Raw genomic sequence first — 113,511 nt, 5'->3', positions numbered from 1 at the left:
GGAGATCAACTTCGACCACCGCCGGCCCGATGTCCTGCTGGACCTGAACCGTGTCGGCGACCTGTACGAGTGGGAGGTGGGGGAGGAGACCGTACGGCTGGGCGCCGCGGTCCCCTACACCCGCGTCATCGAGGCGCTGGGCAGGGAACTGCCCGGCCTCGCGCTCGCCGCCCGCACCGTGGGCTCCCCGCAGATCCGCAACCGCGGCAGCGTCGGCGGCAACCTCGGTGCCGCCTCCCCGGCAGGCGACTCGCACCCGCCGCTGCTCGCCGCCGGCGCCGAGGTGGAGGCGGTGTCCGTACGCGGCACCCGGCTCATCCCGGTCGAGGAGTTCTACACCGGGGTGAAGCGCAACGCCCTCGCCCCGGACGAGCTCATCCGCGCCGTGCACATCGCCAAGGCCGACGGCCCCCAGCAGTTCTCCAAGGTCGGCACCCGCAACGCCATGGTCATCGCGGTCTGCGCCTTCGGCCTGGCCCTGCACCCGGCCACCCGTACGGTGCGCACGGGCATCGGCTCGGCCGCGCCCACGCCGGTCCGCGCCGGCACCGCCGAGGAGTTCCTCACCGCGGCGCTGGAGGAGGAGGGCCTGTGGGACAGCGGGAGGACCGTCCCGCCGTCCGTGGCACGCCAGTTCGCGGAACTGGTCGCCGCCTGCGCCAGCCCCATCGACGACGTGCGCGGCAGCGCCGCCTACCGCCGCCACGCCCTGCGGGTGATGGCCCGCCGCACCCTGGGCTGGACCTGGGACGAGTACCTCGGCAACGAGAGGAGCGCCCGATGCGCGTGACCTTCACCGTCAACGGACGGCGCCAGGAGGCCGACGACGTGTGGGAGGGCGAGAGCCTGCTGTACGTCCTGCGCGAGCGCATGGGCCTGCCCGGCTCCAAGAACGCCTGCGAGCAGGGCGAGTGCGGCTCCTGCACGGTCCGGCTGGACGGGGTGCCGGTGTGCGCCTGCCTGGTCGCCGCCGGCCAGGTGCAGGACCGTGAGGTCGTGACCGTCGAGGGCCTGGCGGACTTCGCCAAGGAGCGCGGCACGGGCGAGGCGGGCCCCGGCACCGATCCGGGCGCCGCACAGCGGTGGCAGCCGCGTCCCGCCGGCCCGGCCACGGAGCTGTCCCCGGTCCAGCAGGCCTTCGTCGACGCCGGAGCCGTCCAGTGCGGCTTCTGCACCCCGGGGCTGCTGGTCGCCGCCGACGAACTGCTGGAGCGCAACGCCCAGCCCACCGACGCCGACATCCGCGAGGCCCTTTCGGGCAACCTGTGCCGCTGCACCGGCTACGAGAAGATCCTCGACGCGGTCCGCCTCGCGGCCGCCCGCACGGGGACGGAGGCCTGACCGCGATGGGCGTGACCCGTACCCCTACCCCCACCACCCAGGGCAGCGAGACCAGGGGCGGCATCGGCGAGTCCACGCTGCGCCCCGACGGCGTCCTCAAGACCACCGGCGAGTTCGCCTACGCCTCCGACCTGTGGCACGAGGACATGCTCTGGGGCCACACCCTGCGCAGCCCGCACGCGCACGCCGAGATCGTCTCCCTGGACGTCTCGCGGGCGCTGGCGCAGCCCGGTGTGTACGCCGTGCTCACCTACGACGACCTGCCCACCGACGTGCGGCACTACGGCCTGGAGATCCAGGACACCCCCGTCCTCGCCCACGGCCGGGTCCGCCACCACGGCGAACCGGTTGCGCTGGTCGCCGCCGACCACCCCGAGACCGCCCGCCGCGCCGCCGCCAAGATCGAGGTCGAGTACCGGGAACTGCCCGTCGTCGTCGACGAGGCCACCGCCACCGCCCCCGGCGCGCCGCTGCTCCACGAGGACCGCACCGACCACCACAGCGGCCACGTCCCGCACCCCAACATCGTCCACCGCCAGCCGATCGTCCGCGGCGACGCCGACGCGGCCGCCCGGCGCGCCGACGTGATCGTCACCGGCGACTACGAGGTCGGCATGCAGGACCAGGCCTTCCTCGGCCCCGAGTCGGGGCTCGCCGTCCCCGCCGAGGACGGCGGCGTCGACCTCTACATCGCCACCCAGTGGCTGCACGCCGACCTCCGCCAGATCGCCCCCGTCCTCGGCCTGCCCGAGGAGAAGGTCCGCATGACGCTCTCCGGCGTCGGCGGCGCCTTCGGCGGGCGCGAGGACCTGTCGATGCAGATCCACGCCTGCCTGCTGGCGCTGCGCACCGGCAAGCCCGTCAAGATGGTCTACAACCGCTTCGAGTCCTTCTTCGGCCACGTCCACCGGCACCCCGCCAGGCTCCACTACGAGCACGGCGCCACCCGCGACGGGAAGATCACCCACATGCGGTGCCGCATCGTGCTGGACGGCGGCGCCTACGCCTCCTCCTCCCCGGCCGTCGTCGGCAACGCCTCCTCCCTCGGCGCCGGCCCGTACGTCATCGACGACGTCGACATCGAGGCTCTCGCGCTCTACACCAACAACCCGCCCTGCGGAGCGATGCGCGGCTTCGGCGCGGTCCAGGCCTGCTTCGCCTACGAGGCGCAGATGGACAAGCTCGCCGCCGCCCTCGGCATGGACCCGGTCGAGTTCCGGCGGCTCAACGCCATGTCCCAGGGCGCCGTCATGCCCACCGGGCAGGTCGTCGACTCCCCGGCGCCCGTCGCCGAACTGCTGCGGCGCGTCAAGGCGATGCCGATGCCGCCCGAGCGGGAGTGGGAGAGCGCCGGCGGAGGCGTGGACGTCCGCGACCTGCCCGGGGGGCTGTCCAACACCACCCACGGCGAGGGCGTCGTCCGCGGCGTCGGCTACGCCGTCGGCATCAAGAACGTCGGCTTCTCCGAGGGCTTCGACGACTACTCCACCGCCCGCGTCCGCCTGGAGGTGATCGCCGGGGAACCGGTGGCCACCGTGCACACCGCGATGGCCGAGGTCGGCCAGGGCGGCGTCACCGTCCACGCCCAGATCGCCCGCACCGAACTCGGCGTCACCCAGGTCACCATCGACCCCGCCGACACCCGAATCGGTTCGGCGGGCTCCACGTCCGCCTCCCGGCAGACGTACGTCACCGGCGGCGCCGTGCGGCACACCTGCGAGGCGGTGCGCGAACGCGTCCTGGAACTGGGCCGCGCCAGGCTCGGCACCCACCACCCGGCCTGGGCCACCGCCGAACTCCTGCTGGAGGGCGGCAAAGTCGTCACCGACGGCGGAGAGGTACTCGCCGGGATCGCCGAGGTGCTGGGCGACGAGGCGATCGACATCGAGCGCGAATGGCGGCACCGCCCCACCGAACCCTTCGACCCGCGCACCGGCCAGGGCCGCGGCCACGTCCAGTACTCCTTCGCCGCGCACCGCGCCGTCGTGGACGTCGACACCGAACTCGGACTGGTCAAGGTCGTCGAACTCGCCTGCGCCCAGGACGTCGGAAAGGCACTCAACCCGCTGTCGGTCATCGGCCAGATCCAGGGCGGCACGACGCAGGGCCTCGGCCTGGCCGTCATGGAGGAGGTCCTCGTCTCCGACCGGGCCACGGTCCGGAACCCGTCCTTCACCGACTACCTGATCCCCACCATCCTCGACACGCCGCCCATCCCGGTCGACGTGCTCGAACTCGCCGACGACCACGCCCCGTACGGGCTGCGCGGCGTCGGCGAGGCGCCGACCCTGTCCTCCACCCCGGCCGTCGTCGCCGCCATCCGCGCCGCGACGGGCCTCGCCCTGCGCCGCGTGCCGGTGAGGCCGGAGCACCTGACCGGCACGTGAGGCAGCTCCGCCCGGCGCCGCCCGGCGCCGGGCGGTCACACCGCACCACTCTCGGGCCGTCCCCCGGTCGTGCTGCGGACCATCCCCAATCCCGTACGGCGCAGGCCGTCCGGGTGTCCCTGTGAACCTTGGGAGTGGCACCGCATGACCCAGTCGACCCCGTCAGCCACGGACAGCACCGCCACCGACGCCACCACCGCCACCGACGCCACCACCGCCACCGACGCCACCACCGGCACGCCGCCTCCCCGGCCGGCCGGGCGAACCCGGCTCGACCGGTACTTCCACATATCCGAACGCGGCTCGACCGTCGCCCGCGAACTCCGCGGAGGTCTGACGACCTTCATGGCGATGGCGTACATCCTGCTGCTCAACCCGCTGCTGCTGTCCGGCCCCGACGTGGACGGCCACCGGCTCGGCCGGACGGGCCTGATCACGGCGACCGCGCTGGCCGCCGCCGTCTCCACGCTCCTCATGGGCCTGCTCGGCAAGGTGCCGCTCGCCCTCGCCGCGGGCCTGTCCGTCTCCGGCGTGCTCGCCACGCAGGTCGCCCCGCACATGACCTGGCCCCAGGCGATGGGGATGTGCGTGCTGTACGGCGCGGTGATCGTGGTCCTGGTGGTCTCCGGTCTGCGCGAGGTCGTCATGAACGCGATCCCGCTGCCGTTGAAGCACGGGATCACCATCGGCATCGGCATGTTCATCGCCCTGATCGGGCTGGTCAACGCCGGGTTCGTGGGCCGGGGCGAGGGCGGCCCGCTCACCCTGGGCGCCGGCGGGGCCCTGGCCGGCTGGCCGGTGCTGGTCTTCTGCGTCACCCTGCTGCTGATCTTCATGCTGCAGGCGCGCGAGGTCCCCGGCGCCATCCTCGTCGGCGTCGTCACCGGCACCGTCCTCGCCCTGGCGGTCCACGCGGCCGGCGGCACCGACGCGAAGGCGTGGGGGCTGACCGTCCCCGCACTGCCCGGCCACCTCGTCTCCGCACCCGACTTCGGGCTCTTCGGACACGTCGAGTTCGGCGGCTGGGAGCACATCGGGGCACTGAGCGTCGGCATGATCGTCTTCACGCTCGTGCTGGCCGGCTTCTTCGACGCGATGGCCACCATCATCGGCGTCGGCACGGAGGCCAAGCTCGCCGACGACAGGGGACGCATGCCGGGGCTCGGCAAGGCGCTGTTCATCGACGGCGCGGGCGGCGCGATCGGCGGCGCCTGCGGGGCCTCGGGGCAGACCGTCTTCATCGAGTCCGCGACCGGCGTCGGCGAGGGCGCCCGCACGGGCCTGTCGTCCGTGGTCACCGGACTCCTCTTCGCCGCGGGGCTGTTCTTCACCCCGCTGGCGCAGATCGTCCCCGGTCAGGTCGCAGCGGCCGCCCTGGTCGTGATCGGCGCCATGATGATGGGCAACGCCCGGCACGTGGACTGGGGCGACCGCTCGGTGGCCGTACCCGTCTTCCTCACCGTGGCACTGATGCCCTTCACCTACTCCATCACCGCCGGGGTCGGCGCCGGAGTCATCGCGTACACCGCGATCAAGTCGGCCCAGGGCAGGTTCCGTGAGCTCGGGATCCTCATGTGGGCGCTCACGGCCGTCTTCGTCGTCTACTTCGCCCTGCACCCCCTCGAGGGCTGGCTGGGCGTCGGCTAGGAGGAGTCCCCACCATGCTCGACATCGCCGACGCGCTCGACCGCTGGTCGGCCGAGGGCAGGCCGTTCGCCGTGGCGACCGTCGTCGCGGTCGGCGGCAGCGCACCCCGGCAGCCCGGCGCGGCCCTCGCCGTCGACGCCGAGGGCACCGCCGTCGGCAGTGTGTCCGGCGGGTGCGTCGAAGGCGCCGTCTACGAACTCTGCCAGGAGGTGCTGGCGACCGGCGAGCCGCTGCTCAGGCGCTTCGGGTACTCCGACGACGACGCCTTCGCCGTGGGGCTGACCTGCGGCGGTGCCATCGACCTCTTCGTCCAGCGGATCGCGCCCGGGGCGCGACCGTTCGCCGGGGCGCTGGCCGCCGCCTCCCGCGGGGAGGCGGCGGCGCTGGCCAGGGTGGTCGCGGGCCCCGCCGGCATGCCCGGCCGGGCCCTGCTGGTGCGCCCCGGCGGGACGTACGAGGGCACCCTCGGCGACCCGGAACCGGACCGCACCGCCGCGGCCGAGGCCCGCGCCCTGCTGGACGCCGGCCGCACCGCCACCGTCGGCATCGGCGCGGACGGCGGGCGTTGCGGCGAGCCGCTCACGCTGCTGGTCGAGACCAGCGTCCCGCCGCCCCGCCTGCTGGTGTTCGGGGCGATCGACTTCGCCGCCGCACTGGTGCGGGTCGGTGCGTTCCTCGGCTACCGGGTGACGGTCTGCGACGCGCGCCCGGTCTTCGCGACCGCCCTGCGCTTCCCCGAGGCGGACGAGGTGGTCGTGGAGTGGCCGCACCGGTATCTCGAACGCACCCCGGTCGACGGGCGCACCGTCGTCTGCGTCCTCACGCACGACGCCAAGTTCGACGTACCGCTGCTGGAGCGGGCCCTGCGCATGCCCGTCGCGTACGTCGGCGCGATGGGGTCCCGGCGCACCCACGAGCAGCGGCTCGCCCGGCTGCGCGAGACGGGCCTCGGCGAGGCGGAACTGGGCAGGCTGCGCAGCCCGATCGGCCTCGACCTCGGGGCGCGCACGCCGGAGGAGACGGCGCTTTCCATCGCGGCGGAGTTCGTCGCGGAGGGGCGCGGCGGCACTGGGCGTCCCCTTACGGGGGTGTGTACGCCGATCCATGGGGTGGTGTGACCGGGGTCGGTTGTTGCGGCCGGTTGCTCGTGTGCGGGTTGTTCGCGCCTGCGGGCGGCTGCGCCGGGCTGCCCGGTGGGTGCCCCTTGCGGCGCGCTGTTGTGTGCGGGTTGTTTGCGCCTGCGGCGGGCATCCCCCGCCCTCCCTCCCTCCCCCAGCCTTCGGCCGGGGGGACCCCCATCCGGCGCGGTTGGTGCGGGCCTCGCGCGGTTCGTGGTGGGCCGGGGGCGGGGCCTCCGGGGCTGGGCATTCTGTACCGCATATTTATGTGCATGGCGGGCAGCACTTGTCCTTGCCGTCTGTGCCGCACAACACATACACGTCAGCGTCCAGAACGCCCACCCCTACGACCCCGCCCCCTCCGTTTCGTTCGGCGACCAACGCCCGGTGGGGAGTGATGGGGTCCACCCCTCCCAGCACCGCTGGAAGCTGCCTCCAGCAGGAGGCCTCCCAGCCGCAGGCCGAGCGGGGGTGCACGCAGCCATGGCCGGGGGCACCTCCGGCGGGACGGCTGGCGCGACCCGCCCACGGCGCTCGCAGGGCGGTGTGTGTCATGGCGACGCCAAGCAGGCGGCAGATCGTGGCGATTCCCGAGGTGGTGACGCACCGTGGCCTCCGGCGGCCGGCTGACCCTCAACCCGGCCTTTGACCACCCTCCGGCCGTCAGCCGCCCACGGATACGGAGGGGGCGGGGGAGTTGGGGGCACCCCCGGCCGAAGGCTGGGGGAGGGTGGATGTTCTGGACGCTGCGGGATATTTGTGTGCGGCACCCGGGGCACAACAAGTACCGCCCGCCATGCACGTAAATAACCCAGTCCAGGACGTGCAGCCCCGGAGGCCCCGCCCCCGGCCCACCCCGCACCCCGCGAGGCGGTCACCGACCGCGCCGGGCAATCGGGAGGGAGGGCGGGAGAACCGCCCGCCGCAGGCGCAAACAACCCGCACGCAGCCACCGGCCGCAAGGGGTACCCCCCGGGCAGCCGGGCGCAGCCGTCCGCAGGCGCAACGGACCCGCACGCAGCCACCGGCCGCAAGGGGTCCCCCCGGGCAGTCCGGCGCACCCGCGCATAACCACCGGCCGCAAGGGGCACCCACCGGGCCCCACAGAACGCACCCCACGCCGGAGGGTCACCGCACTTGCTGCTCGGCCCAGATGACCTTCCCCTCGGGCGTGTAGCGCGTCCCCCAGCGTTCGGCGAACTGCGAGACGAGGAACAGCCCGCGCCCGCCCTCGTCCGTGGCGGCCGCGTAGCGCAGATGCGGGGACGTGCTGCCGGCGTCGGAGACCTCGCAGATCAGCACCCGGTCGAGTATCAGCCGGACCTGGATGGGCTCGGCTCCGTAGCGGATGGCGTTGGTGATGAGCTCGCTGAGCAGCAGTTCCGTCGTGAAGGACAGCTCCTCCAGCCCCCAGGCGGCCAGTTGGCGCTGGACCGCCGCCCGGACCGCGGAGACCGCGGCCGGGTCGCTGGGCACGTCCCAGTCCGCGACGTTGCCGGGGTTCAGGACGCGGGTGCGGGCGACGAGCAGGGCGATGTCGTCGGACGGCCTGGCGGGCAGCATGGCCTTGAACACGTCCCGGCAGGTCTGTTCGGGGTCGCGGCCGGCCTCGGACAGGGACCGGCGCAGGAGTTCCAGGCCCTCGTCGATGTCCCGGTCGCGGTCCTCCACCAGGCCGTCGGTGTACAGCACCAGGCTGCTGCCCTCGGGCAGGCTCAACTCCACCGCCTCGAAGGGCAGTCCGCCCAGACCCAGCGGGGGTCCGGCGGGTACGTCGGGGAACTCGACGGTCCCGTCGGGGTGCACGACCGCGGGCAGCAGGTGCCCGGCGCGGGCCACCGCGCAGGTACCGGTCACCGGGTCGTAGACGGCGTACAGGCAGGTCGCGCCCGCGACGGTGGTGCCGGCGGGGGCGGCGCCGTCGCCGGTGGGCCCGGATTCGTTCTGGTCGATGCGGCCGACCAACTCGTCCAGGTGCCCGAGCAGTTCGTCCGGGGGCAGGTCCAGCGTGCTGAAGTTGTGCACGGCGGTGCGCAGCCGGCCCATCGTGGCGGCCGCGTGCAGTCCGTGGCCCACGACGTCGCCGACCACCAGGGCGACCCGTGCGCCGGGCAGCGGCAGGACGTCGAACCAGTCGCCGCCGACCCCCGCCTGCGCGGGCAGGTACCGGTAGGCGGCGTCCAGGGCGGTCAGCTGCGGCAACTCCCGCGGCAGCAGGCTGTGCTGGAGGGTGACCGCCATGGCGTGCTCGCGGGTGTAGCGGCGGGCGTTGTCGACGCAGACCGCGGCCCGCGCCGCCAGTTCCTCGGCGAGCGAGAGGTCCTCCTCGTCGAAGGGTTCCGGGGCCTGAGAGCGCCAGAAGTTCACCATCCCGAGGAGCACGCCGCGGGCGCTGAGCGGTGCGCAGATCAGCGAGTGGATGCCGAAGCCGAGGACCTTGGCGCCGCGTTCCGGGTCCTGCGCCTGCCAGCCGGGGGAGTCGGCGAGCCGGGGTTCCAGGACGGCCCGGCCGCTGGCGATGCCGGCGGCCTGCGGGCTGGACGGCACGAAGAGCAGCGGGTGCCCCGTCGGGTACAGCGGGTGGTCGTCGCGGACGCCGCTCACGGCGACCCGGCGCATCTCCACCGACGGTCCCGACAGCGGTTCGTCGCCGCGCAGCACACGTACCGCGAGGTCCACGGTGACGTAGTCGGCGAAGCGCGGCACCGCCACCTGCGCCAGTTCCTCGGCCGTCCGGGTGATGTCGAGGGTCGTGCCGATGCCCATGCTCGCGTCGTACAGCAGCCGCAGCCGGGTCCTGGCGGTCTCGGCCCTTCCGGACAGCGCCCGCAGTTCGGTCGCGTCGCGCAGGGTGGCCACGCTGCCCGGCGGGCCGCCGTTGCGGTCGGTGTGGCGGTTGTTGAGCACCAGCAGCCGCTCCCCGGCCGGCAGCACCTCGTCGGTGGCGTCCCGGCCGGAGGCCAGCAGTTCGCAGGCCCGCTCCTCGAGCCCGAGCGCGGTGACGGGCCTGCCCTCCGCGTCGGCCGCCAGGTTGAGCAGCCGTCGTGCCTCGTCGTTGGCGAGCAGCAGCCGCCGGTCGCCGTCGAGGATGAGGACGCCCTCGCGCACGGCGTGCAGCACGGCGTCGTGGTGCTCGTACATGCGCGTCATCTCGACCGGGCCGAGGCCTCTGGTCTGCCGGGTGAGGCGCCTGGCGATCAGCCAGGTGCCGGCGGTGGCCAGGGCCAGCACCCCTGCCGCGATGCCCAGCAGGACGGGCAGTTGCTCGTTGACCGCGCCGCTGACCTTGGCGATGGTGATGCCCGAGGAGACGATGCCGACGACCCTGCCCCGGTCGTCGCGGACGGGCACATTGGCCTGCACCAGGGGGCCGATGGTGCCCACGATGCTCTCCGTGACCACCTGGCCGCGCAGGGCCGGTCCGATGTCTCCGACGAACTTCTTGCCGATGCGGTCGGGCTTGGGGTGGGTGTAGCGGATGCCCTGGCGGTCCGTCACCACGATGAAGTCCACCCCGGAGAGCCGGCGGGCCTGCTCGGCTTTAGGCTGCAGCACCGCGGTCGGATCCGGGGAGTCCAGCGCCGCCACGATCCCCGGCGAGCTCGCGAAGGTCGTGGCCACCGCCACCGACCGGTTGCGGGCCTCCTGCTCGCTGTCGTGCCGCGCCTGGACGAGGAGTTCGACGACGGCCGCGACGACCAGCAGGACGACGACCACGACCTGCAGCAGGAAGACCTGCCCGGCCACGCTGCGCCCGGCGGGCAGCGCTCGCAGCCCCCGCTCCGGTGGTCTCCTCGAGGCGCGATGATCGCTCGGCCCGCCCATAGGCTATGTCTACACTCCCGGGCACTTCCGGGGCGACTGTTACCCCCGAGTTCTTCGTGGCCTTACGGTGTCCGCATGCGCAGGACGACACGGGGGGCCGTGCTGGGCCGCCGCACGCTCAACCGGGCCCTGCTGGAGCGGCAACTGCTGCTGGCGCGCTCGCGGATGAGTCCTGCGGAGGCGGTCGGCCATCTGGTGGGCCTTCAGTCGCAGGCCCCGCACGCGGCGTACGCCGCGCTGTGGACCCGGCTCGACGGCTTCTCCTTCGGCGACCTGTCGCGGCTGCTGCTGGACCGCGCCGTCGTGCGGATCGCGCTGCTGCGCGGCACCGTCCACCTGGTCACCGCGGACGACGCGTTGCGGCTGCGGCCGGTGCTGCAGCCGCTGCTGGACCGGCAGATCGCCCAGGGCCCCTGGGGCCCGGGGGTGCGCGGCGTGGACCGCGACGAGGCCGTAGCCGCCTGCCGGGCGCTGGTCGAGGCGCAGCCGCGCACCCCGGGCGAGCTGCGCGACCTGCTCGGCCCGCGCTGGCCGGACGCCGATCCGGCGTCGCTGGTCAACGCGCTGCGCAACTGGCTGCCGCTGGTGCAGGTGCCGCCGCGCGGTGTGTGGGGGGTGGCCGGGCGGACCGCGTACACCACGGCCGAGTCGTGGCTCGGGCGTTCCCTTGCCGGCGCCCCCGACCCGCGGGCGCTGGTGCGCCGTTATCTGGCGGCCTTCGGTCCCGCCTCCGTCGCCGACGCGCAGAAGTGGTCGGGGCTCACCGGGCTGCGGGAGGTCTTCGCCTCGATGGAGCTGCGCGCCTACCGCGACGAGGACGGCCGGGTGCTGTACGACGCCCCGGACGCCGCACCGCTGCCCGACCCGGACCGGCCGGCGGCCGTGCGCTTCGTCGCCGACTTCGACAACCTGGTCCTCTCGCACGCCGACCGCTCGCGGATCCTGGCCCGGGAGCACGTGCGCCGGGTGATGACGCCCAACGGCATCGTCCGCGGCACGGTCCTGGTCGACGGCTTCGTGGCGGGCACCTGGCGCACCGACCGGGCGCGAGGCTCCGCCGTGGTCGAGGTCGCGCCGTTCGCGCCCCTGGCGAGTGCCGACCGCGACGCCCTTGAGGCGGAGGGCAGGCGGCTGCTGGCCGCCTCCGACCCGGAAGCCGGCCACCACGACGTGCGCTTCGCCTGACCGGCGCGGGCAGCAGTCGGGGCCGGACGGAGGATCACTCCGCCCGGCCCCGTGTGCTGCCCCGCCTGGCGGCAGGGGCGGCGCGGAGGTCAGCCGCGCAGCGGCGCCAGGGCGCTGCTCCACTCGATGACCTCGTCGATGAGGGTCGACAGGCTCGCGGCCTGGTGCTCGCCGGGGGCGAACTCGCTGAAGTTGACGAAGTCGGTGAAGAGGGAGAGCGCGACCTGGGAGCGCACGTCGGCCATCTTCAGCTCGCCGGCGATCAGCCGCAGGTGCTCGGCGGCGCGGGCGCCGCCCACGGAGCCGTAGGACACGACGCCCAGCGCCTTGTGGTTCCACTCGGCGTGCAGGTAGTCGATGGCGTTCTTCAGCACGCCCGAGGTGGAGTGGTTGTACTCCGGGGTGACGAAGATGAAGCCGTCGAAGCTGGCGATCTTGGCGGCCCACTCCTTGGTGTGGGCGTTCTGGTACTGGCCCATGGCCGGCGGGATCGGCTCGTCGAGGTGGGGGAGCGGGTAGTCGGCGAGGTCCACGAGCTCGAAGGTGGCGTCGCCGGTGTGCTTGGCGGCCTGCTCGACGACCCAGTGGGCGACCTTCTCGCCGTTACGGCCGGGGCGGGTGCTGCCGAGGATGATGCCGATCCTGGTCATGAGGCGTGATTCCCGATCTGTGTGGTGCGGGGGTGTGGATTGAAGCTTCAACTTGAAGCTTCAAGTGCACTGTAACAGATCGCCTTGAAGCTTCAAGCGGTCCGATAGCCTGGTGACCATGACGAAGAACACAGCGGAACCGCCCGCGCCCGCCGCCGTGGAGCCGCGGTGGCTGCGGGGCGGCGAGCTGGCCGCGTGGATGTCGATGGCCCGGGTCATGGCCCGGCTCCTGCCGGCCCTGGAGCGCGAGCTGGAGCGCGACGCGGATCTGAACTGGATGGAGTACCACGTCCTCGCGATGCTCTCCGAGCAGGAGGGGCACATCATCAGGATGAGCGTGCTCGCGGACCGCGCGAGCTCGTCCCTGTCGCGGCTGTCGCACGTGGTGCGGCGTCTGGAGCACCAGGGCTTCGTCCGCCGCGAGCCGGACCCCGGGGACGGCCGTTACACGCTGGCGATCCTCACGCACGAGGGGTACGAGAAGCTGGTGGCCTCCGCGCCCGCGCACGTGGAGACCGTGCGCCGGATGGTTCTGGATCCGCTGGACCCGGGCGAACTGGAGAGCCTCAAGCCCGTCCTCGACCGGATCTATGAAGCCGTCGACGCCGCCGAGCGCGGCCGCTGACGTGGAGAGGGGCCGCTGCGGGCGGCTCGTGGCAGCCCGCAGCGGCCCCCGGCTCGGCCTGACCTGACGTCAGGAGTCCGTGCGGGCCGCTCCCGGCGGCGCGGGTGCGGACGTCCGCCGGGAACGAGGGCGGCGGCTCGCCTCACCCGGCGAGCCGTGCCGTGGGGCTCCTCGCGATGCCGGTGGGGGAACGCGCGGGTCGCCGGTGGGGCGGCGCCGCATCCCGCGCGTACGGCTCGGCTGGACCGGCGCGAGCGCCGGCGGCCGTGGACGAGGGGCGTTGGCGCACGTGCACTCGTGGGACCGTGGCCTGCTTGCTCTGTGCGGGACCCAGGCTAGGGTCGCGGCCCGCGCGCCCCAAGGAGGGAAGCCCCTGACCCGGTCGCTTAGGGAAAGCCCTCGGTCACGCCGCGTGCCCGCCCGGCGGGTGCGCGACGGCGCGCGGCCCGTCCCGGCGCGGTGGCCGCCTCAGCCGGCCCGGCGGCCCGCCGCCAGTCGCACGATGTCCACCCGTGAGCGGATGCCCAGCTTGCGGTACACGCGGGTCAGAGTGGCCTCGACCGTCTTCACGCTGACGAACAGCGCCGCGGCGATCTCCCGGTTGGTGGCGCCCTCCAGGACGAGCCCGGCCACCTGCCGCTCCATCGAGGCCAGCCCGTCCAGCTCCGGTGGCGCGGCGGCCGCGGGGGCCGGCGGGGCCTGGCCCGTCTGCTCCAGCCACGGCAGGGCCTTCGACCGCCGGAACAGCCGGCCGGCCTCGTCCAGCGCCGCCCCGGCCGCCCCGCGGTTGTGCCGCTCCGCCTCGACCCGGGCCAGCGCGAAGACGGCGCGGGCCTCGTCCAGCCCGTAGCCGAGGGCGGCCGTCCGCTGCCGGGCCCCGGTCAGGACCGCCACCGCCTGGTCGGTGTCGCCGTGCGCGGCGAGGAGCATCCCCTCGGCGCGCTCCAGGACGGCCAGGATGCTCTGCCGGCCGAGCCGCAGGGCGTGCCGGCGCGTCTCGTCGATGACCTCCCGCGCCTCACCGAGCGCGCCGGTCAGCACCAGTGCCTCGGCGAGGTCGCCCTGCCAGCGGCCGCGCGCGGGCTCCGTCACGCCCATCTCGCGTTCGAGGGCGCGCACCCGGCGCAGCGCGTCCACCGCGCCCTGCGGGTCGGCGCCGACCAGCCGGGCGTGCCCGAGCGCGTACAGCGCCCGCGTCAGGTACGGCAGGTCGCTGTCGGCCTCGGCCCGCCGCACCGCGTCCCCGGCCAGCGACAGGGCGCGATCCACCGTGCCGCCGGCCGCCTCGGCCAGGGACGCGATCTGCAGCGCGAAGCCCTCGCCGATGCCGGTGTCCTCGGCCAGTCGCAGGCTCTCGCGGGCCAGGTCGAGCGCCGTGCCGCAGCGGCCGGAGCGCAGTTCGATCTCGGCGAGGCTGCGTACCGAGTAGACCTCGGTCTCCACCGCTCCGCGCTGCCGTGCCTCGCCGGCCAGCCAGGTCAGCGCCGTTCGCGCCTCGTCGAGCTGATCGCTCATCAGCAGATAGCGGGAGCGGATGTAGACCGGGCCGTTGTGGTTCATGGCCACGTCCGGGTCCTGCGGCTCGGCCGAAGCCAGGGCCAGGGTCGCGGCGGCGTCGGGATGCCCCATGGTCGTCTCGTTGAGGGCCTTGAAGGAGAGCGCCAGCAACTCGGTGCGCCGGTCGCCGGCCTGCGCGGCGAGTGCCGCCGAGCGGGCGGCCTCGGCCCGCGCCTCGTGCATCTGGCCGTCCACCAGGGCCCGCCAGGCGAGCTGGTAGCGCACCAGGCCCTGCAACCGGGGGTCGTCGCCCGCGTCCGCCAGGGCCTGCGGGAAGACGTCGTCCACCTCGGACAGCGCCTGCCCGGCCGAGTCGATCACCACGCTCCACGCCCGCACCCGGTCCGCCGGGACCGTGGCCCGCGCCAGCACCTCGCGGGCGGTGGCGCGGGCGAGTTCGGGCTCCGCGGCGGTCAGCGCGTCCTCGGCGGCCCGCAGCCGCCGCTCGTCCGCGGTGGGCACCGCGCCTTCGGGGCTGTGCCGGGCGGCCAGCAGGCCGAGTTGGGCGGCCACCGAGGGGGCTCCGCGGGACCGGGCCTCGTCCGCGGCCTCGGCGAGGCTCGCCGCGACCCGTTCGTCCTTGCCGCTCGTCGCCAGCGCCAGGTGCCGGGCCCGTTCGATCGGGTCGACGGCGGCCGCGGCCAGCGCGGCGTGGGCGCTGCGCCGGTCCTCCGGGGTCGCCTCCGCGTACAGCGCCGCGGAGATCAGCGGATGCGCGAAACGCACCGGACCGCCTCCGTCGTCGGGGTCCATCTCCACCAGACCGAGGGACGCGGCCACCCCCGTCTCGCTCTCGGCGTTGGCACGACCGGCGCCGCGCAGCGTCGCGAGGGTCGGGCGGGCCCCCGCGCTGGCGATCAGCAGCGTGCGGCGGGTCTCCGCGGAGAGCATCTCCAGCCGGTTGAGCACCAGGGCGCGCAGCGAGGTCGGCACCGGCAGCGGCTCCCCGGGGCGCGGCGGGGTGCGGCTCTCCGCGAGGGCACGGCCGAGCTCCAGGGCGAACAGCGGATTGCCGCCGCTGGTGCGGTGGATGTCCCGGACGACCGCGCGCGGCAGACCCGTGTGGCCGCGCCCGTCGAGGAGTTCGGAGACGTCCGGCCGGGACAGCGGCGTCACCCGCAGCGTGAGCACGTCCTGCGGGAAGGCGCGCAGATAGCGGTCGTGCTGGTCCTGCGGATCGGCGTCGGTGAGTACGGCGCCCAGCACCCGCACCGGCAGTTCGGCGACCCGGCGGGCGGCGAAGGCCAGCAGCTCGGCGCTGGCCGGGTCCATCCACTGCAGGTCGTCCACGACGATCAGCACCGGGCCGTCGGCGGCCAGCGCCCGCAGCACCGACAGCACGGCCAGCCGAAGCGCCAGTCCGTCCCGTTGCAGCGAGGACTCCCCGCGGCCGGTGAGCGCCGACTCCAGCGCCGCCCGCTGCGGAGCGGGCAGCCGGTCGGACACCTGGTCGGCGACCAGGCCGAGCAGATCGACCAGGGCGAGGAAGGGGAGGTGCGATTCGGATTCGGTCGCGGAACAGCGCAGCACCGTGGGCTCGCCGCCGTATTCCTCGGCGAGTGTCCGCAATACGGTGGACTTCCCGATTCCGGCCGGTCCGTACAGCAGCAGGCTGCCACCGTGGGCGAGGTGCCCGCGGGCCCGTGCGAGCACGTCACCGCGCCCGATCACCTGGTCGGGGCGGGGCCTGGCCGGCGCGTCGAAGGCCTGCTCCACGGTCGCCGCTCCCCTCGTGTCGTGTCCGGGACAATGTTAAGCGGAGAGCCGTGGAAGACCCCGGGTACGGGCGTGGCTCCTCGGCCTCCGTCCGGTGCAGGGACAATTCACCGCCGCCGATACGGATGTCGCGCGAGGGCGGCAGGCCGGGAAACGCGCGGGGGCAGCGACCTGTTGAACACCGGACTGTTCGTCAGGCCGGCCCCCGTCCCGTGTGTGCCGGTGGACACACCCCGAATGATCGGTCCGATCCCGCCGGCGGTCAAACCCCGAAATCGCCCCGGTCGAGGCGAACGTGGCGGCTTGTCCGTTGATCCGGTGCTACCCCCGATCACGGTGCTTTGCGGGTGAACGCGGTGCCGGTGGGCGGCCGGCGCGGCCGTCTCCGCCGTCGGCGTCACCGCGCGGGCGCCACCGGCGGGCACCGGCCGGCCGCCGGCCCGGGCCGGCGACTCAGGGGAGCAGACCGGCCCGGCGGGCGGCGACGACCGCCTCGAGACGGGTACGGGCGCCGAGCTTGCGCATGGCCGAGCGCAGATAGCTCTTGACCGTCTCGGGACGCAGTCCCAGCCGGTCGGCGGCAGCCGCGTTGGTGGCCCCCACGGCCACGCACGCCAGCACGTCCAGCTCCCGCGAGGAGACGGCGGCCGGCCGCCCGGCGGGGAGCCCGTCGCCGCCACCGGCGGCCCCGGTCGCCGCCGCGAGCCGGCCGCACACGGCGAGCAGCTCCTGCCGCAGCAGCGGATCGGCGACCCGGCCGGCCAGCGCCCGCAGCTCACCGTGGGCCTCGCGGACCTCCTCCCAGGCCGCCGGGTCACCGGCGGTCGGCTGGCGGCACGTCGACAGCAGGCGGTCGGCCTCGTCCCGTACCGCCAGCCGCTGCTCCAGCTCGCGCGCCGCCTCCACCGCGGCGCTCACCGGGCGGTCGCCGAGCGCCAGCGGATGGCGCAGCGCACCGTAGAGCACCCCGCGCACCCGGCGGCGCACGACCACCGGCACCGCCAGGACCGAACGCAGCCCCTCGGCGGCGACCGCCGCGTCGTACTCGTGGCTGATGACCCGCGAGGTGCTGTAGTCGGTGACGGCCAGCGGCCGGGAGAGCGCGATCGTCTTGCCGCCCAGGCCGTTGCCCGCGGTGATGGTGAGCCCCTGCAGGGAGGTGGTGGCCGTACCGGACAGCTCGGTGATCCGCAGCCGGCGGGGCTCCGGGAGCAGCCCCCCGAAGGCCACCGGCAGACCGCTGGTGCGCCTCATCCGCAGCAGCGCCGCCCGCAGCTCCGCCGCCTCGCCCTGTCCCGTCACGCCCCGCCGCTTCCTCACCCCCGTTCGGGGGTAGTGAGAGCCTCGTCACTGACAGCAGGATGCTACCGAGGGGGCCGGCGACGAGGAGGACACATGACGGCAACCAGCCGGACGGAAGAGTTCCGGGCGGCCCGGGACTTCCTGCTGCGCCACCGCGAGGACTACCGGGCGGCGTACGAGGGCTTCCGCTGGCCGCGTCCGGAGCACTTCAACTGGGCGCTGGACTGGTTCGACGTCATCGCCCGTGACAACGACCGCCCCGCGCTGCACATCGTCGAGGAGGACGGCACCGAGTCGGTCGTCTCCTTCGCCGCGATGTCCGAGCGCTCCGCCCGGGTCGCGAACCGGCTGCGCGGCCTCGGGGTGGGCGCGGGCGACCGGATCGTGGTCATGCTCGGCAACCAGACCGAGCTGTGGGAGACCGCCCTCGCCGCCATGAAGCTGCGCGCCGTCGTCATCCCGGCCACCCCGCTGCTCGGTCCCGCAGACCTCACCGACCGCGTCGAGCGCGGCCGGGCCCGGCACGTGATCGTCCGGGCCGCCGACACGGCGAAGTTCGAGCAGGTGCCGGGGGAGTACACCAGGATCGCCGTCGGCGGCGCGCCCGCGGGCTGGCACGCCTACGAGGACGCCTACGACGCCCCCGCGGACTTCACGCCCGACGGGGACACCCGCGGCGACGACCCGCTGATGCTCTACTTCACCTCGGGCACCACCGCCAAGCCCAAGCTCGTCGAGCAGACCCACCTGTCCTACCCGGTGGGCCACCTGGCGACGATGTACTGGATCGGCCTGCGCCCCGGCGACGTCCACCTCAACATCTCCTCGCCCGGCTGGGCCAAGCACGCCTGGTCCAACCTCTTCGCCCCGTGGAACGCCGAGGCGACGGTCTTCATCCACAACTACACGCGCTTCGACGCGGGCCGTCTGATGGCGGAGATGGACCGGGCCGGCGTCACCAGCTTCTGCGCGCCGCCCACCGTCTGGCGGATGCTGATCCAGGCCGACCTCGGCGTGCTGCGCACCCCGCCGCGCGAGGTCGTCGCCGCCGGCGAGCCGCTCAACCCCGAGGTCATCGAGCACGTGCGGCGCGCCTGGGGTCTCACCATCCGGGACGGCTTCGGCCAGACCGAGACGGCCGTCCAGGTCTCCAACCCGCCCGGCCAGCCGCTCAAGCCGGGCTCCATGGGCCGCCCCAGCCCCGGCTACGTCGTGGAGCTCGTCGACCCCGTCACCGGCAAGCCCGGCGACGAGGGGGAGATCTGCCTCGACCTGTCCACCCGTCCGGTGGGCCTGATGACCGGCTACGAGGGCGACCCGGAGCGCACCGCCGAGGCCATGGCCGGCGGCTGGTATCGCACCGGCGACATCGGCTCCCGCGACGCCGAGGGCTACATCACCTACATCGGGCGCGCCGACGACGTCTTCAAGGCCTCCGACTACAAGATCTCCCCCTTCGAGCTGGAGAGCGCCCTGCTGGAGCACGAGTGCGTGGCAGAGGCCGCCGTCGTCCCGGCGCCCGACCCGCTGCGGCTGGCCGTGCCCAAGGCGTACGTCGTCCTGGCCGAGGGCTGGGAGCCGGGACCGCAGACCGCGGCGGCGCTGTTCGCGCACTCGCGGGCCGTGCTCGCCCCGTACAAGCGGGTGCGGCGCATCGAGTTCGCAGAGCTGCCCAAGACCGTGTCCGGCAAGATCCGCCGCATCGAGCTGCGGCAGCGCACCGCCGAGGGGGCGGTCGGCACCGAGTACCGCGAGGAGGACCACCGGTGAGCACCCCCGCGACCCCCGTCGAGCCGTCCTACGCGAGCGGCACCGGCACCACGCCCCTGCTCGGCGACACCATCGGCCGCAACCTGGACCGGGCGGTCGCCGCCTGGCCGGACCGCGACGCGCTGGTCGACGTGCCCAGCGGCCGCCGCTGGACGTACGCGCAGTTCGGCGCCGCCGTCGACGACGTGGCGCGCGGCCTGCTCGCCAAGGGCGTCGGCAAGGGCGACCGGGTGGGCATCTGGGCGGTCAACTGCCCGGAGTGGGTGCTCGTCCAGTACGCCACCGCCCGCATCGGCGCGATCATGGTCAACATCAATCCGGCGTACCGCGTCCACGAACTGGCCTTCGTGCTCGACCAGGCCGGCATCGAGGTGCTGGTCGCCTCCACCGCGTTCAAGTCCAGCGACTACCGCGCCATGGTGGAGCAGGTGCGCGGCGAGTGCCGCTCGCTGACCGAGGTCGTGTACATCGGCGACCCCACATGGGACACCCTCGTCGAGGCCGGGGCGAACGTCCCGTACGAGCAACTCATGGAGCGCGGGTCGGAGCTGTCCTGCGACGACCCCGTCAACATCCAGTACACCTCGGGCACGACAGGCTTCCCCAAGGGCGCGACCCTCTCCCACCACAACATCCTCAACAACGGCTACTTCGTGGGCGAACTGGTCGGCTACACCGAACAGGACCGGGTCTGCCTGCCGGTGCCCTTCTACCACTGCTTCGGCATGGTCATGGGGAACCTGGGCGCCACCTCGCACGGCGCCTGCATCGTCATCCCCGCGCCCGGCTTCGACCCGGCGGCGACGTTGCGCGCGGTCGAACAGGAGCGCTGCACCTCGCTGTACGGGGTGCCGACGATGTTCATCGCCGAGCTCAACCTGCCCGACTTCGCGGGCTACGACCTCTCCTCGCTGCGCACCGGCATCATGGCGGGCTCGCCCTGCCCGGTCGAGGTGATGAAGCGGGTCGTCGCCGAGATGCACATGGCCGAGGTGTCCATCTGCTACGGCATGACCGAGACCTCGCCGGTCTCCACGCAGACCCGCCGGGACGACGACCTCGAGCGCCGCACCGGCACCGTCGGCCGGGTACTTCCGCACGTCGAGGTCAAGGTCGTCGGGCCGGACGGCGTGACGGTGCCGCGCGGCACGGCGGGCGAACTGTGCACCCGCGGGTACTCGGTGATGCTGGGCTACTGGGACGAGCCGGACAAGACCGCGGAGGCGATCGACGCCGGCCGCTGGATGCACACCGGCGACCTGGCCGTGATGCGGGAGGACGGGTACCTGCAGATCGTCGGCCGGATCAAGGACATGATCATCCGCGGTGGGGAGAACGTCTACCCGCGCGAGATCGAGGAGTTCCTCTACGCCCACCCGAAGATCGCGGACGTCCAGGTGGTGGGCGTCCCCGACGAGCGGTACGGCGAGGAGATCCTGGCCTGCGTCATCCTCAAGGACCCGGCGTCCGCGCTCACCGTCGAGGAGCTCGGCGAGTTCTGCCGCGGCCGGCTCGCCCACTACAAGGTCCCGCGCCACCTGCGGCTGATGGACGCCTTCCCGATGACCGTCAGCGGCAAGGTCCGCAAGGTCGAACTGCGGGAGTCCTTCCGCCCCGTGTGAGTTCCGCCGGCCGCCGCGGCCCGCGGAGCCGGGTCGGTGCAGGGCGCCCGCCGGGCACGTCGCGGTCCCGCCCCGCGCGCGCCGAGGGTGCCGTTCCCGCGGGTGATCACGCGCGCCACCGCAGCCGCCGCCGCTACCCTGGCAACACACCTGCCACGTACGGGAGATGGGGGCGACGGGGATGGATCACTGGGAGGACGTCCGGCCGGGGGGCGGTGACCAGTCCGCCATTCCGGAGCTGGTGTCCGCCGTGGTCGGCGCGGGCGGGGTGGTCCTGCTCAGCTCGTTCATGCAGGCGGTGGGGACCAGGCTCGGCGAGATCACCGCCACGCGCATGGGCGGCCGCGGCTTCTGGCGGCGGCGCGCGGTCACCGAGGAGGAGCAGACGGCGACCGCCTTCATCGCGGCGGTGAGGAAGCTCGGTTCGGTCCGGCGCGAGGGCGGCGGGGTGCTGCGGCTCGAGGACGAGGGCTCCGGGACCACGGTGCAGGTGCACCCGTTGCTGCCGGTCGGGGCGATCGGCCAGTTCCAGCGACTCGATCTGAGCCACCCGGAGGTCGCCGGCCTGGAGATCGCCTGGACCGACACCCTCGGCGACCACCCGCAGGGCGTCTGGGCCACCACGGGCGGCGCCGGGGGCGCCGGCACCCGCTACCTGTGGAACGACGTCCGCCGCACCTGGGAGCCCCACCGGCGCACGCCCTGAGGGACACCGTCGCCCGCGGAGCACCCGCAGTTCATGCGACGGCCACCGTGCCGTCACGGTGCGCGTCGTCCCGGCCGGGAGTGATTGCTAGGGTGCTTGCTGCGCTGCCGCGGAGACCCCCTTGCGGGGTGACGGTGCGGCGCGGATGCCCCGGGGGACGGATGTGCCCGCGCCCCGGCCCACGTGGCGGGGCGGCTCTTGGCACATCTTGGGTTTGGAAGGATTCATGACGGCTTCTCCCGACGATCCGGCGGGCGGCGAGGCCCCGGAGGCGGGCTCCCCCGCCGGTACGGCGCTTCCCCGGCGGACCCGCAGGACGTCCGCGATCGCGGACGCCTCCGCCACCACCAGCCGGACCCCCACGGACTGGAACGGCGGCGACGCCTCCACGTTGCGGGCCCGGCAGACCGCCGCCGCCCTGCCGGAGCGTCAGGAGGAGGACGTGGAGCAGGAGTCCACCTACGCGGACGGCTTCGCCGCGGGGCTCGCCTTCGCGTCCCGCCCCGCACCCGGCGCCGACGAGGGGCGCGCCGCGCAGGCGGCCGCGGGGACCGCCCCGCAGGCGCCGCACCGCGGTGCTGCCGCGGCGAAGCGCCGTGCCCGGTCCCGCCCGCTCCTGCTGCTCGGCGGGGGCCTGGCGGTCGGTGTGCTCGTCTGCGTGCCGTTCCTCGTACGGGGTTCGGGCGGGGAGGAGCGCGGCGCGGCCGCCGTCACCCTCGCCGACGAGGACCCGGCGTTCGAGACCCCCGGGACCGGCCCGGCCACCGCGAGCCCGCACGGCGGGCGGTCGCCGTCCCCCGGCGACACCCCCCGGCGGCGGGCGGAGTCCGGTTCCCCGGACGGGCCGACCGCCACCCCGAGCGTGAGCGGGGGCAAGGCCACCCCCCGCGCCACGGGCGGGGGATCGACGCAGCAGCCGGCCGCGGGGCCTTCGCACTCCGCCGCCGTCTCCGGCACGGCGATCCGCAGCCACGACTCGGGCCGGTGTATCGACGGCAGCCCCCCGTGGGGCAGTCCGCTGCAGCTCTGGGACTGCACGGGCAGCGCGGCGCAGTCCTGGCAGATCAAGCCCGACGGCAGCGTCCACTCCCGGGGCCAGTGCATGGACATCGCGGGCGGTTCGCGGGACGACGGCGCGGCGGTCCAACTGGTCGACTGCAACGGCACCGGTGCCCAGCAGTTCCGCCTCAACGCCGCTCACGACCTGGTCAACGTCCAGGCGGACAAGTGCGTCGAGGCGGAGGACTCGCCGGGGGTCAACGGCACCAGGCTGCGGCTGTGGAGTTGCAGCGGCCGGGACAACCAGAAGTGGAGCCGCGGCTGACCGCCGGTCCGGCGGTAGGCGCGGGCGGCGGTCAGGTGTTGTCGTTCCGCGCCAGGCACAGCACGTACTTGCTCGAGCCGCGCTCCGCTCGCAACGTGGCCACCGTGCGCGGGTAGGCGGCGCACCCGCCGGTGTCGGTGGTGTTGTCGAAGCGCCCGACGACCTCGAACTCGGCCTTCGCGGAACCGCAGTCGACGACCGAGACGTCGGGGAAGAGGACTTCTCCGTTGCTGTGGACGCAGTCGCCGACCTCGGCGTACTCGGGGTCGTTGTGGAGCAGCAGCCAGCCGCCGCCGATGAGGATGACGGGTATCAGCAGGCCCAGGGCGGTGGGGCGGAGGAAGATCGGCCGGCCGGGGTCGGCGGGCGTGCCGGGGGCGCCGGGGACCGGCTCGGCCAGGCGGCTGATCTTCCAGCGCTGGAACAGGTTGACCAGCAGGGTGAGCGGGTTGAACAGCATCGAGGCCGGACTCCACCAGCCCTGCACCAGGCTGTCGGAGACCATCTCGCGGTGCTTGGCGATTCCGCAGCGCCGGCAGAACGGGGCCCGGATCTTCAGGAAACGCATCATCACGACCATGCCCTGGTGGCCTCGGACGGTCGCCTGGACCGCCGGCACCGAGCCGCAGAACAGGCAGGAGCGTCCGTAACCCGGCACTTCCTGCCCGAAGGGCGGCAGCGGCCTCGGCCGGGCGGCCGGGGGCGCCGCCGGTGCCTGCGGCTCTGCCTGCGTCTGCGTGTGCGCCTGCGGCGGGGGAGCTGACGGCTGGGACTGTGCGGGCGATGGTGTCGGCGTGGTCAAGGAGATCACCTGGGGTCCATGTGAAGCCGATGTGAAGGGCGAGCGGAACCCTAGTGGGTGGTACCGACATCGATCGAGGCGATTACCGAACGGCTTTGGCGTCTGCTTCTTGACCCGCGAGCCGGGGGCGTCCTATGTTCGCAGTAGTTCCGCATGACAAAAGAAGACTTCCGCAATGCGAAATGTGGAGCACCGGGCGCGACAACCTGGACCGCAGGACGACGCAGGAGTGACCGAATGCCTCGAATGACCGCCGCCCGAGCGGCAGTGGAGATCCTCAAGCGCGAGGGCGTGGACACCGCGTTCGGCGTGCCCGGCGCCGCGATCAACCCCTTCTACGCCGCCCTCAAGGCCGCCGGAGGCATCCAGCACACGCTGGCCCGGCACGTGGAGGGCGCCTCCCACATGGCCGAGGGCTACACGCGCACCGCCCCCGGCAACATCGGCGTCTGCATCGGCACGTCGGGCCCCGCGGGCACCGACATGATCACCGGCCTCTACTCGGCGACCGGCGACTCGATCCCGATCCTGTGCATCACCGGCCAGGCGCCCACCGCGGTGATCCACAAGGAGGACTTCCAGGCCGTGGACATCGCGTCCATCGCCGCTCCCGTGACGAAGGCGGCCACCACCGTCCTGGAGGCGGCCCAGGTCCCCGGGGTCTTCCAGAAGGCGTTCCACCTGATGCGCTCCGGCCGCCCCGGCCCGGTCCTGATCGACCTGCCGGTCGACGTCCAGCTCACCGAGATCGAGTTCGACCCCGACACGTACGAGCCGCTGCCGGTCTGGAAGCCCGCCGCCAGCCGCCGCCAGATCGAGAAGGCGCTCGCGATGATGGCCGCCGCCGAGCGGCCGCTGATCGTCGCGGGCGGCGGGGTGATCAACGCCGACGCGGCCGGTCTGCTGGTGGAGTTCGCCGAGCTGACCGGCACCCCGGTGGTGCCGACCCTGATGGGCTGGGGCGCCATCCCGGACGACCACGACCTCAACGCGGGCATGGTCGGTCTGCAGACCTCGCACCGCTACGGCAACGCGACCTTCCTGGAGTCGGACTTCGTCCTCGGCATCGGCAACCGCTGGGCCAACCGCCACACCGGCCGGATCGACGTCTACACCAAGGGCCGCACCTTCGTGCACGTCGACATCGAACCCACCCAGATCGGCAAGATCTTCGCCCCCGACTACGGGATCGCCTCCGACGCCGGCGTCGCGCTGGGGCTGTTCGTCGAGGTGGCCCGGGAGCTGAAGGCCGCCGGCGGACTGCCGGACCGCTCCGGCTGGGCCGCCTCCGCCCGGGAGCGCAAGGCGACCCTGCATCGCCGTACGCACTTCGACGACATCCCGATCAAGCCGCAGCGCGTGTACGAGGAGATGAACCGCGCCTTCGGCCCCGACACCCGGTACGTCACCACGATCGGCCTCTCCCAGATCGCCGGCGCGCAGATGCTGCACGTCTACCGGCCGCGCCACTGGATCAACTGCGGCCAGGCCGGCCCCCTCGGCTGGACCGTGCCGGCCGCCCTGGGCGTGGCGAAGGCCGACCCGGGGGCGCCGGTGGTGGCCCTTTCGGGCGACTACGACTTCCAGTTCATGATCGAGGAGCTCGCGGTCGGCGCGCAGCACCGGATCCCGTACGTCCACGTCCTGGTGAACAACGCCTACCTGGGCCTGATCCGGCAGGCCCAGCGGGCGTTCGACATCGACTTCGAGGTCAACCTGGAGTTCGAGAACGTCAACTCGCCCGAGCTGGGCGCCTACGGCGTCGACCATGTCAAGGTCGCCGAGGGCCTGGGCTGCAAGGCGATCCGGGTCACCGACCCGGACGGGCTCGGGGCCGCCTTCGAGCAGGCGAAGAAGCTCGCGGCCGAGTACCGGGTGCCGGTCGTCGTCGAGGCGATCCTGGAGCGGGTCACCAACATCTCCATGAGCGTCACCAACGACATCGGCAACGTCGTGGAGTTCGAGGAACTGGCCACCGAACCCGGCCACGCGCCCACCGAGATCATCCCGCTCACGGGCTCCTGATCCCGGGTCCGACCGCCGTGCCACCGGCCGCCCCGTCCTGACCTCCCGGGCGCGGCGGCCGGACTCCACGCACCGTCCCGGGCAGCCTCCCGGCGGGCCCGGACCGGTCCGTCCTACAGCGGCCCGAACAGCCAGTTGCCGGGGGCCTCGGGGTCGGTGCCGATGTAGTAGGCACGGATGGCCGCCACCAGTTCGGCGGTGCTCACACAGCCGTCGCCGTCGGTGTCGATGCGGTTGAAGGCGGCGGAGATGTCGCTGACGGGGGTGTTGAAGGCCCGCTGCAGGACCTCGAACTCACCGCGCACGACGTGGCCGTCGCCGTCGGTGTCGCACAGGTGCGCGACGGCTTCGGCCGCCGGATGGAAGACGGGGTCGAAGGCCGGTCCTTCGATGAAGGCCTTGGTCATCCCGTGGTGGTACTCCGCGGAGGACAGCCGCCCGTCGCGGTCTCTGTCGGCGTACGCCGCCAGCTCCGCCCAGACGGCGTCCAGGCGCACCGCCACCGCTTTGCCCTTGGGCGAGGTGGGCGACATGCCGAAGCCGTGGATCAGCCGCGCGCCGACGTCCTGGAAGTCGGCGCGCTCGGCATATCCGTTGCCGTCCGTGTCCAGACGGCGGAAGGATTTGTCGAGCTTGCGCTTCAGAAGGGCCGTAGACATCGCTGCGTCCTTGACGTAGTCCTGGATTGCCGTACGGAGGGGGAACCTCTCGATACTCCCCCGGGAGCGGCGGTCGCGCGACCCGAGTGACCACGGACGGTGAAGGGTTGGGCCGAGCTCGGCCCGGTTCAGGGCCTGGCGTGCGGGCCGGTCCTGATCAGGGCGTCGGCGGCGTCGTTGACCGGTTGCGGCGTGCCGGTGAGGTCCATGACGAACAGCGGCACCCCCAGCCGGTCCGCGCGCAGCCGGGCGTCGTGGGCGTAGCCGGCCAGGGAGAAGAAGGCGCCGGTGGAGTCCTCGTTGAGGCAGTTGAGCCAGAGGGTCTCGACGTCCCGCAGCGGCGTCGGCCGGGTCGTCGGGTCGACCTGGGCCACGACCCCGTCGCCGCGCAGGTCGATGCCGTTGGCCGACCGGTCCCCCGCGGTGCGCACGCCCGCGAAGCCGAGCCACTTCAGGTACTGCGCGGCGGCGGTGACGGCGTCCCGGGCGGTACGGATGGTCACCGGCCGGAACGGCGGCCGCGACGCCGCCGCCAAGGCCCCCGGGCCGGTCTGCCGCACCGGGGGGACGGGTCGCCGCGCGGGCGCCCGCAAGGCGCCGGTGTCCACCGGCAGCCGGACCACCGCCCCGCAGTCGCAGCCGAGTTCGGGCTGCGGCCACTGGTCGTCGCGGCCGCAGTCCGGGCAGCGCATGGCCACCCAGGAGTCGTCCCAGGACCGGTGGCGGATCTGCAGCGGGACGCCGCCGCGCAGGATCGGCAGGGCCAGCGGCGTGCCGCAGGCGCAGGGGAAGGTGGGCGCGGTGTAGGCGTGCTCCCGGCGGCAGGCCGGACAGCGCACGGGCACGCTCTCTGCCATGGTTCGCGACTCCTGGGCGGTGCGGGCGGTGCGGAGGGACGGCGGTGCTCGCCAGAACGGTGCTGCGCTCCATCGTCCCGCACCTGAAGCCCCTCGTGCACCCGTCTTCGCGTCCCCGGTCGCCGCGGACGCACCGCCGCCCGGGAACCCGTTCCGCGTCCGGCCCGGTCGCGGAACGGGTCCCCGGGCGGGGCCCGGCCCGCGCCGCCTCGACCTACCCCTCAGAAGCTCTCGGCGGCGCGGACGTTCGTGGTTCCGGGCGGCGGCGCCCCATCGGGCGCGACAGGACAGGTCGGGGCGCCGCCGCCCGGAAGTCGGGGTCAGCCGGTGACGGGCCGGCCGGACAGGCGCTCCACGCCGCGCAGCAGGGCGGAGTGGTCGAGGCCGCCGTCGCCCTGGGCCCGCAGCGAGGCGACGAGGTTCGCCACCACCGAGCCGACCGGCAGGGCGGCGCCGACGTTGCGGGCGGCGTCGGTGACGATGCCCATGTCCTTGTGGTGCAGGTCGATGCGGAAGCCCGGGGCGTACTCGCGGTCGAGGAAGTTGCGCTTCTTGCGGGTCAGCACCGTGGATCCGGCGAGGCCCCCGTTCAGCACCTCCAGGGCCGCGGCGAGGTCGACCCCGGACTTCTCCAGGAAGACCACGGCCTCGGCGCACGCCTGGATGTTCACCGCAACGATCAGCTGGTTGGCCGCCTTGACGGTCTGCCCGGCGCCGTGCGGACCGCACAGGACGACGGTCCTGCCGAGGGCCTCGAACAGGGGCCGCGCCTCGTCGAAGTCGGCCTGCTCGCCCCCCACCATGATCGAGAGCACCGCCTCGACGGCACCGGCCTCGCCCCCCGAGACGGGGGCGTCCAGGACCCGGACGCCCCTGGCGGCAGCGGCCGCGGCGAGGTCGACCGAGGTCTGCGGGGTGATCGACGACATGTCGATCAGCAGCGCGCCCGGCCGGGCGTTCGCCAGGATGCCGTCCTCGCCGTAGGCGACGGCCTCCACCTGGGGCGAGGCCGGGACCATGGTGACGATGACGTCGGCGTCCTTGACAGCCTCCGCGATAGAGCCCGCGGGGGTGCCGCCGGCCGCGGCCAGGCGGTCGAGCTTGTCCTGCTCCAGGGTGTGGCCGGTGACGGAGTACCCGGCCTTGATGAGGTTCTCCGACATCGGGGAGCCCATGATGCCGAGGCCGATCCACGCGACCGTGGGAAGTGGGGTGGTCATGATGTCCTCTCCGGATTACTTGTCGGCGTCGGCGAGCCAGTCGAAGGACGCGGCGCTGCCCTGCGGGCCCGGCTTGTACTCCAGGCCGACCCAGCCGTCGTAGCCCGCGTCGCGCAGCCGGCCCAGGAGGGCGGCCAGCGGCAGGGAGCCCGTACCGGGCGCGCCGCGGCCGGGATCGTCGGCGATCTGGACGTGGCCGGTGCGGTCCGCGTAGGCGTCGATCACGGCGGGCAGGTCCTCGCCGTTCATCGACAGGTGGTAGAGGTCGAGCAGGAACCTGGCGTTGCCCAGCCCCGTCTCGGCGTTGACCTTGTCGACCACCTCGACCGCGGCGGCCGCGCTCACCAGCGGATAGCGCGGCGACTCCGGCTTGTTGAGGGTCTCGACCAGCAGCACCGCGCCGACCCGGTCGGCCGCGTGCGCGGCCCGGACCAGGTTCTCCAGGGCGAGTTCGTCCTGCGCCTCGGGGCTCACGCCGTCCACGCGGTTGCCGTACAGCGCGTTGAGCGCCGTGCAGCCCACCGAGTGGGCGAAGTCGGCGGCGACGTCGATGTTGGCGCGGAAGCGCGCGGACTCCTCGCCCGGCACGGACAGGGCGCCGCGGTCGGGGCCGGGGAGCTCGCCCGCGTAGAAGTTCAGGCCCACCAGCTGGGTGCCGGCCTCCTGCAGCGCGTCGCGCAGGGCGTCGAGTTCGGACTGCGGAGGGCTCGGCATCCGGGTCCACGGCCACCACAGCTCGACCGCGGAGAAGCCGGCCGCGGCGGCGGCCGCGGGGCGCTCCAGGAGCGGGAGTTCGGTGAAAAGGATCGAGAGGTTCACATCGAAGCGCGTGGAGTCGAAGCCCATCACATGCGCCCTTCCGTAATACGGAAACTTGTTTCTACTTAACGGAAGACTCCCCGAGCGGGACGGCGGCTGTCAAGAGGGATGTTCCGGAAAGCCCCTGACCAGCTAGGTTGAAGGCGTGCGCCTGAGACTCGAATTCACCACCGAGCCGTTCGACCTGGACGAGCCGCCGCGGCACGCCGTGGTGGGCCGCGAGGTCCTGGAGGCGGCCGGCCTCGACGCCGTCGACGTCGGGCCCTTCGGCAACTCGGCCGAGGGCGGTACGGAGCAGGTGGTCGCCATGGTCGGCGACCTGCTGCGGCGCACCCTTCAGGCCGGTGCGACCCGGGTGTCGCTGCAGGTCAACGTCCTCGGCGAGGCGGAGCGGTGACCGGGCCGGCCGAGCATCCGTTCAGCGCGGCGATCAAGCCGCTCGCCGACGCCATGGGCGCGGAACTGGTGCCCCCCGGTGAGGCGCGCGGTGACGACGTCGTGCTCAGCTGGCAGGGCGCGGAGGTCGTGGCCGTACGGCTGCCGCACCTCGCGGACTCGCTCGACCACATCCTGGCCGACCTCGAACGCCGGCACGGCAAGGCGCTGTCCGAGCTGGAGCGCAAGGAGAAGCAGACGGTCGTCCGCATCCTGGAGGAGCGCGGCGCCTTCTCGGTGCGGCACGGGGTGGAGACGGTCGCCTCCGCGCTCGGCGTGAGCCGCTTCACCGTCTACAACTACCTCAACAGGGAGAACGCGGCGAAGGACGGCCGCTAGCCGCGTCGTCACGGCCTGTCGGGCGTGCCGCTGCTCAGCGCCTCGTCTCGTACCTGGTCAGGACCACGCCGCCGGGACATGTCCGCGTCTCCACCATGTTCAGGTTCACCCAGCTGTCCAGCGCGGTGAAGAACGGCGTGCCGCCGCCCACCAGGACCGGATGGACGGCGATCGCGTACTCGTCGATCAGTCCGGCGCGCATGGCCGCCCCTGCGAGCGTCGCGCCGCCGATGTTCATCGGGCCGCCGTCCTCGGCCTTGAGCCGGCTGATCTCCGCGATCGCGTCGCCGGTGACCAGGCGGGTGTTCCAGTCGACCTTGTCGACCGTCGAGGAGAACACCACCTTCGGCGTGTCCCGCCAGTTCCGCGCGAACTCGATCTCGCCGGTGTGGCGTCGGGCTGCCGGTCGCCGGTCGGCCAGTGGGAGCTCATCGCCTCCCACAGCCTGCGCCCGTACAGCGACAGGTCGCTCGCCTGCTCGTGGTCGAGCCACCACTGGAACAGCTCGGGGCTCGGCGGTCCGCTCCAGCCGATGGAGTCGCCGGCGGCGGCGATGTAGCCGTCCAGGGTCAGGTTCATGCGGTAGACCAGTTTCCGCATGGGTAGGCCTTCCGTCCGGGGGTGCCCGGTGTACGGACCGGCGCGGCGCGGGAAACTCATCGGTGCGCGCGCCGGACCCGCCGGTGGTCCTCGTGCCCGGAGCTCGTGGCGGTGTGCTCGGCCGGCACGGGCGGAGCCGCCTGGACTCGCCCCCCGCCCTCGCCGGCGCGGCACCATGGACAGGCCCTGCTTCACCGCGCGAGGCGTCCGTCCGGGCGTTGCGGGCCGCAACTTTTCAACAAACTGTTGACGTCGCGTGGTGGGCGCTCCTAGCGTGCACCTTGTGACTTCCAGCCCATCCCCGGGCCTGGCCCGGTTCAACGCCGCCGGCGGACCGGAGGCGATCGCGCTGCTGCACGAGGTCTGCGCGAGCCGCTCCTGGGGTGCCGCCGTCACGGCGGCCCGCCCGTACGACACCCTTGACGCGCTGCTCGCCGCCTCCGACGCCGCGACCGCCGGCCTCACGCCGGACGACCTGGCCGAGGCGATGGCGGGCCACCCGCCGATCGGCCGCCCCCGGCCCGGTGACCCGGTCTCCGCCCGCGAACAGGGCGGGGTGCGGGACTCCCAGCGCGAGGAACTGCTCGCGCTGAACCTCGCCTACCAGGAGCGGCACGGCCACGTCTTCCTCATCTGCGCCACCGGCAGGACCGGCGACCAGATGCTGGCCGCGCTCAAGGAGCGCATCGGCAACGACCCCGGCACCGAGCGCGAGACCGTCCGCACCGAACTGGCAAGGATCAACCGCGTCCGCCTCACCCGGCTCGTCGAGGCCGCGAAGGAGGACCCCGCATGACCTCCGTGTCCACCCACGTCCTGGACACCAGCGCCGGCCGCCCCGCGCGGGGCGTCGCCGTCACCCTGGCGGTACGTGCCGGAAGCGAGGCCCCCTGGGTGCCGCACGGCGCCTCGGCGACCGACGCCGACGGCCGCTGCAAGGACCTGCCCGACCCGCCGCGGGGCACGAGCCACGTACGGCTGGAGTTCGCCACCGAGCCCTACCTCACCCGCCAGAGCACCGACCACCGCAGTCGAGCCGAGGACCAGCAGGACGCCCCCCGCACCCGGGACAGCGGAGCCTTCTTCCCGGAGGTGGCGATCGTCTTCGCCGTCGAACCGGGCGAGCACTACCACGTGCCGCTGCTGCTCAACCCGTTCGGCTACTCCGTATACCGAGGGAGCTAGCACCGACATGTCGCCCACCCGACTCGGCCAGAACCAGTACGGCAAGGCGGAGACCCGCGTCGTCCGCGTCACCCGCGACGGCGCGACCCACCACGTCAAGGACCTCAACGTATCCGTCGCCCTCTCCGGCGCGATGGACGACGTCCACACTTCCGGCAGCAACGCCGCCGTGCTGCCCACCGACACCACCAAGAACACCGTCTTCGCCTTCGCCAAGCAGCACGGCATCGAGTCCGCCGAGCAGTTCGGCATCCACCTCGCCCGGCACTTCGTCACGAGCCAGGGGTCCATCGAGCGGGCCAGGATCCGCATCGAGCAGTACGACTGGGAGCGGATCACGCAGGAGCACTCCTTCGTCCGCGGCGGACGGGAGACCCGCACCACCGAGGTCACCTTCGACGGCGCGCGCTGGCAGGTCGTCTCCGGCTTGAAGGACCTCGTGGTCATGAACACCACCGACTCCGAGTTCTGGGGCTTCGTCAAGGACCGCTACACCACGCTGCCGGAGACCCGCGACCGCGTCCTCGCCACCGAGCTCACCGCCCGTTGGCGGTTCCACTGGACCCGCGACGAGGACCCCGCCCCGCGGTGGGAGCAGTCCTGGGCCGAGGTCCGCCGACACCTCCTCGACGCCTTCGCCGGCACCTACTCGCTCTCCCTGCAGCAGACGCTGTACGCGATGGGCGACCGGGTGCTCGAGCACCGCCCCGAGATCGACGAGGTGCGGCTCTCGCTCCCCAACAAGCACCACTTCCTGGTCGACCTCGAGCCGTTCGGTCTCAAGAACGACACCCCCGACAGCGCGGTGTACTTCGCGGCCGACCGCCCCTACGGCCTCATCGAGGGCACGGTCCTGCGCGACGGAACCGAGCCCCGCATCCCGGTGACGGACTGAGAGGCCACACCATGACCGCCCCAGCAGAGCGCATCGTCATCGAGAAGTGCGCCGTCGCCACCGTCGACGCGGACGACACCGAGTACCCGGCCGGCCACGTCGTCGTCGCCGGCGACCGCATCGAGTCCGTCGGCCCGGGCCCCGCCCCCGCCGGACTGGACGGCGTCGTACGGCGGGTGGACGGCACCGGCCACCTGCTCACCCCCGGCCTGGTCAACACCCACCACCACTTCTACCAGTGGATCACCCGGGGCCTGGCCACCGACCACAACCTCTTCGACTGGCTTGTCGCCCTCTACCCCACCTGGGCCCGCATCGACGAGGCGATGACCCACGCGGCCGCCCAGGGCTCGCTGGCGATGATGGCCCGCGGCGGCGTCACCACCGCCATGGACCACCACTACGTCTTCCCGCGCGGCACGGGTGACCTGTCCGGCTCCATCATCCGGGCCGCCGCCGCCATGGGCGTGCGCCTCACCCTCGCCCGCGGCTCGATGGACCGCGGCGAGTCCGACGGGGGACTGCCCCCGGACTTCGCCGTCGAGACCCTCGACGACGCCCTCGCCGCCACCGAGGAGACGATCGACAAGCACCACGACGCCTCGTTCGGCGCCATGACGCAGATCGCCGTCGCCCCCTGCTCGCCGTTCTCGGTCTCCACCGAACTGCTGCGCCAGGGAGCCGAACTCGCCCGGCGCAAGGGCGTGCGGCTGCACACCCACGGCAGTGAGACCGTGGAGGAGGAGCAGTTCTGCAGGGAACTGTTCGGCATGGGCCCCACGGACTACTTCGAGTCCACCGGATGGCTCGGCGAGGACGTGTGGATGGCGCACTGCGTCCACATGGCCGACCCCGACATCGCCGCCTTCGCCCGCACACGTACCGGCGTCGCCCACTGCCCGTCCTCCAACGCCCGCCTGGCCGCCGGCATCGCCCGTGTGCCGGACATGCTCGCGGCGGGCGTCCCGGTCGGGCTCGGCGTGGACGGCACCGCGTCCAACGAATCGGGCGAACTGCACACCGAGTTGCGCAACGCGCTGCTCATCAACCGCCTCGGCTCCCACCGCGAGGCCGCGCTGACCGCCCGCCAGGCACTGCGCCTGGGTACCTACGGCGGGGCCCGGGTGCTCGGCCGGGCGGAGGCGATCGGCTCCCTGGAGGCGGGCAAGCTCGCCGACCTCGTCCTGTGGCGGATGGACACCCTCGCCCACGCCTCGATCGCCGACCCCGTCGCCGCTCTCGTCCTCGGCGCGGCCGCCCCCGTCACGCTCTCCCTGGTGAACGGCCGGCCGGTGGTCGAGGACGGCCGCCTCGTCACCGCCGACGAGGACGCCATCGCGCGCGCCACCCGCGACGAGGCCCGGCGGCTCGCCCGGATCGCGGGCCTCACCGGCTGATCACCGCGCTCACCCGCGGACCCCGGTCGGGGGAGGGACGGCCCTTCGACCGGTGCCGGGTCCCGCCCCGCCCGGGGCGGGACCCGGCGTTCGCCGTACCCGTCGCGGGGCGGGGCGGCGGGAATCCCGTTGCAGCACCCCGCACCGGCTCTGTTACGGTCGCCCTGCCGGCCGCGGGACTACGGTGCGACTTCCGGAACCTGCCTCTGAAGCAATGATTCGCTGCTCGTGCCCCCATTCCCCGGCCGGCGTCCACGACAGGGGGAGCCGACGCCATGAGCGAGCGGGGGGCGGCGGTCGCCGCCGAGGACGTGCTGCTGTTCGTCAACGCGGCGATCACCGCGACCGGTCAGCGCGAGTTCCGCTCCGGCGCGGGGGAGCAGCGGCTGTCGCTGGACTTCCTCCACGCGTACATGCTGGGCAACTACCGCGACCTGTACGCCGGGGTCCTCGCCCTCGACGTCAACGACCACAACGCGGCACTGATCATCCAGCGGCTGCTGGAGACCGCCGCCGAGGCCACCGCCGAACAGCGCCGCACGGAGGGCCGGCTCATCGCCTGCCGGCTGGCCCTGCTGCCGCCGCAGCGGGTGTACGGGCTGTTCGGCGCCCTGCGCCGGTCCGGGGTGAACAACCGGCGGACGCGGGCGATCATCCGCGACTGGATCGCCTCCCGCCCGGACCCGGCCTTCGACGCCGTGAAGTACCGCGGCGGGTTCAAGCGGGCGCTGCGGCACGCCCATCTCGCCCCCATGGGGGAGGAACTGGGCGCGTTCGTGTTCCGGCCGCTCAGCCAGGGCCGGTACGGCACACCGCTCCTTGAGGCCTGGCGCCGCGCGCACTTCGCACAGGACGCCCTGTACGAACTGCCCTACACCGTCGCCGAGGGCTTCGCCGCCAAGCACGGTGTGCCGCGTGAGGTGTTCCTGGAGCGCATCGCCCCGCGCATGACGCGCCTGGAGACCCTGCGGCTGCAGGAGTCCGCCCGGCGGCACGAGGCGGGCGCGGTGCCGGCCGCCCTGGACCGCATGCCGCTGACCCGGCTCGCGTCCTACGTGCTCTCGCTGCCCGTCGAGGAGCGCCTGCGGCGGCGCCGGGAACTGACCGGCGCCCTGGACGCGGCCGCCGTACGGGTGGCCGGCGCACACAGGGGAAGCTGGGGCCGGCTCGCCGCCGTCCTCGACGACAGCTTCTCCGCCTCGGGTTCGGGCACCAAGCGCCGCCGGCCGCTGGCCGTCGCCCTGGCCTGCCACCACCTGCTCGCCGCGCTCGCCGGCGAGTACACCGGGCTGTGGACGTCCGGGCGGACCGACGCCCTGCTCGTCCGTCCGTACGGGGCGACGCCGCTGGGCCGGCGGATCCTGGACGCGCTGGAGACCGGGCCGTCCCGGCTGGTGATCGTCTCCGACGGCTGGGACAACGCGCCTCCGGGCCTGGCCGGCGAGGTGCTCCGTGTGTGGCGAGCCCGCCTCGACCCCGGCCGCCGCACCGAGGTCGTACACCTCAACCCGGTCTACGACGCCGAGGACTTCGACGTGCGACGGCTGTCCCCGGCCGTGGCCACGGCCGGCATCCGCGACGCCGAGGACCTGCCCGCGCTCGTCGAGCTCGCCCAGTTCGCCGAGGGACGCACCGGCCCGGCCGAACTGGCCGCCTACCTCGACGCCCGCGCGCGGCGACTGTTCGACCGAACCGACCGGGGGGAGCACACCCGATGACCGCACTGGACCTGACCGGCCTGGACACCCGCCCCTCCCAGGTCTGGGGCGCCGTGCGCCTGGTCCCGCTGGGGCGCGAACAGCCCGTCGAGGACCTGCGGCTGCACCCGAGGATCCTCACCGACGGGCCGTCCGCCGTCCGGCTCGGCCCGCGCCACGCGTATGTCTCGTACATCCCGCACGCGTTCGTCGCCACCTGGACCGGCGACGGAACCCCTGCCGCGGCCTACGGGACGCAGCTGGCCGAGGGCGCGGACGACGCGCGCCCCGCGACGGGCGCCCTGCGCATGCACCGCCGGACGGCCCGGCGCGAGGCCAAGGGCCGACTGCGCTTCCTCCCCCTGCACCTGGCGCTGGAGGGCTATCTGGCACTGCACTTCGGCGGCCTTCCGGTCGCCTGGGAGGAGTGGTCGCAGCGCGCGCTGCGCCGGGGCCTGTCCCCGCGCGCGGAGGAGGCGTACACGGGGGCCGAGGTGCGCGGACTCGCCGACGCGCTGCGGGTCTTCGAGATCCACCCAAGTCAGTGCGGTGTCCTGCTCTACGTCGCCGACGCCCTGGCCGCGGCCTTCGTCGTGCCGCACCCCGACGACTACCGCGCGCTGCACCCGACCCTCGTGCAGGACCTGTACGGCGAACTCGTCCACCACTACGCCACGCTGATGCCGCCCGTCCAGGAGTTCCGCGCCCGCATCCCCGGCACGGGCATCGGCTCCCTGGCGGAGCTGCGCGCCGCGGCGGCCGGACAGGAGCGGGCCTGGGCGGGGTTCCACGACACGACCATGGGCGCCGCGCTCCTGGAGCAGCCCCGCACCTGGCGGACGGTGTACCGGATGGGCCCCTTCACGCTCTCCCGGTTCCTGCCGGAGTTCCGCCCCGGACGCGAGAACCACATCGGCGAGGCCGTCACGGACCGGCGGGGCCGGACCGTCTACCTCAAGACGTTCCGGCTCTCGGAGAGCCAGGCGCGCCGCGGCCACCTGCTCGACCGACTGGCCGCCCACGACTGGCACCTGGCCCGCACCGCGGCCGCCCTCGGGGTCGACGAGGCGCAACTGGGCCGGCGTCTGGAGTCCGCGGGCTTTGGTTCACTGCTCCGCCAGGACGTCCTCGACGGCCACCGGGCGCGGGCCCGCACCCGCTGAACCTCCGTGACGGGACGGGCCGCGCCCCTGCGAGCGGCCCTGGGCCTCGCGCCGGACCGCGCCGCCGCGGGAGACGGTGTAGAGGTCGGTCGGCACCGGCCAGCCCTTCTGCCCGGCGTGGTCGCCGTTGAGCCTGCGCGCCCACTTGCTGTAGTCGGTCTCCAGCCCGTTCCCCGTGATGCGGATGCCGGGCGGCACCATCCGGGCCGCCCCCGAGGCCGGTTCGGCCACGGTGTGCCGCAGGGTGACGAACAGGGCCTGGTTGGCGGGATGGTCCGGCCCCGCGTCCAGGTGCCGGGCGACGACCTCCCGGCGCACCGGCAGCCAGAGCCGCAGCGCCGCCCGCGCCGACCGGGGGAGCGCGAAGTCCTGCCGGGTCGGCGCCGTCCGGCCGGGCAGGTTCACGGTGAGCCGGATGCGGGACTCCTGCGCCGACAGGTCGGTGACGTCCGCGGCCACCAGGCCCTCGCGGGGCACCGCCGTCGCCCACAGCACCTCCAGCGCCGCCAGCAGCCGCAGCCGGTACGGCTCGCGGCGCGGCTCCACGGGGGTGCTCAGGGCCCGGCGCAGCACGATGTGCCCGGTGAAGTCCAGGGGCTCCTTGGTGTGCTTGGACCAGGGGCGCATCCCACGGGCCTGCCACCCGAACGCGTGGCGTCCGGCGGCCCGGTTGAGGTCGGCGATGCCGTCCATGATGTCGCGCTGGCTCGCGGGGGTGAGCGGCCTGCCCACCTGGCCCGCACGGGTGCGGTAGAGACCGGCCGCGATGCGGCCGAGCACGGTGTCCGGCCGCCCGGGGTGGCCCAGGACGGCGTCGGCGAACAGCTCGTCGAGGCCGCGCAGCGCCTGGGGCGGGACGTCGGCGGCCGCACGCTCCAGTACGGCGGCGGCCTTCCGCAGCCGTTCCTCCCGGGAGCGGGAGGTGGCGATGGCCGGGTCGGCGAGGGCACGTTCCAGGGCGGCGCGGAGCTGGCGCAGAGCGGGCGCGGTCACGGCAGCAGCGTAGGGGCAGGGTGTGACAGGCATGGAGCACCAAGTAATGCGAGGGTCGAGATCTCCGGAGGGGCCCGCGTGCCGCCTCCGACTCCTCCGCGCGGTCCCCACACCGCGACCGTTGCCGCCGGCGGAGCCTCCCCGGTAGAAACCTGTGGATCACCGCCGTGCGCGCAGTGCGTACAGTGCGTGGCAGCAGCGGCTCGCGACACCGCCCGCCCGGAGCACCAAGGGGAACACCGTGCGACTCCACGTCGACCAGCGCCACGAACGGGTACTGGAGTTGGTCCGCCAGCGCGGCACCCTGCGTGTGTCCGACCTCGCCGACGAGTTGGGCGTGTCGACCGTGACCGTGCGCCGGGACGTGGAGACGCTGGCCGAGCAGGGTCGGCTGCGCCGGGTCCACGGCTCCGTCCTGGGGCCCGCCGCCGGGGGTGTGCGGGAGCCCGCCCGGACGGGGGCGCGGGACGCCGAGGGGCTCGTGGTCGGCATGGTGGTGCCCACCCTGGACTACTCGTTCGGCGAGATCGTGCAGGGCGCCCGGGAGGCCCTGGAGGCCCGCGGTGGGCGGCTGGTCCTGGGCCTGTCCGGCTACGTCGCCGAGGGGGACGAGGAGCAGGCCGGCCGGCTGGTCGCCTCCGGGGTGGACGGACTGCTGCTGACCCCGGGCTGGACGCCCGCCCCGGGGAGCGGGAGCCGGATCGCCGAGCGCGCGGTGCCGCTCGTGCTGGTGGAGCGGCTGGCGCCGCCCGGGAGCCAGGCCGCGGAGCTGGACCGGGTGCGTACGGACTCGGCGCAGGGGGCGGCCATGGCGGTACGGCACCTTGCCGCGTTGGGGCACGGCTCGGTCGCGCTGGTGCTGCAGGAGACGGCGCACGCCGGGCAGTTGCGGTCGGGGTACGCGGCAGCGGTGGAGGCGCTGGGGCTGGCCCCGGCACCCGGGTCGCCGTACACCGCGCCGCCGGAGCTGCCGGAGGCCGAGCGGGTGGACGTGACGGTGCGGCATGTGCGGGCGCTGGTGGAGGAGCACGGGGTGCACGCGGTGCTGATGCACGGTGACGAACTGGCGGTCATGGTGGTCTCCCGGTTGAAGGCGCTGGGGCTGCGTGTTCCGGAGGACATGGCGGTCGTGGTCTACGACGACCAGGCGGCCGGTCTGGCGGATCCGCCGCTGACGGCGGTCGCGGCGCCCAAGCGGGAGGTGGGGGAGGCGGCGGTCGCCCTGCTGCTGGAGCGCGTCGCGGCGGGCGGGGCGTCTTCGCCGCGCCGGCATGTGGATCTGCTGCCCTCGCTGCGGGTGCGGTCCTCCTGCGGGGCGGCGTACGGGCCCTGACGGGTGCTGACGGCCGCGTCGGGCGGGGCGGCGGGCGGGGCGGCTTCTAGAAGTGGCAGACCGCCAGGAGTGCCATGTCGTCGCTGCGGGGGCCGCCGGTGTGGGCGTGGACGTCGTCCAGGAGGGCGTCGAGCAGTTCGGCGGGGCCGGCGAAGGGCATACCGTCCAGCCGGGTGACGGGGTCGTAGAAGGCGCCGTCGGCGTCACGGGCCTCGGTGACGCCGTCGGTGTGCATGAGCAGGGTGGAACCGGGCGGGAAGGCGACGGTGTCGACGTGGTCCGCGGCCTCGCACAGGCCCATTCCGAGGGGCAGGGCGTGGCCCGCCGGTTCCGCGGAGCGCACGCTCCCCCGGTGCAGCACCAGTGGGGACGGGTGCCCGCGGTTGACCAGGCGCAGCCCCGTGCCGTCGGCCGGGAACTCGGCGAGGACGGCGGTGACGAACCATTCCAGGCGGTCCATGCCCTCGCGGCGTTCGGCCTCGCGCCACAGCGCCCGGTCCATGCGGGCCGCCACTCCCGCGAGGGTGGGTTCCTCGTCGGCGGCCATGCGGAACGCGCCGAGCACGACGGTGGCCGCCTCCACTGCGGCCATGCCCTTGCCGCGTACGTCGCCCATGATGCAGCGCAGCCCGTAGGGGGTGTCCTGGACGGCGTAGAGGTCGCCGCCGATCTCCGCCTCGGCCTCGGCGGTCTCGTAGCGGGCGGTGATGCGGTAGGGCCCGACGTGCCGCGGCGGTACGGGCAGCACGGCGCGTTGCACGGCGGCGGCGACGCTGCGCGCGGAGCGCAGCCGTACCTCGCGGACGTGGAGGAGGCGGTTGATGAACACGGCCACGGCGGCGACGGCGCAGATCGACAGCAGTTCGCTGATGCCGCCGGGGCCGCCGATGTATCCGAAGTGGGCGAGGATGCCCGCGTCGGCGGCGATGGCGCCCACTCCGACCAGCACGGTGCCGGGCAGGGACATCAGGGGGGCGGCGAGCATGGGGGCGACGGAGTAGAAGGCGGTGGCGCTGAACTGGGCGGGGGTCAGGTAGTCGACCAGGAAGCCGCCGACGAGCAGTACGACGGGGAGCAGCCGGACGTACCGCAGGACGTCGCGTCCTTCGCCGGTGAGGTCCTCGCCCCCACTCGCCACGCGTGTGCTCCTGCCGTCGCTGTCGGGCCGCCGGACTGGATCCCAGGGTCGCCGTGGTCCCGTCGCGGGGCCAGCCGTGGCGGTCCCCGCGGGTGAACGGCGGGCGGGCGGCCGGGCCCCGGGTAGCGCGCCGGGGCCGCTCGGGCGAGGCTGGTGGCACGACCCGTGAGCACAGGGAGCAGCAGCGATGATCCGCACCGACGCCCTCAACGAACCGGCCGTGCGCGCCTTCGTCTCGGCGGTGAACGCCGGGGACAGGGACGCCTTCGAGGCCGCGCTCACCGAGAACGCGACGATGTCCGACGACGGCTCCGACCGCGACCTGCAGGAGTGGGCGGAGCGGGAGATCTTCGATTCCCACGGCCACATGGACGTTCAGTCCCAGGACTCGGCGGGGCTCACCCTCATCGCGGACTACCGCAACGACGCGTGGGGTGAGATGCGCACCAAGTGGCGTTTCACCGTGGACGGCGGCAAGATCAGCCGTTTCGACACCGGTCAGGCCTGAGCGGGGCCGGCCGGGCCGGTCAGCCGGCCGTGCGGTCGCGGTACACCAGCAGGTAGCGCCAGAACAGCAGGCGCCTGACGCGGCTGCCCGGCAGCAGTTGCGCCGCTTCGGCGCGGATCTGCGGCAGGGGCGTGCCGGGTGGGCGAACGGGGGCCCGGACCGGTTGCGGTCCGTGGCCGCGGATCCGGTCGGCGGCGGCGACGGCGAGCCGGGCGGCGGCGTTGACGGGGACGGCCGCCAGGCTCACCGCCCAGTCGGCGGGGGTGTGTTCGGGGTAGCAGCCCAGGACGAGCAGGGTGCCGCCGGGGGCGAGCGCGGCGCGCAGTGCGGTGACCGTGCCGAACGGCATGTGGTGGAGGCTGGCCAGGCAGGTGATGAGGTCGTAGTGGGCCGTGGGGAGGTCCACGGCGGTGGCGTCCGCGGTGCGGAAGGTGACCCCGGGCGCGGTTCCGGCCGCTGCCACGGCCTCCGGGGAGGCGTCGATCGCGTCGACCCGCAGTCCGCGGGCGGCCAGGCGCCGGGCGAAGCGCCCGGTGCCGCATCCGACGTCCAGGGCGGTGAGCGCGCCGGGCGGGATGTTGCGCAGGAGCAGCCGGTGGTAGTGGTCGTTGTGGTCAAAGGGCATGCGTGGTGCCCTTCCAGTTCATGAGGTTGGCGAAGAGTTCGGCCTGCTCGATGGCGTCGTCGAGGGCGTGGTGGGTGTGGCGGCGGCGGGAGAGCAGTTCGCGGGGCATGGTGCCCTTGGCGACGGCGCGCAGCGGGACGCCGGCCTTGGTGGCGTACATCGTCTTCATGTCGAGGCAGCCGGAGTGCCCGAAGGGGCTGGAGCCGGTGAAGCGGATGAGGTACCAGTACAGGAACATCCAGTCGTAGGCGGCGGGGTAGCCGGTCATGACGGGCTGGGCGTCTTCGCTGACGGCGCGCACCCATGCGGTGAACTCGGCCATCGCGGCGGCCGGTTCGCTGCCCTCGGCGGTCAGGCGTGCCCGGTCCAGGCCGCTGACGGCGAGCGCCTGCGGGTCGGTCTCGGTCCCGGTGGGGCGCAGTTCGCGGTAGAAGGTGTCCCGTTCGGGGTCGGCGGCGGTGAATCCGCCGGTGTCCTGCCGGCCCGCGACGGCGGCCCCGAGGCTGAGCATCGAGTACGGGCCGGGGATGGGGCCGTCCGCCTCGACGTCCACCGAGATGTACAGGCTGGGCCGCACGGCGCGCGGTCGGGGTGCTGGCATGCCGACGATCATGCCAGCGGCGCCGCGTCGGCTGCCCGGCTTTTCCCGGGGTCGCGGGAGGTGCCGGGTCCCACGGCGGGTGGTGGCTCTCCCCGGCGGTGGCCGGGGAGAGCGCGCGTGGTTCAGTCCAGCAGTTCGTACGCCGGCAGCGTCAGGAAGTCGACGTAGGTCTCGTCGAGTGCCGTCTTCAGGAGCAGGTCGTGGGCCTGCTGCCAGCGGCCGGCGGCGAAGGCCTGCTCGCCGGTCTCCTCGCGGATGGCCGCGAGTTCCCGGTCGGCCAGGGTGCGTACGAGGTCGGCGGTGGCCTTCTCGCCGTTGTCGGCGAAGACGACGCCGGCGTTGACCCACTGCCAGATCTGGGAGCGGGAGATCTCGGCGGTGGCGGCGTCCTCCATGAGGTTGAAGATGGCGACGGCGCCCATGCCCCTCAGCCAGGCCTCGATGTAGCGGGTGCCGACCTGGACGGCGTTGCGCAGTCCCTCGTAGGTGGGCCTGGCGTCGAGGGAGTCGACGGCCAGCAGGTCGGCGGCGGTGACGTGGACCTCCTCGCGCAGCCGGTCCTTCTGGTTCGGCCGGTCGCCGAGGACGGCGTCGAAGGAGGCGCGGGCGATCGGCACCAGGTCGGGGTGGGCGACCCAGGAGCCGTCGAAGCCGTCGTGGGCCTCGCGGTCCTTGTCGGCCTTGACCTTCTCGAAGGCGACCGCGTTGACCTCGGCGTCGCGCCGGGAGGGGATGAAGGCGGCCATGCCGCCGATGGCGTGGGCGCCGCGCTTGTGGCAGGTGCGGACCAGCAGTTCGGTGTAGGCGCGCATGAAGGGCGCGGTCATCGTCACGGCGTTGCGGTCGGGCAGGATGTAGCGCTCGCCGGCGTCGCGGAAGTTCTTGACGATGGAGAACAGGTAGTCCCAGCGGCCGGCGTTGAGGCCGGAGGCGTGGTCGCGGAGTTCGTAGAGGATCTCCTCCATCTCGAAGGCCGCGGTGATCGTCTCGATGAGGACGGTGGCGCGGATGGTGCCCTGCGCCACGCCGAGGAGGTCCTGGGCGAGGACGAACACGTCGTTCCACAGGCGAGCTTCGAGGTGGGACTCGGTCTTGGGGAGGTAGAAGTAGGGGCCTTTGCCCTTGGCGAGCAGGCGCCGCGCGTTGTGGAAGAAGTAGAGGCCGAAGTCGACGAGGGCGCCGGGGACGGGTTCGCCGTCGACGGTCAGGTGGCGTTCGTCGAGGTGCCAGCCGCGGGGGCGCATGACGACGGTGGCGAGTTCCGTCTCGTCCTTCAGCGCGTAGGACTTGCCCTCGGGGGAGGTGAAGTCGATGCGGCGCTCGTAGGCGTCGATCAGGTTGACCTGGCCGCCGACCACGTTCTCCCAGGTGGGGGCGGAGGCGTCCTCGAAGTCGGCGAGCCAGATCCGGGCTCCGGAGTTGAGGGCGTTGATGGTCATCTTGCGGTCGGTGGGGCCGGTGATCTCCACCCGGCGGTCGTCCAGCGCGGCGGGGGCGTCGGCGACGCGCCAGTCGCCTTCGCGGATGTGGGCGGTCTCCGGGAGGAAGTCGAGGGTGCCGGTGCGGGCGATCTCGGCGCGGCGTTCCCTGCGCCTGGCGAGGAGTTCCGTGCGGCGGGGCGCGAACCGGCGGTGGAGTTCGGCCAGGAAGGCGAGCGCCCCGTCGGTCAGCACCTCCTCCGCGCGCTCGACGGGGGGTGCGGTGTCGGCGACGACGGCGTGCGGTGCGGGCCCTGATGCGGACATGTACCTGACTCTCCTCTTGCCGATGAGGGGTGGTGCCGTGCGGCCGGCGGAACCGGGCGGCCACCGCGCCCCGGCCCTGGCACGGGGTGCCGGAGCGGGCGGGTTTCGGCTGCGAGGCGCGCCGACCGTACGGGCGCTTCTGCTGGGTGGAGCATAGTTTTTGCATTGCGGAAGTTCAACGTTCTGTGGCACCCGGTGCAGGGGGCTCCGGCGGGTCCGCCAGCAGCCGCAGGTCGTCCGGGGTGTCGATGTCGGCGGGGACCGCGACGTCCCCGCACTCGACGAGTGCGATCGCCTCCTCGTGCCGCCTCAGGTAGGAGCGTGCCCCCTGGTCCCCCGCCGCACTCGCGGCGATCGCCGCCCAGTGGGCGGCGCCCAGCAGGATCGGATGGCCCCTCCTGCCGCCGTACGCGGCGGAGGCGAGGGTGCGCGGCGAGGCGTACGCGGCCACCACCCGGGCCACCGCCGTGGCCCCGATACCCGGCTGGTCCACCAGTGCCACGACCACGGCCGGCGCGCCGGTGCCGGCCAGTGCCTCCAGGCCCGCTCGCAGCGAGGAGCCCATGCCCTGCTCCCAGCGCGGGTTCACGGTGACGGCGTACTCGTCCAGGGCGGCCCGTTCGCGCACCCGGGCGGCGTCCGCGCCCAGCACGATGTGGACCGGGCCGCAGCCGCCGGCCCGCAGCGCCCGCGCCGTGTGCTCGACCAGTGGGCGGCCCCCGTACTCCAGCAGCGCCTTGGGGCGGCCGCCCAGCCGCCTGCCCCCGCCGGCGGCCAGCAGCAGCCCGGCCACCGTGCCCGTGCTCGCGTCGCGTTCCATGCTCCCCTGGATACCGTGGACGGGGGGCGGGGGAAAGGACCGGGCATGGCGAGCTGGATCATCGCCGTACGCCACGGCGAGAGCGAGGCCAACGCGGCCTTCGCCCGCGGCAGGTCCCTGGACGGAATCCGGGACGCCGGCGTGGCGCTGACCGCGCTCGGGCGGGAGCAGTCGGCGCGGCTGGGCCGGGACCTGCTGAAGCTGACCGGTCCGCAGGCACCCGGCCGTGTCCGCTGCTCGCCCTTCGAGCGGGCCCGGCAGACGCTGCGCGCCGTCGAAGAGGCCGGCGCGGCCGCGGGCCGCGAACCGCTGCCCGTCGCCTACGACGAACGCCTCCGGGACCGCGGCATGGGCCTGCTGGAGCTGATCACCCCGCAAGAGGTGCGCGAGCGCTTCCCCGAGGAGGCGCTGCGGCGCGAGCGTGAGGGCGAGGCCGCCTACCGCCCGCCGGGCGGGGAGTCGCGGCGGGACGTCGAGGTACGCGTCCGGGCCTTCCTGGAGGACGCCGTCGCCCGCCCGGGCCCGCCCCTGCTGGTCGTCACGCACGACGCGGTGGTGCTGGCACTGTGCCGCCTGCTGGGGACCCCGCCGCCCGGCGACGGCCGCGTGGTCAACGCCTCGATGGCCCGCTGGTGGCGCGACGACACCGGGAACTGGCGGCTCGTCGACTGGAACCGAATCGCGGGTCCCGGACGTTGATGTCGGCAAGTCGGCACGTGAGGAAGGAAGTTACGGCGGATTTCGCTCTCCGTATAGCGGGGGAAGCGCTCCGTCGCGTTTACTGTCCTCCCCGATGCGGCGGACCGGATGGGGCCGGCCGCCCATGGGGGATCACCGGGGGCCTACCTGTGGGGGACGTATCAGTGGTGAAGGACATGGCCGCCCGCGCGGCGGTGGACGACGACGGGACCCTCGACCCGAGGGTGGCCGCCCTGCGGGTCGCGGTCGCCCGCTGTCGCCGTGAACTCGCCGGGTACCGGGGCAACTTACCGGACCGGCACATCGCCGAGGACGAGCTCTCCGCGTTGGCCGCCGCCGCGGACGCCGGTGTCCCGGACGTCCCGCGGCTGCGCCGCGGCCTGCTCGTGATCGCCGGGGCGCTCGGCTCCGTCAGCGCCCTGGCCGGTGCCCTCACCGAGGTGCGGAGGGCGATCGAGCTGTTCGGCACCCCGCGTCCCCAGTGACGCGGGGCGCCCGCGGGGCCGGTCAGCCGAGTTCGGCCAGCCGGGGGACGGCCGGCGCGCAGCGGCTGTCGATCCAGCCGGCCGGCTCGGCGTCCGGTGGGACCACGATGACCGTGTCGACGCCGAGCTTGGCGTAGCCGGCCATGTCGGCGACGAAGGCGTCGGTGTCGCCGTCGCGGATGGAGTCGCCGACGAAGAGCATGGTCTTGCGGATCCGCTCGTAGTCGCGTCCGGCCTCGTCGCAGTGGGCGCGCAGCACGTCCAGCTTGTGCGCGACCTCGGTGGTCGAGGAGGCGAAGAGGTTGCAGGCGTCCGCGTACCGGGCGACCAGGCGGAGGGTCTTCCGCTCGCCGCCGCCCCCGATCATGATCTCCGGACGGGGCGTGCTCACCGGGGCCGGGGCGCTGCGGGTCTCCGCCAGGGAGTAGTGCGTGCCCTCGAAGGGGCCGTCGTCGTCCCCGTCCCACATCTGCAGGCAGATCCGCAGGGTCTCCTCCAGCCGTTCGAAGCGCTCCGCGAGCGACGGGAAGGGCACGCCCAGGCCCAGGTGCTCACGCTCGTACCAGGCGGCGCCGAGCCCTAGCGTCGCCCGGCCGCCGGACAGGACGTCGAGCGTGGTCGCGATCTTCGCCAGGAGGCCGGGGTGGCGGTAGGTGACCCCGGTGACGAGGACGCCGAGCCGTACGGAGGTGGTCCGGGCGGCGAGGAAGCCCAGCGTCGTGTAGGCCTCCAGCATGGCGGCCTCGGCGCCGCCGTTGTTCTCCATCTGGAAGTAGTGGTCCATCACCGACAGCCAGCCCGCGCCGGCCGACTCGGCGGCCTCGCCCGCCGCGGCCAGCGCGGGCGCGAGCCCGGCCGGTCCGGCCGGATGGTCGAACTTCGTGAGGTGCAAACCCAGTTGCATGGTCCCCCCGTCCGGGGTCGTGGGGTCGTTACGGTGCTGACCGTAGGCCTTGGAGTGCGCTCGAGGTCAAGCCGTCGCGGGGGCGCGACGTCCTGCTTCCGGCCACACGTGTGCCTGTGCGGCGACCGCTTTCGCCGCGTCGGCGGCCGTCTGGGGCGGCCCGCGCTTTGTCGTGGCCCCGGGTTTCGCATCGCCTGTGCGCCCGCAGGGCGCGAGACGGCGCGACAGCCGAACCGCCCGCCCGCACCCACCCACCGGCGCGGGCGCCATGCCGACCGGGTGCGCTCAGGCCGCGCCGTTGCTCGCCAGTGCCGCCGACAGCTGCCGCGCCACGCCCTGCAGCACCGGCACGATCTTCTCCGTGGCCGCCTCGGTCACCCGTCCGGCGGGTCCGGAGATGGAGATGGCGGCGGCCGTGGGGGAGTCGGGGACGGTGACCGCCAGGCAGCGGACCCCGACCTCCTGCTCGTTGTCGTCGACGGCGTAGCCCTGCGCGCGGATGTGCTCCAGTTCCGCGAGGAAGGCGTCCGGGTCGACGATGGTCCGCTCGGTGGCCGCCGGCATCCCGGTGCGGGCCAGCAGGGCGCGCACCTCCTCCGGCGGGACGTGGGCCAGCAGGGCCTTGCCGACGCCCGTGGAGTGCGGCAGGACGCGCCGTCCGACCTCGGTGAACATCCGCATCGAGTGCCGTGAGGGGACCTGGGCGACGTAGACGACCTCGTCGCCGTCGAGGAGCGCCATGTTGGCGGTCTCGCCGGTCGCCTCGACCAGCTCCGCCAGGTAGGGGCGGGCCCAGGTGCCCAGGAGGCGGGCCGAGCTCTCGCCCAGGCGGATCAGCCGGGGCCCCAGCGCGTAGCGGCGGTTGGGCTGCTGGCGTACGTAGCCGCAGTCGACCAGGGTGCGCATCAGCCGGTGGATCGTGGGCAGCGGCAGCCCGCTGCTCGCGGACAGTTCGCTGAGGCCCACCTCGCCGCCCGCGTCGGCCATCCGCTCCAGCAAGTCGAAGGCGCGTTCGAGGGACTGCACGCCCCCGGCGCGGTCTGACGCCACGTTTCCTCCCCAGGCGGACGGTGGTGATGGTGCAGCCTACCGGCCCTGACCAGGCAGGTGACCGCTGTTCGGGGCGGTCGTGGGCGCGGCGGTGGCCGGTGTGTGCGGAAAACGCATTCCATTGGGTGGAATTCTCCAACTCTACTGCCGGGGCGGCGTGCGGCGCCGGGGAAGGGGTTGACGGCGGCTCGCGCGCGAGCGGAGGATGCATTTCAACAGAACGTTGAATTTCTGTGCGACGCCGGTGGAAGGGGAACCCGTGTCCGAGGCCGCTGACGCGATCGAGCTCGTGCTGCGTTCACCGCGGGTCGTCACACCGCAGGGCGAGCGCCCCGCCGACGTGGCCGTCGCGGGCGGCCGGATCGCCGCCGTCCTGCCGTACGGGACCGAGGCCCCGCCCGGTGCCCGCCTGGTCGACCTCGGCACGGACGCCCTGCTCCCCGGCCTGGTCGACACCCACGTCCACGTCAACGACCCCGGGCGCAGCGAATGGGAGGGCTTCGAGACCGCCACCCGGGCCGCCGCGGCCGGCGGCGTCACGACGCTGATCGACATGCCGCTCAACAGCATCCCGCCGACCACCACCACCGCCCACCTGGAGGTCAAGCGCGCCGCCGCCCGTGGCCGGATCCACACCGACGTCGGCTTCTGGGGCGGCGCCGTACCCGGCAACGCCAAGGATCTGCGCCCCCTCCACGAGGCCGGGGTCTTCGGCTTCAAGTGCTTCCTGCTGCCCTCCGGCGTCGAGGAGTTCCCCCAGCTCGGCCCGGCGGAACTGGAGGAGGCGATGCGCGGGATCGCCCGGTTCGACGGGCTGCTGATCGTCCACGCCGAGGACTCCCGGCTCATCGAGGGGGCCCCGCAGCCCTCCGGCCGCGCATACGCCGGCTTCCTCGCCTCCCGCCCCCGCGCCGCCGAGAACGCCGCGGTCGAGGCGCTGATCGCCCTCGCCCGCCGCCTGGACTGCCGGGTGCACGTCCTGCACTTGTCCTCCGCCGAGGCCCTGCCCCTGATCGCCGCCGCCCGCCGGGACGGCGTACGGCTGACGGCCGAGACCTGCCCGCACTACCTGACCCTCACCGCCGAGGAGGTCCCCGACGGCGCGACCCAGTTCAAGTGCTGCCCGCCGATCCGCGAGGCGGGCAACCGGGAGGCCCTGTGGCAGGGCCTGCTCGACGGCACCCTCGACTGCGTCGTCTCCGACCACTCGCCCTCGACCGCCGACCTCAAGCACCTCGACACCGGCGACTTCGGTGCCGCCTGGGGAGGGATCTCCTCCCTGCAGCTCGGCCTGCCCGCGATCTGGACCGAGGCCCGCCGGCGTGGCGCCACGCTCGCCGACGTGGTCGGCTGGATGGCGCGGGGCCCGGCACGCCTCGCCGGGCTCACCACCAAGGGCGCCGTCGCACCCGGCCACGACGCCGACTTCGCCGTCCTGGCTCCCGACGAGAGCTTCACCGTGGACCCGGCGGCGCTCCACCACCGCAACCGGGTCACCGCCTACGCGGGCCGCACCCTCCAGGGGGTCGTACGGAGCACCTGGCTGCGCGGCGAGCGGATCGCCGACCACGGCACCCCGGCCCACCCCTCCGGCCGCCTCATCACAAGGGAGAACGCGTGACCGCCATACCCCGGTACACCGGCGCCGCCCAGCCGTACTCCGGAGGGGACCCCTACGCCGACTACCGCGGCGCCGACCTGCCCTTCACGGGTCTCGCCGACCTCGCCGACCGGCGCCTGGGCGCAGGCGTGATCGCCGCCAACGACGAGTTCTTCGCCGAACGGGAGAACCTGCTCGTCCCCGAGCGGCCCGAGTTCCGTGCCGAGCACTTCGGCCACAAGGGGCAGGTCATGGACGGCTGGGAGACCCGCCGCCGCCGCGGCGCCGACGCCGCCGGCCCCCACCCCGCCGACGCCGACCACGACTGGGCGCTGATCCGCCTCGCCGCCCCCGGGATCGTGCGGGGCGTGGTGGTGGACACCGCCCACTTCCGCGGCAACCACCCTCAGCAGATCGCCGTCGAAGCCACCTGCGCATCCCTGTCCGCCGCCCCCGAGGACCTGCTCGCCGACGGCGTGGAGTGGACGGAACTCGTACCCCGCACGGCCGTCGGCGGCCACGCCGCCAACGGCTTCGAGACGGCCGTGGAGCGCCGTTTCACGCATCTGCGGCTCAAGCAGTTCCCCGACGGCGGCATCGCCCGGCTGCGCGTCCACGGCGAGGTCGTCCCCGACCCGGCGTGGCTGACCGCGCTCGGCACCTTCGACCTGGTCGCGCTGGAGAACGGCGGCGCCCCCGAGGACGTCTCCGACCGCTTCTACTCCTCCCCGGTCAACCCCATCCTGCCGGGCACCTCCCGCCGCATGGGCGACGGCTGGGAGACCCGCCGCCGCCGCGACAAGGGCCACGACTGGGCGCGCTACCGCCTCGCCGGGCAGGGCACCGTACGCGCCGTCGAGATCGACACCGGCTACTACAAGGGCAACGCCGCCGGCTGGGCCGCCCTGCTCGGCCGCGACGGCGAGGACGGCGAGTGGTTCGAGATCCTGCCCCGCACCCCCCTGCAGCCCGACACCGTCCACCGCTTCGTGGTCGGCGTCCCGCCCGCCACCCACGTACGGCTGGAGATCTATCCCGACGGAGGCATCGCCCGCCTGCGGCTGTGGGGCTCACTGACCGGGGCGGGCGCCGCGCTCCTGGCCCGGCGCTGGGCCGAGCTGGCCTGACGGCCCTCAGGGGGCGGCGGGCTCGAGCGGCACCCGCTCGAGCGAGGTGTGGTCCCCACCGTCGCCTCGACGGCGTGGACCGCCCAGCGCCCGGGCGGCAGCGGGACGTCACGCGCGAAGGCATCCGCGGCGCCGGTGTCGCGCCCGCCGCCGATGGTGAGCCCCCTCCGGGGCCCCGGTGCCCCGGAGGGGGTGCTGGTGCCGCGCGGCGCCGGCGTCTCCCTCGTACGCCGGCGCCGCGCGGGGCCGATCAGCCCGCCGGCGTCAGCCGGAAGGCTTGGGCCGCGGTGCCGTTGCAGGTGTACTGCTGCAGCAGGGCGCCGTCGGCCGCCGAAGCGGACGCGACGTCCAGGCACTTGCCGCTGTGCCGGGCCGTGAGGACGTACGAACCGTCCGCCTGGAGCACCGGTTTCCACTGCTGGTTGGCGCCCGAGGACCACCGCCAGGTCTGCAGCGGCACCGAGTCGCCCGTCGCCGACGCGCCGCCGGTGACGTCCCAGACCTGCTCGGTGGCGGTCGCGTTGCGGTTCACCACCCGGTAGTAGCCGCCGTCGGTCGGTCGGAACTGCCACTGCTGGTTGGCCTGCCCGGCGACGCAGCTCCACTGCTGCACCGCCGTGCCGTCGGCGGTGCCCCGGTCCTTGGCGTCCACGCACTTGCCGGAGCCGGCGCCGGCCACCTGGTACCAGGCGGAGGCGCTGATGCCGTCCCCGTCGCCGCCCCCGCCGCCGGTCGGCGCGCCGGACCAGGTGAAGGTGGTCGTGGCGCGGGCGGGCAGGCTGTAGGTGAAGTGCTGCCCGGCCTCGCGGACCGTGACCTGCTGGGTGGACGACGAGGAGTTGTGGGTGACGAGCACCCGCTGCCCGTCGCTGTTGACGAAGGCGGTGTTCCACACGGGGTCGGTGGCGTTGCTGCCGATCCGCACCGCGCCCGCGCGGACGAACTTCGTCAGCTGCCCCATCGTGTAGTACTCGACGGTGAAGTCGACCTGCCCGCTGCGCGCGTCGCCGTTGTGCACCGTGACCAGCCCGCTGCAGCTGTCGCAGCCGCCCGCGTGCGGGCCCCTGGCCTGGTCCAGCGCCAGCGACCACTTCACGTACGCGCGGGCCCAGTTGCGGGTGAAGCCGGTGATGTCCCGCAGGTCCTCCAGCTGCTGATCGCCGACCCATGTGCCGCCGGAGTGCTCGGTCTCGTACTGCGCCACACCCGGGTACTGGCTCTGGACGGTGCTGCCCAGCGCGTAGTCCGGCGGGGTCGGGGTGTAGCCGTGCCAGGCGACGCCTCCGAACAGGGGGTCGCCGCGCAGCGCGGCGTCGGCGAGCTGGCCGGCGCCGGTGGTGTTCCAGTCGCCGTGGTTCCAGTCGTGGACGAGCGCCCTGGTGGTGATCCCGGCCGAACGGAACGCCGGGAAGAGGTGGTTCCTGGTGAAGTCCAGCAGCGTGGCCGCCGACCACTCCATGGTGGGGTAGTTGCTGTTCGCGCCGCAGCACTGCGGCTCGTTCTGCACCGAGACGTAGTCGACGTGGACGCCGCGCTGCTCGTAGGCCTGCAGGTACTTCACGAAGTACTGCGCGTACGTGTCGTAGTACTCGGGCCTCAGCTTGCCCATCTGGGTCAGCCTGCCGTTGTCCTTCATCCACGCCGGCGCCGACCACGGCACCGCCATGACCTTCAGGTCCGGGTTGAGCTGCCGCGCCCGCTGGGTCATCGGCAGGACGTCGGCCAGGTCCCGGGAGATGGAGAAGTCCGACAGGTCGCAGCAGGTGTCGTCGTACGTGTAGTGGCTGCGCGCGATGTCGGATGCGCCCATCGGGTTGCGCAGGAAGCCCAGGCCGATGCCCTCCGTGGGGGAGAACAGCTTGCGCATGGTCGCGTCACGGGTGGCCGCCGACAGGGCGCCGGAGGAGTTCATCAGCCAGGCGGCGCTGTCGGTGAAGGACGCCCCGCCGCCCTCGAAGGGCTGGTAGCGGGTGGCGGGGTCCACCGTGATGACCGTGCCGCCGCTGCCGTTGCCGGCCTCGAAGGCGGCCGGGGCCTGCTCCTGCAGGCCCCGGACGACGGTCCTGCCGTCGGAGGTGGTGGTCATGGTGACCTGGACGGCCGTGGCGGCGGCCGCCCCGGGTCCGGCGAGCAATAACCCAGCGAAGGCCGCCGCGACCGCCGCGAGCACGGCGATCAGGCGTCCGATGTGGGGGTGGTGTGGCATCGCGGATCTCCTGTGTGGGGGGTGGAGACGGGATGACGAGGGAGGTCAGGCCGCGCTGCGGGCGCGGCCGCGGTGGGCGGCGATGATGTCGGCGTAGCGGCGGCCGCTGCCCTTGACGGTCCGGCGCTGGGTCGCGTAGTCGACGTGGACGAGGCCGAAGCGCTTGGCGTAGCCGTACGCCCACTCGAAGTTGTCCAGCAGCGACCAGGCGAAGTAGCCGGCGAGCGGGGCACCGCCGCGCACGGCGCGGGCGCAGGCCGCCAGGTGCTCCTCCAGATAGGCGGTGCGCTCGGGGTCGTGGACCTGCCCGTCGGGGCCGACGTGGTCCTCGTACGCCGAGCCGTTCTCGGTGACGTAGATCTTGCGGGCGCCGTACTCCTCGGTCAGCCGCAGCAGCAGCCGCTCCAGGCCGCCGGCGTGCACCTCCCAGTCCATCGCGGTGCGGCGGACGTCGGGGACGCGCACGGCGCGGGTGTGGGGGACCGGGCCCGCCGGGTCGTCGGCAACGATGTCACGGAAGTAGTAGTTGAGGCCCAGCCAGTCCAGCGGCGCCGCGATGGCCTCCATGTCGCCCGCCTGCACGGGCAGTTCGACCCCGTACAGCTCCAGCATGTCCTCGGGGTAGCCGCGGCCGTGGATCGGGTCCAGCCACCAGCGGTTGGTGTGCCCGTCGGCGCGCAGCGCCGCGGCGACGTCCTCGGGCCGGTCGGAGGCCGGCTCGCACGGGCTGAGGTTGTTGACGATGCCGACCTGCGCGTTCGGGATCGCGGCGCGCAGCGCCTGCACCGCCAGCCCGTGGCCCAGGTGCAGGTGGTACGAGGCGCGGACGGCTGCCGTCAGGTCCGTGAGGCCGGGGGCCATCACGCCCTGCAGATGGCCGATCCAGGCCGAGCACAGCGGCTCGTTGAGCGTCGCCCAGTGGGTGACCCGGTCCCCGAGCCGCTCGGCCACCACGGCCGCGTACTCGGCGAAGCGCAGCGCGGTCTCCCGCTCCGGCCAGCCGCCGCGGTCCTGCTGCGCCTGCGGCAGGTCCCAGTGGTACAGGGTGGGGAAGGGGGTGATGCCCGCCTCCAGCAGGGCGTCCACCAGGCGGTCGTAGAAGGCCAGGCCCGCGGGGTTGACCGGCCCGCCGCCCTGCGGCATCACGCGCGGCCAGGCGAGGGAGAAGCGGTACGCGTCCAGGCCGAGCCGGCCCATCAGGCCGATGTCCTCCGGCACGCGGTGGTAGTGGTCGCAGGCGACGTCACCGGTGTCGCCGTTCGCGACCTTCCCCGGGGTGCGGGAGAAGGTGTCCCAGATGGAGGGCGCTCGGCCGTCCTCGGCCACGGCTCCTTCGATCTGGTAAGCGGCCGTCGCGGCGCCCCACACGAATCCGTCGGGGAGGGCGCTGAGGTCGAGGGTCACGGACTGCCTTTCGTTCGGGTGACGCTGAGGGGCGGTGGGGCTCACTTGACGGCGCCGGCGGTCAGCCCGGCGACGAGGTAGCGCTGCAGGAGCAGGAACCCGGCGACGACGGGCACGCTGACCACGAGCGAGGCGGCCATGACCTGGTTCCAGTACACGTCGGTCTGGGTGGCGTAGCCCTGCAGGCCGACGGCGAGCGTGCGGGTGGTGTCGTTGGTCATGACGGAGGCGAACAGCACCTCGCCCCAGGCCGTCATGAAGGCGTACACGCAGACCGCGACGATGCCGGGCACGGCGGCCGGGACGACCACCCGGAACAGCGCGCCCAGCGGCCCGCAGCCGTCGACCATGGCGGCCTCGTCCAGGTCCCGGGGGATCGAGTCGAAGTAGCCCGCCAGCATCCAGATGGAGAAGGGGAGCGAGAAGGTGAGGTAGGTCAGGATCAGGCCGCCGCGGCTGCCGTACAGGGCGATGCCCGTGGCGTTGCCGAGGTTGACGAAGATCAGGAAGAGCGGCAGCAGGAAGAGGATGCCGGGGAACATCTGGGTGGACAGGATCGTCACCGAGAAGAAGCGGCGCCCCTTGAAGTCGTAGCGGCTCACGGCGTACGCCGCGAAGATCGCCACCGCCACCGAGCACAGCGTCGCCCCGCCCGCCACGAGCAGCGAGTTCACGAAGTACCGGGCGAGCGGCACGGTGTGCCAGATGTCCGCGTACGGGCGCAGGGTGAAGCCGCTGGGGAACCAGCGGAACGGGCCCTGCACGTCCTGCAGCGGCTTCAGCGACGAGACGACCATGACGAACACCGGCGCCAGCGCGAAGGCCGTCAGCACGGTCAGCACGATCCGCCGGGTCCACACGAAGGAGCGCGGCGCGGCCATGGGGCTGCGGGCGTCAGGCATCCTTCCTCCTCAGGGAGGTGGCGAGCAGGTAGAGCACCGTCACGACGAGCAGGAACAGCAGCAGGAGCACGGACATCGCCGAGCCGGAGCCGAAGTTCCAGGTCACGAACGACGACTGGTAGATGTGGATCGAGATCAGGTCCGCGGCGTCCGGCGCGGCCCGCCCGAACAGCACATAGGGCGTGTTGAAGTCGTTGAACGTCCACAGGAACAGCACCAGCACCAGCACCTGGTTGACCGGGCGCAGCGACGGCAGGGTGATCCTGCGGATCTGCTGCCAGATCCCGGCGCCGTCCATCGCCGCCGCCTCGTACAGTTCGCGCGGGATGTTCTGCAGACCGGCCATCAGGCACAGGAACGCGAACGGCCACTGCCGCCACACCGACACCGTCACCAGCGCGAAGAAGCTGTTGTCGCCGATCAGCCAGAAGGGCCGGCCGTCGGTGAGGTGCAGCTGGTCGTGGATGACGTGGTTGATCATGCCGGTGTCCCGCTGGAACATGAACGACCAGGTGATCACCGCCGCGTAGACCGGCAGCGCGTACGGCACCAGGAAGACCGCGCGCAGCAGTCCGCGGCCGCGGAAGGCGTCCTGCATCAGGATCGCGGCGGCGGTGCCGAACAGCCAGGACAGCCCGACCGCCAGCACCGTGAACTCGCAGGTGACGAGGAAGGACTTGAGCAGGTCCTCGCCGACCGGTGCGTTGAAGTCCACCGCCACGCGGTAGTTGTCCAGGCCCTTCCAGGGGGCAGCCGACCAGTCGCTGATGAAGAACTGGGTGAGCTCCTTGAAGCTCATCACCACGCCGACGACCATCGGCACCAGGTGGATGAGCAGTTCCAGCGCGAGGGCCGGCAGGAGCAGGACGTACGGGAGCGACGCGCGCCGCAGCCGCGCCGGCAGGCGCAGCCGCGACCGCGGGGCCCTCCCCCCGGCGGCCCGCCGGCCGCCGGGGGAAGGCGTCTTGGAGCTGTGCCGGACGGGCGGCACGGTGGCGGTCACGGGTTCCTTCACGCTCACGACGCCGGCATCTGCTGCTGGGCCTTTTCGAGGGCGGCCTTGACGCTGTCGGTGGTGACCGGCTTCCCGGCGGCGGCGTCGGCGAACAGGTCCTTCATCGCGGTACCGACGGCGGTCTCGAACTGGCTCTCGTTGGCGACCTGCGGCAGCGGCGCCGCGCTCTTGGCGAGCGCGTCCGCGAGGACCTTCAGGTCCGGGGTGGCGAAGGCCGGGTCGGACTGGGCGGCCTTGACGGGCGGGAGCGAGCCGTAGGTGCCGTTGAGGATCTTCTGCTCGTCGTCGCTGGTCATGAACTTCACGAACTTCAGCGCGCCGTCGACGTTGTCGGTCTTCTTGAAGACGGCCAGGTTGATGCCCGCCACCATCGAGTTCACGGCGGTCTCGCCGGAGGCGCCCGCGGTCTGGAACGGCACCTGGGCGACGCCGTAGTCCTCGGGCTTCATGCCGTGGGACTTCAGCGAGGAGCCGGCGGCCTGCCAGAGCAGCATGGCGGCCTTGCCGGTGGCGAAGTCGGCGACGGACTGGTTGGCCGCGTACTCGGCGTTGCCGGGGGCCGTGATCTTGTCCTTGGCGATGAAGTCGATGTACTGCTTGACGGCCGTGACCGCCTCGGGGGTGGTGAAGGTCGGCTTGCCGGAGGCGTCGAAGAAGTCGGCGCCGTGCTGCTTGCCGAAGACGAAGGCGTGGTGGACGTTCTCGGAGAGGTTGCCGCCCTCGACGGCGAGGCCGTACTTGCCGCCCTTGGTGAGCTTCTTGCCGTCGGCGACGAGCTCGTCCCAGGTGGTGGGCGGGTTGGCTATGCCCGCGTCGGCGAACATCTTCTTGTTGTAGTACAGGCCGTACGCCAGCGAGTACAGCGGGACCGCGGCCGGGTCCTTGCCCTCGGCGCCCGTCGCGCCCAGGGCCGAGGAGACGAAGCGGTCCTTGCCGCCGATGGCCTCGAACGCCTTGGCGTCGAAGGGGCGCAGGGCGCCCGTGGCCTGCAGCGAGGCGGACCAGGTGTTGCCGATGTTGAGGACGTCGGGGCCCTGGCCGGAGGTGGCCGCGGCGAGGATCCGGTTGAGCAGGTCGGACCACGGGATGACCTCGAGCTTGACCTTGATCCCGGTCTGCTTCTCGAATTTCTTCAGCTCGGGTGTCAGGGTCGCCTTGTCGGCCTCGAGGCTGGCGCCCTGGTTGCTGGCCCAGTAGGTGAGCTCCTTGGGGCTGCCGTTGCCGCCGCCGTCGGTCGAGGAGCCGCCGCCGCACGCGGTGGCGGAGGCGATGAGCGCGGCCGCGAGCGTCGCGGCGGCCGTGGTACGGGTGATGTGCATGACCGGGGATCCCTCTCCAGGGTGGGTGCCTTCGGGAAGTGAAGAACGTCACGCCTTAATTCAAGGCGTGATTTAACGTCTGAGAAAACCTGGCGTCAAGACTTGGCGCAGCGATAGATTCAGCCGGGGAGGGAGCACCATGGCAGACCGAGGCAAGCGGACCGTACGCGACCTGCGGCGGGGCAACCGTTCGGCGCTCTTGCGTCACCTGTACTTCGAAGGACCCCTCAGCCGTCAGGAGTTGGCCAGGGACACCGGACTGAGCACAGGTTCCATCAGCAACGTCGTGGCCGAGCTCATCGCCGACGGCGTCGTCGAGGAGGCCGGCTCCGTCGAGTCCGACGGCGGCCGCCCCCGCGTCATGCTCAAGGTCGCCCCCCGGCACGGCTTCCTCATCGGCGTCGACGTCGGCGAGACCCGGGTCCGCGTCACCCTCTTCGACCTCGCCCTCGCCGAACTCTCCTCCACCGACCGTCCGCTGGCGGACAGCGGCCACGACGTCGCCCTCGTCGTCCAGCTCATCCTCGACGGCCTCTCCGTCGTCCTGGAGGACGCCCGCGTCGACCCCGCCCTCGTACTGGGCGTCGGCATCGGCGTCCCCGGCATCGTCGAGCAGGGCACCGGCGGCGCCGGCGCGGTCGTCCACGGCCAGACCATCGACTGGGACGCCGTCCCCCTCGGCGCGCTGCTCGCCGAGGGCACCTCGCTGCCGCTCCACATCGACAACGGCGCCAAGACCCTCGGACAGGCCGAGATGTGGTTCGGCGCCGGCCGCGGCGCCCGCAACGCCGTGATCGCCCTGCTCGGTTCCGGGGTCGGCGCCTGCGTGGTCGCCGACGGCAAGCCGTACCGCGGCGCCAGCAGCAGTGCGGGGGAGTGGGGGCACACCACCCTCCAGGTCGGCGGACGGCGCTGCCGCTGCGGCGCCCGCGGCTGCCTGGAGGCCTACGTGGGCGCCGAGGCGCTCATCGAGCGCTGGGACGCGCCCGCCGGGGTGAGCGAGGAGTCCGCGATCGCGGCCCTCCTCGCCGCCGCCGAGGCCGGAGAGGCCGCCGCCGTCGCGCTGCTCGACGAGACCGCCGAGTACCTCGGCGCCGGCATCGCCGACCTCGTCAACCTCTTCAACCCCGAGCGCATCGTGCTGTCCGGCTGGACCGGCCTGATGATCGGTCCCCGGCTGCTGGACGCCGTCCGCGAGGCCACCGCCGCCTACGCGCTGCACCACCCCTGCGCCCAGACCTCCATCGAGCTGGGCCGGCTCGGGACGGACGCGGTCACGGTCGGCGCCGCCACCCTGCCGCTCGCCCGCTTCCTCGACGCCGGCGGGCGGCCGACCGCCCACGCCGCGCGGCCGGAGGAGCAACCGGAACCGAATCGTCCGGGTCGTTCGTTGTCGGGTACATCCGCCTGAACGAGAGCACCCCGAGACCACCCGGAGCACCGCAGTGACCCTCAAGCAGCAGATCGTCGGCAACGCCATGCAGATGGCCGTGTGCACCCTTCAGCCCGGCCAGACCGTCTACTGCGAGGCGGGAAAGTTCCTGTTCAAGACCGCGAACGTGAGCATGGACACCCGGCTGGCCGGCCCCGGCGCCCAGCGCCAGGACCAGGGCGGCGGGGCGGGCGGCGGCATGGGCGGCATGCTGCGCCAGGCGATGGGCACGGCCATGCAGGTCGGCCAGCGCATGCTGGCGGGCGAGAGCATCGCCTTCCAGTACTTCAGCGCGAGCGGCGGCGAGGGCACCGTCGGCTTCGCGGGCGTCCTGCCCGGCGAGATGCGCGCCCTGGAGCTGGACGGGTCGCGCGCCTGGTACGCGGAGAAGGACGCCTTCGTGGCCGCCGAGTCGACCGTCGACTTCGGCATCGCCTTCCAGGGCGGCCGCACCGGCACCAGCGGCGGCGAGGGCTTCATCCTGGAGAAGTTCACCGGCCGCGGCACGGTGATCATCGCGGGCGCGGGCAACTTCATCGACCTCAACCCCGCCGACTTCGGCGGCCGCATCGAGGTCGACACCGGCTGCATCGTCGCCTTCGAGGACGGCGTCCGCTACGGCGTGCAGCGCATCGGCGGGCTCAACCGGCAGGGGATCATGAACGCCGTCCTCGGTGGCGAGGGGCTCTCGCTGGCGACCCTGGAGGGCGACGGCCGGGTCATCCTGCAGTCCATGACCATCGAGGGCCTGGCCAACGCCCTGAAGAAGGCCCAGGGCGGCGACAAGCAGGGCCCTACCGGCGGGCTGTTCTCCACCCACGCCGGCTGACCCCCGCCCCGTCCCGCCCCACGGGACAGCCCCGTGCACGGCGCCGGGCCGCGGCGAAGCCCACCCGCCGCACGGCCGTGCGGCGCGTCGCCGCCGTGGCCCGGCTCCGCGCCGAAGGCCACGACATCAAGGACGAGGACGTCGCCCGCCTCTCCCCACTCAAGGGACCGGCACATCACCTTCCTGAGCCGCTACCTGTTCAACATCAAGGCCAGCGGCCCCGGCCAGGGCCTGCGCCCCTTCCGTGACCCCGACGCCGCTGAGGACGACGAGGAAGAGGCCTGACATCCTGGGCGTATCCGGGACGTCAGGCCGTTCGTTCACTGCGTGCTACCGAGCCCTGGGGCCGGGGGCGGGCGGGGTGCGCGGTCGCAGGCGCTCTCCCTGCGGCCCGAACATGATCAGGTACTCGACCGGGCCGCCGGGGCCGGCGTTCGTGACCCCGTGGGGATTGCGGGTCTCGAACTCGGCGACGTCCCCGGCGCTCAGGACGAGGTCCTGGTCGCTGAGGGCGAGCCACAGCCGCCCGTACAGGACGCACAGCCATTCCCAGCCGTCGTGGGAGACCTGCCGGGGCCGCGCGGGCGGCTCCTGGACGGCGGGCAGGACGTGTTTGTGGGCGTGCAGGCCCCCGACGTACCGGGTCAGCGGCAGCACCGCCTTGTCGTCGCCGAAACGCTGGAGCGCGGAGGTGCGGGGCGCGGCGGCGGGGGCGGTGCCGGCCAGTTCGTCCAGGGAGACGCCGTACTCCTTCGCCAACTGCAGCACCACTTCCAGGGTGGGCTTGCGTCGGCTGGTCTCGATCCGCGACAGCGTGCTCGGGGAGATGCCGGTCGCGCAGCTGACGCCGGTGAGCGTGGCGCCGCGGTGTTCGCGTGCGGCCCGCAGCCGGGGGCCCATCGCCGCCAGCGTGTCGGCCACGTCGTCGCCTGTCACCCGCAATGCCCCCCTTCCGGACGTGCCGCTCCACCATCCTGTCCTGCAAGTTTGCCAGATTGGCAAGGGTAATCGCATCGGACGGTCGCCGCGTCGCATGATCGATGCGTACCTGCGTCCACCCGCGAACCGAGAGAAGCCCCCCATGCAGCCCGATCCGTCCCCCGGACTCCGCCACCGCACCGTCGAGGCCCCTGCCGGGCGCCTGCACCTGGTCGAGCAGGGCGCCGGCCCGCTGGTCCTGCTCGTGCACGGCTTCCCCGAGTCCTGGTACTCCTGGCGCCGCCAGCTCCCGGCCCTCGCCGCGGCCGGCTACCGGGCGGTGGCGCTCGACGTGCGCGGCTACGGCCGCTCATCCAAGCCCGCGGCGACCGATGCCTACCGGATGCTGGACATGGTGGAGGACAACGTCGCCCTCGTGCACGCCCTCGGCGAGGAGAACGCGGTGGTCGTCGGCCACGACTGGGGCTCCGACATCGCCGCCACCTCCGCCCTGCTCCACCCCGAGGTCTTCAGGGCCGTCGCCCTGCTGAGCGTCCCGTACGCGCCACCCGGCGGCCCCCGCCCCACCGACATCTTTGGCCGGATCGGCGGCCCCGAGCAGGAGTTCTACGTCTCCTACTTCCAGGAGCCCGGCCGTGCCGAGACGGAGATCGAGCCTGACGTGCGGGGCTGGCTCGCGGGCTTCTACGCCGCCCTGTCCGCCGACACCATGCCCGCCCAGGGAGAGCCCGACCCGCACTTCGTCGCCCACGGCGGCCGGCTACGTGACCGTTTTCCCGCCGGCATCCTCCCGGCCTGGCTGGCCGAGGACGACCTCGACGTTTACGCCGGAGAGTTCGAGCGCACGGGGCTGACCGGCGCCCTCAACCGCTACCGCAACGTGGACCGCGACTGGGAAGACCTCGCCCCCCACCGCGGAGCCCCGATCAAGCAGCCGTCCCTGTTCATCGGCGGCGCCCTGGACGCCTCGACCACCTGGATGTCCGACGCTATCGACGCCTTCCCCACCACCCCCCCCGGCCTGACCGCCTCCCACCTCGTAGAGGGCTGCGGCCACTGGATCCAGCAGGAACGCCCCGAGGAGATCAACCGTCTGCTGACCGGCTGGCTCAACACCCTCACGGGCTGAACCGCCAGTCGCGGCCGGGGCTTCTGCGCGTTCCTGCCGCTGCTGCGCCGCTCGGACGACCCCGTGATCGTCAACGTCAGCAGTGGCATGGGCTCCATCGCCTTCACCCACGACCCCGGCCGGTCCGAGTCGCACGTCGTCGCGCCGCTGTACGCCTCCTCGAAGGCGGCGCTGACGATGTTGACCACGCAGTACGCCAAAGGGCTCAAGGGCATTCGCGTCAACGCCGCCGACCCCGGCTACACCGCGACCGACATAAGCGGTCACAGCGGCTCCCAGACCCTCACCGAGGGCACGGACGTGATCGCCGCCCTCGCCACCGAGGAGCTCGGCGCCGGCACCGGACGCTTCATCGACCGCCATGGCGAGGTCGCCTGGTCTTGAGACCGCCGGTGCCGGGTCACCGGCCCTGAAGAACAATCTGCTCCGGAGACTGCCGCCTCCGACCAGCGTGAGAACCTGGGACGACCGTCACGCCAACCCTTTGACCTGCGTCTTCAAGTTGGCGGAGTCTCAGTCATCCCATGCCGCTGCACGGGAGTGGGAGGGGTCGGCCTCGCGGGCCGACGCCTCGCGCCGTGGGCGCTCACCCCACCCCGGCGGCCTCCAGAACGCGCCGTATCGCCCGTTCCAGGGAGGCGCGGACCGCGTCCGCGTCACCGAGCGCCGCGGTCATCACGGCGCCGTCGCGCAGCATCATCAGCGTCGCCGCGTCCTCGGCGGCCTCGGGGGCGCCCGCCTCGGCGAGCAGCCGGGCGACCAGCTCCCGCAGCCAGGTCCGGTGGGCCACGATCGCGCGTGAGACGGGGTCGGCCGGGTCGGGGTACTCCGCGGCCGCGTTGAGGAACGGGCAGCCGCGGAAGCCCGGTGAGCACAGCTGGTCGCCGAGCGCGCCGGCCACCCCCGCCAGCGCCTCCCGGGCGCCCAGACCCTCCAGCGCGGCCGTGGTGAAGGCGCGGATCTGCTCGTCGGTGGCCTGGATGTAGCTCAGGACGAGCTGCTCCTTGCCCAGGAAGTGCCGGTAGAGCGTCGCCCTGGTGGTGGACGCCTCCGTGACGATCCGGTCCATGCCCACCGCGTGGATGCCCTCGGTGTAGAACAGCCGGGCCGCGGTGGCCAGGATGCGGTCGCGCGGCGGCGCGTCCGCGGCGGCGAACGTGACGAGGGGAACGGCGGGAGGGGCACTCATGTCCTTGACGGTAGCGGACGGCACCGCGTAGCGTCTCTGCAAGAACGAACGTTCTGTATTGTCGCTTGAGCCTGCCGAGCCACCCCCCCCGTGAGAGGACCCCCCATGCCCGTGCCCGAGATCGGCACCCCCGCCCCCGACTTCACCCTCCCGGGAGTCCTGCTCGACGGATCCGGTGCCGAGCGCGGCGCGTACTCGCTGTCCGCGCAGCGCGGCGCCCCCGTCGTGCTCGCCTTCTATCCCGGGGACGACTCGGCCGTGTGCACCAAGCAGCTCTGCTCCTACACCTCCGACCTGGACCGCTTCCGCGACCTCGGGGCGACGGTGTGGGGCGTCAACTTCAGCGATCTCGACAGCCACGAGCGCTTCGCCCGCAAGCGCGACCTGCGCTTCCCGCTGCTCGCGGACACCGAGCGCACGGTGGCCAAGGCGTACGGCATCACCATGCCGGGCCTCGGCCTGAAGCGCTCGGTCTTCATCGTGGACGCGGAGGGACTGGTGCGCTGGAAGCATGTCGCCCGCATCGGCCTGTCCTTCCAGGACACCGACACCATCACCGCGCAGCTCGCCGCGCTCGGCGGGCGCTGAGCCGCGACGGCGCCGGGCGCGGGCGGCCCGCGTCGTCCTTCCGGCCGAGTGTGAAGCTGCGCTGTTGCCGAGCTTAAGAAAAGATCGATGGACTGAACGCCCGAAGCCGGGCAGATTGCTGTCTGCCCGGCGCAACGCGCGAGCCGGCGCCGTCGGGCGCCGCCGCTTCCGCCCGGGTCCCCTCGTGCCCGGTCCGCGTCCCCCCGCGCGGGCCGGGCCACCTCGTCTGCCGGCAGGAGTCGCAAGAGTGAAGGCACTGGTGAAGGAGAAGGCCGCGCCCGGCCTGTGGCTGCGGGACGTCCCGGAGCCGGAGATCGGTCCCGGGGACGTCCTCATCAAGGTGCTGCGTACCGGCATCTGCGGCACCGACCTGCACATCCGCTCCTGGGACGGCTGGGCCCAGCAGGCAGTGACCACCCCCCTCGTGCTCGGTCACGAGTTCGTCGGCGAGGTCGCGGCCGTCGGCTCCGACGTCGCCGAGATCACGACCGGCGACCTCGTCAGCGGCGAGGGCCACCTCGTCTGCGGCAAGTGCCGCAACTGCCTGGCCGGCCGCCGCCACCTGTGCCGCAACACGATCGGCCTCGGAGTCGGCCGCGACGGCGCCTTCGCCGAGTACGTCGCGCTGCCCGCGTCCAACGTGTGGGTGCACCGGGTCCCCGTCGACCTCGACATAGCGGCGATCTTCGACCCGTTCGGCAACGCCGTCCACACCGCCCTGTCCTTCCCGCTGGTCGGCGAGGACGTGCTGATCACCGGCGCCGGGCCGATCGGCATCATGGCCGCGGCCGTCGCCAGGCACGCCGGCGCGCGCAACGTCGTCATCACCGACGTCAGCGAGTACCGCCTGGAGCTCGCCCGCAAGGTCGGCGTCAGCCTCGCCCTCAACGTCGCCGAGACCACCATCGCCGACGGCCAGCGCGAGCTGGGCCTGCGCGAGGGCTTCGACATCGGCCTGGAGATGTCCGGCCGCCCCGAAGCCATGCGCGACATGATCGCCAACATGACGAACGGCGGCCGCATCGCGATGCTCGGCCTGCCCTCGGAGGACTTCTCCGTCGACTTCGCCAAGATCGTCACGTCGATGATCACCATCAAGGGCATCTACGGCCGCGAGATGTTCGAGACCTGGTACGCCATGTCCGTGCTGCTGGAGGGCGGCCTCGACATCGCCCCGGTGGTCACCGGCCGCTACTCCTACCGCGACTTCGACGCCGCCTTCGACGACGCGGCGAGCGGCCGCTGCGGCAAGGTCGTCCTCGACTGGACCGCCTGACCCTTCCGGCCCCCGAGGCACGGCCCGCCCGCACCACCCGCAGCTTCCCAGGGAGAACCCCGATGTTCGACTCCGTCCGCGACGACCTGCGCGGCACCCTCGACGAGATCCGCGAGGCGGGACTCTTCAAGCCCGAGCGCGTGATCGGCAGTCCCCAGAGCGCCTCCGTCTCGGTCACCGGCGGCGGCGCCCCCGGCGACGTCCTCAACTTCTGCGCCAACAACTACCTCGGCCTCGCCGACCACCCCGAGGTCACCGCCGCCGCCAAGGACGCTCTGGACCGCTGGGGCTACGGCATGGCGTCCGTCCGCTTCATCTGCGGCACCCAGGAGGTCCACAAGGAGCTCGAGGCCCGGCTGTCGGCCTTCCTCGGGACCGAGGACACGATCCTCTACAGCTCCTGCTTCGACGCCAACGGCGGCGTCTTCGAGACCCTCCTCGACGAGAACGACGCCGTCATCTCCGACGCGCTCAACCACGCCAGCATCATCGACGGCATCCGGCTGTCCAAGGCCCGCCGCCTGCGCTACGCCAACCGCGACATGGCCGAGCTGGAGGCCCGCCTCAAGGAGGCGTCCGACGCCCGCCGCCGCCTCATCGTCACCGACGGCGTCTTCTCGATGGACGGCTACATCGCGCCGCTGGACGAGATCTGCGACCTCGCCGACCGCTACGACGCCATGGTCATGGTCGACGACTCCCACGCCGTCGGCTTCACCGGCCCCGGCGGCCGCGGCACCCACGCCCTGCACGGGGTGATGGACCGCGTCGACATCCTCACCGGCACCCTCGGCAAGGCACTCGGCGGCGCCTCCGGCGGCTACGTCGCGGCCCGCGCGGAGATCGTCGCGCTGCTGCGTCAGCGCTCCCGTCCGTACCTGTTCTCCAACTCCCTCGCGCCGGTCATCGCCGCCGCCTCCCTCAAGGTCCTGGACCTGATCGAGGACTCCGAGGAGCTGCGCACCCGCCTCGCGGAGAACACCGCCCTCTTCCGCTCCCGCATGACCGAGGCCGGCTTCGAGATCCTGCCCGGCGAGCACCCGATCGCGCCGGTCATGATCGGCGACGCCTCGGAGGCGGGCCGCATGGCGGAGCTGCTGCTGGAGCACGGCGTCTACGTCATCGGCTTCTCGTACCCCGTCGTGCCGCACGGCAAGGCCCGCATCCGGGTCCAGCTGTCGGCCGCGCACTCCACCGCGGACGTCGAGAAGGCGGTGGACGCATTCATCGCCGCGCGCGATGCCCTGGCAGGATGAATGGGTGATCGACGCACGACGGCTGCGGACCCTGCGGGCCGTGGCGGACCACCGTACGGTGACCGCCGCGGCCGCGGCGCTGTACCTGACCCCCTCCGCGGTCTCCCAGCAGCTCGCGGCCCTGGAGCACGAGACCGGCCACCGGCTGCTGGAACGCGGCGGCCGCGGCGTCCAGCTCACCCCCGCCGGCGAGATCCTGCTGACCCACGCCAACACGGTCCTGGCCCAGCTCGAACGCGCCGAGGCCGAGCTGGCCGCGTACACCTCCGGCGCCGCCGGCGAGGTGACCGTGGCCTCCTTCGCCACCGGCATCGCGCTGGTGCTCGCCCCGGCCATCGCCGCCCTGGCCGGGACGGCCCCGGGCATCAGGGTCCGGGTCCGGGACGCCGAGGGCGACGAGTCGCTGCCCATGGTGCTCGACGGCCGCGCGGGGATCGCCGTCGCCGTCGAGTACCGCGGCGCCCCCCGCGCCGACGACCAGCGGCTCTCCCGCGTCCCCCTGTACGCCGAGCCCTTCGACGCCGTCCTCCCGTCGTTGCACCGCCTCGCCGACGCCGGGACGGGCTCCGTCCGCGTCGCCGACCTCGCCGGCGAGACCTGGATCGGCCCCTACCCCGGCAACCCCTGCCACGACGTGGTCGTCCTCGCCTGCGAGTACGCCGGTTTCCAGCCCCGCCTGGAGCACTCCTCCGACGACTTCCGCGCGGTCGTCGCCCTCGCGGCGGCGGGCGCGGGCGTGGCCCTCGTCCCGCGCAGCGCCCTGCGCGACATGGACCTGTCCGGCGTCGCCGTGCGCCCCGTCGACGACGTCGTCGCCACCCGCCGCGTCTTCGCCGCCGTGCGCCGCGGCGCCGAGGAGCACCCCCTGCTCCGCCCGGTCCTGGAGGCCCTGCGCGAGGCGGCGGAGGGCGCGGGCGGCACGGACGGAATCGGCTGACACGGTCCGGACGGTGTGAACTCCCGGGGATCGCCCTTCGGTGTGTCAGCGCTCCCGCGCTCCTGCTCCGAAGAGCCGCTCCAGGACGCGGGCCACGCCGTCGTCCTCGTTGGAGGCCGTGCGGTGGGGGACCGCCGCGAGCACGGCCGGGTGGGCGTTGGCGACGGCGCACGCGGTGCCCGCCCAGGTCAGAACGGGCAGGTCGTTGGGCATGTCGCCGAAGGCGACGACCCGCTCGGCGGGGATGCCGCGGTCCGCGCACAGGGCCGCGAGGGCGGCCGCCTTGGTGACGCCGCGGGCGCTGACCTCCAGCAGACCGCGGCCGCCGGAGTGGGTGAACTGGGCCCCGCCGCCCGCGGCGTGCTCCGCGACGGCCAGCAGGGCGTCCGCGTCGAGCGCGGGCGACCAGGCGAGCAGCTTCACCACGGGGCCCGGGGCCGTCCACAGTTCGGCGAGCGAGCGCACGGGGAGTTCGGCGTCCGCGTCCTCGGGCAGGTGGTGCCCGTACCCCGGTGCCCAGTGCAGATGGTGGCCCGTCTCCACGGCGAAGCCGACGCCGGGTGCCGCGTCCCGCAGGGCGGCGGCGACCCTTCGTGCGACGGAGGCGGCGAGCGGGGTGGACCCCGTGACGGTGCGGCCGGCGATGTCGTACACGATCGCGCCGTTGGAGCACACCGCGGTACCGGTGAGGCCGGTGGCGGCGGCCAGGGCGTCGAGATAGCGAGGCGGCCGGGCGGTGACGAGGACGACCTCGGCGCCGGCGCCGGACGTGGTGCGCAGGGCGTCCAGCGTGCGTGCGGAGAGCGTGCCGTCGTTTCGCAGGAGCGTGCCGTCGAGATCGGTGGCGACCAGGAGGGGGCGGGGCATCGCCGCATCCTACGGAAGCCCGCGGGACCGGGTGCCGCGACCCTTTCCAGGTCACCGAAAGATCGCGTTTTTAAGTTAATTAGCAATTAATATTGACAGGCTTCGAGGGTCCGGCCACAGTTTCCGCCGTGGCACCGGTGCCCGGTACGACCGGAGTGGGGTGCCCCGAACCCCCAACTCTCGGGAGAACCCCTTGGCTTCGCATCGTGGGCGGCAGTACTGCGACAGCGGTTGCGGCATCGTCGGCGGTGCCTTCGACGGTTCCCCCGACGGTGTCGCCGGGACGGGTGGCGGTGTGCTCGTCGCCATCCGCGGGGTGGACGGTCGCGTCCGCCGGGACGCCTTCTGAGTTCCGCGCGACCGTCGCGCGGTACTTCGCAACATCCTGCTCCACCCTGCTTCACCTGCGTCAACCCGTGCCTACCGGCACCAACGGGTGTGCCCCCGGGCCTTGTTCGGCCCGGAGGCGGATCCCTCAGAAAATAAATTAGTAATTAATCTTGACGGGACGCTGACCCCTGCGACAGGCTCTTCCTGCCGCACCCAGAGCCGGGCCGTCAGGGGGCCTCAGCTCCGTTCCGTGGGCACCAAGGGAGTGCACATATGACCGCCTTCAACGCCAGCCGCCGCCGGTTCCTCGCCGTGTCCGGCGCAGTCGGCACCGGCGCGCTGCTCAGCAGCTGCGTCACCCAGAGCCCGTCCGCCTCCGGAGGAGAGTCCGGCGGCCCGGTGACCCTGCAGTCCAACCTCTCCTCCCCGCAGGCGAAGACCTCGATGCAGCAGCTCGTGGCCGCCTTCAACAAGAGCGGCAAGGCCGAGGCGAAGCTCAACACCGTCGCGTCGGAGACCTTCCGCACGCAGCTGCCGACGTACCTCACCTCGGCCAACCCGCCGGACATCTACACCTGGTACCCGGGCTCCGTCGCCGAGTCGTACGCCAAGAAGGACCTGCTCCTCGACCTGGACGACATCTGGGGCAAGCCCGAGCTGTCGGGCTACTCCGACGCCCTGAAGAAGCTGTGCACCTCGACCTCCAGCGGCAAGAAGGTCTTCGTGCCCACCAGCTACTACTGGTGGGGCATGTTCTACCGGAAGTCCAACTTCGCCAAGTGGGGCGTCCAGGAGCCGAAGAACTGGGACGAGTTCCTCGACCTGTGCGACAAGCTCAAGAGCAAGGGCGTCGCCCCCATCGGCCTCGGCGCCGGCGGCGACACCCCGTGGGTCGCCTCGGCCTGGTTCGACTACCTCAACATCCGTGTCAACGGCGCGACGTACCACCGCGAACTGCTCGCGGGCAAGCACCGCTTCGACGACCCCGAGGTCCGCAAGGTCTTCGACACCTGGGACCAGGCCCGCCCGTACTTCGACCCCAACGGGACGGCGATACCGTTCCAGGACGCCACCACCGCCCTGCTGCAGGGCCGGACCGGCATGATGCTCATCGGCACCTTCTTCGCCGACGCCGCGCCGAAGGACGCCCTGGGCGACCTGGACTTCTTCCAGTTCCCGATCATCGACCCCAAGGTGCCGGTCGCCGAGGAGGCGCCCACCGACGGCTACTTCGCCAGCGCCCGCAGCAAGCGCGCCGACGGCGTCAAGGAGCTGCTGAGCTACCTGGCCTCCGCCGAGGCGCAGGAGCTCTACCTCAAGAACTCCTCCGGCACCGCGCTGCCCACGCACCCGGACGCCAAGGACGTCGGCACCCCGCTGGTGGTCAAGGGCCGCAAGCTCATCGAGAGCGCCGCCGACGTGACGCAGTTCTTCAACCGCGACTCCAGCGACGCACTCCAGCCGACCGCGGACACCGCGCTGGTGCACTACCTGGCCAAGCCCAAGCAGATCGGCTCCATCCTCACCACGTGGCAGAGCAGCGCACAGAAGATCTGGAGCCAGTGACAATGGCGCTGATCGGCTCCACACGTCGGTCCAGGGCCACCCGGGTGCCCCCGGTGGTCCTGGCCTTCGTCCTCATCCCGCTGCTCGCCGAGGCCTTCTGGGTCTTCTGGCCGGCCCTTCAGGGCTTCTACCTGTCCCTGACCTCCTGGGACGGCCTGGCGGCCCCGAAGTTCGTGGGCCTCGGCAACTTCGGCGAGATGGCGCACGACCCGGTCTTCCGCACCGCGGCGATCAACACGGTGCTGTGGCTGCTGCTCTTCGGCGGGCTCTCCGCCGCGCTGGGACTCGGTGCCGCGCTGCTGCTCCAGCAGGAGCGGCGCGGCGTCGGGTTCTACCGGGCGGCGCTCTTCCTGCCGGTGGTCTTCTCGCTGGTCGCCACCGCGCTGGTCTGGCAGGCCATGTACCAGCCGGACGGCCTGATCAACAACGTGCTCGACGGCATCGGCCTCGGCAGCTGGAAGCACGCCTGGCTCGCCGACCAGGACACCGCCTTCTACGCGGTGATCGTGCCCGCGCTGTGGCGGCAGGTCGGCTATGTGATGGTGCTGTACCTGGCCGGCCTCAAGGGCGTCGACCCCGCCCTCTACGAGGCGGCCAGGGTCGACGGAGCCACCCGCTGGCAGCAGTTCCGGCACATCACGCTGCCCCAGCTGCGCAGCGTCAACGCGGTCGTCCTGTCGGTGATCGTCATCGACTCGCTGCGCTCGTTCGACGTGGTGTGGGCCCTCACCCGCGGCGGCCCGTACCACTCCTCCGAACTGCTGAGCACGTACATGTACTCCACCGCGTTCCAGTCCCTGCGCCTGGGATACGGCTCCGCGCTCGCCGTCGTCATCTTCGTGCTGGCCTTCGGTGTCATCGCGAGCTACCTCGTGCGCGCCTTCCGGGAGGCCGACTGATGACCGCCACCCACGCCACCCTGCGCGTCGAGGAGCCGTCCGACCACGACGGCGGGCCCGTCAAGGTACCGGCCGCGGCGCCCCGCCGGTCCGTCCTGCGCGGCCGTGCCCTGCGCACGACCGGTTTCCACCTCAGCGCGGGTCTGCTGTCCGCCCTGTGGCTGCTGCCGATCGTCCTCGTGCTGGTCACCAGCACCCGGACCTTCGACGACATCGCCGCGCACGGCGTCGGCAGCTGGCCGCACTCCTTCACCCTCGACGGCTTCCGCCAGGCGTGGGTGGACGGCGGCCAGCAGCGCGCCCTCATCAACAGCCTGCTGGTCACGATCCCCAGCGTGCTGCTCTCCCTGGGCCTGGCCTCCATGGCCGCCTTCGGGCTGAGCCGTTACGACCTGCCGTTCCGGCGCGTCCTGCTGCTGCTCATGCTCGGCGGCAACCTGCTGCCCCCGCAGATCCTGCTGATCCCGGTCTCCAAGCTCAGCGAAGTGCTCGGCATCTACGACCAGCTGTACGCCCTGATCGGCGTGCAGGTCGGATTCGGCGTCGGCTTCTACGTCTTCGTGCTGCACGGCTTCATGCGGGCGATCCCCGGCGAGATCCAGCAGGCCGCCGTGATCGACGGCGCGGGTCCCTGGCAGATCTACTGGCGGATCATCCTTCCGCTGGCCCGCCCGGCGCTGGCCGCGCTGAGCGCCCTGTCGTTCACCTGGATCTTCAACGACCTGCTGTGGGCCATCACGGTGCTGCGCACCGACACCCAGATGCCCATCACCGCGTCCCTCATCGGACTGCAGGGCCAGTACGTCTCCATGTGGAACGTGATCGCGGCCGGCTCGGTGATCGCCGCCGCCCCGACAGTGGCCGTCTTCCTCCGCTTCCAGCGCCACTTCGTGGCCGGACTCAACCTCGGAGCCGTCAAGTGAGCGCGCACGACCGGTGGCTGCTGCGCACCGACACCACCACCTACGCCGTCACCCTCGGTGGCGACGGCCGCTGGGCCGAACTCGCCGCCTGGGGGCCGCACGGCGCCGAGGACGGGCCGTCGCCCATGGACTGGTCGCGCCGCACCCACTTCATCACCCCCGCCGACGCCGCCCCGGCCGAGTACATCCCGTACGGGCTGCGGCCGTTCACCGGCGCCGACCTGGTCGCCTCCCGCCCCGGCGGCGACCGCGGCAGCTGGTGGCAATTCGCCGGCGCCACGCTGGACGGCGACCGCGCCCTGCGCCTGGAGTTCTGCGACGACGTCCTCGGGCTGCGCACGACGCTGCACTACGAGACGGTGCCCGGCACCGACGTCATCCTGCGCTGGACGGAGCTGACCTGCACCGGTGACGAGGAGGTGCGCCTGGAGCGCTTCGACTCCGCCGCCGTCAACGTGCCCGTCCAGGGCGGTGCGCGGCTGAGCTACCTCTGCGGGCAGTGGTCCCAGGAGTTCCAGCTCAAGGACGTCGAGCTGGAGCGTGGCCGTTTCGAGATGGAGAGCACCCAGGGCTCCGCCGGGCACGCGTACCACCCGTGGCTCGCGGTCCAGGACGCCGCCGCCCCCGCCGAGGGCCCCACCCCCACCTACGGGATCGCCCTGGAGTGGTCCGGCAACTGGCGGATCACCGCCGACGCCGAGCCCGGCGGCGCGGTGCGCGTACGGGCCGGCCGCGTGCCCCACGAGGGCGCCGTCCGCCTCGCCCCCGGCGCCACGCTCGTCACGCCCCGGCTGGCCTGCGCCTTCAGCCCCGACGGGCTCGACGGCCTGGCCCGTGTCTGGCACCGCTACGAGCGGCACCTGACCGGCGAGCGCATGGACCGGCCCCGCAAGGTCCTCTACAACTCGTGGGAGGCCACCGGCTTCGACGTCGACGCCGAAGGCCAGCTGGAGCTCGCCAAGGTCGCCGCCGAACTCGGCGCCGAACTCTTCGTCGTCGACGACGGCTGGTTCACCGGCCGGCCGGACGACACCGGCGGCCTCGGCGACTGGGACCCGGACCCGGCCGAATTCCCCGGTGGGTTCGACCGGTTCGTCGAGGACGTGCGCGCCCTCGGCCTGGACTTCGGCCTGTGGGTCGAACCCGAGGGGATCAGCCCCCGCTCGAAGCTCTACGCCGAGCACCCCGAGTGGGTCTACCGGATCGACGGCCGGCCCGCGACGCTCGTGCGCAACCAGCTGCTGCTCGACCTCGGCCGCGAGGACGTCCAGGAATTCGTCATCGGCACGCTCGACGGGTTGCTCGGCTCCCACGCCATCAGCTATCTCAAGTGGGACATGAACCGTCCGCCCACCGAGCGCGGCCGCCCCGGCCACCCGGCGGGCGCCGACCCCGAGCGCCAGGACCTCGACGCCGCGCACATCGCCGGCTACCTCCGCGTGCTGGAGCACCTGCGCACCGCCCATCCCCACGTCACCGTCGAGGGCTGCGCGGGCGGCGGCGGGCGCGTCGAGCACGCCACCATCGCCCGCACCGACGTGGTGTGGCCCAGCGACAACACCGCGCCCATGGACCGGCTGCGCATCCAGTACGGCTACCTCCACGCGCACGCTCCGCACACCATGAGCTCCTGGGTCACCGACGCCCCCGGCGTCTTCGACCCGCGGCCGCGCTCGCTCGCCTTCCGCTTCGTCAACTCCATGGCGGGCGTGCTCGGTATCGGAGCCGACATCCGCCACTGGACGCCCGCACAGCGGTCCGAGGCCGCAGGGTGGATCGCCCGCTACAAGGAGGTCCGCGACGTCGTCCACCACGGCGAGGTCCACCTCCTGGGCAGCCCCGCCGACCCGACCTGCGGTGTCCAGTACGAGGAACCGGGCGGTGACCGCCTGGTGGTGACGGCCTGGAACACCGGCCCCCTCGACGGAGCGCCCCTGGTGCCCGGCCGGGACGCCCGGCTCCGCCTGCGCGGGCTGCGACCGGACGCCGTCTACACCGACGCCGCCACCGGCACCCGTTACAGCGGCGCGTACCTCCTCCACTCGGGGCTGCCGTTCGCCTGGACCGCAACGCACGACGCGGAGTTGACCGTCCTGGCACGGCAGTGACAACAGCGGAAGAATTCTCCCCCCACCCCCGCTCGAACAGGAGACGACCCACCCCATGAACCCAGCGGCCCGTTTCACCGACCGCGTCGCCGTCGTCACCGGCGCCGCGTCGGGCATCGGCGCGGCCAGCGCGGCCCGCCTCGCGGCGGAGGGCGCGGCCGTCGTCCTCGTCGACATCGCCGCCGAACGCGGCGAGGAGACCGCCGAACTGCTGCGCAAGGAGGGGGCCCGTGCCCTGTTCGTCGCCGCCGACGTCGCCGACGAGGACGACTGGGCGCGGGTGATCACCGCCGCCCACACCTTCGGGCCCGTCGGTGTCCTGGTCAGCAACGCGTACACGGTGGCGGTCGCGCCGGCCCACGAGACCAGCCTCGCCTCCTGGGAACGGCAGCTGTCGGTCAACCTCACCGGCGCCTTCCTGGGCGTGAAGGCGACGCTGCCCGACCTGCGCGAGCACCAGGGGGCGGTGGTGCTCGTCTCCTCGGTCCACGCCCACCGCGGCATCCCCGGCCACCCGGCGTACGCGGCGAGCAAGGGCGCCCTGCTGTCGCTGTGCGGTCAGCTCGCCGTCGAGTACGGCCCGGACGTCCGCGTCAACGCGGTGCTGCCGGGACCGATCCTGACCGCCGCCTGGGACCGCGTCCCGGAGGCCGACCGCGTGACGAGCGTCGCCGAGACCGCGGCCCGCCGTTTCGGCACTCCCGAGGAGGTCGCCGCCGCCGTCGCCTTCCTCGCCGCCGGCGAAGCCTCCTACATCACCGGATCGAGCCTGCTCGTGGACGGCGGCTGGAGCGTCACCAAGGCCTCGGCCTGACGGAACAGAACGCACCGGCCACCGACCGAACAGTAAGAAAGGCAAACACATGACGCCATACGCGCGCCGAGGAGTGCACGGCCAGACCGTGGAGACCCTCGCCCGCCGGGTGCTCAGCGGCGAGATCCCCGAGGGAGCGACGCTCGACATGGCGGCCCTGCAGAGCGAGCTGGACGTCAGCCTGACGGCTTTGCGTGAATCGTTGAAAGTGCTCGCGGCCAAGGGAATGGTCGACGCCCGGCAGAAGCGCGGCACGTTCGTCCGGCCCCGCTCGGACTGGAACCTGCTCGACGCCGACGTGCTGCGCTGGCAGTTCTCCGAGAGCAGCGGCACCGGTGCCGACACCGCGCTGCTGCGCAACCTCGGCGAGGTCCGCGGCATCATCGAACCCGCCGCCGTGCGGCTGGCCGCGGCCCGCCGCACCGACGCCGATCTGGAGGCGCTGGAGGCGGCGCTGACCGCCATGGGCGAGGAGAGCGGCCCCAACCACGCCGTGGAGGCCGACCTCGCCTTCCACCGGGCGCTGCTCGCGGCCACCCACAACGAACTGCTGGAACGCATGGAGATGGTCATCGAGTCGGGCCTGGCCCAGCGTGACCAGCTCGTGCACAGCGCCCCGCACAGCGAGGACCCGGTGCCCAGCCACCGGGCCGTCCTCGACGCCGTGCGCGACCGGGACCCGGACGCCGCGGAACACGCCATGCGCGCCCTGCTCGACCAGGCGACGCGCGACCTCGACAAGGTCAGCGGCCCGCAGGCGCCCGAGGGCGCGGACCGTTCCGCCGAGCAGAAGGACGGCCAGGCACAGTGAAGATCGCGCGCGTCGAGACCTTCCTCGTCCCGCCCCGCTGGCTGTTCTGCCGCATCGAGACCGACGACGGCGTCGTCGGCTGGGGCGAGCCGGTGGTGGAGGGCCGGGCCGAGGTGGTGCGGACGGCCGTGGAGGTGCTCGCAGAACACCTCGTGGGCCAGGACCCGCTGCGGATCCAGGACCACTGGCAGGTGCTCAGCAAGGGCGGCTTCTACCGGGGCGGGCCCGTGCTCTCCAGCGCGGTGGCCGGCATCGACCAGGCCCTGTGGGACATCGCCGGCCGCGCCCTCGGAGTGCCGGTGCACACCCTGCTCGGCGGCCCGGTCCGCGACTCGGTCCGGGTGTACGCCTGGGTCGGCGGCGACGAGCCGGACCGGCTCAAGGAGGAGATCAACGCCCAGGTGGAGGCGGGCTTCACGGCCGTCAAGATGAACGCCGCCGGGCGCACCCCGCCGCTCGGCAGCCCGGCGGAGACGGCCGCCGTCGTGCAGCGCGTCGCGGCCGCCCGCGAGGCCCTCGGCCCGCACCGGGACGTCGCGGTCGACTTCCACGGACGCTTCACCGCCGCCAACGCGCGGCGCGTGCTCCACGAGATAGCCCCGCTGCACCCGCTGTTCGTCGAGGAGCCCGTCCTGCCCGAGCAGGCGCACCTGCTGCCGGGCCTGGTCGCCGCCTCGTCCGTGCCGCTCGCCACCGGTGAACGGCTCTACGGACGCGCCGACTTCCTCCCGGCCCTGACGGCGGGCATCGCCGTGGCCCAGCCGGACCTGTCGCACGCCGGCGGGATATCGGAGGTCACCCGGATCGCCTCGCTCGCCGAGACCTTCGGCGCGCACCTGGCGCCGCACTGCCCGCTCGGTCCGATCGCGCTGGCCGCGAGCCTGCAGGTCGCCTTCGCCACACCGAACTTCCTGATCCAGGAGCAGAGCCGGGGCATCCACTACAACAAGGACGCCGACCTGCTCTCCTACGTGGTCGACACCGAGCCCTTCCGGTTCGTCGACGGCCAGGCGCGCCGCACCGAACTGCCCGGGCTCGGCGTCGTGATCGACGAGGACGCGGTCCGCGCCGCGGACCGTTCCGGCCACGCCTGGCGCAACCCGGTGTGGCGGCACGCCGACGGCTCCTTCGCCGAATGGTGACCGGAGACCGGGTCCCGGTCGCCGTGGTCACCGACCCGGACCACGGCGGCCGCTGGACCTCGCTGACCGCGGGCGGCCGCGAATGGCTCTGGCACCGCGACGAGCCCCGCCGCCCCCTGGTCCGGCCCGGCGACCCCTTCGCCGACGCCGGCGGCCTCGAGGAGTGCGTACCCACCGTGCGCGGGCTCCCCGACCACGGGGACGCCTGGTCGCGGCCCTGGCACCGGGAGGGGGACGCGGAGGTCGTGGACTGCCCCGACTTCCGGCTCACCCGGCGCCTGAGCTCGCTGGCGGGCGCGGCCGTCGCCGACTACACGCTCACCGCCGAGCCGGGCTACCGCTTCGTGTGGGCCGCTCACGCCCTGCTGGAACTCTCCCAGGACGCGTGGCTCGGCGTCGACGCGGGGACGGAGACCCGGCTCTACCCGGACGAGGGCGCGGGCTGGGTCACCGGTGCCTGGCCGCGCGTCGAGGGCATCCCCCTCGACCGGCTCGGACCGGACGACGGGAGCGCCGCCGGGGCGGTCGTCCTCACCCCGGGGGTGACCGTGCACGACGGCCCCGACGCGCTGCACCTGGCCGTCGAGGCCGGCGGCCTGCCCGTCGCGGTCGCCCTGTGGCGCAACCTCGGCGGCTTCCCCCAGGACGCGCCGTACCGATCGATCGGCGTCGAGCCGATGCTCGGCCGCGTCTTCGACCGCGCCGGGGCGGACGACGGCGACACGGTCGTCGTCCCGCCCCCAGGCGAGGTCGCCTGGCGGCTCACGGTCACCGCGACCCGCCGCCCCTGAACCCCCATCACCAGAAGGGATGTCGGATGGACCTGCTCACCACGCTGCGTGACCGCCGGCTGCTCGCCATCGTCCGCGGCAGCGACCCGGACGCCGCGCTGACCACCGTGCTCACCCTCGTCGAGGAGGGGATCACCCTCATCGAGGTGTCCCTCAGCGGACGTGACGCGCTCGACGTCATCGCCCGGGCGCGGACCGCGCTCGGCCCGGACGCGACCCTCGGGGCCGGAACCGTGCTCAGCGCGGACGACGCGCGGGCCGCCCACAAGGCCGGTGCCGGCTTCCTGGTCACCCCCGCGGTCAGCGACGGCATCGCCACCGGACGGGAACTCGGACTCCCCGTCCTCGCCGGGGTGATGACCCCCACCGACATCCTCCAGGCGCTGCGGCTGGGCGCCGACGCCCTCAAGCTGTTCCCGGCCGGCAGCGCCGGCGGCCCGGGTTACCTGCGGGATCTGCGCGGTCCCTTCCCCGGCCTGCCGTTCGTTCCGGTGGGCGGGGTGGACGCGCAGGCCGCCGCGGAGTACCTGCGGGGCGGCGCCGTCGCCGTCGGCGTCGGATCGCCCCTGATCGGTGACGCCGCCGAGGGCGGCGACGTCACGGCCCTGCGTGAACGGGCCCGCACCTTCCTGGACGTCGTCCGCGTGGAGGCCCGCCCGTGACCGCCACCGTGCCCCCGGCGGTCCTGGGGACCGACCGCCTCGAACTCGGCGAGGGCATCCGCTGGACGGACGGCCGCGCCGTGCTCACCGACATCCTCAGCGGCCGGCTGCTGGCCGCCGCCGACGGGCCCGACGCCCCGCACACCCTTGTCGCACAACTCCCCTGTCCGCTGGGCGCGGTGGCGCCGGTCGAGGGCCGCCCGGGCCACTGGGTCGCGGCCGCGGGCACCGGTGTCTGCCGCATCGACCCGGCGGGCCGGGCCGAGTGGATCGCCCGCCCCGAGGACGACGCGCCGGTGCCGATGCGGATGAACGACGGCGTCGCCGACCCGCACGGCCGCTTCTGGGCGGGCAGCATGGCGTACGACACCACCACGGACGCCGGCTCGCTCTACCGCCTGGACCGCGACGGCCGCGTCACCCGTGTGCTGCGGGACGTCACGATCCCCAACGGCCCTGCCTTCACCGCCGACGGCACCGTCATGTATCTGGCCGACAGCGCCCGGGGCCTCATCCGGCGCTACCCGGTCGACCCGGAGAGCGGCGACCTCGGCACCCCCGAGACCTTCGTCGCCCTCGCGGACGGCAGCCCCGACGGCATGACCACCGACAGCGAGGGCGGGCTGTGGACCGCCGTCTGGGGCACCGGGCAGGCCCACCGCTACCGCCCGGACGGCAGCCTCGACCGGATCGTCGACCTGCCCGCCGGACAGCCCGCCGGGCTCTGCCTCGGCGGTCCCGACGGCCGGACCCTCCTCGTCACCAGCGCGCACATCGGCCTGGCCGCTCCGGGACCGCTCGACGGCGCCGTGTTCGCCGTCCGGGTGGACGTGCCCGGCACACCGGCCGCCGCGTACCGTCCGGCTGACCGCGCCGACATCCCCTAGGAAGCCACCATGAGCACCTCCCGGACGCTGCGACCCGGACCCGTGGTCTGCGTCGGCGAGACGATGGCCGCCCTCGCCCCCGACCCGCTCGGGCCGCTGGACGACGCGGACCTGCTGCGCGTCGACATCGCGGGCGCCGAGTCCAACGTCGCGCTCTACCTCGCGGACCACGGCATCCCCGCCCGCTGGGTGTCCGCGGTCGGCGACGACCCCTTCGGCCGGCGGGTCCGCGCGCGGATCGCCGCGGGCGGCGTCGACGTCTCCGGGGTGCGCATCGACCCCGACCGGCCCACCGGGCTGCTGCTCAAGGACCCGGCCGCGCACGGCACCCGCGTCCACTACCACCGCGCGGGGTCCGCCGCCTCGGCGCTCACCCCGGACGTGCTCGACGGCCCGGCCCTGACCGGGGCCGCGCTCGTCCACCTCAGCGGCATCACACCCGCGCTGTCGCCCGGCTGCCACGCCCTCGTCGAACGGGCGCTGCGCCCGGACCGCCCCTGGCCCGTCAGCTTCGACGTCAACCACCGCCCCGCGCTGTGGACCGGCCGCTCCGCCGCCGACGTGCTGCGGCCGCTCGCCGACCGGGCCGACATCGTCCTCGTGGGTCTCGACGAGGCCCAGGCACTGTGGGGCGAGGGGATCACCGACGCCCGCTCGGTCCGCGAACTGCTTCCCGGGCCCGGTGTCCTCGTCGTGAAAGACGGGGCGCACGCCGCCACCGCCTTCACCGGGGCCGACGCCCACACCGTGCCCGCCCTCACCGTCCGGGTGGCGGAACCGGTGGGCGCCGGGGACGCCTTCGCCGCCGGTTTCCTCAGCGGTCTGCTGCGGGACCTGCCCGTGGAGCGGGCCCTGCGACTCGGCCATCTGACCGCGGCCTCGGCCCTGCGCGTCGCCGCCGACCACGGGCCCCTGCCGGACCCCGTCGTCCTCGCCTCGCTCCTGGAGACGGACGCGGAGACCTGGCGGGGCGCCACGATCGGCTGAATCCTTCGGATGAGACCGTCCGGGGTGTCTCGTCCCGCAGGGTGACGTGTCGCGGCGGCCCCCCGGGTTACCGTGCGGTACATGGACACGGTCGATCTCACGGTCTACGGCGAGGAGTTCACCGCCGATCCCTACCCCTTCTACGCCAGGCTCCGCGAGAAGGGGCCCGTGCACCGCGTGCGCACCGCCGACGTCGGGGAGCTGTGGCTGATCGTCGGCCACGACCAGGCCCGGGCCGCGCTCGCCGACACCCGGTTCGCCAAGGACTCCCGCGCACTCGGGTGGATGTCCTACGACGAGGAACTCCTCGGCCGCCACATGCTCGTCTCCGACCCGCCCGAGCACACCCGGCTGCGCAAGCTGGTGGCCCGGGAGTTCACCGGCCGCCGTGTCGAGGAACTGGCGCCGCGCGTGGAGGAGATCACCGCCGGGCTGCTCGACGCGATGCTGGCCCGCCCGGACGGCACCGCCGACCTCGTCGAGGCGCTCGCCTACCCGCTGCCCATCACCGTCATCTGCGAGCTGCTCGGGGTTCCCGACCTGGACCGGGAGGCCTTCCGGGCCTGGTCGAACGAGGTCGTCGCACCGACGGGGCCGGAGGCCGAGCGCAGGGCCTTCGAGGAACTCGCGGCCTACCTCCACGAGCTGATCGAGGACAAGCGCTGCGCGCCCGGCGACGACCTGATGAGCGCGCTCATCCGCACCACCTCCGAGGACGGCGACCGGCTCTCGCGCCCCGAGCTCAGCGGCATGGCCTTCCTGCTGCTGATCGCCGGACACGAGACCACGGTCAACCTGATCTCCAACGGTGTCCGCGCGCTGCTCACCCATCCGGACCAACTGGCGCTCCTGCGAGCGGACATGGGCCTCATCGACGGCGCCGTGGAGGAGATGCTCCGCTACGACGGCCCGGTGGAGACCGCCACCTTCCGCTTCACGACGGAACCGGTCGACGTCGCCGGCACCGTCATCCCGGCCCGCGAACCCGTCCTCGTCGCCCTGGCCGCCGCCGACCGCGACCCGGGCCGTTTCCCCGAGGCGGACCGCTTCGACATCCGCCGGGACACCCGCGGCCACGTCGCCTTCGGGCACGGCCTGCACTTCTGCCTCGGTGCCCCGCTCGCCCGGCTCGAAGGACGCGTCGCCGTCCGCGCCCTCCTCGAGCGCTGCCCCGACCTCGCCCTCGACGCCGATCCGGCGAAGCTGGACTGGCTGCCCGGCATGCTCATGCGCGGTGTGCGCCGGCTCCCGGTGCGCTTCACGCCCACCTTCCCCGGCACGCCCGGCGCCTAGCACGGCCGCGCCCCTCACCAGGGCGGGCCCGTACGGCAGGCACCACGGGAGACCACGTAAGGGGCGTCCTTCGACGAGCCGGACTGCGCCGGGAAGGCCGTCCCCGGGTTCCACGACACGTTCGCCGCGCCGCGCGGAGAACAGGGCCCGCTGCGGTGGACCGTGGCGGCCCGCTGCCCTGACGGTCTTCCTGTCCATGCCGGACGTCCTTTCCCCCGTGGCGGCCTGCCGGTCGTGACGCCGTGACGGCCGCGCTCCCGCAAGAGCCTTGCGAAGAGGGAAACCGCCACCGTCGCGGATCGCGTTGCACGCCCGAGCCGAATTAACCGGATGCGGTGACCCGCCCGCCCTGCGAAGCTGCGCCAATGGACCGACGCCGCATCTCACGCATCGCGCACACCCACCACCCCATCGCCGCACCGCTCGACGACGCAGTGGTGCGCCGTCTCCTCGGCAGGGCGCTGCGCCGCGGCGACGAACGCGTCCTCGACCTCGGCTGCGGGGAGGCCGCCTGGCTCCTGCGGGCCCTCGACGACCACCCGGGCGTCACCGCGGAGGGCGTCGACCTGGACACCGGCGCACTGGGGAAGGCGGCCCGCGAGGCCGCCGCGCTCGGCGTCGGCGACCGGCTGACCCTCCACGAACAGGACGCGGGTGACTTCGCCACGAAGCGCCCCTTCGACCTCGTCCTCAGCGTCGGCGCCGCGCACGCCTTCGGCGGCCTCCTGCCGACCCTCGCCGCGGCCCGCGCCCACCTCGCCCCCGGAGGCACCGTCCTCGTCGGCGACGGCTTCTGGGAGCGCGAACCGACCCAGGAACTCGTCGACATGCTGGGGGAGTACGACGACCTGGCGAGCACCGTGGACCTGATCGTCGCGGACGGCTGGACCCCGGTCCTCGCCCACGTCAGCTCCGTCCGCGAGTGGGACGACTACGAGTGGTCCTGGACCGGCTCCCTCTCCGAGTGGGCCCTGGACAACCCCGGCGACCCCGACAGCGGCGCCGCCCTCGAAGCCGCCGCCGTCCACCGAGCCGAGTGGCTGCACGGCTACCGCGGCAGGTTCGGCTTCGTCACGCTGCTTCTGCGCCGTACGACCGCCTGACCGCCGGCGCTCAAGCGCCCGGCAGCCCCGTCGGCCGGGAACGGAAGCTCGCCACCACGATGTGGAGGCTGACGACCAGCGCCCAGAGGGGGAAGACCAGCTCGGCCAGCGGCACGTTCGGCACCACGAACAGCAAGGTGACGCCCACGAGATACCCCAGCAGCACCAGCCAGCGCGGGAACGACCCCAGCCGCATCGCGACGGTCGAGGCCGACAGCACGAACACCGCCGCCATGCGCATCGAGTACGTCGTCAGCAGGCTGTAGGTGAAGTGCTGCCCGAAGTACGACAGCTCGGCCCGCGGGGTACCGGGAGAGGCGATCTCCGTGGTGGCCAGCAGGCTGCCGGCCGCGGCGGCGGCGCCGAAGAGCGTCGCGACGAACACCAGGCCGCTGCCGAGGAAGACCGTCGAGAGGAACTTGTCCTCGCCCGGGCCGACGTGCGCGCGCACCGCGCCGATGAACCACAGGAAGAAGATGCCGGCGAAGGGGATGAGGGCCAGCGCCGTCTGCACGCCGCTGCGCGAGGACAGGCTCAGCGGCGAGCCGGTCAGCGCGCCCTCACCGCTGGGGATGGAGGCCCGCACCAGGACGATGGCGGCGCCGATCAGCACGGCGAACGCGATCCCCACCAGTCCCGCCGCTCGAGGCGTGCGCAGCGCCTGGGCCTTCATCGCCATGAAAGGTTCTTCCCTCGTGGACAGCCGGGACCGACTCATCCCAGGAAGCACCGGCGCAGGTGATCACGCCACCCGGGGCGGACCGCGGGGGTGACGTGCCCGCGGCGCCCCGCGCGGTCATCCCGCGTGCTTGCCGGCGCGCTCCGCCACCTCGGCCATCTCGGCGATCGTGACCGGCCGCCGCTCGCTGCGCGAGACCTCGCACGCCTCCGCCACGAGCAGCGCGTCGAGCGCCTCGCGCCCGTCGCAGGGGTTCTCCGACCGGCCCGTCACCACCCGCAGGAAGGCGTCGATCTCCGCCCGGTACGCGTCCCCGAAGCGGTCCACGAACCCGGTCCACGGGTCGGGCACGCCCGGCGCCGCGCCCGGTTCCACGGACGTGACCGGCGTACGGGGACCGACGCCGACCGCGATCTGGTCCAGAGATCCGGCGAGTTCCATGCGGATGTCGTACCCCGCGCCGTTGTAGCGGGTGGAGGTGGCGGTCGCGAGGGTGCCGTCGTCGAGGGTGAGGAGTGCCGCCGCCGTGTCCACGTCGCCCGCCTCGCGGAAGAAGTCGGCCCCTCCGTTGGCACCCATGGCGTACACCTCGACGACCTCACGGCCGGTCACCCACCGCACCGCGTCGAAGTCGTGGATCAGGCAGTCCCGGTAGAGCCCGCCGGACAGCGGCACGAACTCCGGCGGCGGGGGCGCCATGTCGGAGGTCAGCGCACGTACGGTGTGCAGCCGTCCGAGCCGGCCGGCCCGGACGGCCGCGCGGGCGGCGCGGTAGCCGGGGTCGAAGCGGCGCTGGAAGCCCATCTGGAGGACGGTGCCGGCCTCCTCGACCTCACGCAGCGCGGTGACCGTCGACTCCAGGTCGAGGGCGACCGGCTTCTCGCAGTAGGCGGGGAGCCCGGCCCGCACCGCGCGCGAGATCAGCCCGGCGTGGGCGGCGGTCGCCGAGGCGATGACGACGGCGTCCGCGCCGTCCGCGAACGCCGCGTCGACCGAGGCCGCCGCCCGGGCCCCGGCACCGATCCGCGCGGCGGCCTCGGCGGCCCGCGCGGTGTCGGCGTCCGCGAGGACCAGTTCGGAGACCTCGGGATGGGCGTGGAGGGTGGCCGCGTGGAAGGAGCCGAGGCGCCCGACGCCGAAGAGGACAACGCGCATGTACGGGGGTGCCTTTCTCACGGGTGCGGTGAAGGCGCGGGCGGGGCGGCCAGGGAGTAACCGCCCCACCCGCGCCGGATCCGGGGTGGCCGGGGACGTGCGTCCCTCAGCGGTAGAACGCCGGACGGCCTACCAGTTCGACCTCGACGCGCCCGCCCTCGCTCTGCGAGCGGACGCCGGCCTCGCAGACCGCCGCGGCGGCGTAGCCGTCCCAGACACTGGGGCCGGTGACCTCGCCGCGCCGGGTGGCGTCGACCCAGGCCTGGACCTCGCGGTCGTAGGCGTCGGCGAAGCGTTCCACGAAGTCCTGGGCGATCGTGCCGCCCCAGCGCCCCGCGGTGTTGACGAGCAGGTCGTGCGCGTCGCCGATGCGGGCGCTGCCGTGTTCGCAGACCGCCTCGGCCTGCACCTGGTAGCCGAAACCGCAGTTGAGGTAGACCTCGACGTCGACGATCGCGCCGCCGTCGGTCTCGAAGACCACGAACTGCGGGTCGTCCAGGCCCTCGGGCGCGTTGGCGGAGGGACGCGGGCGCAGCACGGTGACGGCGGTGATCTCCTGGCCGAGCAGCCAGCGGGTCACGTCCATCTCGTGTACGAGGGAGTCGTTGACGAGGTTGGCGTTGGTGAAGCCGGGCGGGATGCTCGCGTTGCGGTGCCGGTTGTGCAGCATCAGCGTCCGGCCCAGTTCACCGCTGTCCAGCAGCGTCTTGAGCCTGGTGTACTCCGCGTCGTAGCGCCGCATGAAGCCGACCTGAACCCGACGGTGCCCGAGCCGCTGTTCGGCCTCCATCACCCGCAGCGCGGAGGCGGCGTCGGGTGTGAGCGGCTTCTCGCACAGCACCGGCAGGTCGTGCTCGAAGGCGGTGAGCAGCGCCGCCTCGTGGGCGGGGCCGGGAGAGGCGATCAGGACGGCGTCCACGTCGGCCGCGGCCATGGCCGCCGCGGGGTCGGTGTAGGCCGTGCAGCCCTCGACGCCGTCGGCGACCGCCTTCACACGTTCGGCGTCGACGTCGACGACGGCGGTCACCCGGGCGCCGCTCACGACGTCGTTGATGCGGCGTACGTGGTCGGCGCCCATCTTGCCGGTCCCGATGACGGCGACCCCGAGCGGTCCGTGCTGCGTCATGATGCGTGTCTTCCCTTTCGTGGGCGGTGCGTCAGGCACCGCAGGAGCGCAGGAACTTCCGGGTGCGCTGCGCGATGGGCAGCGGCCGCTCCGGCTCGCAGGGGTACATGTCCTGCTCGACGATGGCGAACAGGTCGACGCCCAGGCCCTGGGCGGCGGCCAGCACCGGTTCCAGGGCGGGCACCCCGCCCGGCGGCTCGCACATGACGCCGCGCTGCACGGCCGGGCCGAAGGGGACCCCGTTCTTGACGACGTCGGCGAGGATCTCCGGGTCGACCTGCTTCAGGTGCAGGTAGCCGATCCTCTCCCCGTAGGTCTCGATGAGCTTGACGCTGTCGCCGCCGCAGTAGGCGTAGTGGCCGGTGTCCAGGCAGAGGCTGACCAGGCCCGGGTCGGTGGCGTCGAGGAAGCGCTCGACGTGCTCCTCGGTGTCGATGTGCGTGTCGGCGTGCGGGTGGACCACGATGTCCAGGCCGTAGGTGTCGCGGACCTGGCGGCCCAGCCGCTCCATGCCGGTGGCGAGGTGTCCCCACTGCTCGGCGGTGAGCTCGCGCGGCTCGAGGATCTCGGCGGTCTTGTCGTCGCGCCAGAAGGACGGGATGACCACCAGGTGCCGGGCGTCCATGGCCTGGGCGAGCGCCGCGACCTGGCCGACGTGCTCCCAGGTGGCGTCCCAGACCGACGGACCGCGGTGCAGGGAGGTGAAGACGGTGCCGGCGGAGACCTTCAGGCCCCGGCGCACGGTCTCCTCGGTGAGCCGGGCCGGGTCGGTCGGCAGATAGCCGTACGGGCCGAGCTCGATCCACTCGTAGCCCGACTGGGAGACCTCGTCGAGGAAGCGCTGCCAGGGCACCTGCTGCGGGTCGTCGGGGAACCAGACGCCCCACGAGTCGGGCGCGGAGCCGATCCGGATCCGGTCCAGAACGGGGGAGGGGGCAGTCATGAGGAGGGCTCCTCTCGCCGGTCGCCGCGGACCGGTCGTGGTTCGGTAGGGCGGCCCGTCAGGGCGGTGGTACGGATGCCCGCGGAGCTCCGTGGTCCCGCTGGAAGCTTCGCCGTCCGGCCGGGCAGCCGTCAAGAGTTGGTCCTGACATACGGACGTCATGTCAGGCTGGGGGGAGTCCGGGGCCGCTCCCTCACGGGGAGGGGCGGCCCTCGGCCAGGTCCTCCAGTTCGGGCAGTTCCTCCACGTCGACACCGCGGACCTGGGCCAGTTCGTGCTTGAGCGCGGCCAGCTCGGCGCCGCCCGCCATGTGGTTGGTCAGCTCTTCCAGGGAGACCTCCTCGCGGCGCGCGCTCAGTTCCAGGGTGCCCAGCCGCAGGACGGAGAAGTGGTCGCCCACCATGAACGCGTGGTGCGGATTGTGGGTGATGAAGATGACGCCCAGGCCCCGGTCGCGTGCGGCCGCGATGTACTTCAGGACGACCCCCGACTGCTTGACGCCCAGCGCCGCGGTCGGCTCGTCCAGGATCAGCACCCGCGCACCGAAGTGGACCGCGCGGGCGATGGCCACGGACTGCCGCTGGCCGCCGGAGAGGGTGCCGATGGGCTGTTCGAGGTCGTCCAGGACGATGCCCATCGCCCGCAGTTCCTCGTCCGCGGTCCGTTTCATCCGGGCGATGTCCAGGCGGCGTACGGGCCAGGGGCCGCGGGTCAGCTCGGAGCCGAGGAAGAAGTTCCGCCAGACCGGCATCAGCGGAACGGTCGCCAGGTCCTGGTAGACCGCGGCGATGCCGCGGTCCAGGGCCTCCCGCGGGGTGTTCAGCCGTACGGGCGCGCCGTCGATGCGGAACTCGCCCTCGGTGTGCCGGTGCAGCCCGGAGATGATCTTGATCAGTGTGGACTTGCCCGCGCCGTTGTCGCCGAGGACGCAGGTGACCTGCCCCGGACGGACGGCCAGGTCGACCCCGTGCAGGGCGCGGACGTTGCCGTAGCTCTTGCCCACCCCGTCCAGTTCGACAAGGGGCTCGGTGCCGGCGGCGGTGCCGCCGGCCGTGGTGGCAGTGGTCATCGGGCTCACCTCCGGGTCGCCGTGCGGCGGACCCACAGATTGACGAGGGTCGCGATCAGGAGCATCACGCCGAGGAAGAACTTGAACCAGTCGGGGTTCCAGTTGGCGTACACGATGCCCTGCGAGACCATCCCGAAGATGAAGGCGCCGATCACCGAGCCGATCGCCGAACCGTAGCCGCCGGTGAGCAGGCAGCCGCCGATGACCGCCGCGATGATGTACAGGAACTCGTTGCCGACGCCCTCACCGGACTGCACCGCGTTGAACGAGAAGAGCAGGTGCATACCGGTGAACCAGGCGCCGAAGCCCACCGCCATGAACAGCGCGATCTTGGTGAAGGCCACCGGTACGCCGACCGCCCGCGCGCTGTCCTTGTTCCCGCCGACCGCGAAGGTCCAGTTGCCGAACCTGGTGCGCAGCAGCACCCAGGTGGCGAGGGCCGCGAAGCCCAGCCACCACAGCACCGTCACCTTGAGCTGGACACCGCCGACGCCGATCTCCGAGGCGAACACGGCGCGCGCCTGGTCGAAGCCGTCCATGTCGCTGATGGAGTCGGTGGCGACGTTGTCGGTGAAGATCTTGGTGACCGCCAGGTTGAGGCCCTGCAGCATCAGGAAGGTGGCCAGGGTGATGAGGAAGCTGGGCAGTCCCGTCCTCACCAGCATGTAGCCGTTGAGCGCCCCGATGCCCAGGGACACCACCAGGGCGACGGCCACGCCCGTCCAGACGTTCATGCTCAGCTGGAAGCTGAACATGCTCGCGGTCAGCGCCGACGCGGTCACCGCGACGCCGGCCGAGAGGTCGAACTCGCCGCCGATCATCAGCAGGGCCACGGGCAGCGCCATGATGCCCATGACCGACGCCTGGTAGAGCACGGTCGCCAGCGAACCGGCCTCGCGGAAGGACGGCGCCACCGCGAAGAAGAAGAGGTAGACCGCGACGGCGGCGATCAGCGCGCCGATCTCCGGGCGGGCCAGCGTCCGGCGCAGCAGCGAGCGTTCGGCGGTGCGGCCGTCCGCCTCGGAGGCGGGCGCCGCGGGTGGTGAGGGGGACGCCGCGGGGGCGGCTGCCTGGGACACAGGGATCACCGGGTGCCCTTCGCGGCGAACGCGGCCACGGACTCGACGTTGTCCTTGTCGACGAAGGCCGGGCCGGTCAGGACCGGTGCCACGCCGCCGCCGCTGACGTTGCCGTTGGTCTTGTACAGCCACAGGGAGTCGACGGACAGGTAGCCCTGCAGGTACGGCTGCTGGTCGACGGCGAACTGCACCCCGCCGTCCTGGACGGCCTTGACCAGGTCCTTGTTGAGGTCGAACGTGCCGACCTTGGCCTTGCTTCCGGCGTCCGCGACCGACTGGACGGCGGTCAGCGCGAAGGGCGCGCCCAGGGTGACGACGTAGTCGATGCCGGAGTCCTGCTTGAGCTTCGCGGTGATCGTGGACTTCACCGACGGCATGTCCGTGCCGTTGACGTAGAGGTTCTCGGTCTTCCCCTTGAACGTCTTCTTCACGCCGGCGCAGCGGGCCTCGAGGGCGACGTGGCCCTGTTCGTGGATCACGCAGATGTTGTGCTTGGCGCCCAGGTCGTTGAGCTTGTCGCCCAGCGCCTCGCCGGCGACGCTCTCGTCCTGTCCGAAGTACTCCAGCAGCCCCTGGTCCTTCCAGTCGTCCAGGCCCGCGTTGAAGCCGACCACCGGGATGCCCGCGGCCTCCGCCTTGGCGACGACGTCCTTCATGGCCTCGGGCTTGGCCAGGGTGACGGCTATACCGTCGACCTTCTGGTCGATCGCGTTCTGGATCAGGTTGGCCTGCGTCGCGGCGTTGGGGTCGTTGGAGTAGATCAGTTCGACGTTGTCCTTGGCGGCCGCGGCCTGGGCGCCCTTGCGGATCAGGTCCCAGAAGGTGTCGCCGGGGGCCGCGTGCGTGACCATCGCGATCTTCATCCGCGGGGTGTCCGCCTTGCCCGCGGCGGCGGCGTCCGGCGACTCCTCGGCCTTCTTCCCTCCTGAGCTGCTGGAACAGCCGGCTGCGAGGAGGAGCGCGGCGGCGGAGAGGGCCGCGACGGCGGAGATCCGACGGTTTCTGCGAGAGCGTTCCATGTTCCTGCACCTCACTGCGGTGGGAGGGAGAAGAGGACGGACGTGTTCACATGGCCGGGTGCTGCACGGGAGCAAACCCCTCCCCGGGGTCCCTGTCAAGACTTTGTCAAGACATCAATTCATCTCGACGTAACGACAAGGTAACGACCCGGACGTCCGGCAGACGGTACGTTCGTATGTAAGGACATAGTGTTGACATCCCGCGACCGGGCGGGCTAGACCTGACAGGGCCGCAGAGCGACCCCCCGGTGACGCACGACGAGGAGTCACGCCCATGACCGAGCCGTACGACCTGATCACGATGGGCCGGATCGGGGTTGACCTCTACCCGCTGCAGACCGGCGTCCCGCTGCCCCAGGTCGAGACGTTCGGCAAGTTCCTCGGCGGCTCCGCCACCAACGTCGCGGTCGCCGCCGCCCGCCTCGGGCGCCGCACCGCCGTCATCACCCGCACCGGCGACGACCCCTTCGGCACCTACTGCCACCAGGCGCTCGACGAGTTCGGGGTCGACGACCGCTACGTCACCCCGGTCGCCGCGTACCCGACGCCCGTCACCTTCTGCGAGATCTTCCCGCCGGACGACTTCCCGCTCTACTTCTACCGGCTCCCGAAGGCTCCCGACCTGGAGATCCACGCCGACGAGCTGGACCTGGACGCCGTCCGGGCCGCCCGCATCTTCTGGATGACCGGAACCGGCCTGTGCGCCGAGCCGAGCCGCACCGCCACGCTCACCGCCCTCGAGGCCAGGGCGCGGCGCGGCACCACCGTCTTCGACCTCGACTGGCGCCCCATGTTCTGGAAGGACCCGGAAGAGGCCCGCCCCTACTACGCTCGGGCGCTGGCCTCGGCCACCGTCGCCGTCGGCAACCTCGACGAGTGCGAGATCGCCACCGGGGTGCGCGAACCGCGCGCCGCGGCCGAGGCGCTGCTCGCCGCCGGTGCCGAACTCGCCGTCGTCAAGCAGGGCCCCAAGGGCGTGCTCGCCGTCCACCGCGACGGCACCACCGCCGAGGTGCCGCCGGTGCCCGTCGAGGTGGTCAACGGGCTCGGCGCGGGCGACGCCTTCGGCGGCTCCCTCTGCCACGGGCTGCTCGCCGGCTGGGAACTGGAACGGATCATGAGCCATGCCAACGCCGCGGGCGCGATCGTCGCCTCCCGTCTCGCCTGCTCCTCCGCGATGCCCACCGCGTCGGAGGTCCAGGACCTCCTCGGCCGCGGCTGACGGTCCGCCCTCTGCCCGAAAGTGAGCTCCTCTTGAGCATCAGCATCTCCGACCTGGTGAAGGTGCGGACCCACCACCCCGAGGCGATCGCCGAGGCCGCCGCCCGCCGTGTCCGGCGCCCGCTCGTCGGTGACAGCGGCCGGCTGATGATCCTCGCCGCGGACCACCCCGCGCGGGGCGCCTTCGCCGTGGGGGACCGCGAGTTCGCCATGGCCAACCGCGTCGACCTGCTGGAGCGGCTGTGCACCGCGCTCTCCCGTCCCGGTGTGGACGGGGTCCTCGGCACCGCGGACATCCTGGAGGACCTGCTGCTGCTCGGCGCGCTCGAGGGCAAGGTCGTCATGGGGTCGATGAACCGCGGCGGCCTGGCCGGCGCCTCCTTCGAGCTCGACGATCGCTTCACCGGCCACCGCGCCCAGGACATAGCCAGGCTCGGCTTCGACGCGGGCAAGCTGCTGCTGCGCATCAGCTACGAGGACAGCGGCTCGCTGAGCACCATGGTCGCCACCGCCCGCGCCATCGACGAGATGGCCGAGCACCGGCTCCCGGTCTTCGTCGAGCCCTTCATATCCCGCCGCGTCGACGGCCGGGTCCGCAACGACCTCAGCGCGGAGGCCGTCACCAAGTCCATCGCCATCGCCTCGGGTCTCGCCGGGACCTCCGCCTACACCTGGCTCAAGGTGCCCGTCACCGAGGACGTCGACGACATGGCCACCGTCATGGAGGCCTCCACCCTGCCCGCCGTCCTGCTCGGTGGAGAGGTGGGCAGGGAACAGGACGCGGTCTACGAGAAGTGGCGCAAGGCGCTGCGGCTGCCCACCGTCCAGGGCCTGGTCGTCGGCCGCACCCTGCTCTACCCGCCGGAGGGCAGCGTGGAGACCGCCGTCGACACCGCCGTCGGTCTGCTGTGAAGACCGGTCGAACCGCGAGAAGTGCGAGGCCCACGCCATGACCAGCACCGAGAACCACCTGGCCGCCGGGAAGGCCGCCGCCGGCCCGTACGCCGTCGACGTCGACCCCGGCCGGGCCGGCTGGGACCACTCCTCCCTGCGGATCCTGGACCTTCCGCGCGGCGGACGGCACGAGTTCACCACGGGCGACAGCGAGTGGATTGTGCTCCCGCTCTCCGGCGGCTGCGAGGTCTCCGCCCAGGGCGACACGTTCCGGCTCGCCGGGCGCGAGAGCGTGTTCACGGCGGTCAGCGACTTCGCGTACGTGCCGCGCGACGAGACGGTGACCCTCACCACCGCCTCCGGCGGCCGCTTCGCCCTGGCCGGTGCCCGCTGCGAACGCCGGCTGCCCGCCCGCTACGGACCGGCGTCCGCCGTCCCCGTCGAGCTGCGGGGGAGCGGCAGTTGCAGCCGGCAGGTCAACAACTTCGGCGCGGCCGGTGTGTTCGCGTGCGACCGCCTGATCGCGGTCGAGGTGCTCACCCCGGCGGGCAACTGGTCGTCCTTCCCGCCGCACAAGCATGACGAGGACCGCGCGGGCGAATCGCGCCTGGAGGAGATCTACTACTTCGAGATCGCCCCGGCACACGGCAGGGAGGGCATCGGCTACCAGCGCGTGTCGCCCTCCGGCAACGGCCGCAACACCGACGTCCTCGCCGAGGTCCGGGGCGGTGACGTCGTGCTCATCCCGGACGGCTGGCACGGGCCGTCGATGGCCGTCCCCGGCCACGACATGTACTACCTCAACGTCATGGCGGGCCCGGGGGAGGAGCGCGCCTGGCTGATCTGCGACCACCCCGACCACGCCTGGATCCGTGCCACCTGGCCGGACCAGCCCGTCGACCCGCGCCTGCCCCTGTACACCGCACCCGCCGCCACCGGCGAAGCCCCCGAGAGGTCCTGATGAGCAGCCAGTCCGTACGCCGCCTCACGGTCGCCCAGGCTCTGGTGCGGTTCCTGTCCGCGCAGTACACCGAGCGCGACGGGGTCCGCCGCCGGCTCGTCGCCGGCACGTGGGGCATCTTCGGCCACGGAAACGTCGCCGGCATCGGCCAGGCGCTGGTGGAGTACCGGCAGGAGATGCCGTACCACCAGGGCCGCAACGAGCAGGCCATGGTGCACGCCGCCGTCGGCTACGCCCGCCAGCTCGACCGGCTGTCCGCGCAGGCCGTCACCACCTCCATCGGCCCCGGCGCCACCAACCTCGTCACCGGTGCTGCGCTCGCCACCGTCAACCGGCTGCCGGTGCTGCTGCTCCCCGGCGACTCCTTCGCCAACCGGATCCCCGACCCGGTGCTCCAGCAACTGGAGCACACCCAGTACGGCGACGTCTCCGTCAACGACGCGCTGCGCCCGGTCTCCCGCTGGTTCGACCGGATCACCCGGCCCGAGGCCCTGATCCCGTCCGCGCTCCAGGCGATGCGGGTGCTCGCCGATCCCGCCGAGACCGGCGCCGTCACGCTCGCCCTCCCGCAGGACGTCCAGACCGAGGCGTACGACTGGCCCGAGGAGTTCTTCGCCGAGCGCGTCTGGCACGTACGCCGTCCGGCCCCCGAGGCCGCCGAGCTCGCCGCCGCCGCGGAGGCGGTGCGCACCGCCCGGCGCCCGCTGATCATCGCGGGCGGCGGCGTCCACCACAGCGAGGCCGAGCCGGCCCTGCGCGCACTGGTCGAGGCGACCGGCATCCCCGTGGCCTCCACACAGGCCGGCAAGGGCTCGCTGCGCCACGACCACCCGGCCGACCTCGGCGGCGTCGGCCACACCGGCACCGCCGTCGCCGACGACATCGCGCGCACCGCCGACCTGGTCATCGGCGTGGGCACCCGCTACACCGACTTCACCACCGCCTCCTCCACGCTCTTCGCCGCGCCCGGGGTGCGCTTCCTCAACCTCAACATCACCGGCTCCGACGCCCACAAGCTCGGCGCCCGCACCCTGGTCGGCGACGCCCGCGCGAGCCTCGAAGCCCTCGCCCAGGCCGTGGCGGGACACCGCGTCGCGCCGGAGTACGAGGCCGAGTACCGCGCCGGCAAGGAGCGCTGGGAGCGAGTCGTGGACGCCGCGTACGCCGCGGACGACACCGACCGCCCCACCCAGACCCAGGTCCTCGGCGCCCTGGACTCGGTGGTCGGCGAGGACGACGTGCTGATCAACGCCGCCGGCTCCCTCCCCGGTGACCTGCACAAGCTGTGGCGCGCCCGCTCCCCGCGCCAGTACCACCTGGAGTACGGCTACTCGTGCATGGGCTACGAGATCCCGGCCTCCATCGGCGTGCGGATGGCGGCGCCCGACCGTCCCGTGTGGGCGCTCGTCGGCGACGGCACCTACCTGATGATGCCGACGGAGATCGTGACCGCCGTCCAGGAGGGCGTGAACATCAACCTCCTCCTCATCCAGAACCACGGCTACGCCTCCATCGGCGGGCTGTCCTCCGAGGTCGGCGGCGAGCGCTACGGCACCGCCTACCGCTATCGCGCCGCCGACGGCTCCTTCACCGGCGACCCGCTCCCCGTGGACCTCGCCGCCAACGCCGCCAGCCTCGGGATGGACGTGCTGCGCGCCGAGACCGTGCGCGAACTGCGCGAGGCGCTGGCCGCCGCCCGTGCCTCCGACCGCCCGACCTGCGTGTACGTCGAGACCGACCCCACACCCACGGCCCCCGACGCCCAGGCCTGGTGGGACGTGCCGGTCGCCGAGACGGCCTCCCGCGAGGCGGCCGTCGAGGCCCGCAAGTCCTATGAGCGGCACCTGGGCGACCGCCGCCGCCACCTGTGATGAGGCAGCCCGGAACCCGCTCCTGAACCCGCTCCCGAACCCCGCACCACCGACCGCACCGGCCCGTCCGCAGGCTCGCGAGAAGGCGTGGATCCAAATGTTCGGACAATGTGATGTCAGAGTTTCCTGAGATCGAGACCGGCGGATACGCTCCCCCTGTGTCCAAAGCAGAGTCCGCGCCGCTCGAGTTCGAGGTGGACCGCTCCAGTCCGGTGCCGCTGTACTACCAGCTCGCCCAGCAGCTGGAGGGTGCCATCGAGCACGGCAGGCTCGCCCCCGGCAGCCTCCTGGGCAACGAGATCGAACTCGCCGGACGTCTCGGCCTCTCCCGGCCGACCGTCCGGCAGGCCATCCAGTCCCTCGTGGACAAGGGGCTGCTGGTGCGCCGGCGCGGGGTGGGCACCCAGGTCGTGCACAGCCAGGTCAAGCGGCCCCTGGAGCTGAGCAGCCTCTTCGACGACCTCCAGGCCGCCGGGCAGAGTCCCGCCACCCAGGTGCTGCGCAACGAGACCGAGCCGGCCACCGCGCAGGTCGCCGCCGCTCTCGGAGTCGCCGAAGGCAGTGACGTCGTCGTCCTCCAGCGGCTGCGCTTCACCCATGGTGAGCCGATGGCCCACATGTGCAACTACCTGCCGCCCGGACTCATCCCCCTGGACAACGCCAAGCTGGAGTCCACCGGGCTCTACCGCATGATGCGCGCCGCCGGGATCACCCTGCACAGCGCCCGTCAGTCGGTCGGAGCGCGCTGCGCCACCGAGGCGGAGGGTGAGCTGCTCGCCGAGGAGCCGGGAGCCGCGCTGCTCACCATGAGCCGGACGACGTACGACGACACCGGACGGGCCGTCGAGTACGGCACGCACATCTACCGCGCATCCCGCTACGCCTTCGAGTTCCAGCTGCTCGTACGGGCCTGAACGGCCGCGGAACCCCCCCTTCCGCAAGCATCGCCCCCTGTGACGGATACTTGGTCGGTTCCAAGACCAGCAGGGAAAGGCACGACGTGGAGAGCGCGAACAGGGGAAAGCGTGCGCTCGGTGCGCTACTGACAGTGGTCATCGGTGTGGCGCTGGCGGGCTGCAGCAGCACCGGGGGCCTGCGCGCGGAGCAGCGGGCCAAGGAGGCCCAGGCCAACGGTTCGGCCGTCGACACACCGAGGTGGACGGTCGCCATGGTCACCCACGCCGGTGCCGGCGACAGCTTCTGGGACATCGTCCAGAAGGGCGCCCGGCAGGCCGCCGCCAAGGACAACATCAAGTTCCTGTACTCCAACAGCGACCAGGGCAAGGACCAGGCGCAGCTGGTGCAGACGGCCATCGACCAGAAGGTCGACGGCCTGGTCGTCACGCTCGCCAAGCCCGAGGCCATGAAGGACGTGGTCCTGAAGGCGGAGAAGGCGGGCATCCCGGTCATCACCATCAACTCCGGGTCCGCCCAGTCCAAGGATTTCGGGGCCCTGGCCCACATCGGCCAGGACGAGACCATCGCCGGCGAGGCCGTCGGCGACGAGCTCACGGAGCGCGGCAGGAAGCACGTCCTGTGCGTGCTGCACGAGCAAGGCAACGTCGGCCACGAGCAGCGCTGCGCGGGTGTGAAGAACACCTTCGAGGGCACGACGGAGAACCTCTACGTCAACGGCACCAACATGCCCGACGTCCAGTCCGCCCTCCAGGCCAAGCTGGCGGCCGACCGCTCCATCGACGCCGTCGTGACCCTCGGCGCGCCCTACGCCGCCACCGCCGCCAAGGCGAAGGAGCAGGCGGGCAGCCAGGCCGAGGTCGACACCTTCGACCTCAACGGCCAGGTCGCGGGCGCGCTGGAGGCCGGCACCATCGGCTTCGCCGTGGACCAGCAGCCGTACCTGCAGGGATACGAGGCCGTCGACCTACTGTGGCTCTACCGCTACAACGCCGACGTCCTCGGCGGCGGCAGGCCCGTGCTCACCGGCCCGCAGATCGTCACCAAGGACGACGCGGCCGCGCTGAAGGACTACGCGAAGCGGGGCACCCGATGAGCGCGGACAGTCTCGCGCCTCCGAGGCGACTCGGGCACCGCCTGTTCGGCCGCCCCGAGCTGGGCGCGGTCGTCGGCGCCGTGGCCGTCTTCGTCTTCTTCTCGGTGGCCGCCGACTCCTTCCTGCGGCCGGCGAGCCTGGGGACCGTCCTGTACGCGGCGTCCACCATCGGGATCATGGCGGTGCCGGTGGCGCTGCTGATGATCGGTGGCGAGTTCGACCTGTCGGCGGGCGTCCTGGTGACGTCCTCCGCCCTGGTGTCGTCGATGTTCAGCTACCAGATGACGGCGAACGTCTGGGTCGGGGTGGGCGTCTCGCTGCTCGTCACCCTTGCCATCGGCTTCTTCAACGGCATCATGCTGTCCCGCACCAAGCTGCCGAGCTTCATCATCACGCTGGGCACCTTCCTGATGCTCACCGGCCTCAACCTGGGCTTCACCAAGCTCATCGACGGCACGGTCAGCACCAAGTCCATCGCCGACATGGAGGGCTTCCCCTCGGCGCGTGCGCTGTTCGCCTCGCACCTGACCATCGGCGACGTCGACCTCCAGGTGACCATCCTGTGGTGGATCGCCCTGGTCGCCGTCGCGACCTGGGTGCTGCTGCGCACCCGCGCCGGCAACTGGATCTTCGCGTCCGGCGGCGGCCCCGACGCGGCCCGCGCGGTCGGTGTCCCCGTCACCCGTACGAAGACGGGCCTCTACATGGCCGTCGCCTTCTGCGCGTGGATCTCCGGGCAGCACCTGCTGTTCTCCTTCGACGTGGTGCAGTCGGGAGAGGGCATCGGCAACGAGTTCCTGTACATCATCGCCGCCGTGATCGGCGGCTGTCTGATGACCGGCGGCTACGGCTCCGCCATCGGCTCGGCGGTCGGTGCGTTCATCTTCGGCATGACCAGCAAGGGCATCGTCTACGCCGAGTGGAACCCGGACTGGTTCAAGTTCTTCCTGGGCGCCATGCTGCTGCTGGCGACGCTGCTCAACGCCTGGGTCCGCAAGCGGGCGGAGGCGGCGAAGTGACGGCCCTGGTGAAGCTGACCGGCGTCAGCAAGGCGTACGGGCACGTGCGCGCCCTGGAGGACGTCTCCCTGGAGGTCCACGCGGGGGAGATCACCTGCGTCCTCGGCGACAACGGCGCCGGGAAGTCCACCCTGATCAAGATCATCGCGGGGCTGCACCAGCACGACCGGGGCAGCTACGAGATCGAGGGCGTGCCCGTGCGCCACGCGTCCCCGCGTGAGGCGCTCGACCACGGCATCGCCACCGTGTACCAGGACCTGGCGGTCGTCCCGCTGATGCCGGTGTGGCGGAACTTCTTCCTCGGCTCCGAGCCGAGGAAGGGCCGCGGCCCCTTCAAGCGCCTGGACGTTGCCAAGATGCGGGAGACGACCCGCACGGCCCTGCGTGACATGGGCATCGACCTGCACGACGTGGACCAGTCCATCGGCACGCTGTCGGGCGGGCAGCGCCAGTGCGTCGCCATCGCCCGGGCGGTGCACTTCGGGGCCAAGGTGCTCATCCTCGACGAGCCCACGGCGGCGCTCGGTGTCCGGCAGTCCGGCGTCGTCCTGAAGTACGTCGCCGCGGCGCGGGACGCCGGGCTCGGCGTGGTCCTCATCACGCACAACCCCCATCACGCCCACCTCGTCGGCGACCGCTTCGTCCTGCTGCGCCGCGGCGCGATGACCGGCACCTACACCAGGGACGGGATCACGGTGGACGAGCTCACCCGGGAGATGGCCGGCGGCACGGACCTGGAGGCCCTCGCCCACGAGCTGCGCCGCCCGGCGCCGTGACAGCGGGGCGGGCGGCCCCGGCCGCCCGCCCCGCGCACCCGCCCGCCGTCGCCCTGGGCCGGGGGCCACGCCCCCGATACCACCGGCACTTAGAATCACTCGGAGAGACGCCCCCGACCCCGGAGAGACGAGCCTTGCGAGCGACGACCGAGCTGCAGTTCGGGACCGAGTCCGGGATCGGAACCACGGGGGTGAACCGATGAGCATGTACCGGGGTGCCGCCCGCACCTCCAGCAGCTCCACACTGCTGAGCACGGTGGGCCGCCGTGAGCGCCGCTCGCACCTCACCGCGCCCCGCGTCCCCACCGTCGGCATCGACATCGGCGGCACCAAGGTGATGGCCGGCGTGGTCGACGCGGACGGCAACATCCTGGAGAAGCTGCGCACCGAGACCCCGGACAAGAGCAAGAGCCCGAAGGTGGTGGAGGACACCATCACCGAGCTCGTCCTCGACCTGTCCGAGCGGCACGATGTGCACGCCGTCGGCATCGGCGCGGCCGGCTGGGTCGACGCCGACCGCTCGCGGGTGCTCTTCGCGCCCCACTTGTCCTGGCGGGACGAGCCGCTGAAGGCCCGCCTCACCGAACGCCTGCGGGTTCCCGTCATGGTGGACAACGACGCCAACACCGCCGCCTGGGCGGAATGGCGCTTCGGCGCGGGCCGCGGCGAGAACGACCTCGTCATGATCACGCTCGGCACCGGCATCGGCGGCGCCATCCTGGAGGACGGCCAGGTCAAGCGGGGCCGCTACGGCGTGGCGGGCGAGTTCGGCCATATGCAGGTGGTGCCCGGCGGGCACCGCTGCGCCTGCGGTAACCGCGGCTGCTGGGAGCAGTACAGCTCGGGCAACGCCCTGGTGCGCGAGGCCCGGGAGCTGGCGGCGGCCGATTCCCCGGTGGCGTACGGGATCATCGACCGGGTCGGCGGCCAGGTGCGGGAGATCACCGGTCCGCTCATCACGGAGCTCGCCCGTGAGGGTGATGCGATGTGCGTCGAGCTCTTCCAGGACATCGGCCAGTGGCTGGGCGTCGGCATCGCCAATCTCGCCGCGGCACTGGATCCTTCCTGCTTCGTCATCGGAGGCGGCGTCAGTGCGGCCGACGATCTGCTGATCGCCCCGGCCCGCGACGCGTTCCGGCGCCATCTGACCGGGCGCGGCTACCGGCCGGAGGCGCGTATCGTCAAGGCGCAGCTCGGCCCCGAGGCCGGGATGGTCGGCGCCGCGGATCTGGCGCGGCTGGTCGCGCGCCGCTTCCGGCGGGCCAACCGGCGGCGGGTCGAGCGGTACGAGCGCTACGCGAAGGTTGTCGGCAAGTGAGTGCCATGCCCCCGAGGAAGCCACCGCGCTGGGTGCAGTGGACGGTCGTCCCGCTGCTGATCCTGGTCCCGATCGGCTATGTGATCATCTCCGCGGAGCAGAGCCGGGACAGCGGCGAGGAGAAGCAGCAGCAGGCCGCCGCCACCACGCTCACCCATCTGTGGCCCACCAAGGTGCAGCGGCGGATCTACGAGGTGACGATCCCCTCCGGTTCGGCGCCGGTGGCATACCTGGAGACCAACAACTGGGCGTCCAGCTCCTTCTACGTGCAGTTTCGCACCAACCAGGGCGGCCTGGACACCTTCCTCGCCCAGTACGGCAAGAGCCGCTCCGCCCTCGCGGACGGCGAGGTGACCGTGAGCCGGAAGCAGGCCCGCACCGTGCGCTGGAACTTCGGCGCGGACGGCAGGTGGGCGGGCCTCAAGCTCAAGCAGCACGGCGACAAGCCGGACCACAACATCACGGTCGACTTCTCCAACACGGACCACCCCGTGGTCTATGTCGTGTCCACGATAAACTTCCGCTGACCGGCGCCCAGGCGCCGCAAGGGTTCCGCGCCGCCGCGGGGCCCGGCCGTCGGCGCGCGCGAACGCCTGGATAGCGTGGCGCGAGTGACCGACGAGCAGAGCCCCAAGACCCTCCAGCACCGCATCGACGGACCGCAGGACGCGCCGGTCCTGGTCCTCGGCCCCTCACTGGGCACGACGTGGCACATGTGGGACCGGCAGATACCCGAGCTGACCCGGCAATGGCGGGTCCTGCGCTACGACCTCCCGGGGCACGGCGGCGCCCCCGCCGACCCCTCGATCTCCACCGCGGACCTCGCCGACCGCCTGCTGCGCACCTTGGACGAGGCCGGCGTCGAGCGCTTCGGCTACGCGGGCTGCGCCTTCGGCGGCGCCATCGGCACCCAGCTCGCGCTGCGGGCCCCGCAGCGCGTCGCCTCGCTCGCCCTGGTCTCCTCGGCAGCCCGCTTCGGCACGCCCGACGCCTGGCGGCAGCTCGGGGTGGTCGTCCGCGCCAACGGCCTGGAGCAGATCGCCCTGAGCGCCCCCGAGCGCTGGTTCGCCCCCGCCTTCCGTGACGTCCAGGCCGCCATCGTGGACTGGTCAGTCCAGATGGCCCGGGCCGTCGACCCTCGGTGCTACATCGCCGCCTGCGAGGCGCTGGCCACCCACGACGTGCGCGCCGAGCTGGGCCTGATCACCGTGCCGACGCTGGTCCTGGGCGGAGCCGAGGACCAGGTGACGCCACCCGCCGACGCCCGGGCCCTGGTCGCCGGGATACCCGACGCGCGGCTCGCGGTCGTCCCCGGAGCCTCGCACCTGGTGCCGGTGGAGCAGCCCGCCGCCGTGGGCGAGCTCCTCGCCCGCCACTTCGAGGCCACCTGGACCCAGCAGCCCGCGGTCGTGGCCGTACCCGCGCAGCCCGCTCCCGTCGTCCCTGCGCCGGTACCGGCGGCGGTACCGGCGGCGGCCCCCGTGCGGCCCGTCCCGCGGCACGCGGGCGGCGCCGCGGCCGGGCCGGACCGGTACGCCGAGGGCGACCGCACCCGGCGCGAGCTGCTGGGCGACGCGTACGTCGACCGGGCGGCCGAGGAGACCGAGGAGGCCGCCGGGGACTTCGAGGACTTCGTCACCCGCTACGCCTGGGGCGAGGTCTGGAACCGGCCCGGGCTCGACCGGCGGACCCGCAGCGTCATCACCCTGACCGCGCTCGTCGCCGGCGGCCACCACACGGAACTGGCCGCGCACACCAAGGCCGCGCTGCGCGGCGGCCTCACCCCGGCCGAGATCGAGGAGGTGCTGCTGCACACCGCCGTCTACTGCGGGGTGCCCGCCGCCACCTCCGCCTTCGCGGTGGCGCGGCGCGTCATCCGGGAGGAGACTCGGCCACGGGAGTGAGCCCGCGCGCACGGCGACCTGGTCGCCCCGTCAGCCGGTCGGCATCTCCACCTGGATACGGCGTGTGCGGCGCACGGGGCCTCGGCCATGATGGTCGTGCAAAGGATCACCGCTCCGGAGGAGAGTCATGAAGCTGACGAAGAGGGGCCACGCCTGCGTCCGGCTGGAGAAGGACGGGCGCGCGCTCGTCATCGATCCCGGGGGCTTCACCGAGCCGGACGCCGCGGTGGGCGCGGAGGCGGTCCTCGTCACGCACGAGCACCCGGACCACTTCAGCGAGCAGCAGCTGCGCGCCGCCCTGGAGGCCAACCCCGCCGCCGAGATCTGGACCCTGAAGAGCGTCGCCGACCAGGTCTCGGCCGCCTTCCCGGGCCGGGTCCACACCGTCGGCGAGGGCGACACCTTCAGCGCGGCCGGCTTCGACATCGAGGTGTACGGCCAGATGCACGCCGTGATCCACCCCGACATCCCGCGTATCACCAACGTCGGCTTCCTCGCCGACGGTTCCCTTTTCCACCCCGGCGACGCGCTCACCGTGCCCGGCCGGCCCGTCGAGACGCTGCTGCTGCCCGTGCACGCACCCTGGAACAAGGTCTCCGAGGTCATCGACTACCTCCGCGAGGTCAAGCCGGTCCGCGCCATCGACGTGCACGACGGGCTGCTCAACGACCTTGCCCGCACCCTGTACGACCGGCTGCTCGGCCCCGACGGGCCCGGTGTCGGCGGCGCGGAGCACGGCAGGATGGCCCCCGGCGACAGCGCCGAGCTGGGCTGACGTCCCAGGCTGACGACCTGACGCGGACCGTCTGCGGGAACGCCCCGGAACCGGTTGTCGGAGGCGGGCGGTACATTCGGGTCCATGCGCATCGCCACCTGGAACGTCAACTCGATCACCGCTCGCCTGCCGCGACTGCTGGCCTGGCTGGAGAAGAACAGCCCGGACGTGCTGTGCATCCAGGAGACCAAGTGCGCCGAGGAGCAGTTCCCGTTCGACGAGCTGCGCGCCCTCGGCTACGAGACCGCCGTCAACGCCACCGGCCGGTGGAACGGCGTCGCCCTCCTGTCCAAGGTGGGCCTCGAGGACGTCGTCGTGGGCCTGCCCGGCGGTCCGCTGTACGACGAGGTCGACGAGCCCCGAGCGGTCTCGGCGACCTGCGGCCCGGTCCGGGTCTGGTCGGTGTACGTGCCCAACGGCCGTGAGGTCGGCCATGAGCACTACGCGTACAAGCTCCGCTGGTTCGAGGCGCTGCGCGCGGCGGTCGCGAAGGACGCGGCGGGCGAGCGCCCCTTCGCCGTCCTCGGCGACTACAACGTGGCGCCCACCGACGAGGACGTGTGGGACCCGTCGGTCTTCGATGGGATGACCCACGTCACCCCCGCCGAGCGGGAGGCGCTGGCGCACCTGCGCGAGGCCGGGCTCAGCGACGTGGTGCCCCGCCCCCTGAAGTACGACCGTCCCTACACCTACTGGGACTACCGCCAGCTGGCCTTCCCCAAGAACCGCGGCATGCGGATCGACCTGGTCTACGCGAACCAGTCCTTCGGCAAGGCGGTCGGCGACGCCTACGTCGACCGCGAGGAGCGCAAGGGCAAGGGCGCCTCCGACCACGCCCCGGTCGTGGTGGACCTCGACGTCTGACCGGTCCGGGGGAGACCCACGGCGAAGCGCCCGCCGGCCCTGCGCTGGAACTCGACGTAGCCGCGCAGCCCCGGCGGGCAGGGCAGGTGCAAGGTCGCCGGGTGCGCCACGTCGCGCAGGTCCACCACCAGGGCGTCGTCCGGCAGCCCGGTCAGCACGGCGGCCAGCTCCGGGTCGGCCTCCGGCCGGGCCCGGCCCACGGGGGTGCCCCTCAGGTCGGGCCGGTAGGAGAAGACGTGCGAGGTCTCGGCGAGCCGCTCCAGCACCGCGGCGTGCTCCGGGAGCGTCCCGTCCGCCCCATCCGGCACCGACGCCGGCCCTGGCCCCGGCTCCCGTCCTGCCTGGGGCGCCATGCTCGCCAGGGCGGCGAGCCCCGCCCTGGCGAGCAGGGTGAGCCAGTCGACCAGTGACGGCGCCACATACGCCCAGGTGTCGAGGAAGACCCCGGTGGCGGCGAACACCCGGCCCCAGGCACCCGTGTTCTCGTCCACGTCGACGAAGAGCGTGTCCCCGCCGGACTCGTGCAGCAGGTGCGCGGTGCCCGGCGGCCCCACGGCCCAGCCGCCCGGGTGCAGACCGCGCTCGGGGGCCAGCCGGTACTCCTCCAGGCCGCCGATGCGGATCGACCTCACCCTGCCGACCAGGTGCCGCACCTCCTGGGGCAGCGGCACGCCCCACGCCGCGACCTCGGAGTCGTCCGCGCCGGGTGCCAGCCACACCGTCCCCGGGGCCCGCGCCGCCAACTCCTCCAGCAGCCGCCAGGCGCGGTCCGCCGCCCGCACCCCGGCTTCCCGTTCATCCCGCATTGCGTGGTCCTTCTCCCGCCGGGCCGCCTTACGTTACGTATTGTGCGGCAACGGAACGTATACAACGTGTCGTTACCGTCGGCATACGTCCGCGCGTACGCTCCGGCCATGAAGAGCTTCTCCGTCGACATCGCCACCGCCGTGCTCGAACCCGAGCCCCTGGATCCGGGGCAGATCGTCTCCGGATCCCCGGAGGTCACCGGGAAGGTGCTGTGGCAGTCGCCCGACGGCACCCGCACGAGAGGGATCTGGCAGATCACCCCGGGCGTGGTGACCGACACCGAGGCGGACGAGATGTTCGTGGTCGTCAGCGGCCGCGCCACCGTCGAGGTGGAGGGCGGACCGACCCTGGAGCTCGGACCGGGCGACGTCTGCGTCCTGCGCGAAGGAGACAGCACGACATGGACCGTCCACGAGACACTGCGGAAGGCCTACGCCATAGGCTGATGCCCATGGACATCTCCTTCCTGGACAGGTGGCGCAAACGGTACGGCGAGGTCCGCGGCGCGGCCGTGCCGGAGTCCCTCGCCGAGGACCCGGAAGGAGTCGCCGAACTGCTCTCGGAGTGCGAGCTGCTGCGTGCCAGGGCCGAGGCCGCGGGAGTGGAACTGGACGACACGTCCGTCTCCTTGGAGCGTCTGGACCAGCTGGTCCCGCGCTGGCGCGACGACCCGGACGAGCTGTCCTGGCTCGGCAACGACGCCGGGCTCTACCTCGGCACCGTCGTCGTGCGCACCGTGCCCGGCGCGAGCTGGCAGATCTGGCCCAACGGCCGGCCCGTCATCCTGCTGGCCTCCGGCCGTGAACTCGACGTCGTCGAGGCCGGCCACGAGTGGGCGGAGAGCGGCACCCCGGAGCTGTCCCAGGTCTACGCCGAGGCCTCCGAGGCCTGAGCGCCGCCAGGGCCCGCGGCACGACCTATATGACGCGTTCGGCCTCGCCGAGCATGGCCTCGAACCAGCGGTCGAAGCCGTGGAGCACCGAACCGGGCGGGGTGGGGGAGAGCCGGTAGACCAGCGACCCCCGCGGGTCCGCGGGCGGTCCTATGACGGAGACGAAGGTGGCGGCGTCGAGGCGCACCAGCCGCCACACCGGCGTGGTGCGGTAGCGGTAGACCTCGAGGTGAATCGTTCCTTCTTCGGCGAGGGCACCGAGCATCTCCTCCGCGAAGCGCAGGCTCGAAGCGAAGAAGCGCGGTGTCTCGCCGACCTTTTCCGCGATCCGGGCGACCGCGGGGCTCTCCGGGTGCAGCAGCAACAGCCGCATACGGGCGGGGGTCCGCCCCCGGCGGGTCAGCGGTCCGCGCAGCAGCGAGTCGCCGAGCGCCAGCAGCCCCATGGCGCGCACGCCCACCACGTCCACCGCGTCCGCGCCCGCCGCCACCTCGCGGATCTCGGCGGCCGCCTCCGGCTTGGTCAGCGCGACAGCGGCGACCTGCGGATGGTCCATCAGGTCCCCGACGCCGTAAGAGCGCAGACGGCGCGGCGCGAGCCCCATGAGCAGCCGCGCGTGGTCCGGCATGCGCAGGCCCTGGGCGATCCGCTCGAACACGTCGAACCGCACCACCGAACGGCGGCCCCGCACGATCTCGTTGACCCGGCCCTGCAGCAGCCCCGTCGCGGCCGCGATGCGCGACTGGCTCGCGCCGCCGTACTGCTGTGCGAACCGCAGGATCGCTCCGGCGTCGCGGGTCCGCAGGGCCTCCCGTATCTCCTCGCGCTCCCAGGCCCACGCGGGGATATCGACGGCATCACCGGAAACCGGTTCCGACATCCACGACTCCCGTCCACCCCGTCGGCGGTCCACCGGTGTTACCAGCGGGTATGTCGTGGTGAGAATAGCGCGGGGGTATCGCGTGCACGTGGGCTTCACGGGAATGCTCGGCGCCACCTACGACACCTGCGAGGTGGTCACATGGGGGACAACCTGGCCGCGCGGCCCCCGTTCCGGCGGGTCGCCCCCGGCGCCGACCGGGGTGCGGGCGGCGCGTCGCCTCCGGATACCCTCCATACCCACGATCCGGCGGCCGAACCCGTCACGGCCCCGCCCGCCACGGTGCTGCTGGGCGAGGTCTTCCTGCCCGCCGACGACCTGGCGCCCGCCCAGGCGCGCCGCATCCTCGCGGCGACCCTGGACGTGTGGGGTCTCGGGTACCTGCTGGACACCGCGGGCATCGTGCTCGCCGAGCTCGTCTCCAACGCCGTACGGCACGCCGGCGGCCGGCGCGTGGGCGTGATGCTGTCGCGGCGGCTGACGCTGGTGCACATGTCGGTCCGCGACGGCTCCCGCACTCCGCCCTGCATGGTGCTGACCGGCCGGGTCCCCGACACGACCGGGAGCACCCGCGGTCTCCAGGTGGTTTCCGCCCTCACGTACCGCTGGGGGACAGAACTCCTCCCGGGCGGCAAGCGTGTCTGGGCCGAGATCGCCGTCTGACGGGGCGTCGGGAGGTGCATGATGGGGTCATGGACTCCCTGCAGCAGATGCCCAACATCGGCGCGGTCCTGGCCGAGCGCCTCCGCAGCGCCGGCGTGCCGGACGCCGACGAGCTGCGCCGACTCGGATCCGGAGGGGCCTTCGCGATGATCCGCGAGGGGCTTCCCGAGGACGCCCGCACCCACACCCTGCTCGCCCTCGAGGGCGCGATCCGCGGTACCCGCTGGACCGCCATCCCCAAGGCCGACCGCGACGCGCTGGTCGGCCGGGTGCTCGGCGAGGGCCACGCGGGCGCTGCCGCCGGAGGCCGATAGCCACAGTACGCACACACCGCCGACGGCCGGGCGCGGCCCCACCGGGCCCGGTCAGGACGAGAAGTCGATGCTGTAGGCCACACGCCAGCGGTCGGCGCGGATCACCGTGTCGGAGGTCTCGACGGCGCGGTCGTCGGCGTCGAAATACGTCCGCTGGACCGCCGTCACGCACTGTCCGTGCGCGCAGCCGAGCGCCTGTGCCTCCCAGCCAGTGGCCGGGCGCGACTCCAGGATCTCGCGGGCCCGTACGACGCGGACCCCGATCGCGGCCAGCCGCCCCCGCACCCCGCGGCGGGCGTAGGGGCCGCGCTCGGGGTGCGCGACGTCGGTGCCGTCGGTGATGGCCAGCGGCTCCCAACTGGTGGCGAGCTGCACGGGCCGGCGGTTCGCCAGGTACTCGTAACGGGTCATCACCACCGGGTCGCCGGTGGCGATGCCCAGCCGCTCGGCGATGGCCGGCGGGGCGGTCGTGGTGACGGTCGAGGCCTCCCAGTCCACCTCCGCGGTGTCTCCGACGACCCGGGTGGCGAAGGGCGAGTCCACCGCGCCCGTGCCGCGGTCGAGGGTCGCGCGGGCGGAACGGTCCACCACGAACACCCCGCGCCCGAACTGCCCTTCGACGTATCCCGCCGCCTTCAGCACGCGCACCGCCCGGTCGACGGTCTGGTCGCTCGCCCGGTAGGCCTCCTTGAGCCGGGAACGGGAGGGGATGGGGGACTCGGGCTTGAGGAGTCCCTCGTCGATCCGCCGCATGAGGTCGTCGGCGATCCACTGGTACACCGGCCCCGGCTCGGCCATCCCCGCTGTCCTCTCTCCCGCTCGTGGCACGACCTTAGGTACGCAGGCCACGGCTGTGTACCGAGGTACGCACGCTACGGGAGTAACGGTCGGAGAAGCGGTACGGAGAGCCGCGCGGGTCACAGTCGCCGGGGAGGAGAAGGCCAGACCGGAGAGGGCCGACGTGCTCGGTGCGGAGGGGGCCGACGGTGTCCGCGGCGCCGCCGTGCGGTGGCCGGCCGGGACGTCGCAGGCGGCGGAGCACAGCGTCGGTTCCACTCCGAAGGGGCCTTTCGGAGTGCGCTCCCGGACAGGGAGGCCGCGGTCTTCACGGCGCCGATGCGACCGCATGCCGCACGCCGGCAGGGGTTGCCCGACCTGAGGGAACGTCAGTCCGTCGAGCGAACTTGCGACACATCCATTGACTTCGGACACGTGGGACGCCGAGTCTGAACCCGTCAGCGTCGACAGGGGGAGGCCCGATGGGTGTCGGACGTGCATCGATCCTGGGGGCGGCCGTGGCGTCGGCCGCGCTCGTGCTCACCGCGGTGAGCGCGGTTCCGGCCACCGCGCACACGCGCGACGGCCACCATCCGGGACACGGCCACGGCAAGGGCCACCGGGACGCGTACGTCGCGCTCGGGGACTCGTACACGTCGGGACCGCTCATCCCCGACCAGGTGGACGCCAACTGCGCACGGTCGAACCGCAACTACCCCTCGCTGGTCGCGCAGCGCCTGAGAGGCACCGTACTCACCGACGTGAGCTGCGGCGGGGCCACCACCGCCGAGATGTGGAAGGCCCAGGGCAGCAACCCGCCGCAGCTGGACGCCCTGAGCCGCCGCACCTCCCTGGTCACCCTGCAGATCGGCGGCAACGACGTCGGCTTCGGCAGCATCATCCGCACCTGCGCCGGCGCCGCGGTCTCCGACCCGACCGGCAATCCCTGCGAGAAGTACTACTCGGCCGGCGGCACCGACCAGTTGCGGGCCGCCGTGGAGGCGACGGCGCCGAAGATCGACGCCGTGCTCGACGCCATCCACCAGCGCGCGCCCCGGGCGCGTGTCGTGGTCGTCGGTTACCCCGCGCTGCTCCCCGACAGCGGCGTCGGCTGCCGGCCGGCCGTGCCCTTCGCCGACGGGGACTTCGCCTACCTCCGGGACACCGAGAAGCGGCTCAACGCCATGCTGGGCCGACGTGCCAAGGCCGCCCACGCGACCTACGTCGACACCTACACGCCGACCGTCGGCCACGACATGTGCACGGCCCCCGGCGTCCGCTGGATCGAGCCGCTCACACCCGCGGCTCCGGCCGCGCCCGCCCACCCCAACGCGCTGGGCGAGAAGGCCATGGCCGCCGCGGTCCTGGACCGGCTCTGCGTACGCGGCCGTATATGACGGGGTCGCGGGGGCCCGTGCCCCCGCGGCCGCCCGCCCGACCGGCCCCGGGCCGTCACTCCGCGGCGACGGCCACCGGGCGGCTGGCGGGGGTCCTGGCCTCACGGGTGACGTCGGCGACGACCTCCACCACATCGGGTCCGTAGGCGTCGGAGTTGACGACCTTCAGCAGCAGGCAGAAGGTGCCGTCCACCCCGTACTTGCGGGCCAGCCGCAGGTAGTGGCGGGCGAGGTAGCGCACGGCGGCCTGGTTGTTCACCCCGCGCTGGCCGGAGGCGAGGAAGACCGGGCGGTTGTTCCCGGTGTTCTCGTCGGCGGCCAGCCGGGCCAGGAAGACGTACTCCACCTTGCCCTTCTCCATGCGGTAGGCCTCGCCGCCCACGGTCAGCGCGCCCTGGTCCTCGACGGGCCCGGTGAAGTCGTTTACCTGGAAACCGGGCAACATGGAGCGCAGGTGCGCCGCCATGCGATGGTTGGATATGGGACCGCCGATGCAGAACTCCGTGCGCGCCCCGAAGCCCTGCCACGCGGTGTCGTGGGGCAGGATCTCGGCGTGCGCCCCGCACTCCTTGATCAGCGCGGACAGCTCGATCAGCGCGAAGACGTCATGGCGCGCCACGCTCCATCCGCGCGTCGAGCCCGGATCGCGGTTGATCACCATCAGGCACTCCGAGCCGGTGGGCAGCCCGAAGAAGCGCTGTTTGCGGCGCAGCTTGCGCCGCCACAGGTACGTGCGGACGAACCAGCCCAGCGCGGCGCTGATACCGCTCGCGGCCAGTCCCAGCACGATGTTGCGCACGTCGTCGCTCATGGGCCGGGATGGTAGTTGAGGCGTTCCTGACGAGAAAGGCAGGGTGGGGTTAGGCTGCCCGGACGGTCGCCCCAGTGGAGGTCCACGTATGCGTCGTCACGCTGTACGGAGTCTGTCGCTGCTCGCCGTAACCGCCACCGCCGCGTTGTCGGTGGCCGCGGCTCCGCCGGGGGTGGACGCCCCGGCCCGGGACTCAACGCCCGCCAAGGTCCCGCTCGCCGTCGGCTACGGGGGCGCGGTCTCCAGCGTCGACGCCGACGCCTCCGCCGCAGGCATCGAGGTGCTGCGACGCGGGGGGAACGCCGTGGACGCCGCGGTGGCCACCGCGGCCGCCCTGGGCGTCACCGAGCCGTACTCCGCGGGGATCGGCGGTGGTGGTTACTTCGTCTACTACGACGCCAGGCACCGCAAGGTCCACACCATCGACGGCCGTGAGACGGCCCCGAAGAGCGCCACCGACAAGCTCTTCGTCGAGAACGGCCAACCGCTTCCCTTCAACGACGCCGTCACCAGTGGTCTGAGCGTCGGCGTCCCCGGCACCCCCGCGACCTGGGACACCGCCCTGCGGTCCTGGGGCAGCCGCAGCCTGCGGGACGTGCTGCGGCCCGCCGAGAGCCTCGCGCACGACGGCTTCGCCGTGGACGCCACCTTCCGCAGCCAGACGGAGGCCAACCAGGCGCGCTTCAAGGACTTCCCGGCGACCGCGGCACTCTTCCTGCCCGGCGGGCAGCCGCCCGCCGTCGGCTCCACCCTCAAGAACCCCGACCTCGCCCGCACCTACGCCGAACTGGGCCGCAAGGGCGTCTCCGCCGTCTACAGCGGCGGCATAGGCGCCGACATCGTGAACACCGTGCGCAAGCCGCCGGTGGACCCGGCCGCGAGCCGCGTCGTCCGCCCGGGCGACCTCACGACGGCGGACCTCAAGGCCTACAAGGCCAAGCCGCAGAGCCCCACCCACGGCTCGTACCGCGGTCTGGACGTCTACGGCATGGCCCCCTCCTCCTCCGGCGGCACCACGGTCGGCGAGGCGCTGAACATCCTGGAGCGCACGGGCAGGCTCTCGCGGCTGTCCGAGGCCCAGTACCTGCACCGCTTCCTCGAGGCGAGCCGGATCTCCTTCGCCGACCGCGGTCGCTGGGTCGGCGACCCGGCCTTCGAGAAGGTCCCGACCGCGGGGCTGCTGTCCCGGTCGTTCGCCGACTCCCGGGCCTGCCTGATCAAGGACGACGCGGTACTGACCAGCCCGGTCGCCCCGGGCGACCCGTTCCACCCGGCGCGCTGCGCCAGCGGCGGCAAGGCCGCCCCGACGACGTACGAGGGCGAGAGCACCACGCACCTCACCGTCGCCGACAAGTGGGGCAACGTCGTCGCGTACACGTTGACGATCGAGCAGACCGGCGGCAGCGCGATCACCGTCCCCGGACGCGGTTTCCTGCTGAACAACGAGCTGACCGACTTCTCGTTCGTCCCGGCCGCCCCCGCCGTCCACGACCCCAACCTGCCGGGCCCCGGGAAGCGGCCCCGATCCTCTATGTCGCCGACGATCGTGCTGAAGGACGGCCGTGTCGACTTCGCGCTGGGCTCGCCCGGCGGCGCCACGATCATCACCACCGTGCTGCAGGTGCTGACCGAGCACGTCGACCGAGGCATGCCGCTGGTGGACGCGATCGCCGCGCCGCGCGCCAGCCAGCGCAATGCGGCAGCCACCCAGGTAGAGCCCGCCTTCCTCGCGAGCGACGTGGCGGCGGAGCTGAAGAACATCGGGCACAGCTTCGCCGACGCGGGTGAGATCGGTGCCACGACCGGCGTGCAGCGGCTGCCGGACGGCCGTTGGCTCGCCGCCGCCGAGACGGTGCGCCGCGGCGGCGGCTCGGCGATGGTGGTTCAGAGCACCACGCGGTAGTGGGTCGTCAGGCGCCGCTCGTCGTCCAGCACATGGAAGGCGACGCCGGGCGGCGCCGAGCGGTCGGCCACCGAGCCGTCCTGCTCGCCCTCCCACGGCATGCGCAGCGTCCACGTCACTCCCGGCGCGGCGATCAGCGGCCGCCCGGCGAAGGTGGTGGCGGCGGGCGTGTGCGCGTGCCCGGTCAGTACGGCGACCACCTCCGGGTGCGCGGTCAGCAGTTCCTCCAGGGCCGCGGGCCGGCCGAGCCGGTAGCCGTCGGGCAGCGGATGGTGCAGCGCGACGGGCGGATGGTGGAAGGCCAGCAGCGCCGGGGTGCCGGGGGCCAGCCCGCCCAGGGTCGCGGACAGCCACTCCAGGGTCTCCTCGTCGAGCAGGCCGTCGTCCTCGCCCGGGATCGTCGAGTCGCACATCAGGACCGCGGTCCCGGCGACGAGGTGCGCCCGGTTCACCGGTCCCGTCTCCCCGGCCTCGCCCAGCAGCGCCTTGCGGTAGGCGGCGCGGCGGTCGTGGTTGCCCGGACAGGGGAGTACCGGGAAGGGCGCGTCGAGGATCCGGGCGGCCTCCTCGTACTCGGCCGGGGCGCCGTGGTCGGCGATGTCGCCGGTGACCAGCAGTGCGTCCGGCTGCCGGGGGAGCCCGCGCAGATAGGACATGACGCGGGTGGCGCGTTGCGACGAGCGTTCGGTGCCGTCCAGATGCAGGTCGCTGATGTGAGCCAGCAGCATGGGCCGCTCCCCTCCAGGCTTAATGCCAAATTCCTCTTCTGACGTTAGAACGGTAGGGTGCGGCCGGCGAACGATCAAGAGGAGGGGCGCCGTGGAGCGCTACCTGGCCCTGGAACTGGTGAGCACGGTCCGGCACGACGGCGACGGAGGGGTCGCCGACGACCTCGGCGACCCTTCAGCGCTCACCGCCTGGGTCCGCGAACACGTCCCCGAGCACGGCGGCTTCACCGCGGACGACGCCGCGCTCACCGATGTCCTCGCCCTCCGCCGTGCCGTGCGCGCCCTCTTCGCCCGCGCCGTGGCGCCGGCGCCGCCCAGCTCCGCCGACGCCCGGCGCCTGATGCCCGCCGAGGAGGCCCTCGCGCACCTCAACGCCGCCGCGGCGCGGGTCCCCGTCGTACCCCGGCTGGTGTGGGAGGCGCAGGAGGCTCCCGCCGCCCGCCTGGAGCCCGCCGTGGAGCCGGCCGGCCGGGCCGGTGCGGCCGCCCGGATCGTCGCCGAACTCGCCCGCGCCGCCGTCGACTTCCTCGCCGGCCCCGAGCGTGAACGGCTGCGGGCCTGCACCGCGCCCCGCTGCGTCCGGTACTTCGTGAAGTCCCACGGCCGCCAGGAGTGGTGCAAGCCGTCCTGCGGCAACCGCGCCCGCGTCGCCCGCCATTACCGCCGTCACCGCCCGCAGGGAGCCCCGTCCTGAGCTCCTGGGACGCCGTGGTGCCGGGTCCTCGGCGAGGGGGCGCGCCGCCGCGCCTCCGCGCGGGGTCCGGGCGCCCGTGCACCCTCCGCCCCCTGCGCGAAAACTCTCCGTAGCGCCGCCGTAACACAACGGGTGTCGAATGCCGTGCGGACCACACGCTTCCGCCGCCGGGCGGCAGGCAGGGAGGAGCGAGAGTGGAACGCGGGGCGCGCAGCCAGGTAACGGGCCCGGTCGAGGAGTTCGCCCGGTACCTCCGGGGGCTCGTCGGCGCGGCGGGCGACACGCCCGGTTGGTACGCGGTCTTCGCCGAACGCGATCCCGAAGGCGTCAGGGCCTGGCTCGACGGGTCCGACGTCCCGCCGTGGGACGTCGTCCTCGCCCTGCTCCAGGACGCGGCCGCCGCGCGCGGCACCCACCCGCAGGAGGCTGCGGCCGAGCCCGCCCGCAGACTGCACGCCGCCGCCGTCGCCGCTCACGACGCCGTACCGGGCGGCGAGGCGGCGCTGAGCACGCGACTGGACGCCTTATCCAGGGAACGCCGGTACGCGGTGCTGCACGAGCGCGACGTCGCCGCCGCGCTGCGCGTCGCGGCCACCCCCGCCGAGGCGGAGCGCCTCGGCAACGAGCTCGCCTGGGCCCGCGACGACCGTGAACGGGCCGTCGCGCGTTGCGCTGAGTTCCAGGCGCGCCTCGACGCGGTCCGCTCCCGTCCCGTTGTGCCCGAGGGGTGGTTCCGCCCGCAGGCGGCCCCGGCCTCCCGCGTGCCGGCGCCCCGCGCCCCGGCCGCACCCCCGCCCCCCGACGCGGACGCCCCGGCGGCCGCACCCGGCCGCGGTGACGACGACGCCGCCCGGCCCGGGA

General features: G+C 73.1%; 104 protein-coding genes and 3 pseudogenes (1 of these 107 only partly in view). 69 read left to right on the top strand and 38 right to left on the bottom strand.

All coding sequences use genetic code 11. The features are described from left to right. The 5 genes from PV342_RS02695 to PV342_RS02675 form a co-directional block, all read left to right on the top strand. Nucleotides 1-790, top strand: the 3' portion of a protein-coding gene (locus tag PV342_RS02695) for an FAD binding domain-containing protein (protein WP_361009649.1). Its footprint begins 98 nt before the window's first position; only the last 790 of its 888 coding nucleotides appear in the window; the start codon falls outside the window, past its left edge; its stop codon occupies nt 788-790. Then, nucleotides 781-1,341: a (2Fe-2S)-binding protein gene (locus PV342_RS02690; protein WP_386986923.1), complete on the top strand. Its 561-nt coding sequence runs from the start codon at nt 781-783 to the stop codon at nt 1,339-1,341. The genes PV342_RS02695 and PV342_RS02690 overlap by 10 nt, the downstream gene beginning before the upstream one ends. A gap of 5 nt (nt 1,342-1,346) precedes the next feature. Beyond that, entirely contained in the window at nt 1,347-3,728 is a 2,382-nt protein-coding gene (gene pucD, locus PV342_RS02685; protein WP_500315729.1) for a xanthine dehydrogenase subunit D, read from the top strand. 144 nt (nt 3,729-3,872) lie between these two features. Continuing rightward, a complete protein-coding gene (locus tag PV342_RS02680) occupies nt 3,873-5,375 on the top strand; it encodes an NCS2 family permease (protein ID WP_500315728.1) in 1,503 nt (500 codons plus the stop codon). A gap of 14 nt (nt 5,376-5,389) precedes the next feature. Beyond that, entirely contained in the window at nt 5,390-6,493 is a 1,104-nt protein-coding gene (locus PV342_RS02675) for an XdhC family protein (protein WP_500315727.1), read from the top strand. Nucleotides 6,494-7,621: 1,128 nt separating this feature from the next. Here PV342_RS02675 and PV342_RS02670 read toward each other — a convergent pair. Then, the gene (locus PV342_RS02670) at nt 7,622-10,318 is read right to left on the bottom strand and encodes a SpoIIE family protein phosphatase (RefSeq protein WP_500315726.1); all 2,697 of its coding nucleotides are present in this window, start codon (nt 10,316-10,318) and stop codon (nt 7,622-7,624) included. A gap of 75 nt (nt 10,319-10,393) precedes the next feature. Here PV342_RS02670 and PV342_RS02665 point away from each other — a divergent pair, with 75 nt between their 5' ends. Further along, nucleotides 10,394-11,503, top strand: a complete 1,110-nt coding sequence (locus tag PV342_RS02665; RefSeq protein WP_500315725.1) for a winged helix DNA-binding domain-containing protein — start codon at nt 10,394-10,396, stop codon at nt 11,501-11,503. A gap of 89 nt (nt 11,504-11,592) precedes the next feature. On the opposite strand, the gene PV342_RS02660 is transcribed toward PV342_RS02665, so the two are convergent. Then, nucleotides 11,593-12,153, bottom strand: coding sequence for an NADPH-dependent FMN reductase (locus PV342_RS02660; protein WP_361009629.1), 561 nt, complete (start codon nt 12,151-12,153; stop codon nt 11,593-11,595). Between the two features lie 118 nt (nt 12,154-12,271). Between PV342_RS02660 and PV342_RS02655 the strand changes: the two genes are divergently transcribed. Beyond that, nucleotides 12,272-12,778 (top strand): MarR family winged helix-turn-helix transcriptional regulator, encoded by a 507-nt coding sequence (locus PV342_RS02655; protein WP_500315724.1) that lies wholly within the window; start codon nt 12,272-12,274, stop codon nt 12,776-12,778. Nucleotides 12,779-13,246: 468 nt separating this feature from the next. Here the strand turns inward: PV342_RS02655 and PV342_RS02650 are convergent, their stop codons facing one another. Further along, nucleotides 13,247-16,051: a helix-turn-helix transcriptional regulator gene (locus tag PV342_RS02650; RefSeq protein WP_500315723.1), complete on the bottom strand. Its 2,805-nt coding sequence runs from the start codon at nt 16,049-16,051 to the stop codon at nt 13,247-13,249. Nucleotides 16,052-16,504: 453 nt separating this feature from the next. Continuing rightward, entirely contained in the window at nt 16,505-17,353 is an 849-nt protein-coding gene (locus PV342_RS02645) for a helix-turn-helix transcriptional regulator (RefSeq protein ID WP_018563095.1), read from the bottom strand. A 93-nt stretch (nt 17,354-17,446) separates the two neighbouring features. On the opposite strand from PV342_RS02645, the gene PV342_RS02640 reads away from it, so the two are divergent. From PV342_RS02640 to PV342_RS02625, 4 genes are all read left to right on the top strand, one after another. Then, nucleotides 17,447-19,123 carry an AMP-binding protein gene (locus tag PV342_RS02640; protein ID WP_500315722.1) on the top strand — a complete coding sequence of 559 codons (1,677 nt, stop codon included), beginning with the start codon at nt 17,447-17,449 and terminating at the stop codon, nt 19,121-19,123. Further along, nucleotides 19,120-20,745, top strand: a complete 1,626-nt coding sequence (locus PV342_RS02635; protein ID WP_400795984.1) for an AMP-binding protein — start codon at nt 19,120-19,122, stop codon at nt 20,743-20,745. Before PV342_RS02640 ends, PV342_RS02635 begins: the two co-directional genes overlap by 4 nt. 181 nt (nt 20,746-20,926) lie before the next feature. Next, nucleotides 20,927-21,451, top strand: a complete 525-nt coding sequence (locus tag PV342_RS02630) for a hypothetical protein (RefSeq protein WP_400795987.1) — start codon at nt 20,927-20,929, stop codon at nt 21,449-21,451. Between the two features lie 226 nt (nt 21,452-21,677). Beyond that, nucleotides 21,678-22,775, top strand: a complete 1,098-nt coding sequence (locus tag PV342_RS02625) for a ricin-type beta-trefoil lectin domain protein (RefSeq protein WP_500315721.1) — start codon at nt 21,678-21,680, stop codon at nt 22,773-22,775. 31 nt (nt 22,776-22,806) lie between these two features. On the opposite strand, the gene PV342_RS02620 is transcribed toward PV342_RS02625, so the two are convergent. Continuing rightward, nucleotides 22,807-23,577 (bottom strand): LppU/SCO3897 family protein, encoded by a 771-nt coding sequence (locus tag PV342_RS02620; protein ID WP_400795993.1) that lies wholly within the window; start codon nt 23,575-23,577, stop codon nt 22,807-22,809. A gap of 237 nt (nt 23,578-23,814) precedes the next feature. Between PV342_RS02620 and gcl the strand changes: the two genes are divergently transcribed. Continuing rightward, entirely contained in the window at nt 23,815-25,602 is a 1,788-nt protein-coding gene (gene gcl, locus PV342_RS02615; protein ID WP_500315720.1) for a glyoxylate carboligase, read from the top strand. A gap of 113 nt (nt 25,603-25,715) precedes the next feature. Here the strand turns inward: gcl and PV342_RS02610 are convergent, their stop codons facing one another. From PV342_RS02610 to PV342_RS02595, 4 genes are all read right to left on the bottom strand, one after another. Then, entirely contained in the window at nt 25,716-26,261 is a 546-nt protein-coding gene (locus PV342_RS02610; RefSeq protein WP_018563089.1) for an EF-hand domain-containing protein, read from the bottom strand. Between the two features lie 128 nt (nt 26,262-26,389). Continuing rightward, nucleotides 26,390-27,118: a hypothetical protein gene (locus PV342_RS02605; RefSeq protein ID WP_400795998.1), complete on the bottom strand. Its 729-nt coding sequence runs from the start codon at nt 27,116-27,118 to the stop codon at nt 26,390-26,392. 320 nt (nt 27,119-27,438) lie between these two features. Further along, nucleotides 27,439-28,338: a 2-hydroxy-3-oxopropionate reductase gene (locus PV342_RS02600; protein WP_396348249.1), complete on the bottom strand. Its 900-nt coding sequence runs from the start codon at nt 28,336-28,338 to the stop codon at nt 27,439-27,441. A 15-nt stretch (nt 28,339-28,353) separates the two neighbouring features. Continuing rightward, a complete protein-coding gene (locus tag PV342_RS02595; protein ID WP_018563086.1) occupies nt 28,354-29,184 on the bottom strand; it encodes a TIM barrel protein in 831 nt (276 codons plus the stop codon). A gap of 118 nt (nt 29,185-29,302) precedes the next feature. Between PV342_RS02595 and PV342_RS02590 the strand changes: the two genes are divergently transcribed. Beyond that, complete coding sequence (locus PV342_RS02590) at nt 29,303-29,554, top strand: YkoF family thiamine-binding protein (protein WP_329185034.1); 252 nt, start codon at nt 29,303-29,305, stop codon at nt 29,552-29,554. Next, nucleotides 29,551-29,931, top strand: a complete 381-nt coding sequence (locus PV342_RS02585) for a helix-turn-helix domain-containing protein (RefSeq protein WP_361009205.1) — start codon at nt 29,551-29,553, stop codon at nt 29,929-29,931. The genes PV342_RS02590 and PV342_RS02585 overlap by 4 nt, the downstream gene beginning before the upstream one ends. Nucleotides 29,932-29,965: 34 nt before the next feature. Here PV342_RS02585 and PV342_RS02580 read toward each other — a convergent pair. Next, nucleotides 29,966-30,531 (bottom strand): annotated as a pseudogene (locus tag PV342_RS02580) (dihydrofolate reductase family protein). Between the two features lie 283 nt (nt 30,532-30,814). Here PV342_RS02580 and uraD point away from each other — a divergent pair. The 6 genes from uraD to PV342_RS02550 all read left to right on the top strand — a co-directional run bounded on the left by uraD (nt 30,815) and on the right by PV342_RS02550 (nt 36,868). Then, nucleotides 30,815-31,327, top strand: coding sequence for a 2-oxo-4-hydroxy-4-carboxy-5-ureidoimidazoline decarboxylase (gene uraD, locus PV342_RS02575; RefSeq protein ID WP_433425085.1), 513 nt, complete (start codon nt 30,815-30,817; stop codon nt 31,325-31,327). Then, on the top strand, nt 31,324-31,716 hold the full coding sequence (gene uraH / locus PV342_RS02570) for a hydroxyisourate hydrolase (protein ID WP_329185028.1): 393 nt from the start codon (nt 31,324-31,326) through the stop codon (nt 31,714-31,716). Before uraD ends, uraH begins: the two co-directional genes overlap by 4 nt. A 7-nt stretch (nt 31,717-31,723) precedes the next feature. Continuing rightward, nucleotides 31,724-32,611: a factor-independent urate hydroxylase gene (pucL, locus tag PV342_RS02565; RefSeq protein WP_400796015.1), complete on the top strand. Its 888-nt coding sequence runs from the start codon at nt 31,724-31,726 to the stop codon at nt 32,609-32,611. Between the two features lie 11 nt (nt 32,612-32,622). Then, nucleotides 32,623-34,008 carry an 8-oxoguanine deaminase gene (locus PV342_RS02560; RefSeq protein WP_386986673.1) on the top strand — a complete coding sequence of 462 codons (1,386 nt, stop codon included), beginning with the start codon at nt 32,623-32,625 and terminating at the stop codon, nt 34,006-34,008. A gap of 275 nt (nt 34,009-34,283) precedes the next feature. Next, nucleotides 34,284-35,726, top strand: coding sequence for a hypothetical protein (locus tag PV342_RS02555; RefSeq protein ID WP_500315719.1), 1,443 nt, complete (start codon nt 34,284-34,286; stop codon nt 35,724-35,726). Continuing rightward, nucleotides 35,723-36,868: an ARPP-2 domain-containing protein gene (locus PV342_RS02550; protein ID WP_500315718.1), complete on the top strand. Its 1,146-nt coding sequence runs from the start codon at nt 35,723-35,725 to the stop codon at nt 36,866-36,868. Before PV342_RS02555 ends, PV342_RS02550 begins: the two co-directional genes overlap by 4 nt. On the opposite strand, the gene PV342_RS02545 is transcribed toward PV342_RS02550, so the two are convergent. Next, nucleotides 36,812-37,861: a hypothetical protein gene (locus PV342_RS02545; RefSeq protein ID WP_500315717.1), complete on the bottom strand. Its 1,050-nt coding sequence runs from the start codon at nt 37,859-37,861 to the stop codon at nt 36,812-36,814. The two genes, PV342_RS02550 and PV342_RS02545, sit on opposite strands and share 57 nt — an antisense overlap. 241 nt (nt 37,862-38,102) lie before the next feature. On the opposite strand from PV342_RS02545, the gene PV342_RS02540 reads away from it, so the two are divergent. After that, nucleotides 38,103-39,194, top strand: a complete 1,092-nt coding sequence (locus tag PV342_RS02540) for a LacI family DNA-binding transcriptional regulator (protein WP_500315716.1) — start codon at nt 38,103-38,105, stop codon at nt 39,192-39,194. Between the two features lie 46 nt (nt 39,195-39,240). On the opposite strand, the gene PV342_RS02535 is transcribed toward PV342_RS02540, so the two are convergent. Further along, nucleotides 39,241-40,332: a PP2C family protein-serine/threonine phosphatase gene (locus tag PV342_RS02535; RefSeq protein WP_400796033.1), complete on the bottom strand. Its 1,092-nt coding sequence runs from the start codon at nt 40,330-40,332 to the stop codon at nt 39,241-39,243. 187 nt (nt 40,333-40,519) lie between these two features. Between PV342_RS02535 and PV342_RS02530 the strand changes: the two genes are divergently transcribed. Further along, nucleotides 40,520-40,840, top strand: a complete 321-nt coding sequence (locus tag PV342_RS02530; protein ID WP_018563075.1) for a hypothetical protein — start codon at nt 40,520-40,522, stop codon at nt 40,838-40,840. A gap of 19 nt (nt 40,841-40,859) precedes the next feature. Here the strand turns inward: PV342_RS02530 and PV342_RS02525 are convergent, their stop codons facing one another. The 4 genes from PV342_RS02525 to PV342_RS02510 form a co-directional block, all read right to left on the bottom strand. Beyond that, nucleotides 40,860-41,465 (bottom strand): class I SAM-dependent methyltransferase, encoded by a 606-nt coding sequence (locus PV342_RS02525; RefSeq protein WP_400796037.1) that lies wholly within the window; start codon nt 41,463-41,465, stop codon nt 40,860-40,862. Continuing rightward, entirely contained in the window at nt 41,455-42,066 is a 612-nt protein-coding gene (locus tag PV342_RS02520) for a 3'-5' exonuclease (RefSeq protein ID WP_400796040.1), read from the bottom strand. Before PV342_RS02520 ends, PV342_RS02525 begins: the two co-directional genes overlap by 11 nt. A gap of 122 nt (nt 42,067-42,188) precedes the next feature. Continuing rightward, nucleotides 42,189-43,811 carry a malate synthase A gene (gene aceB, locus PV342_RS02515; RefSeq protein ID WP_500315715.1) on the bottom strand — a complete coding sequence of 541 codons (1,623 nt, stop codon included), beginning with the start codon at nt 43,809-43,811 and terminating at the stop codon, nt 42,189-42,191. A 175-nt stretch (nt 43,812-43,986) separates the two neighbouring features. Then, complete coding sequence (locus tag PV342_RS02510; protein ID WP_500315714.1) at nt 43,987-44,631, bottom strand: nucleotidyltransferase family protein; 645 nt, start codon at nt 44,629-44,631, stop codon at nt 43,987-43,989. A 45-nt stretch (nt 44,632-44,676) separates the two neighbouring features. Here PV342_RS02510 and PV342_RS02505 point away from each other — a divergent pair, with 45 nt between their 5' ends. After that, complete coding sequence (locus PV342_RS02505; protein ID WP_500315713.1) at nt 44,677-45,330, top strand: histidine phosphatase family protein; 654 nt, start codon at nt 44,677-44,679, stop codon at nt 45,328-45,330. Between the two features lie 176 nt (nt 45,331-45,506). Next, on the top strand, nt 45,507-45,815 hold the full coding sequence (locus PV342_RS02500) for a DUF5955 family protein (protein ID WP_500315712.1): 309 nt from the start codon (nt 45,507-45,509) through the stop codon (nt 45,813-45,815). A 22-nt stretch (nt 45,816-45,837) separates the two neighbouring features. Here the strand turns inward: PV342_RS02500 and PV342_RS02495 are convergent, their stop codons facing one another. Continuing rightward, on the bottom strand, nt 45,838-46,719 hold the full coding sequence (locus PV342_RS02495; protein ID WP_500315711.1) for an LLM class F420-dependent oxidoreductase: 882 nt from the start codon (nt 46,717-46,719) through the stop codon (nt 45,838-45,840). Nucleotides 46,720-47,004: 285 nt separating this feature from the next. Next, a complete protein-coding gene (locus PV342_RS02490; protein WP_361009150.1) occupies nt 47,005-47,769 on the bottom strand; it encodes an IclR family transcriptional regulator in 765 nt (254 codons plus the stop codon). A 259-nt stretch (nt 47,770-48,028) separates the two neighbouring features. Here PV342_RS02490 and allB point away from each other — a divergent pair, with 259 nt between their 5' ends. Both allB and alc read left to right on the top strand, forming a co-directional pair. Beyond that, nucleotides 48,029-49,390: an allantoinase AllB gene (gene allB / locus PV342_RS02485; RefSeq protein ID WP_400796056.1), complete on the top strand. Its 1,362-nt coding sequence runs from the start codon at nt 48,029-48,031 to the stop codon at nt 49,388-49,390. Beyond that, complete coding sequence (gene alc / locus PV342_RS02480; protein WP_500315710.1) at nt 49,387-50,496, top strand: allantoicase; 1,110 nt, start codon at nt 49,387-49,389, stop codon at nt 50,494-50,496. The genes allB and alc overlap by 4 nt, the downstream gene beginning before the upstream one ends. A gap of 250 nt (nt 50,497-50,746) precedes the next feature. Here alc and PV342_RS02475 read toward each other — a convergent pair whose 3' ends face one another. The 5 genes from PV342_RS02475 to PV342_RS02455 are packed head-to-tail and all read right to left on the bottom strand — an operon-like array spanning nt 50,747 to nt 57,342. Continuing rightward, nucleotides 50,747-52,702: an RICIN domain-containing protein gene (locus tag PV342_RS02475; RefSeq protein WP_400796066.1), complete on the bottom strand. Its 1,956-nt coding sequence runs from the start codon at nt 52,700-52,702 to the stop codon at nt 50,747-50,749. A gap of 45 nt (nt 52,703-52,747) precedes the next feature. Further along, nucleotides 52,748-54,106, bottom strand: a complete 1,359-nt coding sequence (locus tag PV342_RS02470) for a GH1 family beta-glucosidase (RefSeq protein WP_400796070.1) — start codon at nt 54,104-54,106, stop codon at nt 52,748-52,750. Nucleotides 54,107-54,147: 41 nt separating this feature from the next. Continuing rightward, entirely contained in the window at nt 54,148-55,008 is an 861-nt protein-coding gene (locus tag PV342_RS02465; RefSeq protein WP_106435098.1) for a carbohydrate ABC transporter permease, read from the bottom strand. Further along, a complete protein-coding gene (locus PV342_RS02460; protein WP_386986626.1) occupies nt 55,001-56,011 on the bottom strand; it encodes a carbohydrate ABC transporter permease in 1,011 nt (336 codons plus the stop codon). Before PV342_RS02460 ends, PV342_RS02465 begins: the two co-directional genes overlap by 8 nt. A gap of 14 nt (nt 56,012-56,025) precedes the next feature. After that, nucleotides 56,026-57,342 carry an ABC transporter substrate-binding protein gene (locus PV342_RS02455; protein ID WP_400796075.1) on the bottom strand — a complete coding sequence of 439 codons (1,317 nt, stop codon included), beginning with the start codon at nt 57,340-57,342 and terminating at the stop codon, nt 56,026-56,028. A gap of 139 nt (nt 57,343-57,481) precedes the next feature. On the opposite strand from PV342_RS02455, the gene PV342_RS02450 reads away from it, so the two are divergent. Together PV342_RS02450 and PV342_RS02445 are read left to right on the top strand one after the other, a co-directional pair. After that, nucleotides 57,482-58,753, top strand: a complete 1,272-nt coding sequence (locus PV342_RS02450; protein WP_500315709.1) for an ROK family transcriptional regulator — start codon at nt 57,482-57,484, stop codon at nt 58,751-58,753. A gap of 34 nt (nt 58,754-58,787) precedes the next feature. Next, nucleotides 58,788-59,603, top strand: coding sequence for an AIM24 family protein (locus tag PV342_RS02445; RefSeq protein ID WP_500315708.1), 816 nt, complete (start codon nt 58,788-58,790; stop codon nt 59,601-59,603). Between the two features lie 330 nt (nt 59,604-59,933). On the opposite strand, the gene PV342_RS02440 is transcribed toward PV342_RS02445, so the two are convergent. Continuing rightward, nucleotides 59,934-60,539: a helix-turn-helix domain-containing protein gene (locus PV342_RS02440; RefSeq protein ID WP_500315707.1), complete on the bottom strand. Its 606-nt coding sequence runs from the start codon at nt 60,537-60,539 to the stop codon at nt 59,934-59,936. A 145-nt stretch (nt 60,540-60,684) separates the two neighbouring features. Here PV342_RS02440 and PV342_RS02435 point away from each other — a divergent pair, with 145 nt between their 5' ends. Together PV342_RS02435 and PV342_RS02430 are read left to right on the top strand one after the other, a co-directional pair. Further along, nucleotides 60,685-61,671 carry an alpha/beta fold hydrolase gene (locus PV342_RS02435; protein WP_500315706.1) on the top strand — a complete coding sequence of 329 codons (987 nt, stop codon included), beginning with the start codon at nt 60,685-60,687 and terminating at the stop codon, nt 61,669-61,671. A 27-nt stretch (nt 61,672-61,698) separates the two neighbouring features. Next, nucleotides 61,699-62,055: pseudogene (locus tag PV342_RS02430) on the top strand (SDR family NAD(P)-dependent oxidoreductase); the annotation flags it as partial. 202 nt (nt 62,056-62,257) lie between these two features. On the opposite strand, the gene PV342_RS02425 reads toward PV342_RS02430, so the two are convergent. Beyond that, nucleotides 62,258-62,860, bottom strand: coding sequence for a TetR/AcrR family transcriptional regulator (locus PV342_RS02425; protein ID WP_392607182.1), 603 nt, complete (start codon nt 62,858-62,860; stop codon nt 62,258-62,260). 105 nt (nt 62,861-62,965) lie between these two features. Here PV342_RS02425 and PV342_RS02420 point away from each other — a divergent pair, with 105 nt between their 5' ends. The 4 genes from PV342_RS02420 to PV342_RS02405 all read left to right on the top strand — a co-directional run bounded on the left by PV342_RS02420 (nt 62,966) and on the right by PV342_RS02405 (nt 66,917). Then, the gene (locus tag PV342_RS02420; protein ID WP_018563054.1) at nt 62,966-63,448 is read left to right on the top strand and encodes a peroxiredoxin; all 483 of its coding nucleotides are present in this window, start codon (nt 62,966-62,968) and stop codon (nt 63,446-63,448) included. Between the two features lie 247 nt (nt 63,449-63,695). Further along, on the top strand, nt 63,696-64,724 hold the full coding sequence (gene tdh, locus PV342_RS02415; RefSeq protein ID WP_018563053.1) for an L-threonine 3-dehydrogenase: 1,029 nt from the start codon (nt 63,696-63,698) through the stop codon (nt 64,722-64,724). A gap of 62 nt (nt 64,725-64,786) precedes the next feature. Then, on the top strand, nt 64,787-65,980 hold the full coding sequence (locus PV342_RS02410; RefSeq protein WP_361006411.1) for a glycine C-acetyltransferase: 1,194 nt from the start codon (nt 64,787-64,789) through the stop codon (nt 65,978-65,980). 4 nt (nt 65,981-65,984) lie between these two features. Next, nucleotides 65,985-66,917, top strand: a complete 933-nt coding sequence (locus tag PV342_RS02405; protein ID WP_400796091.1) for a LysR family transcriptional regulator — start codon at nt 65,985-65,987, stop codon at nt 66,915-66,917. Between the two features lie 45 nt (nt 66,918-66,962). On the opposite strand, the gene PV342_RS02400 is transcribed toward PV342_RS02405, so the two are convergent. Next, complete coding sequence (locus PV342_RS02400; RefSeq protein ID WP_400796094.1) at nt 66,963-67,784, bottom strand: HAD family hydrolase; 822 nt, start codon at nt 67,782-67,784, stop codon at nt 66,963-66,965. Nucleotides 67,785-67,977: 193 nt separating this feature from the next. On the opposite strand from PV342_RS02400, the gene PV342_RS02395 reads away from it, so the two are divergent. From PV342_RS02395 to PV342_RS02330, 14 genes are all read left to right on the top strand, one after another. After that, the gene (locus PV342_RS02395; RefSeq protein WP_400796096.1) at nt 67,978-68,133 is read left to right on the top strand and encodes a hypothetical protein; all 156 of its coding nucleotides are present in this window, start codon (nt 67,978-67,980) and stop codon (nt 68,131-68,133) included. A gap of 254 nt (nt 68,134-68,387) precedes the next feature. Next, entirely contained in the window at nt 68,388-69,680 is a 1,293-nt protein-coding gene (locus PV342_RS02390) for an ABC transporter substrate-binding protein (RefSeq protein WP_500315705.1), read from the top strand. A gap of 2 nt (nt 69,681-69,682) precedes the next feature. Then, nucleotides 69,683-70,579 carry a carbohydrate ABC transporter permease gene (locus PV342_RS02385; RefSeq protein WP_018563047.1) on the top strand — a complete coding sequence of 299 codons (897 nt, stop codon included), beginning with the start codon at nt 69,683-69,685 and terminating at the stop codon, nt 70,577-70,579. Next, nucleotides 70,579-71,502 carry a carbohydrate ABC transporter permease gene (locus tag PV342_RS02380; RefSeq protein WP_391575516.1) on the top strand — a complete coding sequence of 308 codons (924 nt, stop codon included), beginning with the start codon at nt 70,579-70,581 and terminating at the stop codon, nt 71,500-71,502. Before PV342_RS02385 ends, PV342_RS02380 begins: the two co-directional genes overlap by 1 nt. After that, the gene (locus PV342_RS02375) at nt 71,499-73,610 is read left to right on the top strand and encodes an alpha-galactosidase (protein ID WP_500315704.1); all 2,112 of its coding nucleotides are present in this window, start codon (nt 71,499-71,501) and stop codon (nt 73,608-73,610) included. Before PV342_RS02380 ends, PV342_RS02375 begins: the two co-directional genes overlap by 4 nt. 55 nt (nt 73,611-73,665) lie before the next feature. Beyond that, on the top strand, nt 73,666-74,424 hold the full coding sequence (locus PV342_RS02370) for an SDR family NAD(P)-dependent oxidoreductase (RefSeq protein ID WP_018563044.1): 759 nt from the start codon (nt 73,666-73,668) through the stop codon (nt 74,422-74,424). A gap of 49 nt (nt 74,425-74,473) precedes the next feature. After that, nucleotides 74,474-75,235 carry a FadR/GntR family transcriptional regulator gene (locus tag PV342_RS02365; protein ID WP_386986583.1) on the top strand — a complete coding sequence of 254 codons (762 nt, stop codon included), beginning with the start codon at nt 74,474-74,476 and terminating at the stop codon, nt 75,233-75,235. Further along, nucleotides 75,232-76,377, top strand: coding sequence for a galactonate dehydratase (gene dgoD / locus PV342_RS02360; protein ID WP_400796106.1), 1,146 nt, complete (start codon nt 75,232-75,234; stop codon nt 76,375-76,377). The genes PV342_RS02365 and dgoD overlap by 4 nt, the downstream gene beginning before the upstream one ends. Then, nucleotides 76,371-77,168, top strand: coding sequence for a hypothetical protein (locus PV342_RS02355; protein WP_500315703.1), 798 nt, complete (start codon nt 76,371-76,373; stop codon nt 77,166-77,168). Before dgoD ends, PV342_RS02355 begins: the two co-directional genes overlap by 7 nt. Before the next feature lie 26 nt (nt 77,169-77,194). Next, nucleotides 77,195-77,830 carry a bifunctional 4-hydroxy-2-oxoglutarate aldolase/2-dehydro-3-deoxy-phosphogluconate aldolase gene (locus tag PV342_RS02350; protein WP_500315702.1) on the top strand — a complete coding sequence of 212 codons (636 nt, stop codon included), beginning with the start codon at nt 77,195-77,197 and terminating at the stop codon, nt 77,828-77,830. Next, nucleotides 77,827-78,717, top strand: a complete 891-nt coding sequence (locus tag PV342_RS02345) for an SMP-30/gluconolactonase/LRE family protein (RefSeq protein WP_500315701.1) — start codon at nt 77,827-77,829, stop codon at nt 78,715-78,717. Before PV342_RS02350 ends, PV342_RS02345 begins: the two co-directional genes overlap by 4 nt. Nucleotides 78,718-78,726: 9 nt before the next feature. Then, nucleotides 78,727-79,704, top strand: a complete 978-nt coding sequence (locus tag PV342_RS02340) for a sugar kinase (RefSeq protein ID WP_500315700.1) — start codon at nt 78,727-78,729, stop codon at nt 79,702-79,704. Nucleotides 79,705-79,785: 81 nt separating this feature from the next. Beyond that, a complete protein-coding gene (locus PV342_RS02335) occupies nt 79,786-80,997 on the top strand; it encodes a cytochrome P450 family protein (protein ID WP_386986569.1) in 1,212 nt (403 codons plus the stop codon). Between the two features lie 365 nt (nt 80,998-81,362). Next, the gene (locus tag PV342_RS02330; protein ID WP_500315699.1) at nt 81,363-82,100 is read left to right on the top strand and encodes an SAM-dependent methyltransferase; all 738 of its coding nucleotides are present in this window, start codon (nt 81,363-81,365) and stop codon (nt 82,098-82,100) included. A 10-nt stretch (nt 82,101-82,110) separates the two neighbouring features. Here PV342_RS02330 and PV342_RS02325 read toward each other — a convergent pair whose 3' ends face one another. From PV342_RS02325 to PV342_RS02295, 7 genes are all read right to left on the bottom strand, one after another. Continuing rightward, nucleotides 82,111-82,779, bottom strand: a complete 669-nt coding sequence (locus PV342_RS02325) for a hypothetical protein (RefSeq protein WP_354793545.1) — start codon at nt 82,777-82,779, stop codon at nt 82,111-82,113. A gap of 117 nt (nt 82,780-82,896) precedes the next feature. Next, nucleotides 82,897-83,934: a Gfo/Idh/MocA family protein gene (locus PV342_RS02320; RefSeq protein ID WP_386986560.1), complete on the bottom strand. Its 1,038-nt coding sequence runs from the start codon at nt 83,932-83,934 to the stop codon at nt 82,897-82,899. A gap of 106 nt (nt 83,935-84,040) precedes the next feature. Next, on the bottom strand, nt 84,041-85,060 hold the full coding sequence (locus PV342_RS02315; RefSeq protein ID WP_018563033.1) for a Gfo/Idh/MocA family protein: 1,020 nt from the start codon (nt 85,058-85,060) through the stop codon (nt 84,041-84,043). Nucleotides 85,061-85,091: 31 nt separating this feature from the next. Beyond that, nucleotides 85,092-86,003, bottom strand: a complete 912-nt coding sequence (locus PV342_RS02310; RefSeq protein WP_386986555.1) for a sugar phosphate isomerase/epimerase family protein — start codon at nt 86,001-86,003, stop codon at nt 85,092-85,094. 193 nt (nt 86,004-86,196) lie between these two features. Then, nucleotides 86,197-87,072: an ATP-binding cassette domain-containing protein gene (locus PV342_RS02305; RefSeq protein WP_361006456.1), complete on the bottom strand. Its 876-nt coding sequence runs from the start codon at nt 87,070-87,072 to the stop codon at nt 86,197-86,199. Between the two features lie 5 nt (nt 87,073-87,077). Beyond that, the gene (locus tag PV342_RS02300; protein WP_400796124.1) at nt 87,078-88,151 is read right to left on the bottom strand and encodes an ABC transporter permease; all 1,074 of its coding nucleotides are present in this window, start codon (nt 88,149-88,151) and stop codon (nt 87,078-87,080) included. Between the two features lie 5 nt (nt 88,152-88,156). Continuing rightward, the gene (locus PV342_RS02295) at nt 88,157-89,170 is read right to left on the bottom strand and encodes a sugar ABC transporter substrate-binding protein (protein ID WP_400796127.1); all 1,014 of its coding nucleotides are present in this window, start codon (nt 89,168-89,170) and stop codon (nt 88,157-88,159) included. 274 nt (nt 89,171-89,444) lie between these two features. Here PV342_RS02295 and iolC point away from each other — a divergent pair, with 274 nt between their 5' ends. The 13 genes from iolC to PV342_RS02230 all read left to right on the top strand — a co-directional run bounded on the left by iolC (nt 89,445) and on the right by PV342_RS02230 (nt 102,784). Continuing rightward, entirely contained in the window at nt 89,445-90,392 is a 948-nt protein-coding gene (gene iolC, locus PV342_RS02290; RefSeq protein ID WP_018563028.1) for a 5-dehydro-2-deoxygluconokinase, read from the top strand. Nucleotides 90,393-90,424: 32 nt separating this feature from the next. Further along, nucleotides 90,425-91,303 (top strand): Cgl0159 family (beta/alpha)8-fold protein, encoded by an 879-nt coding sequence (locus PV342_RS02285; protein WP_018563027.1) that lies wholly within the window; start codon nt 90,425-90,427, stop codon nt 91,301-91,303. 37 nt (nt 91,304-91,340) lie between these two features. Beyond that, a complete protein-coding gene (iolB, locus tag PV342_RS02280) occupies nt 91,341-92,246 on the top strand; it encodes a 5-deoxy-glucuronate isomerase (RefSeq protein ID WP_500315698.1) in 906 nt (301 codons plus the stop codon). Continuing rightward, nucleotides 92,246-94,117: a 3D-(3,5/4)-trihydroxycyclohexane-1,2-dione acylhydrolase (decyclizing) gene (gene iolD, locus PV342_RS02275; RefSeq protein WP_500315697.1), complete on the top strand. Its 1,872-nt coding sequence runs from the start codon at nt 92,246-92,248 to the stop codon at nt 94,115-94,117. The genes iolB and iolD overlap by 1 nt, the downstream gene beginning before the upstream one ends. Nucleotides 94,118-94,311: 194 nt before the next feature. Next, nucleotides 94,312-95,031, top strand: coding sequence for a GntR family transcriptional regulator (locus PV342_RS02270; protein WP_037733049.1), 720 nt, complete (start codon nt 94,312-94,314; stop codon nt 95,029-95,031). Between the two features lie 86 nt (nt 95,032-95,117). Then, the gene (locus PV342_RS02265; protein ID WP_392607254.1) at nt 95,118-96,128 is read left to right on the top strand and encodes a sugar ABC transporter substrate-binding protein; all 1,011 of its coding nucleotides are present in this window, start codon (nt 95,118-95,120) and stop codon (nt 96,126-96,128) included. After that, entirely contained in the window at nt 96,125-97,147 is a 1,023-nt protein-coding gene (locus tag PV342_RS02260) for an ABC transporter permease (protein ID WP_018563022.1), read from the top strand. The genes PV342_RS02265 and PV342_RS02260 overlap by 4 nt, the downstream gene beginning before the upstream one ends. Further along, the gene (locus tag PV342_RS02255; RefSeq protein ID WP_400796146.1) at nt 97,144-97,923 is read left to right on the top strand and encodes an ATP-binding cassette domain-containing protein; all 780 of its coding nucleotides are present in this window, start codon (nt 97,144-97,146) and stop codon (nt 97,921-97,923) included. The genes PV342_RS02260 and PV342_RS02255 overlap by 4 nt, the downstream gene beginning before the upstream one ends. Before the next feature lie 199 nt (nt 97,924-98,122). Beyond that, nucleotides 98,123-99,241 (top strand): ROK family glucokinase, encoded by a 1,119-nt coding sequence (locus tag PV342_RS02250; RefSeq protein ID WP_386986525.1) that lies wholly within the window; start codon nt 98,123-98,125, stop codon nt 99,239-99,241. A gap of 5 nt (nt 99,242-99,246) precedes the next feature. Further along, a complete protein-coding gene (locus tag PV342_RS02245) occupies nt 99,247-99,768 on the top strand; it encodes a hypothetical protein (protein ID WP_361006550.1) in 522 nt (173 codons plus the stop codon). A gap of 84 nt (nt 99,769-99,852) precedes the next feature. Continuing rightward, nucleotides 99,853-101,145, top strand: coding sequence for a bifunctional 3-oxoadipate enol-lactonase/4-carboxymuconolactone decarboxylase PcaDC (pcaDC, locus tag PV342_RS02240; protein ID WP_500315696.1), 1,293 nt, complete (start codon nt 99,853-99,855; stop codon nt 101,143-101,145). A gap of 127 nt (nt 101,146-101,272) precedes the next feature. Continuing rightward, on the top strand, nt 101,273-101,920 hold the full coding sequence (locus PV342_RS02235) for an MBL fold metallo-hydrolase (protein ID WP_018563017.1): 648 nt from the start codon (nt 101,273-101,275) through the stop codon (nt 101,918-101,920). Between the two features lie 84 nt (nt 101,921-102,004). After that, on the top strand, nt 102,005-102,784 hold the full coding sequence (locus PV342_RS02230; protein ID WP_500315695.1) for an exodeoxyribonuclease III: 780 nt from the start codon (nt 102,005-102,007) through the stop codon (nt 102,782-102,784). On the opposite strand, the gene PV342_RS02225 is transcribed toward PV342_RS02230, so the two are convergent. After that, nucleotides 102,709-103,590 carry a hypothetical protein gene (locus PV342_RS02225; protein WP_500315694.1) on the bottom strand — a complete coding sequence of 294 codons (882 nt, stop codon included), beginning with the start codon at nt 103,588-103,590 and terminating at the stop codon, nt 102,709-102,711. The genes PV342_RS02230 and PV342_RS02225 overlap by 76 nt on opposite strands. A gap of 108 nt (nt 103,591-103,698) precedes the next feature. Between PV342_RS02225 and PV342_RS02220 the strand changes: the two genes are divergently transcribed. Together PV342_RS02220 and PV342_RS02215 are read left to right on the top strand one after the other, a co-directional pair. Further along, a complete protein-coding gene (locus PV342_RS02220) occupies nt 103,699-104,037 on the top strand; it encodes a cupin domain-containing protein (protein ID WP_326571768.1) in 339 nt (112 codons plus the stop codon). A 5-nt stretch (nt 104,038-104,042) separates the two neighbouring features. Continuing rightward, nucleotides 104,043-104,483: a DUF6278 family protein gene (locus PV342_RS02215; protein WP_500315693.1), complete on the top strand. Its 441-nt coding sequence runs from the start codon at nt 104,043-104,045 to the stop codon at nt 104,481-104,483. 25 nt (nt 104,484-104,508) lie between these two features. Here the strand turns inward: PV342_RS02215 and PV342_RS02210 are convergent, their stop codons facing one another. Next, the gene (locus tag PV342_RS02210; RefSeq protein WP_386986503.1) at nt 104,509-105,363 is read right to left on the bottom strand and encodes an XRE family transcriptional regulator; all 855 of its coding nucleotides are present in this window, start codon (nt 105,361-105,363) and stop codon (nt 104,509-104,511) included. 141 nt (nt 105,364-105,504) lie between these two features. Here PV342_RS02210 and PV342_RS02205 point away from each other — a divergent pair, with 141 nt between their 5' ends. Next, on the top strand, nt 105,505-106,026 hold the full coding sequence (locus PV342_RS02205; RefSeq protein ID WP_500315692.1) for an ATP-binding protein: 522 nt from the start codon (nt 105,505-105,507) through the stop codon (nt 106,024-106,026). 29 nt (nt 106,027-106,055) lie between these two features. After that, the gene (locus PV342_RS02200) at nt 106,056-106,340 is read left to right on the top strand and encodes a TfoX/Sxy family DNA transformation protein (protein WP_018563010.1); all 285 of its coding nucleotides are present in this window, start codon (nt 106,056-106,058) and stop codon (nt 106,338-106,340) included. Nucleotides 106,341-106,391: 51 nt separating this feature from the next. On the opposite strand, the gene PV342_RS02195 is transcribed toward PV342_RS02200, so the two are convergent. Further along, entirely contained in the window at nt 106,392-107,138 is a 747-nt protein-coding gene (locus tag PV342_RS02195; protein WP_400796165.1) for a GntR family transcriptional regulator, read from the bottom strand. A 461-nt stretch (nt 107,139-107,599) separates the two neighbouring features. Between PV342_RS02195 and PV342_RS02190 the strand changes: the two genes are divergently transcribed. Next, nucleotides 107,600-108,514 (top strand): SGNH/GDSL hydrolase family protein, encoded by a 915-nt coding sequence (locus PV342_RS02190; protein ID WP_500315691.1) that lies wholly within the window; start codon nt 107,600-107,602, stop codon nt 108,512-108,514. Nucleotides 108,515-108,569: 55 nt separating this feature from the next. Here PV342_RS02190 and PV342_RS02185 read toward each other — a convergent pair whose 3' ends face one another. Beyond that, nucleotides 108,570-109,325 carry a hypothetical protein gene (locus tag PV342_RS02185; protein WP_361006514.1) on the bottom strand — a complete coding sequence of 252 codons (756 nt, stop codon included), beginning with the start codon at nt 109,323-109,325 and terminating at the stop codon, nt 108,570-108,572. An 88-nt stretch (nt 109,326-109,413) separates the two neighbouring features. On the opposite strand from PV342_RS02185, the gene ggt reads away from it, so the two are divergent. Next, the gene (gene ggt / locus PV342_RS02180; protein WP_500315690.1) at nt 109,414-111,228 is read left to right on the top strand and encodes a gamma-glutamyltransferase; all 1,815 of its coding nucleotides are present in this window, start codon (nt 109,414-109,416) and stop codon (nt 111,226-111,228) included. Here ggt and PV342_RS02175 read toward each other — a convergent pair. Next, nucleotides 111,210-111,956 carry a metallophosphoesterase gene (locus tag PV342_RS02175; RefSeq protein WP_500315689.1) on the bottom strand — a complete coding sequence of 249 codons (747 nt, stop codon included), beginning with the start codon at nt 111,954-111,956 and terminating at the stop codon, nt 111,210-111,212. The two genes, ggt and PV342_RS02175, sit on opposite strands and share 19 nt — an antisense overlap. A gap of 91 nt (nt 111,957-112,047) precedes the next feature. Between PV342_RS02175 and PV342_RS02170 the strand changes: the two genes are divergently transcribed. Together PV342_RS02170 and PV342_RS02165 are read left to right on the top strand one after the other, a co-directional pair. After that, complete coding sequence (locus tag PV342_RS02170; RefSeq protein ID WP_386986483.1) at nt 112,048-112,650, top strand: CGNR zinc finger domain-containing protein; 603 nt, start codon at nt 112,048-112,050, stop codon at nt 112,648-112,650. Between the two features lie 194 nt (nt 112,651-112,844). Further along, nucleotides 112,845-113,511: pseudogene (locus PV342_RS02165) on the top strand (hypothetical protein); the annotation flags it as partial.

The sequence above is a fragment of the Streptomyces sp. PA03-3a genome (assembly GCF_033792735.1).
GTDB lineage: Bacteria > Actinomycetota > Actinomycetes > Streptomycetales > Streptomycetaceae > Actinacidiphila.
Note: the sequence above shows the minus strand (reverse complement) of the source record. Positions and strands in the feature narration are given on the sequence as shown.

Bases quoted from the DNA above. Each gene is read 5' to 3' on its own strand.
- PV342_RS02350 (WP_500315702.1), top strand. From the start codon at position 77,195: ATGGACCTGCTCACCACGCTGCGTGACCGCCGGCTGCTCGCCATCGTC.
- PV342_RS02330 (WP_500315699.1), top strand. From the start codon at position 81,363: ATGGACCGACGCCGCATCTCACGCATCGCGCACACCCACCACCCCATC.
- PV342_RS02425 (WP_392607182.1), bottom strand. From the start codon at position 62,860: ATGAGTGCCCCTCCCGCCGTTCCCCTCGTCACGTTCGCCGCCGCGGAC.
- PV342_RS02450 (WP_500315709.1), top strand. From the start codon at position 57,482: ATGGCAGACCGAGGCAAGCGGACCGTACGCGACCTGCGGCGGGGCAAC.
- PV342_RS02190 (WP_500315691.1), top strand. From the start codon at position 107,600: ATGGGTGTCGGACGTGCATCGATCCTGGGGGCGGCCGTGGCGTCGGCC.
- PV342_RS02520 (WP_400796040.1), bottom strand. From the start codon at position 42,066: ATGCCAGCACCCCGACCGCGCGCCGTGCGGCCCAGCCTGTACATCTCG.
- iolC (WP_018563028.1), top strand. From the start codon at position 89,445: ATGACCGAGCCGTACGACCTGATCACGATGGGCCGGATCGGGGTTGAC.
- PV342_RS02630 (WP_400795987.1), top strand. From the start codon at position 20,927: ATGGATCACTGGGAGGACGTCCGGCCGGGGGGCGGTGACCAGTCCGCC.
- PV342_RS02250 (WP_386986525.1), top strand. From the start codon at position 98,123: ATGAGCATGTACCGGGGTGCCGCCCGCACCTCCAGCAGCTCCACACTG.
- PV342_RS02390 (WP_500315705.1), top strand. From the start codon at position 68,388: ATGACCGCCTTCAACGCCAGCCGCCGCCGGTTCCTCGCCGTGTCCGGC.
- iolB (WP_500315698.1), top strand. From the start codon at position 91,341: ATGACCAGCACCGAGAACCACCTGGCCGCCGGGAAGGCCGCCGCCGGC.
- PV342_RS02525 (WP_400796037.1), bottom strand. From the start codon at position 41,465: ATGCCCTTTGACCACAACGACCACTACCACCGGCTGCTCCTGCGCAAC.
- PV342_RS02340 (WP_500315700.1), top strand. From the start codon at position 78,727: ATGAGCACCTCCCGGACGCTGCGACCCGGACCCGTGGTCTGCGTCGGC.
- PV342_RS02680 (WP_500315728.1), top strand. From the start codon at position 3,873: ATGACCCAGTCGACCCCGTCAGCCACGGACAGCACCGCCACCGACGCC.
- PV342_RS02380 (WP_391575516.1), top strand. From the start codon at position 70,579: ATGACCGCCACCCACGCCACCCTGCGCGTCGAGGAGCCGTCCGACCAC.
- PV342_RS02320 (WP_386986560.1), bottom strand. From the start codon at position 83,934: ATGCGCGTTGTCCTCTTCGGCGTCGGGCGCCTCGGCTCCTTCCACGCG.
- PV342_RS02690 (WP_386986923.1), top strand. From the start codon at position 781: ATGCGCGTGACCTTCACCGTCAACGGACGGCGCCAGGAGGCCGACGAC.
- PV342_RS02365 (WP_386986583.1), top strand. From the start codon at position 74,474: ATGACGCCATACGCGCGCCGAGGAGTGCACGGCCAGACCGTGGAGACC.
- PV342_RS02505 (WP_500315713.1), top strand. From the start codon at position 44,677: ATGGCGAGCTGGATCATCGCCGTACGCCACGGCGAGAGCGAGGCCAAC.
- PV342_RS02495 (WP_500315711.1), bottom strand. From the start codon at position 46,719: ATGCAACTGGGTTTGCACCTCACGAAGTTCGACCATCCGGCCGGACCG.
- PV342_RS02185 (WP_361006514.1), bottom strand. From the start codon at position 109,325: ATGAGCGACGACGTGCGCAACATCGTGCTGGGACTGGCCGCGAGCGGT.
- PV342_RS02195 (WP_400796165.1), bottom strand. From the start codon at position 107,138: ATGGCCGAGCCGGGGCCGGTGTACCAGTGGATCGCCGACGACCTCATG.
- PV342_RS02210 (WP_386986503.1), bottom strand. From the start codon at position 105,363: ATGTCGGAACCGGTTTCCGGTGATGCCGTCGATATCCCCGCGTGGGCC.
- PV342_RS02200 (WP_018563010.1), top strand. From the start codon at position 106,056: ATGGACTCCCTGCAGCAGATGCCCAACATCGGCGCGGTCCTGGCCGAG.
- uraH (WP_329185028.1), top strand. From the start codon at position 31,324: ATGACCTCCGTGTCCACCCACGTCCTGGACACCAGCGCCGGCCGCCCC.
- PV342_RS02625 (WP_500315721.1), top strand. From the start codon at position 21,678: ATGACGGCTTCTCCCGACGATCCGGCGGGCGGCGAGGCCCCGGAGGCG.
- PV342_RS02220 (WP_326571768.1), top strand. From the start codon at position 103,699: ATGAAGAGCTTCTCCGTCGACATCGCCACCGCCGTGCTCGAACCCGAG.
- PV342_RS02325 (WP_354793545.1), bottom strand. From the start codon at position 82,779: ATGGCGATGAAGGCCCAGGCGCTGCGCACGCCTCGAGCGGCGGGACTG.
- PV342_RS02455 (WP_400796075.1), bottom strand. From the start codon at position 57,342: ATGCACATCACCCGTACCACGGCCGCCGCGACGCTCGCGGCCGCGCTC.
- iolD (WP_500315697.1), top strand. From the start codon at position 92,246: ATGAGCAGCCAGTCCGTACGCCGCCTCACGGTCGCCCAGGCTCTGGTG.
- PV342_RS02475 (WP_400796066.1), bottom strand. From the start codon at position 52,702: ATGCCACACCACCCCCACATCGGACGCCTGATCGCCGTGCTCGCGGCG.
- PV342_RS02295 (WP_400796127.1), bottom strand. From the start codon at position 89,170: ATGGAACGCTCTCGCAGAAACCGTCGGATCTCCGCCGTCGCGGCCCTC.
- PV342_RS02315 (WP_018563033.1), bottom strand. From the start codon at position 85,060: ATGACGCAGCACGGACCGCTCGGGGTCGCCGTCATCGGGACCGGCAAG.
- PV342_RS02225 (WP_500315694.1), bottom strand. From the start codon at position 103,590: ATGCGGGATGAACGGGAAGCCGGGGTGCGGGCGGCGGACCGCGCCTGG.
- PV342_RS02530 (WP_018563075.1), top strand. From the start codon at position 40,520: ATGATCCGCACCGACGCCCTCAACGAACCGGCCGTGCGCGCCTTCGTC.
- pucD (WP_500315729.1), top strand. From the start codon at position 1,347: ATGGGCGTGACCCGTACCCCTACCCCCACCACCCAGGGCAGCGAGACC.
- PV342_RS02500 (WP_500315712.1), top strand. From the start codon at position 45,507: ATGGCCGCCCGCGCGGCGGTGGACGACGACGGGACCCTCGACCCGAGG.
- PV342_RS02560 (WP_386986673.1), top strand. From the start codon at position 32,623: ATGACCGCCCCAGCAGAGCGCATCGTCATCGAGAAGTGCGCCGTCGCC.
- ggt (WP_500315690.1), top strand. From the start codon at position 109,414: ATGCGTCGTCACGCTGTACGGAGTCTGTCGCTGCTCGCCGTAACCGCC.
- PV342_RS02465 (WP_106435098.1), bottom strand. From the start codon at position 55,008: ATGCCTGACGCCCGCAGCCCCATGGCCGCGCCGCGCTCCTTCGTGTGG.
- PV342_RS02205 (WP_500315692.1), top strand. From the start codon at position 105,505: ATGGGGGACAACCTGGCCGCGCGGCCCCCGTTCCGGCGGGTCGCCCCC.
- PV342_RS02660 (WP_361009629.1), bottom strand. From the start codon at position 12,153: ATGACCAGGATCGGCATCATCCTCGGCAGCACCCGCCCCGGCCGTAAC.
- PV342_RS02510 (WP_500315714.1), bottom strand. From the start codon at position 44,631: ATGGAACGCGACGCGAGCACGGGCACGGTGGCCGGGCTGCTGCTGGCC.
- PV342_RS02355 (WP_500315703.1), top strand. From the start codon at position 76,371: ATGGTGACCGGAGACCGGGTCCCGGTCGCCGTGGTCACCGACCCGGAC.
- PV342_RS02235 (WP_018563017.1), top strand. From the start codon at position 101,273: ATGAAGCTGACGAAGAGGGGCCACGCCTGCGTCCGGCTGGAGAAGGAC.
- PV342_RS02670 (WP_500315726.1), bottom strand. From the start codon at position 10,318: ATGGGCGGGCCGAGCGATCATCGCGCCTCGAGGAGACCACCGGAGCGG.
- pucL (WP_400796015.1), top strand. From the start codon at position 31,724: ATGTCGCCCACCCGACTCGGCCAGAACCAGTACGGCAAGGCGGAGACC.
- PV342_RS02550 (WP_500315718.1), top strand. From the start codon at position 35,723: ATGACCGCACTGGACCTGACCGGCCTGGACACCCGCCCCTCCCAGGTC.
- gcl (WP_500315720.1), top strand. From the start codon at position 23,815: ATGCCTCGAATGACCGCCGCCCGAGCGGCAGTGGAGATCCTCAAGCGC.
- PV342_RS02655 (WP_500315724.1), top strand. From the start codon at position 12,272: ATGACGAAGAACACAGCGGAACCGCCCGCGCCCGCCGCCGTGGAGCCG.
- PV342_RS02305 (WP_361006456.1), bottom strand. From the start codon at position 87,072: ATGACCACTGCCACCACGGCCGGCGGCACCGCCGCCGGCACCGAGCCC.
- PV342_RS02230 (WP_500315695.1), top strand. From the start codon at position 102,005: ATGCGCATCGCCACCTGGAACGTCAACTCGATCACCGCTCGCCTGCCG.
- PV342_RS02675 (WP_500315727.1), top strand. From the start codon at position 5,390: ATGCTCGACATCGCCGACGCGCTCGACCGCTGGTCGGCCGAGGGCAGG.
- PV342_RS02665 (WP_500315725.1), top strand. From the start codon at position 10,394: ATGCGCAGGACGACACGGGGGGCCGTGCTGGGCCGCCGCACGCTCAAC.
- PV342_RS02370 (WP_018563044.1), top strand. From the start codon at position 73,666: ATGAACCCAGCGGCCCGTTTCACCGACCGCGTCGCCGTCGTCACCGGC.
- PV342_RS02310 (WP_386986555.1), bottom strand. From the start codon at position 86,003: ATGACTGCCCCCTCCCCCGTTCTGGACCGGATCCGGATCGGCTCCGCG.
- aceB (WP_500315715.1), bottom strand. From the start codon at position 43,811: ATGTCCGCATCAGGGCCCGCACCGCACGCCGTCGTCGCCGACACCGCA.
- PV342_RS02595 (WP_018563086.1), bottom strand. From the start codon at position 29,184: ATGGGCTTCGACTCCACGCGCTTCGATGTGAACCTCTCGATCCTTTTC.
- PV342_RS02435 (WP_500315706.1), top strand. From the start codon at position 60,685: ATGCAGCCCGATCCGTCCCCCGGACTCCGCCACCGCACCGTCGAGGCC.
- PV342_RS02400 (WP_400796094.1), bottom strand. From the start codon at position 67,784: ATGCCCCGCCCCCTCCTGGTCGCCACCGATCTCGACGGCACGCTCCTG.
- PV342_RS02605 (WP_400795998.1), bottom strand. From the start codon at position 27,118: ATGGCAGAGAGCGTGCCCGTGCGCTGTCCGGCCTGCCGCCGGGAGCAC.
- PV342_RS02245 (WP_361006550.1), top strand. From the start codon at position 99,247: ATGCCCCCGAGGAAGCCACCGCGCTGGGTGCAGTGGACGGTCGTCCCG.
- PV342_RS02420 (WP_018563054.1), top strand. From the start codon at position 62,966: ATGCCCGTGCCCGAGATCGGCACCCCCGCCCCCGACTTCACCCTCCCG.
- PV342_RS02640 (WP_500315722.1), top strand. From the start codon at position 17,447: ATGACGGCAACCAGCCGGACGGAAGAGTTCCGGGCGGCCCGGGACTTC.
- PV342_RS02175 (WP_500315689.1), bottom strand. From the start codon at position 111,956: ATGCTGCTGGCTCACATCAGCGACCTGCATCTGGACGGCACCGAACGC.
- PV342_RS02410 (WP_361006411.1), top strand. From the start codon at position 64,787: ATGTTCGACTCCGTCCGCGACGACCTGCGCGGCACCCTCGACGAGATC.
- PV342_RS02600 (WP_396348249.1), bottom strand. From the start codon at position 28,338: ATGACCACCCCACTTCCCACGGTCGCGTGGATCGGCCTCGGCATCATG.
- PV342_RS02610 (WP_018563089.1), bottom strand. From the start codon at position 26,261: ATGTCTACGGCCCTTCTGAAGCGCAAGCTCGACAAATCCTTCCGCCGT.
- PV342_RS02335 (WP_386986569.1), top strand. From the start codon at position 79,786: ATGGACACGGTCGATCTCACGGTCTACGGCGAGGAGTTCACCGCCGAT.
- PV342_RS02215 (WP_500315693.1), top strand. From the start codon at position 104,043: ATGGACATCTCCTTCCTGGACAGGTGGCGCAAACGGTACGGCGAGGTC.
- PV342_RS02260 (WP_018563022.1), top strand. From the start codon at position 96,125: ATGAGCGCGGACAGTCTCGCGCCTCCGAGGCGACTCGGGCACCGCCTG.
- PV342_RS02555 (WP_500315719.1), top strand. From the start codon at position 34,284: ATGAGCGAGCGGGGGGCGGCGGTCGCCGCCGAGGACGTGCTGCTGTTC.
- PV342_RS02385 (WP_018563047.1), top strand. From the start codon at position 69,683: ATGGCGCTGATCGGCTCCACACGTCGGTCCAGGGCCACCCGGGTGCCC.